This is a genomic window from Rhodobacteraceae bacterium M385 (assembly GCA_025141835.1).
Lineage (GTDB): Bacteria > Pseudomonadota > Alphaproteobacteria > Rhodobacterales > Rhodobacteraceae > Gymnodinialimonas.
In genome coordinates this window covers 3692501-3805130 of sequence record CP081102.1, presented here as the reverse complement: position 1 = coordinate 3805130, position 112630 = coordinate 3692501, and the positions used below count along the sequence as shown (strand labels likewise).

The 112630-nt window shown below is 61.5% G+C and carries 116 protein-coding genes and 2 tRNA genes (1 of these 118 only partly in view); 52 read left to right on the top strand and 66 right to left on the bottom strand.

The genetic code is table 11. The annotated features are described in order from the left end of the window. The first annotated feature begins 76 nt into the window (after positions 1–76). Complete coding sequence (locus tag K3728_18715; protein ID UWQ95659.1) at positions 77–394, top strand: rod-binding protein; 318 nt, start codon at positions 77–79, stop codon at positions 392–394. Next, positions 391–735, top strand: coding sequence for a hypothetical protein (locus K3728_18710; GenBank protein ID UWQ95658.1), 345 nt, complete (start codon positions 391–393; stop codon positions 733–735). The genes K3728_18715 and K3728_18710 overlap by 4 nt, the downstream gene beginning before the upstream one ends. A gap of 362 nt (positions 736–1097) precedes the next feature. Here the strand turns inward: K3728_18710 and K3728_18705 are convergent, their stop codons facing one another. From K3728_18705 to K3728_18660, 10 genes are all read right to left on the bottom strand, one after another. Continuing rightward, complete coding sequence (locus K3728_18705; protein ID UWQ95657.1) at positions 1098–2036, bottom strand: cyclic nucleotide-binding domain-containing protein; 939 nt, start codon at positions 2034–2036, stop codon at positions 1098–1100. A 66-nt stretch (positions 2037–2102) separates the two neighbouring features. Beyond that, positions 2103–4343 carry a molybdopterin-dependent oxidoreductase gene (locus K3728_18700; GenBank protein UWQ95656.1) on the bottom strand — a complete coding sequence of 747 codons (2241 nt, stop codon included), beginning with the start codon at positions 4341–4343 and terminating at the stop codon, positions 2103–2105. A gap of 3 nt (positions 4344–4346) precedes the next feature. Next, positions 4347–4805, bottom strand: a complete 459-nt coding sequence (locus tag K3728_18695; GenBank protein UWQ95655.1) for a (2Fe-2S)-binding protein — start codon at positions 4803–4805, stop codon at positions 4347–4349. A gap of 69 nt (positions 4806–4874) precedes the next feature. Then, positions 4875–5444, bottom strand: a complete 570-nt coding sequence (locus K3728_18690; protein ID UWQ95654.1) for a TetR/AcrR family transcriptional regulator — start codon at positions 5442–5444, stop codon at positions 4875–4877. A 65-nt stretch (positions 5445–5509) separates the two neighbouring features. Next, the gene (locus K3728_18685) at positions 5510–5857 is read right to left on the bottom strand and encodes a Lin0512 family protein (protein UWQ95653.1); all 348 of its coding nucleotides are present in this window, start codon (positions 5855–5857) and stop codon (positions 5510–5512) included. Then, a complete protein-coding gene (locus K3728_18680; GenBank protein UWQ95652.1) occupies positions 5854–6204 on the bottom strand; it encodes a Lin0512 family protein in 351 nt (116 codons plus the stop codon). The genes K3728_18685 and K3728_18680 overlap by 4 nt, the downstream gene beginning before the upstream one ends. A gap of 74 nt (positions 6205–6278) precedes the next feature. Further along, complete coding sequence (locus K3728_18675; protein UWQ95651.1) at positions 6279–6767, bottom strand: hypothetical protein; 489 nt, start codon at positions 6765–6767, stop codon at positions 6279–6281. Continuing rightward, positions 6764–7828, bottom strand: coding sequence for a type III polyketide synthase (locus K3728_18670; protein ID UWQ95650.1), 1065 nt, complete (start codon positions 7826–7828; stop codon positions 6764–6766). Before K3728_18670 ends, K3728_18675 begins: the two co-directional genes overlap by 4 nt. Positions 7829–7949: 121 nt before the next feature. Beyond that, positions 7950–9170, bottom strand: a complete 1221-nt coding sequence (locus tag K3728_18665) for a tryptophan 7-halogenase (protein UWQ95649.1) — start codon at positions 9168–9170, stop codon at positions 7950–7952. A gap of 101 nt (positions 9171–9271) precedes the next feature. After that, a complete protein-coding gene (locus K3728_18660) occupies positions 9272–9613 on the bottom strand; it encodes a hypothetical protein (protein ID UWQ95648.1) in 342 nt (113 codons plus the stop codon). A gap of 156 nt (positions 9614–9769) precedes the next feature. Between K3728_18660 and K3728_18655 the strand changes: the two genes are divergently transcribed. The 3 genes from K3728_18655 (at position 9770) to K3728_18645 (ending at position 12849) form a co-directional block, all read left to right on the top strand. Continuing rightward, a complete protein-coding gene (locus K3728_18655; GenBank protein ID UWQ95647.1) occupies positions 9770–10564 on the top strand; it encodes a class I SAM-dependent methyltransferase in 795 nt (264 codons plus the stop codon). Then, positions 10557–11246, top strand: coding sequence for a GNAT family N-acetyltransferase (locus K3728_18650; GenBank protein ID UWQ95646.1), 690 nt, complete (start codon positions 10557–10559; stop codon positions 11244–11246). Before K3728_18655 ends, K3728_18650 begins: the two co-directional genes overlap by 8 nt. 190 nt (positions 11247–11436) lie before the next feature. Then, positions 11437–12849, top strand: coding sequence for a HAMP domain-containing histidine kinase (locus K3728_18645; GenBank protein ID UWQ95645.1), 1413 nt, complete (start codon positions 11437–11439; stop codon positions 12847–12849). A gap of 285 nt (positions 12850–13134) precedes the next feature. Here the strand turns inward: K3728_18645 and K3728_18640 are convergent, their stop codons facing one another. The 5 genes from K3728_18640 to K3728_18620 all read right to left on the bottom strand — a co-directional run bounded on the left by K3728_18640 (position 13135) and on the right by K3728_18620 (position 17829). Continuing rightward, positions 13135–13539, bottom strand: coding sequence for a response regulator (locus K3728_18640; GenBank protein ID UWQ95644.1), 405 nt, complete (start codon positions 13537–13539; stop codon positions 13135–13137). A 402-nt stretch (positions 13540–13941) separates the two neighbouring features. After that, a tRNA-Thr gene (locus K3728_18635) sits at positions 13942–14017 on the bottom strand. A 44-nt stretch (positions 14018–14061) separates the two neighbouring features. Continuing rightward, on the bottom strand, positions 14062–15585 hold the full coding sequence (locus tag K3728_18630) for a tetratricopeptide repeat protein (GenBank protein ID UWQ95643.1): 1524 nt from the start codon (positions 15583–15585) through the stop codon (positions 14062–14064). Between the two features lie 55 nt (positions 15586–15640). Next, the gene (locus K3728_18625) at positions 15641–17032 is read right to left on the bottom strand and encodes a hypothetical protein (GenBank protein UWQ95642.1); all 1392 of its coding nucleotides are present in this window, start codon (positions 17030–17032) and stop codon (positions 15641–15643) included. A 101-nt stretch (positions 17033–17133) separates the two neighbouring features. Next, on the bottom strand, positions 17134–17829 hold the full coding sequence (locus K3728_18620; protein ID UWQ95641.1) for a uroporphyrinogen-III synthase: 696 nt from the start codon (positions 17827–17829) through the stop codon (positions 17134–17136). A 63-nt stretch (positions 17830–17892) separates the two neighbouring features. On the opposite strand from K3728_18620, the gene tsaD reads away from it, so the two are divergent. Genes tsaD through K3728_18600 form a run of 4 tightly spaced genes read left to right on the top strand, consistent with a single transcriptional unit; the run spans position 17893 to position 20569 of the window. Beyond that, positions 17893–18957: a tRNA (adenosine(37)-N6)-threonylcarbamoyltransferase complex transferase subunit TsaD gene (tsaD, locus tag K3728_18615; GenBank protein UWQ95640.1), complete on the top strand. Its 1065-nt coding sequence runs from the start codon at positions 17893–17895 to the stop codon at positions 18955–18957. After that, positions 18954–19877: an NAD(P)-dependent glycerol-3-phosphate dehydrogenase gene (locus tag K3728_18610; GenBank protein UWQ95639.1), complete on the top strand. Its 924-nt coding sequence runs from the start codon at positions 18954–18956 to the stop codon at positions 19875–19877. The genes tsaD and K3728_18610 overlap by 4 nt, the downstream gene beginning before the upstream one ends. A 6-nt stretch (positions 19878–19883) precedes the next feature. Continuing rightward, entirely contained in the window at positions 19884–20156 is a 273-nt protein-coding gene (locus tag K3728_18605; protein ID UWQ95638.1) for a YciI family protein, read from the top strand. Next, positions 20156–20569 (top strand): EVE domain-containing protein, encoded by a 414-nt coding sequence (locus tag K3728_18600; GenBank protein ID UWQ97630.1) that lies wholly within the window; start codon positions 20156–20158, stop codon positions 20567–20569. The genes K3728_18605 and K3728_18600 overlap by 1 nt, the downstream gene beginning before the upstream one ends. A 38-nt stretch (positions 20570–20607) precedes the next feature. Here the strand turns inward: K3728_18600 and K3728_18595 are convergent, their stop codons facing one another. From K3728_18595 to ahcY, 4 genes are all read right to left on the bottom strand, one after another. Then, the gene (locus K3728_18595; protein UWQ95637.1) at positions 20608–21036 is read right to left on the bottom strand and encodes a DM13 domain-containing protein; all 429 of its coding nucleotides are present in this window, start codon (positions 21034–21036) and stop codon (positions 20608–20610) included. 342 nt (positions 21037–21378) lie between these two features. Then, positions 21379–21630, bottom strand: coding sequence for a DUF1272 domain-containing protein (locus tag K3728_18590; protein UWQ95636.1), 252 nt, complete (start codon positions 21628–21630; stop codon positions 21379–21381). A 69-nt stretch (positions 21631–21699) separates the two neighbouring features. Continuing rightward, positions 21700–22041: a DUF2853 family protein gene (locus K3728_18585; protein ID UWQ95635.1), complete on the bottom strand. Its 342-nt coding sequence runs from the start codon at positions 22039–22041 to the stop codon at positions 21700–21702. 602 nt (positions 22042–22643) lie between these two features. Continuing rightward, positions 22644–24029 (bottom strand): adenosylhomocysteinase, encoded by a 1386-nt coding sequence (gene ahcY / locus K3728_18580; GenBank protein ID UWQ95634.1) that lies wholly within the window; start codon positions 24027–24029, stop codon positions 22644–22646. Between the two features lie 280 nt (positions 24030–24309). Between ahcY and K3728_18575 the strand changes: the two genes are divergently transcribed. Beyond that, positions 24310–24906, top strand: a complete 597-nt coding sequence (locus K3728_18575; GenBank protein ID UWQ95633.1) for an HD family hydrolase — start codon at positions 24310–24312, stop codon at positions 24904–24906. Beyond that, on the top strand, positions 24903–25382 hold the full coding sequence (locus K3728_18570; protein ID UWQ95632.1) for a GNAT family N-acetyltransferase: 480 nt from the start codon (positions 24903–24905) through the stop codon (positions 25380–25382). The genes K3728_18575 and K3728_18570 overlap by 4 nt, the downstream gene beginning before the upstream one ends. 71 nt (positions 25383–25453) lie before the next feature. On the opposite strand, the gene K3728_18565 is transcribed toward K3728_18570, so the two are convergent. Beyond that, the gene (locus tag K3728_18565) at positions 25454–25615 is read right to left on the bottom strand and encodes a hypothetical protein (GenBank protein UWQ95631.1); all 162 of its coding nucleotides are present in this window, start codon (positions 25613–25615) and stop codon (positions 25454–25456) included. Between the two features lie 95 nt (positions 25616–25710). Here K3728_18565 and K3728_18560 point away from each other — a divergent pair, with 95 nt between their 5' ends. Together K3728_18560 and K3728_18555 are read left to right on the top strand one after the other, a co-directional pair. Beyond that, positions 25711–26616: a LysR family transcriptional regulator gene (locus tag K3728_18560; GenBank protein ID UWQ95630.1), complete on the top strand. Its 906-nt coding sequence runs from the start codon at positions 25711–25713 to the stop codon at positions 26614–26616. Between the two features lie 15 nt (positions 26617–26631). After that, positions 26632–27027: a hypothetical protein gene (locus K3728_18555; GenBank protein ID UWQ95629.1), complete on the top strand. Its 396-nt coding sequence runs from the start codon at positions 26632–26634 to the stop codon at positions 27025–27027. On the opposite strand, the gene K3728_18550 is transcribed toward K3728_18555, so the two are convergent. From K3728_18550 to K3728_18505, 10 genes are all read right to left on the bottom strand, one after another. Beyond that, positions 27024–27386, bottom strand: a complete 363-nt coding sequence (locus K3728_18550) for a hypothetical protein (GenBank protein ID UWQ95628.1) — start codon at positions 27384–27386, stop codon at positions 27024–27026. The two genes, K3728_18555 and K3728_18550, sit on opposite strands and share 4 nt — an antisense overlap. After that, positions 27383–27943 (bottom strand): ActR/PrrA/RegA family redox response regulator transcription factor, encoded by a 561-nt coding sequence (locus tag K3728_18545; GenBank protein ID UWQ95627.1) that lies wholly within the window; start codon positions 27941–27943, stop codon positions 27383–27385. The genes K3728_18550 and K3728_18545 overlap by 4 nt, the downstream gene beginning before the upstream one ends. Positions 27944–28096: 153 nt before the next feature. Beyond that, positions 28097–28417: a thioredoxin gene (trxA, locus tag K3728_18540; GenBank protein UWQ95626.1), complete on the bottom strand. Its 321-nt coding sequence runs from the start codon at positions 28415–28417 to the stop codon at positions 28097–28099. A gap of 63 nt (positions 28418–28480) precedes the next feature. Further along, a complete protein-coding gene (addA, locus tag K3728_18535) occupies positions 28481–31867 on the bottom strand; it encodes a double-strand break repair helicase AddA (GenBank protein ID UWQ95625.1) in 3387 nt (1128 codons plus the stop codon). Next, positions 31860–34835: a double-strand break repair protein AddB gene (gene addB / locus K3728_18530; protein ID UWQ95624.1), complete on the bottom strand. Its 2976-nt coding sequence runs from the start codon at positions 34833–34835 to the stop codon at positions 31860–31862. The genes addA and addB overlap by 8 nt, the downstream gene beginning before the upstream one ends. Beyond that, positions 34825–35505 carry a nucleotidyltransferase family protein gene (locus K3728_18525; GenBank protein ID UWQ95623.1) on the bottom strand — a complete coding sequence of 227 codons (681 nt, stop codon included), beginning with the start codon at positions 35503–35505 and terminating at the stop codon, positions 34825–34827. Before K3728_18525 ends, addB begins: the two co-directional genes overlap by 11 nt. Then, positions 35502–36428 carry a phosphotransferase gene (locus tag K3728_18520; GenBank protein UWQ95622.1) on the bottom strand — a complete coding sequence of 309 codons (927 nt, stop codon included), beginning with the start codon at positions 36426–36428 and terminating at the stop codon, positions 35502–35504. Before K3728_18520 ends, K3728_18525 begins: the two co-directional genes overlap by 4 nt. Next, positions 36425–36943 carry a tRNA (adenosine(37)-N6)-threonylcarbamoyltransferase complex ATPase subunit type 1 TsaE gene (tsaE, locus tag K3728_18515; GenBank protein ID UWQ97629.1) on the bottom strand — a complete coding sequence of 173 codons (519 nt, stop codon included), beginning with the start codon at positions 36941–36943 and terminating at the stop codon, positions 36425–36427. The genes K3728_18520 and tsaE overlap by 4 nt, the downstream gene beginning before the upstream one ends. 56 nt (positions 36944–36999) lie before the next feature. Continuing rightward, the gene (locus tag K3728_18510) at positions 37000–38622 is read right to left on the bottom strand and encodes a PAS-domain containing protein (GenBank protein ID UWQ95621.1); all 1623 of its coding nucleotides are present in this window, start codon (positions 38620–38622) and stop codon (positions 37000–37002) included. A 150-nt stretch (positions 38623–38772) separates the two neighbouring features. Beyond that, positions 38773–40197, bottom strand: coding sequence for an ActS/PrrB/RegB family redox-sensitive histidine kinase (locus tag K3728_18505; protein ID UWQ95620.1), 1425 nt, complete (start codon positions 40195–40197; stop codon positions 38773–38775). A gap of 100 nt (positions 40198–40297) precedes the next feature. Between K3728_18505 and K3728_18500 the strand changes: the two genes are divergently transcribed. Next, the gene (locus tag K3728_18500; protein ID UWQ95619.1) at positions 40298–40930 is read left to right on the top strand and encodes an SCO family protein; all 633 of its coding nucleotides are present in this window, start codon (positions 40298–40300) and stop codon (positions 40928–40930) included. Between the two features lie 118 nt (positions 40931–41048). On the opposite strand, the gene K3728_18495 is transcribed toward K3728_18500, so the two are convergent. Both K3728_18495 and K3728_18490 read right to left on the bottom strand, forming a co-directional pair. Beyond that, entirely contained in the window at positions 41049–42356 is a 1308-nt protein-coding gene (locus tag K3728_18495) for an ammonium transporter (GenBank protein ID UWQ95618.1), read from the bottom strand. Between the two features lie 27 nt (positions 42357–42383). Beyond that, entirely contained in the window at positions 42384–42722 is a 339-nt protein-coding gene (locus K3728_18490; GenBank protein ID UWQ95617.1) for a P-II family nitrogen regulator, read from the bottom strand. A 307-nt stretch (positions 42723–43029) separates the two neighbouring features. On the opposite strand from K3728_18490, the gene K3728_18485 reads away from it, so the two are divergent. Beyond that, positions 43030–45321: a transglycosylase domain-containing protein gene (locus tag K3728_18485; GenBank protein ID UWQ95616.1), complete on the top strand. Its 2292-nt coding sequence runs from the start codon at positions 43030–43032 to the stop codon at positions 45319–45321. A gap of 67 nt (positions 45322–45388) precedes the next feature. On the opposite strand, the gene K3728_18480 is transcribed toward K3728_18485, so the two are convergent. From K3728_18480 to K3728_18470, 3 genes are all read right to left on the bottom strand, one after another. After that, positions 45389–46957, bottom strand: a complete 1569-nt coding sequence (locus K3728_18480; protein ID UWQ95615.1) for a gamma-glutamyltransferase family protein — start codon at positions 46955–46957, stop codon at positions 45389–45391. Positions 46958–47410: 453 nt separating this feature from the next. Continuing rightward, positions 47411–47857 (bottom strand): ATP-binding protein, encoded by a 447-nt coding sequence (locus K3728_18475; protein UWQ95614.1) that lies wholly within the window; start codon positions 47855–47857, stop codon positions 47411–47413. A 78-nt stretch (positions 47858–47935) separates the two neighbouring features. Then, positions 47936–48283 carry an STAS domain-containing protein gene (locus tag K3728_18470; GenBank protein ID UWQ95613.1) on the bottom strand — a complete coding sequence of 116 codons (348 nt, stop codon included), beginning with the start codon at positions 48281–48283 and terminating at the stop codon, positions 47936–47938. 88 nt (positions 48284–48371) lie between these two features. On the opposite strand from K3728_18470, the gene K3728_18465 reads away from it, so the two are divergent. After that, positions 48372–49535, top strand: coding sequence for an acetyl-CoA C-acyltransferase (locus tag K3728_18465; GenBank protein UWQ95612.1), 1164 nt, complete (start codon positions 48372–48374; stop codon positions 49533–49535). A 33-nt stretch (positions 49536–49568) separates the two neighbouring features. Continuing rightward, positions 49569–50021: a GAF domain-containing protein gene (locus K3728_18460; protein UWQ95611.1), complete on the top strand. Its 453-nt coding sequence runs from the start codon at positions 49569–49571 to the stop codon at positions 50019–50021. A gap of 88 nt (positions 50022–50109) precedes the next feature. Here K3728_18460 and rmuC read toward each other — a convergent pair whose 3' ends face one another. The 10 genes from rmuC to K3728_18410 all read right to left on the bottom strand — a co-directional run bounded on the left by rmuC (position 50110) and on the right by K3728_18410 (position 62257). Next, positions 50110–51186, bottom strand: a complete 1077-nt coding sequence (gene rmuC, locus K3728_18455) for a DNA recombination protein RmuC (GenBank protein ID UWQ97628.1) — start codon at positions 51184–51186, stop codon at positions 50110–50112. Between the two features lie 83 nt (positions 51187–51269). Further along, entirely contained in the window at positions 51270–53114 is a 1845-nt protein-coding gene (gene mutL / locus K3728_18450) for a DNA mismatch repair endonuclease MutL (GenBank protein UWQ95610.1), read from the bottom strand. Positions 53115–53267: 153 nt separating this feature from the next. Further along, a complete protein-coding gene (locus K3728_18445; protein ID UWQ95609.1) occupies positions 53268–54614 on the bottom strand; it encodes an insulinase family protein in 1347 nt (448 codons plus the stop codon). Then, positions 54611–55996: an insulinase family protein gene (locus K3728_18440; GenBank protein ID UWQ95608.1), complete on the bottom strand. Its 1386-nt coding sequence runs from the start codon at positions 55994–55996 to the stop codon at positions 54611–54613. The genes K3728_18445 and K3728_18440 overlap by 4 nt, the downstream gene beginning before the upstream one ends. Before the next feature lie 202 nt (positions 55997–56198). Beyond that, positions 56199–56708, bottom strand: coding sequence for a DUF3035 domain-containing protein (locus tag K3728_18435; GenBank protein ID UWQ95607.1), 510 nt, complete (start codon positions 56706–56708; stop codon positions 56199–56201). A 69-nt stretch (positions 56709–56777) separates the two neighbouring features. Beyond that, a complete protein-coding gene (gene lspA / locus K3728_18430) occupies positions 56778–57251 on the bottom strand; it encodes a signal peptidase II (protein UWQ95606.1) in 474 nt (157 codons plus the stop codon). Next, positions 57251–57601, bottom strand: coding sequence for a hypothetical protein (locus K3728_18425; protein ID UWQ95605.1), 351 nt, complete (start codon positions 57599–57601; stop codon positions 57251–57253). The genes lspA and K3728_18425 overlap by 1 nt, the downstream gene beginning before the upstream one ends. A gap of 12 nt (positions 57602–57613) precedes the next feature. Then, the gene (purH, locus tag K3728_18420; protein ID UWQ95604.1) at positions 57614–59200 is read right to left on the bottom strand and encodes a bifunctional phosphoribosylaminoimidazolecarboxamide formyltransferase/IMP cyclohydrolase; all 1587 of its coding nucleotides are present in this window, start codon (positions 59198–59200) and stop codon (positions 57614–57616) included. Between the two features lie 33 nt (positions 59201–59233). Further along, entirely contained in the window at positions 59234–60877 is a 1644-nt protein-coding gene (locus K3728_18415) for a heparinase II/III family protein (protein UWQ95603.1), read from the bottom strand. A gap of 147 nt (positions 60878–61024) precedes the next feature. Beyond that, positions 61025–62257, bottom strand: a complete 1233-nt coding sequence (locus K3728_18410; GenBank protein ID UWQ95602.1) for a 16S rRNA methyltransferase — start codon at positions 62255–62257, stop codon at positions 61025–61027. A gap of 74 nt (positions 62258–62331) precedes the next feature. Here K3728_18410 and K3728_18405 point away from each other — a divergent pair, with 74 nt between their 5' ends. Beyond that, a complete protein-coding gene (locus K3728_18405; protein ID UWQ95601.1) occupies positions 62332–62505 on the top strand; it encodes a DUF1674 domain-containing protein in 174 nt (57 codons plus the stop codon). A 105-nt stretch (positions 62506–62610) separates the two neighbouring features. Here the strand turns inward: K3728_18405 and dapB are convergent, their stop codons facing one another. Further along, positions 62611–63432, bottom strand: a complete 822-nt coding sequence (gene dapB, locus K3728_18400) for a 4-hydroxy-tetrahydrodipicolinate reductase (GenBank protein UWQ95600.1) — start codon at positions 63430–63432, stop codon at positions 62611–62613. Between the two features lie 114 nt (positions 63433–63546). Between dapB and rbfA the strand changes: the two genes are divergently transcribed. The 4 genes from rbfA to K3728_18380 all read left to right on the top strand — a co-directional run bounded on the left by rbfA (position 63547) and on the right by K3728_18380 (position 66300). After that, entirely contained in the window at positions 63547–63975 is a 429-nt protein-coding gene (rbfA, locus tag K3728_18395) for a 30S ribosome-binding factor RbfA (GenBank protein UWQ95599.1), read from the top strand. Then, positions 63972–64727 carry a phosphodiester glycosidase family protein gene (locus K3728_18390; protein UWQ95598.1) on the top strand — a complete coding sequence of 252 codons (756 nt, stop codon included), beginning with the start codon at positions 63972–63974 and terminating at the stop codon, positions 64725–64727. The genes rbfA and K3728_18390 overlap by 4 nt, the downstream gene beginning before the upstream one ends. 33 nt (positions 64728–64760) lie before the next feature. Continuing rightward, positions 64761–65666 (top strand): tRNA pseudouridine(55) synthase TruB, encoded by a 906-nt coding sequence (truB, locus tag K3728_18385; GenBank protein ID UWQ95597.1) that lies wholly within the window; start codon positions 64761–64763, stop codon positions 65664–65666. Between the two features lie 124 nt (positions 65667–65790). Continuing rightward, positions 65791–66300 carry a DUF1643 domain-containing protein gene (locus K3728_18380; GenBank protein ID UWQ97627.1) on the top strand — a complete coding sequence of 170 codons (510 nt, stop codon included), beginning with the start codon at positions 65791–65793 and terminating at the stop codon, positions 66298–66300. A gap of 32 nt (positions 66301–66332) precedes the next feature. Here K3728_18380 and K3728_18375 read toward each other — a convergent pair whose 3' ends face one another. Then, a complete protein-coding gene (locus K3728_18375) occupies positions 66333–67895 on the bottom strand; it encodes a hypothetical protein (protein ID UWQ95596.1) in 1563 nt (520 codons plus the stop codon). A 494-nt stretch (positions 67896–68389) separates the two neighbouring features. On the opposite strand from K3728_18375, the gene rpsO reads away from it, so the two are divergent. The 6 genes from rpsO to K3728_18345 all read left to right on the top strand — a co-directional run bounded on the left by rpsO (position 68390) and on the right by K3728_18345 (position 71685). Further along, a complete protein-coding gene (gene rpsO / locus K3728_18370; protein ID UWQ95595.1) occupies positions 68390–68659 on the top strand; it encodes a 30S ribosomal protein S15 in 270 nt (89 codons plus the stop codon). Between the two features lie 234 nt (positions 68660–68893). After that, entirely contained in the window at positions 68894–69235 is a 342-nt protein-coding gene (locus tag K3728_18365) for a metalloregulator ArsR/SmtB family transcription factor (GenBank protein UWQ95594.1), read from the top strand. Beyond that, a complete protein-coding gene (locus K3728_18360; GenBank protein ID UWQ95593.1) occupies positions 69232–69699 on the top strand; it encodes an SRPBCC family protein in 468 nt (155 codons plus the stop codon). The genes K3728_18365 and K3728_18360 overlap by 4 nt, the downstream gene beginning before the upstream one ends. A gap of 95 nt (positions 69700–69794) precedes the next feature. Further along, positions 69795–70214 carry a lactoylglutathione lyase gene (locus tag K3728_18355; protein UWQ95592.1) on the top strand — a complete coding sequence of 140 codons (420 nt, stop codon included), beginning with the start codon at positions 69795–69797 and terminating at the stop codon, positions 70212–70214. Next, entirely contained in the window at positions 70211–70693 is a 483-nt protein-coding gene (locus K3728_18350) for a VOC family protein (protein ID UWQ95591.1), read from the top strand. Before K3728_18355 ends, K3728_18350 begins: the two co-directional genes overlap by 4 nt. Positions 70694–70986: 293 nt before the next feature. Continuing rightward, a complete protein-coding gene (locus tag K3728_18345; protein ID UWQ95590.1) occupies positions 70987–71685 on the top strand; it encodes a polysaccharide deacetylase family protein in 699 nt (232 codons plus the stop codon). A gap of 27 nt (positions 71686–71712) precedes the next feature. Here the strand turns inward: K3728_18345 and K3728_18340 are convergent, their stop codons facing one another. Further along, positions 71713–72957 carry a sodium:proton antiporter gene (locus K3728_18340; GenBank protein ID UWQ95589.1) on the bottom strand — a complete coding sequence of 415 codons (1245 nt, stop codon included), beginning with the start codon at positions 72955–72957 and terminating at the stop codon, positions 71713–71715. Between the two features lie 173 nt (positions 72958–73130). Here K3728_18340 and K3728_18335 point away from each other — a divergent pair, with 173 nt between their 5' ends. Together K3728_18335 and pnp are read left to right on the top strand one after the other, a co-directional pair. Beyond that, on the top strand, positions 73131–73844 hold the full coding sequence (locus tag K3728_18335; GenBank protein UWQ95588.1) for a sterol desaturase family protein: 714 nt from the start codon (positions 73131–73133) through the stop codon (positions 73842–73844). Positions 73845–74063: 219 nt separating this feature from the next. Beyond that, the gene (gene pnp / locus K3728_18330; GenBank protein UWQ95587.1) at positions 74064–76184 is read left to right on the top strand and encodes a polyribonucleotide nucleotidyltransferase; all 2121 of its coding nucleotides are present in this window, start codon (positions 74064–74066) and stop codon (positions 76182–76184) included. Between the two features lie 68 nt (positions 76185–76252). On the opposite strand, the gene ftrA is transcribed toward pnp, so the two are convergent. Next, positions 76253–77323, bottom strand: a complete 1071-nt coding sequence (ftrA, locus tag K3728_18325) for a transcriptional regulator FtrA (GenBank protein ID UWQ95586.1) — start codon at positions 77321–77323, stop codon at positions 76253–76255. Here ftrA and K3728_18320 point away from each other — a divergent pair. From K3728_18320 to K3728_18310, 3 genes are all read left to right on the top strand, one after another. Further along, positions 77322–77768: a rhodanese-like domain-containing protein gene (locus K3728_18320; GenBank protein ID UWQ95585.1), complete on the top strand. Its 447-nt coding sequence runs from the start codon at positions 77322–77324 to the stop codon at positions 77766–77768. The two genes, ftrA and K3728_18320, sit on opposite strands and share 2 nt — an antisense overlap. A 36-nt stretch (positions 77769–77804) precedes the next feature. Next, positions 77805–78185: a VOC family protein gene (locus K3728_18315; GenBank protein UWQ95584.1), complete on the top strand. Its 381-nt coding sequence runs from the start codon at positions 77805–77807 to the stop codon at positions 78183–78185. Positions 78186–78390: 205 nt separating this feature from the next. Then, positions 78391–79011, top strand: a complete 621-nt coding sequence (locus K3728_18310; protein UWQ95583.1) for a L,D-transpeptidase — start codon at positions 78391–78393, stop codon at positions 79009–79011. A 129-nt stretch (positions 79012–79140) separates the two neighbouring features. Here the strand turns inward: K3728_18310 and K3728_18305 are convergent, their stop codons facing one another. Further along, on the bottom strand, positions 79141–79794 hold the full coding sequence (locus K3728_18305) for a peroxiredoxin (protein UWQ95582.1): 654 nt from the start codon (positions 79792–79794) through the stop codon (positions 79141–79143). A 217-nt stretch (positions 79795–80011) separates the two neighbouring features. Here K3728_18305 and K3728_18300 point away from each other — a divergent pair, with 217 nt between their 5' ends. Continuing rightward, positions 80012–81445, top strand: coding sequence for an aldehyde dehydrogenase family protein (locus K3728_18300; GenBank protein ID UWQ95581.1), 1434 nt, complete (start codon positions 80012–80014; stop codon positions 81443–81445). Between the two features lie 165 nt (positions 81446–81610). Here K3728_18300 and K3728_18295 read toward each other — a convergent pair whose 3' ends face one another. The 8 genes from K3728_18295 to K3728_18260 all read right to left on the bottom strand — a co-directional run bounded on the left by K3728_18295 (position 81611) and on the right by K3728_18260 (position 87909). Further along, complete coding sequence (locus K3728_18295; GenBank protein ID UWQ95580.1) at positions 81611–82267, bottom strand: RluA family pseudouridine synthase; 657 nt, start codon at positions 82265–82267, stop codon at positions 81611–81613. 5 nt (positions 82268–82272) lie between these two features. Then, entirely contained in the window at positions 82273–82536 is a 264-nt protein-coding gene (locus K3728_18290) for a hypothetical protein (protein ID UWQ95579.1), read from the bottom strand. Between the two features lie 120 nt (positions 82537–82656). Next, the gene (locus tag K3728_18285; GenBank protein UWQ95578.1) at positions 82657–83322 is read right to left on the bottom strand and encodes a ChrR family anti-sigma-E factor; all 666 of its coding nucleotides are present in this window, start codon (positions 83320–83322) and stop codon (positions 82657–82659) included. Between the two features lie 24 nt (positions 83323–83346). Beyond that, the gene (locus K3728_18280) at positions 83347–83901 is read right to left on the bottom strand and encodes a sigma-70 family RNA polymerase sigma factor (GenBank protein UWQ95577.1); all 555 of its coding nucleotides are present in this window, start codon (positions 83899–83901) and stop codon (positions 83347–83349) included. A 152-nt stretch (positions 83902–84053) separates the two neighbouring features. Beyond that, positions 84054–85109 (bottom strand): saccharopine dehydrogenase, encoded by a 1056-nt coding sequence (locus tag K3728_18275; GenBank protein ID UWQ97626.1) that lies wholly within the window; start codon positions 85107–85109, stop codon positions 84054–84056. Next, positions 85106–85267, bottom strand: coding sequence for a hypothetical protein (locus K3728_18270; protein UWQ95576.1), 162 nt, complete (start codon positions 85265–85267; stop codon positions 85106–85108). Before K3728_18270 ends, K3728_18275 begins: the two co-directional genes overlap by 4 nt. A gap of 33 nt (positions 85268–85300) precedes the next feature. Next, positions 85301–86002, bottom strand: coding sequence for a response regulator transcription factor (locus K3728_18265; protein ID UWQ95575.1), 702 nt, complete (start codon positions 86000–86002; stop codon positions 85301–85303). Then, the gene (locus tag K3728_18260; protein ID UWQ95574.1) at positions 85999–87909 is read right to left on the bottom strand and encodes a PAS-domain containing protein; all 1911 of its coding nucleotides are present in this window, start codon (positions 87907–87909) and stop codon (positions 85999–86001) included. The genes K3728_18265 and K3728_18260 overlap by 4 nt, the downstream gene beginning before the upstream one ends. A 199-nt stretch (positions 87910–88108) precedes the next feature. Between K3728_18260 and K3728_18255 the strand changes: the two genes are divergently transcribed. The 8 genes from K3728_18255 (at position 88109) to K3728_18220 (ending at position 97187) form a co-directional block, all read left to right on the top strand. Then, a complete protein-coding gene (locus K3728_18255; GenBank protein UWQ95573.1) occupies positions 88109–90082 on the top strand; it encodes an AMP-binding protein in 1974 nt (657 codons plus the stop codon). A gap of 81 nt (positions 90083–90163) precedes the next feature. Next, on the top strand, positions 90164–90982 hold the full coding sequence (locus K3728_18250; protein UWQ95572.1) for an ABC transporter ATP-binding protein: 819 nt from the start codon (positions 90164–90166) through the stop codon (positions 90980–90982). Continuing rightward, complete coding sequence (locus K3728_18245) at positions 90975–91454, top strand: hypothetical protein (protein ID UWQ95571.1); 480 nt, start codon at positions 90975–90977, stop codon at positions 91452–91454. The genes K3728_18250 and K3728_18245 overlap by 8 nt, the downstream gene beginning before the upstream one ends. Before the next feature lie 3 nt (positions 91455–91457). Next, entirely contained in the window at positions 91458–92444 is a 987-nt protein-coding gene (locus tag K3728_18240) for a branched-chain amino acid ABC transporter permease (GenBank protein UWQ95570.1), read from the top strand. Positions 92445–92447: 3 nt separating this feature from the next. Further along, complete coding sequence (locus K3728_18235) at positions 92448–93533, top strand: branched-chain amino acid ABC transporter permease (protein UWQ95569.1); 1086 nt, start codon at positions 92448–92450, stop codon at positions 93531–93533. A 110-nt stretch (positions 93534–93643) separates the two neighbouring features. Next, on the top strand, positions 93644–94924 hold the full coding sequence (locus K3728_18230; GenBank protein ID UWQ95568.1) for an ABC transporter substrate-binding protein: 1281 nt from the start codon (positions 93644–93646) through the stop codon (positions 94922–94924). A 124-nt stretch (positions 94925–95048) separates the two neighbouring features. Beyond that, entirely contained in the window at positions 95049–95885 is an 837-nt protein-coding gene (locus K3728_18225) for an ABC transporter ATP-binding protein (GenBank protein ID UWQ95567.1), read from the top strand. Between the two features lie 93 nt (positions 95886–95978). Beyond that, positions 95979–97187, top strand: a complete 1209-nt coding sequence (locus tag K3728_18220) for a phenylacetate--CoA ligase family protein (protein ID UWQ95566.1) — start codon at positions 95979–95981, stop codon at positions 97185–97187. A gap of 9 nt (positions 97188–97196) precedes the next feature. On the opposite strand, the gene K3728_18215 is transcribed toward K3728_18220, so the two are convergent. Next, positions 97197–97505, bottom strand: a complete 309-nt coding sequence (locus K3728_18215) for a hypothetical protein (GenBank protein UWQ95565.1) — start codon at positions 97503–97505, stop codon at positions 97197–97199. A 231-nt stretch (positions 97506–97736) separates the two neighbouring features. Between K3728_18215 and K3728_18210 the strand changes: the two genes are divergently transcribed. After that, positions 97737–99455: a peptidoglycan-binding protein gene (locus tag K3728_18210; GenBank protein ID UWQ95564.1), complete on the top strand. Its 1719-nt coding sequence runs from the start codon at positions 97737–97739 to the stop codon at positions 99453–99455. Then, positions 99452–99991 (top strand): DUF4329 domain-containing protein, encoded by a 540-nt coding sequence (locus K3728_18205; protein UWQ95563.1) that lies wholly within the window; start codon positions 99452–99454, stop codon positions 99989–99991. Before K3728_18210 ends, K3728_18205 begins: the two co-directional genes overlap by 4 nt. A 3-nt stretch (positions 99992–99994) precedes the next feature. Here the strand turns inward: K3728_18205 and K3728_18200 are convergent, their stop codons facing one another. The 3 genes from K3728_18200 to K3728_18190 all read right to left on the bottom strand — a co-directional run bounded on the left by K3728_18200 (position 99995) and on the right by K3728_18190 (position 100786). Beyond that, positions 99995–100144 carry a hypothetical protein gene (locus tag K3728_18200; protein ID UWQ95562.1) on the bottom strand — a complete coding sequence of 50 codons (150 nt, stop codon included), beginning with the start codon at positions 100142–100144 and terminating at the stop codon, positions 99995–99997. A 203-nt stretch (positions 100145–100347) separates the two neighbouring features. Further along, positions 100348–100473, bottom strand: a complete 126-nt coding sequence (ykgO, locus tag K3728_18195; protein UWQ95561.1) for a type B 50S ribosomal protein L36 — start codon at positions 100471–100473, stop codon at positions 100348–100350. Between the two features lie 238 nt (positions 100474–100711). Further along, a tRNA-Val gene (locus K3728_18190) sits at positions 100712–100786 on the bottom strand. Positions 100787–100954: 168 nt separating this feature from the next. Here K3728_18190 and K3728_18185 point away from each other — a divergent pair. Beyond that, positions 100955–101812: an N-formylglutamate amidohydrolase gene (locus tag K3728_18185; GenBank protein UWQ95560.1), complete on the top strand. Its 858-nt coding sequence runs from the start codon at positions 100955–100957 to the stop codon at positions 101810–101812. A gap of 133 nt (positions 101813–101945) precedes the next feature. On the opposite strand, the gene K3728_18180 is transcribed toward K3728_18185, so the two are convergent. Beyond that, the gene (locus K3728_18180) at positions 101946–103238 is read right to left on the bottom strand and encodes a DNA polymerase IV (protein ID UWQ95559.1); all 1293 of its coding nucleotides are present in this window, start codon (positions 103236–103238) and stop codon (positions 101946–101948) included. Positions 103239–103333: 95 nt separating this feature from the next. Between K3728_18180 and K3728_18175 the strand changes: the two genes are divergently transcribed. Next, complete coding sequence (locus tag K3728_18175; protein UWQ95558.1) at positions 103334–103639, top strand: hypothetical protein; 306 nt, start codon at positions 103334–103336, stop codon at positions 103637–103639. Here K3728_18175 and K3728_18170 read toward each other — a convergent pair. Continuing rightward, positions 103619–104077 carry a GNAT family N-acetyltransferase gene (locus K3728_18170; protein UWQ95557.1) on the bottom strand — a complete coding sequence of 153 codons (459 nt, stop codon included), beginning with the start codon at positions 104075–104077 and terminating at the stop codon, positions 103619–103621. The two genes, K3728_18175 and K3728_18170, sit on opposite strands and share 21 nt — an antisense overlap. Positions 104078–104202: 125 nt before the next feature. Between K3728_18170 and K3728_18165 the strand changes: the two genes are divergently transcribed. From K3728_18165 to K3728_18155, 3 genes are read left to right on the top strand one after another with little or no spacing between them, the layout of a single operon-like run. Then, positions 104203–105093 carry an SPFH/Band 7/PHB domain protein gene (locus tag K3728_18165; GenBank protein UWQ97625.1) on the top strand — a complete coding sequence of 297 codons (891 nt, stop codon included), beginning with the start codon at positions 104203–104205 and terminating at the stop codon, positions 105091–105093. Next, entirely contained in the window at positions 105093–105365 is a 273-nt protein-coding gene (locus tag K3728_18160; GenBank protein ID UWQ95556.1) for a hypothetical protein, read from the top strand. Before K3728_18165 ends, K3728_18160 begins: the two co-directional genes overlap by 1 nt. Further along, positions 105358–106146 (top strand): hypothetical protein, encoded by a 789-nt coding sequence (locus tag K3728_18155; protein ID UWQ95555.1) that lies wholly within the window; start codon positions 105358–105360, stop codon positions 106144–106146. Before K3728_18160 ends, K3728_18155 begins: the two co-directional genes overlap by 8 nt. A 2-nt stretch (positions 106147–106148) precedes the next feature. On the opposite strand, the gene pyrF is transcribed toward K3728_18155, so the two are convergent. Both pyrF and K3728_18145 read right to left on the bottom strand, forming a co-directional pair. Continuing rightward, complete coding sequence (gene pyrF / locus K3728_18150; protein ID UWQ95554.1) at positions 106149–106838, bottom strand: orotidine-5'-phosphate decarboxylase; 690 nt, start codon at positions 106836–106838, stop codon at positions 106149–106151. A gap of 55 nt (positions 106839–106893) precedes the next feature. Beyond that, positions 106894–107091, bottom strand: coding sequence for a hypothetical protein (locus K3728_18145; protein ID UWQ95553.1), 198 nt, complete (start codon positions 107089–107091; stop codon positions 106894–106896). A gap of 414 nt (positions 107092–107505) precedes the next feature. On the opposite strand from K3728_18145, the gene clpB reads away from it, so the two are divergent. From clpB to msrP, 3 genes are all read left to right on the top strand, one after another. Next, positions 107506–110121: an ATP-dependent chaperone ClpB gene (gene clpB, locus K3728_18140; GenBank protein ID UWQ95552.1), complete on the top strand. Its 2616-nt coding sequence runs from the start codon at positions 107506–107508 to the stop codon at positions 110119–110121. Between the two features lie 225 nt (positions 110122–110346). After that, complete coding sequence (locus tag K3728_18135; GenBank protein ID UWQ95551.1) at positions 110347–111837, top strand: FMN-binding glutamate synthase family protein; 1491 nt, start codon at positions 110347–110349, stop codon at positions 111835–111837. A gap of 170 nt (positions 111838–112007) precedes the next feature. Continuing rightward, positions 112008–112630, top strand: partial view of a protein-methionine-sulfoxide reductase catalytic subunit MsrP gene (gene msrP / locus K3728_18130; GenBank protein UWQ95550.1) — the 5' portion only. The gene runs 283 nt beyond the window's last position; 623 of the gene's 906 nt are visible here — the first part of the coding sequence; it begins with the start codon at positions 112008–112010; its stop codon lies off the right edge, out of view.

The following is a 112630-nucleotide window of genomic DNA, read 5'->3' as shown; positions in this document are numbered from 1 at the left end:
TTGACGTCCCCTGTCTACGCTCAATCTCCTTACGATTTGTTTACGCGCATCTGCCAACTTCAAAGAAATCCCTCGAATGCGAGATATTTCCATGACCCTAGTGATTCCCTCTACGACACTGACACCGCAAGAAATGCCCGCCGCCGTGGACCCCCACGCTGAATTGCGAAGCGTCGCCGAAGATCTTGAAGCGGCTTTCCTGGCCGAAATGTTGAAACACGCGGGCTTTGGCGAAGCGCGAGACGAAAACAGCTTTGGCGGCGGCATCGGGGAGGAGCAATTTAGCTCGATGCTCCGTTCCGAACATGCCAACGCGCTGTCGGCGCAAGGCGGGCTTGGCTTGGCGGAATCCATCTTCGACTCTCTCGTTCGTCGTGCGGAGGCTGCTCAATGATCGGTCTTCGCAAGAATGCGGCCAGAACGGTCGCGGATATGTTGGAGCAGCAGCACCGGGCGCTGTTGGCCGGTGATTTGGACGCCTTGGGTAAGATGGCTCCAAAGCTGTCCCGCGCGTTTGAGCGATTGCGCCTTGAAGGCGGTGATCTGGAAGTTGTCACAGGCATTCAAGGCGCGGCCGCCCGAAACGCGCGCCTTCTTATGGCTGCCCAGGCGGGGGTCGCGACGGCGCGTGCACATTTACAGTCGGCCCGGTCCTCGCAGCTAACAACTTATGACGCTGATGGCCAAAGCCAGAAGGGTGTTCCGGCGCCCTCCGGCTCTATCGTGCGGCGCTAGATCGAAGTCAGTTCAAATCGTTTGCAATGGGGGCAGGGCGATTAGGATGTTGTTTAGTCTTTGCCCCCAAAAAGAACCCGCACCCAATGAGGTGGCGTGGCCCAAACCACCGGGCCACACCCGTCAGAATGACGTTTCAATCGATGCCCCAAACTGGGCGTCGGATCGTGAACAGCGTGAAAAACGCACGCTTTTGAATCTAAGGAAAGGGACGTCATGGCAACTTTCCACGCGCCACCATGGTGCCCCCCGCCAGAGATCACCTTCTTCTTCTTGATGATAATCGGGCGAAGGTCGTCGTCCGCCATGGCCATGCTCCTCAAAGGTCAGAGAGGGCTTACGACATTGACGTGAACAGAGGTTTAACCGCCCCCAACTTCCGTATCGGAAAGTGCCGTCAGCATCAGGGGCACCGACAAGCCAAGCTCGGGCAAGGGCGCATCGGGACCGCTGCGCTGGAACCCCAAGGCGAAATAATGGGCCTCGGCGCCGGGGGGGCAATCGGCGCAAAGCCGTGTCGCGTCAGAAGCCTGTGCAAAGGTCGTGATGGCGGCAATGAACTGGCTGAAAAGTTCTGCGTTTTGATAGGCTTCGTGGATCGCACTTGCCGTGATGATCGTGCTGTTTTGCGCTGCATCGGCTTCGTGGGAAAGCCCGTGAAAACGTCGCAACGACTCTTCACAATCCGGCCCCGCGTTCACCCGCATCATCCCGATCGCCTGAACCCCTGTGAAGGCAATGAAAGAGGTGCCCGTTGCGTCAAGCGCATCGGTGATGGTCCCCTCTGCGTCATCGGCGGATGCACAGGCCAGCCCCCGTTCCAGACAATGCACATCATAGCGCACCCTTTGCGCCGTGCGCCGTTGGTCCAGCGTCGAGCAGCGCACGACCTCGATCTTGTCAGCGCTACCTTCAACCTCTGCAACCAACCCCTCGTTCTGGGCGGCGCGTTCTTGCAGTAGCGTCGCAAGAAGGCGCAAAACCTCGGCTGCAATGGCCGGAGAGTTCTGGCGGAGCCGTTGCAAGGACCGCGCGTTCAGCGATAGCGCCTCGACCGGGCCGACAGCGCGCAGCGTGGCGGTGGCCCCCTGCCCGGTCAGAAACCCGATTTCCCCCACAATCGTGCCGGGGCCGACCGTGTAATGAACTGCGTCCGCCTCGGACACGATGCAATCGACCTGACCGCTGGTAATCAGCAGCATATCGGGCACGAAAGCACCCTTTTCGCGCAGCACGTCGCCGTCGTTGAAGGCCACGGCGCACCCGACTGATTGCAGCGCCGTGCGAATTTCTGGCTTCATATAGGCCCCGTTGGTTGTCCCAACAGCAGCCTTACAGACAAGTCGATTCGCGCAAAGCTAAAGCGTTCAGACGAAATCCACGTGGTTCCAGAACGGCATTTCCCGCAACCTCTGCCCGGTGGCGGCAAAAATCGCGTTCGCCAAGGCAGGGGCGGCTGGCGGGACAGGGGGTTCTCCGATCCCGCGCACACCGCCGTTCTCCAACCCGCGCACGAAGATTTCGGGCACCTGATGCATCCGCATCCCCTCGTGAGAGTGGAAATTCGTCTGATCCGCAATGCCATCGGTGTAGGTGATCTCGCAGTTCATCGCGTGACCAAGGCCCCAGATGACGCCGCCCTTCACGATGTTCTCGAAATTTACCGGGTCCACGACACGGCCCACATCTGCGGCGACCCAGACGCGGTCCAGGCGGATGCCGTTTTCGGTGTTGGTCACCTCGACCACCTCGGCGCAGGGAACGCCGAAGGAATGAACCAGTGCAACGCCGCGGCCCGTGCCTTCGGGCAGTGCCTCGCCCCAGTTGGACATCTCTCCGACGGCTTCCAGCACGCGGCGGCTGACGTCATCCAAGGTGCACAGGCGGATGCGTTCCTCCAACGGGTCCGCCCCGGCGGCGTGGATCAACTCGTCCAGAAAACCTTCGCCGACAAAGCCGTTGGCCGAGGCTCCGACCGACCGCCACGACGAGACGGGCGAAAGCCCCTCGACCGCGTAGCCGCGCATGCGCACGTTCTCAAATCCGTAAGGCTGCTGCCAAATGCCAGCGGCAAGCTGGCCATCGGGACCGGGCAGGGGCTGGCCTAGGCGGGCCATCTGCGAGCGCATGGCAGAAGGCGCCGCGATTTGCGTGTCGTAGCTGATGACCTGCCCATCACGCACCGCACCCCGGGCGCGGCCCATCGTGATTTGCCTTGGAAAATCTTGTGCGAAATCGGTCTCTCGACTGTAAATAATCTTAACTGGGGTGCCGCGTAGCTGCATCGCGACATGGGTGGCCTGCTTGACGTAGTCAAACTCCAGCCGATGCCCGAACGAGCCGCCCGCATATTGGTTGTGGAACACCACTTGGTCCGCGTCATGGCCGGTAATGGCGGCCACCTGCTGTTGCAGGAAGCGGGGCATTTGGTGGCCGGTCCAGACTTGCACGCTGTCGTCTTCCACCAGCACAATGGCGTTCAGCGGCTCTAGCGGTTGGTGCGCCACGTAGGGGGCTCGGTATTCGGCCTCCAGCACCTCGGCGCCGGGCATATCGGCCTCCACATCGCCGCTGTTGAGCCATTCTTTGTCGAGCGTTTCCTCGGTGAAACTATCTTCCAAAGCTGCCCAATGGGCGTCTTGATCCGGCGCGTAATCAGCGGGGCCCCAATCGTAGGAAATCGCATCGAGTGCCTGCATCGCGTACCAGGTATTGGTGGCAATCACCGCAACGCCGCCGGGGATCTCTATGATCTGCTCCACACCCTGCATCGCCTCGGCCTCCGTGGCGTCAAACCCGTTCAGGGTGCCACCCTTTCGCGGGTTCACCCGCACGCTGGCCCGCACCATGCCCGGTAGCTCTAGGTCGATGCCATACATCGCCTGGCCGGTGGATTTCGCTTCAATATCAAGGCGCGGCATATCTTGGCCGATCAGGCGCCACGTCGATGGGTCGCGCAGCGGCGTGTCTTGCACCGGATCAATTTGCGCGGCGTCAGCGGCAAGATCGGCATAGGGAATGACTGTACCGTCGGGCAGGTGAACGGCCCCCGCTTCCGTGAGCAGATCGGCCACGGCAACGCCCGTTCGCGCGCTGGCCGCGCTTTTTAGCGTCTCTCGGGCCATCGCGCCGGCTTCGCGCAGTTTCACGAAACTATCCGGCGTGGAGGACGATCCCCCCGTACCCTGCATCCCCATAACCTTCAGCAAACCACCCATCGTGGATCGCATGGCGCGAGCGCCAAAGCTGTCATCCCAAGGCACAACCGGCGCGCCATCGTTGGCCATGGCCGTGTTCCAATAGGCCGGGGCGGGGCGGCCGAAATCGACATCAAACCCGCCCCATTCCAAGTCCATTTCCTCGGCAATCAGCGCGGCCTGCATGGACACAGCCCCCTGTCCGATGTCGGCATGGGGGGTGATTAGCGTCACGCCAGAGGCGTCAATCCGCACCCAAGGGTTAAACGACGCGGCCCCCTCGGGCAAATCCTGGAGGTTCGGGTTTTCTGGATCGCGCACAACCAGATACGCGCCAAAGGCGACGCCCCCGGCAACGGCGGCAGAGCCGACAAGGAAGGCGCGGCGGGTAAAGGTCTTGATCTTGCTCATCCCTCAACCCTCCATCGCGCGGGCGGCGGCGTGAATCGCGGCGCGAATACGCGGGTAGGTGCCGCATCGGCACAGGTTGCCGGACATGGCGAAATCGATGTCTTCGTCGGTCGGGTTCGGCGTGGTGGATAGCAGTTCGGCGGCTTGCATGATCTGCCCGCTTTGACAGTAGCCGCATTGCGCCACCTGATGGTCGATCCAAGCCTGTTGCACGACGTGCAGCGTTTCGGCCTGCGCCAACCCTTCTACGGTTGTGATCTGCGCCCCTTCCAGATCGCCCACCGGCATCTGACAGGACCGCATGGCTTGCCCGTCGATATGAACCGTACAAGCGCCACATTGCGCGACGCCGCAGCCATAGCGCGTACCCGGTATGTTCAGCTCTTCGCGCAAGACCCACAGAAGCGGCATGTCTGGCGCGACATCGACCTCTTTAACCTCACCGTTCACGTTCAAGCGCATATCGACCTCCAAAAGTTGGAGCGATATTGCCCGATTTGGACAAATAGTCAAGAAGTGTAAAATTGCCAGCTAGGTGGTGGAGAGTACGACCATTGCCTTGAACACCGCCAGATTTTTCAGGAGGGCATCGCGGTCCGTCGTCTTGTGTTTGAACCCCATCAAAACCGCGCGCACGAACGGGGCGAAGTCCGCCACGTTCTGCCCATTCCGCGCCAAGGCGTCGGCGTAGGGGGCGAATAGATCGACCAACATGGCATCAAGCGCGGCTTCTGCGGCCACCATGGCCCGCTCGGCCGCTGCGTGAGAACCGGATTCGAGGTCCCCGGCATCGGGCGTGGCTCGGATCGCATCCCAAGATGCGATGATATAATGCTCGAACAATAGGTCGAGCTTGGTCGAAAGATCGCCTTCGCTCTTCCACGCGTCCAGCGTCCTTTGGCGGAGCATTTCCGTGTAATACAGCAGCGTCCCGTGGATCACTTCGTCCTTATTGGCGAAGACGTTGTAGAGCGTTTGGCGCACGACACCGGCTTCTTCCGCGACATCGTTCATCGTCGCTCGCTTCAGGCCATAGCGCGTGAACACACGCAGGGCGGCGGCGGCAATTTGGCTTTCTTTTTCGGACAGGCTGATGGTCATGGGCGACATATTCACGCCGGATGTCGTCCTGTCAACGTGTGTGGCCCCCCACCCTTGGCCGAGGTCTATCCGGACTGTTTCGGCAAAAAAGCCTCCACCGCGGCAGAGGCGATGACCAGCACTTTACCGGTGTCGGGGTTCGTCACGTCCAACCCGCCTTGCACCGCCGTTACCGTCGCTTGCCCCCGTGGCAGCTTCTCGGCCAGCGCCGCGCAATCGACACGCTCGGGCGCTTGCACCCCCACCGTAACCTGTACCCGCATCTGGTCCGACGACAGGCCCGTCGCCTCAAACATCGGGATGGCGGAATGGCGAATGGCATCTTCAATCGCGCGGGCGGCGGCCTTGGTGTAATCTTGGCCGTATTGATCGTTGCCCATGCCCATTTCGATGATGAAACGCTGCTCGCTCATGCGGTTTCTCCCAAATCCAGGGCAACAGAAATGGCGACGTTGGCGATGACCGTTGGCTTCCCGCCATCACTGCGGGGCACGTCCAACCCGCCCTGCCTTGGGACGACTGTCACCTGCCCATAAGGGAAGATCGCGGCGATCTTGTCGGTTTCCAGCGCATCGGGGTTCTGAACGCCGACCTCTACCGTAATCTGCATCTCTTCCTTCTGCTTCCCGAACAGCTCGGCCAAATTGATGGAGTTATGCCACAAAGCATCTTTCACAGCGCGTTCAGCGGCTTGGGTGTAATCTTGACGGCGCAGTGAGCTGCCCATGCCAAATTCCGTCAGCAATCGTTTTACAGCCATGCGGTGTTCCCTCCCCTGCGGTGTCGTTGCTTGTTTGCGGCAAAGCCCGCGCCCGTGCAACGGCACATCGCGCTTCAGCGTAACGGCGCGAGCGCCTTATGCTCCACCCCGATCCGCACCCACAGCATCGCGGCGTTCAGAACGGTGAACACCAATGCTATCCATGTCAGGCCCAAAACCATCGGCGCGACGATGATCTCGGCCACCACGAGCATATAGTTGGGATGCGACACGTATTTGAACGGCCCTCGTACCACCAACGGTTCTTCCAGGATGATGATCCTCGTGGTCCAACGGCTGCCCAAACTGCCCAAGATCCACACCCGCAAGACCTGTAGCACTGCGAACCCCGCCAGCCATCCGTAAGCCACCGAATTGTCATAGCCAAAGACAACAAGGCAGACGATCCAGGCCGAGTGCATGGCGACCATGGCCGGGTAATGCGCGGCCCCCACTTCATAGGCACCTCGCGCCAGAAGACGCGCGGTATTGCGCTTGGCAATGAACAGCTCACTCAGGCGTTGTAGGATGATGAAGCCAAGGAATAGGTAAGTTGCAGTCACGCGGCGGCCTCCACCTGAAACGGCAGGAATGACGCCGTGAAGCCGGGGCCCAAGGCGCAGGCCATCATTTGCCCCGTGGTGCCTGCGTCGAGCACCGATTGCAGCACGAACATCACCGTGGGCGCCGACATGTTTCCGGCGGCGCGCAGAGTCTCCCGCTCCGCCACCAGCGAGCCTTGCGGCAAGCTCAACGCGCCCTCAATGGCATCCACGACCTTGGCCCCGCCGGGGTGGCAGACGTAGCGGTCAATCTGGTCATGCGTCAGGTTCGCGGCGGTCAACGCGCCCTGTGCGGCTGTGGCAAATTCCTCGGTCACGAAACCGGGGATGGAGCGGTCAAAGACCACGCCAAAGCCTGTTTCGTCCACGTCCCATCCCATGATCCCAAGCGTGTCGGGCCACATCGTCTGGTGCCCCTGCCCAAGCGCGATAACTCTGCCGTTCTGTGGCGTTTCCGTACTGATGCAGGCCGCCGCAGACCCGTCGCCGAACAGGACCGCCGCGATGATGTCTGCCTTCTGCAACCGGTCCGCCCGAAACGAGAGAGAGCAGGTCTCAACCACCACAAGCAGCACCTTTGCGCCGGGCCTTCCCGCCGCGATGGATTGCGCCACCGACAGGCCCGAAACGCCCCCCGCACAGCCGAGGCCAAACAGCGGTACCCGCATGATGTCTTGGCGAAACCCCATGTCTGAAAAGACCTGAGCGTCCAGTGTGGGCGTGGCCAAACCGGTGGAGCACACGGACACGACGCAATCCACATCCGCACCCTGCCAGCCCGCCGCATCAAGGGCGCGTTGCGCAGCCTCGATATACATCGCCTTCGCCCCCACCATGAAGGCGGCATTGCGGTCTTCCCACCCGTGATCGTCCGAGAACCAGTCAATCGGAACAACCGAATACCGCTGGTCGATGCCCGCCGTCTCGAAAGACTTGGAAAGGCGGTCAAACTGCGGGTACTTGCCGCCAAAAATAATCGCAGCGCGTTCGCGAACATCGTCTTGCGACAGGCAATGGGGCGGAAGTGCGGTAGAAAGGCCGTGCAGATAGGGTGTCGTCATGTAGGGCCCTTCGTGGGGTTCGGGTCGCTTGGGGAAATGCCCCATACCCTTCAAGCGTTAACAGTAAATCGAAAATTAGCTAGCTTTCCTTGGGCCTTGGCGGGTTTTGCAGCTTCCTATTCTAACGCAAGACGACGCTAAGAAGGCGATGAGCCAGCTTGAAAGCGGGCACGCCGATGCCACCTGACCGGCGCCCAAAGACATCTCCAGCCAGCAGGCCAATCACCTCTCGGCGCATGTTCAGAGGGTTAAGGCGCGACATGAAAAGTTTCCGCGTCGCGGGCGTGTTGAACTTGTAGATGAACCACGACAACCGCCCCAAGCCGCGCTCCATGCTGATGACATGGGCGTCGAGCTTCAGGCGGCCTGTTTCGGGCTGTGTCAGCAAGGTATGCACCGCCTCTGCCCCCTGCATCGCGCTTTCCATCGCCAAATATACACCGGTGGAAAACATCGGGTCCAAAAAGGCATAGGCATCGCCGATCAACAGGTAGCGGTCCCCATGCATCCTATTGGATTTGTACGAGAAGTTTCCCGCCGCCTGCGCCGAGGAAATCGGTTGTGCATCGGCCATACGCTGGCGCATCTGCGGGCATGAGGCGATTGTTTCAGCCAGAAACTCGTCCAAGGGGCCTTTGCGGGTCCTCAGGAATTCCGGGTCGCACACGACCCCCACGCTATCGACACCCTCCGACAGCGGGATCGTCCAGAACCACCCGTTTTCAAACCAGGTGACACTCGTGTTGCCCGCGTCGGTTCCGGGGCGTCTTTGCACGCCTTTGTAATGGGCAAACACGGCGGCGCTGTTGTGGTTTGGGTCGCGCTCTTTCGTTTTCATGCGTGCGGCCAGAAACGTGTCTCGCCCACTGGCATCCACCACAAATCGCGTCTGCCAAACGGGCCCGGCGCCGTCCACCGTCACGTTAACGCATTCCGCCCCCTCAAAGTTAACATCGTTAACGCGCACCCCCTCCATAACCCGCGCCCCGGCCTTGCGGGCGTTTTGCAGCAGCAGGTGATCAAACTCGGCCCGCTTAACCTGAAAGGCGTGGGGGTGGCTTGGGTTGGCCTCGGCGAAATCGAATTTCCGGTAATCTTCCCGGTCGGGTAGGGCAAGGTCGGCCCCAAACTTCTTAACCGCGATCGCTTCAACCGCGTCTAGCACGCCAAGCTGCGCAAGAATCGGCAGGTTTCGGGGCAGAAGGCTTTCGCCAATGTGGAACCTTGGGTGTACGTCCTTGTCGAACAGCACAACGTCCAACCCCATTTCCGCCAGCCGAGCGGCCATGGTGGACCCAGCCGGACCGCCGCCAATAATGACGACATCGCAGGTCTGGGGCATGTTTGGTGGGTCTTCCATTGGCCCTGATTAGAGCCTGTCGCGAACGGTTCTGTAAAGCGCGCCGCGCGTCTGGTGCAGAAGTTCCTGCCTAGAGGCGTGGATTATGCCTTCACAACCGTGCGGTTCTTTTTACGTGTCGCGCGGCCCGATGGGGCGGCGTTGATGTTGTCATGATCGGCAATACCCAGAAAATGAGCGACAAGATCCAGAGCGACCGGATCGTCATGGATGGTTTCGACTTTCATCTCGGCTCCAAGGTTACTGCGCCTTTTGCGCTGCCTCATTGCTCTCCGATAAATGGGGCCGTTTTCCGGCGGGTCGATAAAAATATCGCCCAATTTTTGACAAGTTTGCCTTTTTTGCGCCACGTTTTGCGGCGCCGAGTTTCGTGTGTCGTATTGCGCGAAAACACTAAGAAACACTATGAAATTTGCAACATTCATATTTGGTGCGCCTTCTTTTGTTGAACGAAATCAGCGACCAGAAAGGCGCACGCCGATGGAATGGCCTTGCAAAAATGGCCATTTAAAGGCACGTTTTAGGTCGGGTAACGAGTCGCATATTCATTCGCACGCAGTTGAATTTTGGAGACTCTTCTTATGCCGTCACGCGCTCACGCTGACGGGGCAATGCCCCTTGACGTCTATCAATCAGAAACAGCAGACCAATCGGTGCGGGCCGATTGGAGCGCCTATGCAACTGCATATGATCTGCTGTCTGAACACAATCCAGAGTATCAGGCGATCCTTTCATCGTTCGATACATTCCTCGCCTCAATTGAAACGCCTCAACTGATTTATGACATCGGCGGGGGGACCGGAAATTACACCGAAAGGGCGGCGATTGCCTGCCCCGATAGTGAAATCCATTTGGCCGAACCTGATCCCGGCATGATTGCCGCGGCAAAAGCCAAATTGTCGGCGCACCGCAATATCACTTACGACAACGTCGCGCTCGAAAGCTTTTCGCCATCGCATCAGGCGGACCTGATCGTTTGTGTTCACGCAATCTACGCGATGCCCAACCCGCAACAGCGCCTGAAGGATCTGCGCCGATTGCTCCGGCCCGGCGGTTGGTTGTTCCTTGTGGACCTTGGGCGGGACATGGATGTGGCCGATTGGCGCCGCTACCTGTTTGGCAGCATCAAGGCCAAGCACGGGTTGTTGGGCGCTTTGCGGGTGTTTTGGCAGGGACGTGAAATCGCCAAGCAGAACTCCGCGATCTATGACGCGCAGCAAAAGGGCGTCTACTGGACCCATAGCGCGGAAGAACTCGCTACGGCGGTCACGGCGGCGGGGTTTGAAATCCACCGCGAAGACACCGTGTACCGCGGCTACAGCGACTTATTGGTGTGCCGGGCACCGTCAGAAACAAGCGGGGATGACCATGAATAATCAAGTGATCGAAGCACTGAAACGCGCCCGCTACCGGGTTCTCAGCACGGATCAAGAGCTCGAGGAGGTGTACCGCCTGCGCTACAATTGTTATCGCGCCGAGAAGTCCATTCCTGCGAATGAGCGGCTGATGATGACGGACCCGTTCGACGAAACCCCGAATTGCGTCCACGTCGCGGTAGAATATGACGGAGAGATCTTCGCCTCTGTCCGGCTGCACCTGCTGTCCCAGCTTTCCTTTGCCTCTCCTACGCTGGAAGTCTTCCCCGAGATCATGGACGATATCAAACTTGGGAAAACGGCGCTGGATTCGACGCGTTTCGTGATTGCCCCCGCCGCCCGTAAGCGCCGCGTACCGTTGCATTTTCTGGCGCTGCGCATCCCATTCCTCGCCACGATGTTCTATGATATCGACCTGGCCCTTGCCCCTGTGCGGGCCGAGCATTCGGCGTTTTACCGTCGGTATCTTGGGTACGAGATTGTGTCAGAACCTCGCAGCTATCCGGGCCTGAAGAAGCCGATTCAGCTTCTTACCGCCAAGGTGCGAGAGCAGCGCGAGGCCGTTCTTGCCCGCACCCCGGTGTTTGGTCCGGTGGACGAGGTGCCGCATTCCGACATCGCGTTCCCTGAACTTGCTGGGGTCTATCCCTCCCCCAAGATCTCTAACTCTAAGGCTGCCTGACAGTCTTAGAGCGCGGATTCCAAGGCAAAGGCGTGGCCCGGATCGGGGCGGTCTTTGCCTGAGAATTGTTACCAAATCTGCCTTACCTCCGCCTCAAATGGGCTAAAAAGGCGCGGTCCGGCCGCGTGAGTGCACAAATTTAGACGCATTTCATATGTATTGCTAACCTTGCGAAAGAGGTGGAAGCATTATGCAGCAATGGAAAACAATGTGGGCAAACAGGGCCGATTGGTTCAGCTCTGAAGGCCGTGAGCAGCACATCAGGGACTATATTACCCTCGCAAACCAACTGGTTTGGCATCGCCAGGCCAGTTTCCTAGGGGCGGCAATCCTTTCGGCGTTCTACTTCGATCCCTACGCGATCTTTACCTGTTACGCGTTGGTGGCCATCACCGAAATGCTTGATGTGATCTTGGGGCGTCAATCTCGGTCATGGGACGGCGAAGACCCGGTCATGGGAGAGCGTATTCTACGGCGCATCGCCCGTAACACGGTCATAAGCAGCATCGCGATTAGCCTGTTCATCGTGAACATCGCGTTCCTGCAAACGTCGCCTGGTCATTTCACGCCTCTGTTCTTCCTATTCTCGGCCTCTGTCTTTGCGACGATGTATAACAGTCAAATGGTTGGCATTCTGCTGCTACGCTTGTCGATCTATGCCGTCGCTTTCCTGTGCATCGCGTTCCTTGATGTGGTGCGTTACGTGCCGGCTATCGGCTCCTCGATCTGGTTGGAATTCTTCACGATCATCTTTGTGCTCTACTTTATCGCCGATATTTCGGTGAAGTTTTACCTCAGCTACAAAGAACGGCTTGAGCAGATGAAGCTGATCCGGGAAGAGAACGAGCGCACGAAGGCAGCCTTGGAAGTGAAATCACGGTTTCTCGCGACCGTCAGCCACGAATTGCGCACGCCGCTGACGTCGATCATCGGGTCCCTCGAATTGGTTAACAACGACAAGCTCGGCGCTTTGCCTCCGAACCTGAAACCCGTTGTGGATATTGCGACCAAGAACGGCCAACGCCTCGCGGCGCTGATCGAAGATCTGCTCGACATGCAGAAAATTGAAGCCGGAGAGATGAAGTTCCACTTCAGCCCTGTTGATGCGAACGGCCTCGTGCAAGAGGCGGTCGAATCCACGGAAGGGTTTGCCAGCAAACTGGGCATTCAGGTCACAACTGACCTTTGCCGCGAAGATTGCGAGATTTCTGGCGACCGGAACCGCTTGATCCAAGTGTTGAGCAATCTGCTGTCCAACGCGTTGAAGTTCTCTGAAGAAGGAGATTCGGTGCAGGTGCGCGTGGAAACGCGCGGTAACCGTGTCCGCATTTCTGTGGAAGATGAAGGCACTGGCATCCCCGACGGCGCCAAGGACTGCGTGTTTGGCAAGTTCAGCCAAGTGGATTCGTCTAACATTCGACGCGTGGGGGGCACGGGACTTGGCCTCAACATCAGCAAGCAGATTATCGAGCGGCACGACGCGACCCTTGATTACGTCAGCGAGTTGGGGGTCGGGACGACGTTCTTCGTGGAGTTCGACCGCCTGAATGCAGACGGCGCCGCAAAGGACCCATCTAAGAATCGGCTAGACCACGCAGCCTGAAGTTCCCGGCCTGGTCGCACTGCCGCGCTTCGGGTCCGGCGAAAGAACCACGCAATAAACAGGGCCCGTCGCCAACGCGCGACCGGGTCCTTTTTCGTGCGCACACTGCTGCATGTGCCCTCGTGTCAGGGCTGAATGAGTAGCGACTGGAGGGGGCGATTCCCCGCGCCCGGCAAAGCGGCGATGAACTAAAGCGACGCCGCTGGTTAAAGGGGGCACTGCGCGCTAGGCACAAAAAAGCCCCTCTCAGTTAAGGGAGGGGCCTTCGGTAGCGATTTGCTGCGTTCAGGCGGCAGCGATGCCCTGGCGTGAGTTCTGCCACAGATCGACAATCTCGCCCGCTAAAGTCATGGGATCGAACGGCTTTTTGATAACCGACACCGCGCCACACTTGAGCAGCGCAGTAATGTCATCGGGCGAAGCCTTGGCCGTCATGAAAACCGCAGGTGTGCCGCTGAACTCCGGTATATCGCGAAGCTTCTGCAACGTCTCGATCCCGTCAATTTCTGGCATCATCACGTCTAGAAGGAAGAAGTCAGGATGGAGAGCGGCGGCGTTTTCAACGGCCTTGAAGCCGGAAGAAAACTGAACAACTTCAAGACCGCCGACAGTTTCCAACGCCAACCTGGAGACCTCCAGGATGTCGAGGTCATCATCAACGTGAAGAACCTTTGGCAATGTATCGGTCATCGGTTTGAACCTCTGAAAATGAGTTAAGCTTCGGAATTTACTATCAGTATCTGAACGGCCACGAACAACGGGCTCGGCCGTAACGAATACTCTCGTTACGAAGTTACATACCGCGTCGGAAAGGCTCGGACGGGCTCTCGTTCATTATTACTTAGGTAGGAACTGTGGCGTTTTTCTGATGCGACGGGGGCGTTGTTTAGGCAGGGCAGAGGGAGCCGCACAGCCCGTGTCGCCCTAAACACCCTAAGCGCGGCCGGTGTGACGCAATACGATCAGCCGTCATACACGCGTCAATCAAAGTGCCTAGGCTGGCCACTTGCCCGATTTCGCAGCGGCATCGCACCGAAGCTCGTTCGTGCAGGTAATCTTTCGGATATCACTAACTATGTTCGGATTGGAAAGTGGTGCCTCAAGAGGGACTCGAACCCCCGACCTTGTCCTTACGAAGGACCTGCTCTACCAGCTGAGCTATTGAGGCGTACCGGGCGCGCTAATAGCAAGGCGCACGGCGATTTCATAGACCTAAATTCGCGAAATGCCGGCCTCGGATTCCGGTTCCGGGGTGGCGTCGGCCACTTCAGCGTCTTCCGCGTCGATCGGTGTGGGGTCTTGGGACGCAGAGGGCTCTTCTGTCACAACCTCAGCGTCTTCTTCCTCGCCACGGTCCTCCAACGCGCCTACGATTAGGGGCAGCATTTGGGTTGGCCCCGCAAGAGAGGCCTCCGATTGACGGGCCTCGGCCCATTCCAGCGTGTCGAAGCTTTCGCAATTGGCGCAAACCGGGGTCCAGTCTTCGTGGACATGGCCACAGTTGTTGCACATCCATTGGTTGCCGCGTGGCGCTGTGACGGCGCGGGCAAGCCAGCCGCGCACGACCCGGTCCGGGGCGCCTTCGCCCCGCTCAACCGCGGCCATGATCGTCAGCGACCGCGCCGTTGGGGCAGTTTCTGCCAGATCACCCAGCGCTTTGCGGGCGGCGGGAAAATCCTCGTTCGCGATGTGCAACTCGGCCTCCAACATCCGTACTTCGGCGTGGCCTTGGTGCTTGCCCAGAAGCGGGCGGAAGCGGCGCAGGCGCAGGGCCGGGGTCTCATCAGGTTCGATCAGGGCGAACGCGGCGGCGAGGTCCGGGTGAGGGGCCTGTTCCCAAGCCTTGCGGATGGTCTTCACGGCTTGGCGTTTGCGCCCTGCTTCCACGTCGATCCGGGCCGACATGACGGCGGCAGGCACAAGGCCGGGGGCCAGGCGGTTGGCTTCGGCCACGTCGCGGGTGGCGGTAACAACCTGACCTTCGGCCATGGCGTCACGGGCATGGGCCAGCGCCAGCACCGCATCGCGGCGACGGTGCAGATCACGCGGCACATTGCCTGCTTTCAGGGCAGCGGCCAGTGTTCCACGGGCCCCCTGCCAATCCTCGGAGCGCGATTGAAGGGAGATCAGCGTCGTCTGCACATCGGCGTTTTTAGGACGCAGGACCAAGGCCTTCTCGGCCAGTTTCAGCGCCGTGTCTGTGTCGCCTTCGTCCAGCTTTTGCTGCATCAACCCACGCACGCCGACAAAGCGGGTGCGTTCGTCGGTGACCATGGCCTTGAACGTCTGGGTGGCCAGCGCCTTGTCGCCCACCATCTCTGCGCCCTGTGCCACCACCAGGTTCGTCAGTTCGGGGCGTTTCAGGTACTTGCCCGCGCGTTCGGCTTTGCGGATTGCCAAGCGGCCTTCGCCGGCGGCCAGCGCCATCATGCCTTCACCCAACGCCTCGTAGCCCTTCCGCTCGGACCGGCGGTCGAAGTAGCGGCTGACGGCGGTTTCATCGCCATTCAGGAAGCGCAGTGTCGCGACGATCAGGCCGACAATCTTGAACAGAATCCACACCGCCAAAAGCAGCACCAGCGCGCTCACCACCGCAAGGAATGGGGTGATGACATATTCCCGCCCAAAGATGATGAGCAGGCCAAGGTTATCCAGCTCTGTCAGGTAAGTGATGCCAAACACCGCCCCCACGACAATGAGGATGAAAACCATGATTTTTAGCAGCGACCAGAGCATTCGGCGCGATCCTTCATTGGGCCCCTAAGGGCGCGAGTGGCCTGTGGAAGGGCCCTTAGTTTTCAAGCGCGGCAGAAAGCTCCGCCAGCGCAGTATCGGCGGCAACACGGGTTTCAACCTGCGTGACCCAATCGTTCAACATCGCCTGCGCCCCTTCAGGCAGCGCGGTCAACTCGGACAGGGCAGCGGGCAAATCCCCCGCCGCAACAGCGGCTTCTGCGCGGCTGAGCACGGCATCGGGGTCGTCGCCTTCGCGCGGCTCGACAGAGCGTCCGCCGATTTGGCCCATCAAGAAGGCGCCGACCCGGTCGGCGGCGCTGTCGCCAGCGGTTTCGCGCAACGCGATCGGCAGCGCGGCACGGGCTGCGGCAGGGAAGCTGGCTTGCAGGTCTTCCAACGTCGGCACACCGGTTTCTGCCACGGAGGACAGAGCCTCGGGCACATCGACCGAGATGTCGGCCAAGGCCTCTGCAAACGGCCCCCCGGCAGCCAAGGCGACCTGTACCCGGCTTAAGGCGGCCTGCGATTGGGTCGCAGCAGCGGTGGCGGCGGCGCTTGCTTCGGCCTCTGCCACTGCGGCGGCGGCTGCATCGGCGGCGGCTTGCGCTTCCTGCGCAGCGGCAGCTTCTGCGGCCTCTGCTGCGGCAACGGCCTCGGCGGCGGCGGCTTGTTCTGCTGCTACGCGGGCTTCCAGCGCCTCGACAGCTTCGGTCATCGCGGCGGTATCTGCGGCAACTTCGCCGGTGAAAATCGGGCGTTCTTCCAAAGCCACAACGCGGCCTGTCAGCGCCTCAATCCCGGTGCCTAAACCCGCCACGTCGCTGGCCACGCCCGCGATCGCGCCTTCGACGCCCGAAAGGTCGACCTCTGGGATCACCGGAGGTTCCACGGCGGCAAGGGCTGTGACCTCGGCCTGTAGCGCGGTGATCGTGCTTTCTTGAGCATCAATCGCCGCCAAAGCCTCGGCCAGGGCCGTATCGGTGGCGCTGGTGTCATTGTTGCCGATGTAGCCGTAAATCGCGGCGCCATAGCCCAAGGCCGCGGTGACCACACCGCCAAGCAGCAGGGCGAAAATGCCCGGCCCACGCTTTTGGATGACGGGGGCAGGAACAGGGGCGACGTCCGTATTGGGGGCAGGGTCGGGCGCGGGATCAGAGGCAGGCTCTGCCGCAGGTTCCGCCGTGTCTGCGTCCAGAATTTCTGTCTGTGCCGGATCGTCAGCTTCGACCTCTGCTGCTGTCGTATCGCCGGGTTCAATCGTGACCCGGTCACCGACCGCCGGCTCTGCCGCGACGCTGTCTTCCCCAAGGGTGTCATCGCCTACCAAGACCGTATCGCCACCCATTTCGCCCGCGCCTTCGGCAACGCTTTCCGCGCCATTTTCTGGCGTTACAGTCTCGTCTTGGGATTTCTGGCGTCCCGAACGGGTAGACGATTTTTTCGCCATGGGTGATGGCCCCCTACTGAATGTTACTCGCACTCGCATACTTAGCGTGGTGAAGGGGCCGAGTCAGCCCGGTCCAAACTGTCATGACGCCGCGGAGGCTTCTAGGGGGAATTCCTTTGCACCCCATATCGTTCCAAGAACCTAAGCATTTCTGCGCCGCTTGGGTGGGCGATCACATGGGCTTGGGCCTGCATGGAGGGGGGCAGAGCCTCGGCCACCGCTTGGCTGAGGGCAAGGATCTGCGTGTCGCTGCGAAGCTGGGTTGCGGCCGTTGCAAAGAGGTCCGCGCTGCGTGGTGAAAAAAGCGGCACAATCAGTTCAGGTTGCGCCAGCGCCTTATGGAACGAAGGCAGCGGCGGTGTGGCGCGTTGGTCATAGGCGGCAATCCCTGTCACGACCAAGCCGTCAGAGCTCAGCCGTTCCGCGATGTCGCCTCGGGTATGGGTGCCTTGGACATGCACCAAGTGCCCCTTCAGCTGCCGGTTGCGCAGAGCGGTCACAAGACCCTCGGCGTCGGGGCCGCAAACCTCGGCCTCAAGCCCAATAGCCTGCGCCGCACGCGCGGTGCGGGGGCCGACACAATAGGCGGGAAGCCGCGCGGGCGGCAGAAATGCAACCGCCGCCTCGGACGTCAGGATCACGCCCTGCACCCCTTCCAACGACACGTTCTCCCCGGTGCCAACGATCTCCATCAACGGGGCGATCACGATGTCGGCCCCTTGCAATCCTTCGGCAAACCGCTCGGAAGCAGTGCGGGGGCGGGTCAGCAGGAGCGTGGGCGTCTGGTGGACTTGCATGGGCCGCAGTGTTACCTCGCAGGCATGGGCCATACAATCGGGCCAATTAGTCGGACGAGCGTCATGGCACTGACCATTCTAGGCATCGAGAGCAGTTGCGACGACACCGCCGCCGCGATTTTACGCGGCTCGGGGGACGACGTGGCGATCCTGTCCAACGTGGTGTCCTCTCAAACCGATCTGCACGCAGCTTTCGGCGGCGTGGTCCCCGAAATCGCAGCCCGTGCCCATGCCGAAACGCTCGATCTGGTGGTGGAAGAGGCGGTGGCGGCGGCGGGCATTGCCCTGCGCGAAGTGGATGCCATTGCCGTGACGGCGGGGCCGGGGCTGATCGGCGGCGTCTTGTCCGGGGTCATGGCGGCAAAGGGCTTGGCCTTGGGCCTGGGCAAGCCGCTAGTGGGGGTGAACCATTTGGCGGGCCACGCCCTAACGCCGCAACTCACCGATGGGTTGGCGTTTCCCTACCTGCTGCTTCTGGTCTCGGGCGGTCATTGCCAGTTCCTGCGCGTGGAGGGGCCTGAAAGCTTCACGCGTCTTGGCGGCACCATCGACGATGCGCCCGGCGAGGCTTTTGACAAAGTCGCCCGCCTGTTGGGTCTGCCGCAACCCGGTGGCCCCTCGGTCGAGAAAGCGGCGCTGAGCGGCGACGCGAACCGGTTCAAACTGCCCCGTCCGCTGATGGATCGTCCGGGGTGTGACCTTAGCTTTTCGGGCCTGAAAACCGCTGTCTTGCGACTGCGTGACGGGTTGGTCGCCGAAAACGGCGGGCTGACAGAACAAGACCGCGCCGATATCTGCGCCGGGTTCCAAGCGACCGTGGCCCATGTGCTGGCCGAGAAATCGCGCCGCGCCCTAGCGATGGGAGAGGTCACAGCCTTCGCCGTCGCGGGCGGCGTCGCTGCGAACCAAACGTTGCGCGCCGCGCTAGAGGCCGTTACCGACCTGCCCTTCGCCGCGCCGCCGCTGGCGCTGTGTACCGACAATGCCGCGATGATCGCCTACGCGGGCCTTTTGGCATATGAAGGCGGGCGGGTGGATGGCATGGACCTGTCGGCCCGTCCGCGCTGGCCGCTGGATACGGACGCCGCGCCGATGATCGGCTCGGGCAAGAAAGGGGCCAAGGCATGAGGCTGGATGTCTTCGGCGCCGGGGCGTTTGGGACGGGGCTGGCGATTGCCTATGCAAAGGCGGGTCTTGAGGTGACGCTTTGGGCGCGGGATGCGGCAGCGTTAGCGGGGGGCGAGAGCCCTCGGTTGCCGGGGCAGAAGTTCCCGGAAAACCTGCGGGTGACGGGGGATGCGGGTGCCTGTGACGCCGACATCGCGCTGATCGCCGTGCCGACCCAAAGCATGGGCCGCTTCGCGGCTGAAACGCCCTTGAAGGCAACCGTGGCCGTTTCCTGTGCCAAAGGCATCGACCGCTCCTCGGGCCGTGGTCCCACGGCCCTCCTCGCAGATGCGGCGCCCTTTGTGGCGCAGCTGACCGGGCCGAGTTTTGCCGCCGACATCGCCAGCGGCCTGCCGACCGCCCTGACGATCGCTTGCGCTGACTCCGACCAAGGCGAACGCCTGCAAGAGGCGTTGAGCACGCCCGCCTTGCGCCTTTACCGGACCGAGGATGTGGTCGGGGCCGAGCTTGGCGGTGCCCTGAAAAACGTGATCGCCATCGCCGCCGGGGCGGTGATCGGCAAGGGGCTGGGGGAAAGCGCTCGCGCCGCCCTGATCGCCCGCGGTTTTGCTGAAATGACACGCTATGCCACCGCCAAAGGTGCCCTGTCCGAGACGCTGACCGGCCTTTCCGGCCTTGGCGATCTGGTGCTGACCTGCGGCTCCATCCAGTCGCGGAACTTTCGTTTTGGCCACGCGCTTGCCACCGGCGAAAGCCTGCCGGAAGGCACCACGGTCGAGGGCCTTCACACGGCCCGGCAGTTGGCCGCCTCCCCCGAAGATACGCCGATTGCCGACACCGTCGCGGCTTTGGCCGATGGGACCCTCGACATTGACGGCGCCCTCAGCCACCTTCTGTCTCGCCCCCTAAAACCGGAGTAACCCCCGATGCTTTGCGCCCTGATTGCCACCGACAAACCCGGCCACCTGCAAACCCGCCTTGATAACCGGGACGCCCATCTGGCCTATGCCAAGGACAGCGGAAAACTGGTCATGGCCGGGCCGTTCATTGACGAAAACGGCGGCATGTCCGGCACGCTTCTGGTGATCGAGGTCGAGACGATGCAAGAGGCCTATGACTTCGCCGACAACGACCCCTACGCCAAGGCGGGCCTGTTCGAGAAGGTGCGGATCGAGCAATGGAAAAAGGTGATCGGCTAATGGCCTACTGGCTGTTCAAATCCGAGCCCGGCGTCTGGGGTTGGACCGACCAGGTGGCCAAAGGCGATGTGGGCGAGGAATGGGACGGCGTGCGTAACTACCAAGCACGCAACTTCATGCGCGACATGGAAGTGGGCGACCTCGGGTTCTTCTACCACTCGCAATCGGAAAAGGCCGTTGTGGGGATCGTGGAGGTCATCGCGGCCGCGCACCCTGACAGCACAACGGACGATGCCCGTTGGGAATGCGTGGATATCAAAGCGGTGAAGGCCCTGCCCACGCCGGTCACGCTCGATCAGATCAAGGCGCGGGATGAGCTGGCGGATATGGTGCTGGTAAAGAACTCTCGCCTATCGGTTCAGCCTGTGACCGACGCCGAATGGAAAGCGGTTTGTGCGATGGGCGGGTTGTAGGGCGGGCTTCTAGCCCGCCGCCCCCCTTCCCACGGTCGCTAGCGCAACGTGGCAGTCGCAAACAATACGCTGAAGTCCTCGCACCAGATCACGACGCTGCCGAAGGCGCTGGCGTCCACATTGGCGGGGATCTCATAGGTTTGCGTGCCGTTTGGCGACTGCAACGACCCAAGTGAAACCCACTCACTGGCCAATACCGCCGCCGAGGTGCCGGGGGTGTCGTCGGCGACCAGCCAAACCTCCAGATCGGGGCCGGGTGTGACCGAGAAATCAGCGAATTGCAGGATCGTGCGCCCATCTGCGGTTTGGGCGATTGCCGCGGTGCCGGCCCCTTGGTGTCGTGCATCGGCGTCCTGGAATTGGCCGGACGCCAGGACGGTCGCCGTGGCTTGCGCATCAGCAGGCAACGCCAAGCCGCCAAGCCCGGCAAGGCCCATGCAAAGGGTAAGAACGGGGAAAATGCGCATTGTTCGGCCTCCTGAAAGCTAATCTTCCGAAGGCTACCCTAGCTCGATCACCTGAGGCTACTCACATCTATGGCAGAAGTGCGTGATCTATAAGGAGAGACAGACCTTGCAATGAAAATGGGGGATCCCGACCCCTCAGGACCCCCCATCCACCCACGCGCGGCCTCGCTCCGCCTCGTGTATCAGAATATGGGTCCGCCGTGCTGGCCAGACACAGGGTTGATACGCTTTGCGCGCGTCAAAACGCAAAGGAATTGCCCAGAGGATTTTAGGTAAAGTCTAACGCTGCTCTGGCGGCGTATCGGCCAAACGGTCACACAGCGCGCGCAGCTCTGCCTCGGATCAGCGCGAATGTTTGCGTATGGTGCTGGCCGGTTGATGGCCAAGCCCCAAGGTCAGCCCGTCGCGATGGGCGTGCTTCGGGCGGATCGGCCGGGGCACAAACCCGCCGCCGCAGGTAGGGCAGACGTTGCGCAGCACGGTCTCCACGCAGCGGGCGCAATAGGTGCATTCATAGCTGCAAATGCGGGCATCGGCGCTGTCTGGCGGCAAATCAACATCGCACCATTCGCAATTCGGACGTAGCTCTAACATGCTGCTTCTCCTACGAAAAAAGGCCCGCCCAATCTCGGGCAGGCCCATATCTTGCGACGCCGTCAGGCCTTAGCCATAGACGGATTCTTTGCCGAAGTGCTTGGTCAGCATGTAATAGACAACGGCGCGGTATTTGTTGCGCTCGGATTTGCCATAGATGTCGATGACCGAGTTGATGCCATCCATCAGGTTCGGACCGTCTGGCAGGCCGAGCTTCTTCATCAGGAAGTTCTTCTTCACGGTCTCCAGCTCTGCTGGCTGGCTGCCCGCCACCGTGGACGCATCCGCGTTGTAAATCGCCGGGCCGCAGCCTTTTGTTACTTTCTCGAGCAGAGCCATATCAGGCTCCATGCCACATTTGTTGCGCAGGTCGTCGGCGTATTGCGCGATCAGATCGTCACGTTTTCCCATTGGACGGAAGTCCCCCGTTGTTGTCTCGTTATCTTGCACCCGGCCTTCGGGCAGGGCTCGGGCAGAGGTTAACCCTAGGCGGCGGCTGCAAGGAAGGAAAACTTGCAGGGAAAAGGCGGTGCAGCCTCCCCTGCGGTTACGGGGCAACAAGGGCGGGGATGAACCAACTGCAACTTTCGGGGGCTGCGTTAACGCTTTCGCAACCATGCCAGAGGATACCTTGGATAGGTTAACCTATGTGAAGCGCCTTTTGGGCACTTTGCAGGACACGACGATGGTCTCTCGCCAGACCCACAGACCACCCCCACCCCCATGCCGGGCCGAAGGGTGTAGGATGTCTGGCACCGGAGGCGCGCATTCTTTCCGGGCGTTGCGGTTAAAACCCGTGACGTTAGCGATTGTCGCACGACGCGGCGCCGCGTTCCTATCTTAACTGTGTGTGGGCATTCGCCGCCCCAACAGGCCCTGACCCGAGAAGCCTTTCCCCTCCGCTGCGCCCCATTACCAGCCGGACGAAACCGCCTGCTTTCAACAATCTATACGCCCAAACGCAAAAGGCCGCCCGGTTCAGGGGCGGCCTTCTCGATCCTATCAAGCGCGGATCAGTAGCGGTAATGCTCGGGCTTGAACGGGCCTTCTTGTGGCACGCCAATATAATCCGCCTGCTCTTTGTTCAGTTGCGTCAGCTTCACGCCGATCTTCGCCAGATGCAGACGCGCAACCTTCTCGTCGAGTTTCTTGGGCAGGATGTAGACCTGATTTTCATACTCATCCCCGCGCAGCCACAGCTCCATCTGCGCCAACACCTGATTGGTGAACGATGCCGACATAACGAAGGATGGGTGGCCCGTGGCGTTGCCAAGGTTCAGCAAGCGACCCTCAGACAAAAGGATCAGACGGTTGCCCGAAGGCATCTCGATCATGTCCACCTGTTCCTTGATGTTGGTCCACTTGTGGTTCTTCAACGCGGCAACCTGAATTTCGTTGTCGAAGTGGCCAATGTTGCCCACAATCGCCATGTCCTTCATCTCGCGCATATGCTCGATGCGGATCACGTCCTTATTGCCGGTGGTGGTGATGAACACATCCGCGTCCGCGACCACATCTTCCAACAGCACGACCTCGAAGCCGTCCATGGCGGCTTGCAACGCGCAAATCGGGTCCGCTTCCGTCACCTTAACGCGGGCGCCTGCGCCCGCCAACGACGCGGCAGAGCCCTTGCCCACATCGCCGTAGCCCATGACGACGGCGACCTTACCGGCCATCATCGTGTCGGTGGCGCGGCGGATGCCGTCGACCAGCGATTCCTTGCAGCCGTATTTGTTGTCGAACTTCGATTTGGTGACAGAGTCGTTCACGTTGATCGCAGGGAAGGGCAGTTGGCCGTTCTTTTGCAGATCATACAGGCGGTGCACGCCGGTGGTCGTCTCTTCCGACACGCCAACGATCTGCTCGCGCATCTTGGTGAACCAACCGGGGCTCGCTTCCAGACGCTTCTTGATCTGCGCCTTGATGGCGACCTCTTCCTCGGAACCCGGCACCGGGATCACATCTTCACCCGCTTCCGCGCGCGCGCCCAACAGGATGTAGAGCGTCGCGTCGCCGCCATCGTCCAGGATCAGGTTCGGGCCGTCTTCAAACATGAAGGACCTATCGAGGTAATCCCAATGCTCTTCCAGGGACTGGCCCTTGATCGCGAAGACAGGCACACCCGCCGCCGCAATCGCCGCCGCCGCGTGATCTTGAGTGGAGAAGATGTTGCACGAGGCCCACCGGACATCCGCGCCCAGTTCCACCAGCGTCTCGATCAACACGGCCGTCTGGATCGTCATGTGAAGCGAGCCCACAATCCGCGCGCCCTTCAAAGGCTTCTCTGCGCCATATTCCTCGCGCAGCGCCATCAGGCCCGGCATCTCGGTCTCGGCAATGTCCAATTCCTTGCGGCCAAAATCCGCCAGCGCGATATCCTTGACGATATAGTCGTCCATGTCAGTGCCTCCTCGGGCATTCATCAAAAGCAGTGTTTGGCGCCCCCATACCAGCCCCCCTCCGTTCCGGCAATGCGGCGAGCCCGGGCACCTTTGCCCGCCTCAATTCAGAACACAAACCGCCCAGATCACCATGGGCTCAAGCCTCAAGAAGCAATTGCCCGTGGAAACTCTCGCGCCCCGCCCCTTTTCACCTTGGCCATACACCTCCGGGGGTGTGGGGGCTGGCCCCCGCTGCAACACTTGCTACAACCACCCTACCACTACGCCGGAGCACCCCATGCCCAAAACACAACCGAGAGCTTGGCAACGTATGCTCTCAGGCCGCAGGCTCGACCTGCTGGACCCGACGCCGATGGATATCGAGATCGAGGACATCGCCCACGGTCTCGCCTTTGTGGCCCGCTGGAACGGACAAACCCGGGGCGAATTCGCCTATTCCGTGGCCGAGCACTCCATCCTCGTCGCCGACATCCACGCCCGCCTCGCCCCCAAAGGCCCCGCCAAATGGCAGCTCGCGGCCCTGCTCCATGATGCGCCGGAATATGTCATCGGCGATATGATTTCCCCCGTGAAGGCCGCTGTCGGCCCCGGTTACGGCGCGCTCGATGACCGCCTGACCGCCGCCATTCACCTGCGCTTCGGCTTGCCTGCGGTGCTGCCCAAGTCGGTGAAATCCCTTATCAAACGCGCCGACAAAATCTCTGCTTGGCTCGAGGCCACTCAACTCGCCGGGTTCGACCCCGCCGAGGCTGACAAATTCTTCGGTCACCCCGACCCCGCCATCATCGACGGTCTCCACCTCCACCTTCGTCCGCCCTCGGACGTCCGCCAAGATTTTACCGCCCGTCACAAAGCCCTGCTGGAGTCCCTATGATCGTTCGCCCTGCCCATGACCTCGACGCTGGCGAAATCGCCGCTCTCCTGCGTGAGGTGATCGCCATCGGCGGCACCACCGCGATCACCGGCGACATAAGCCGCGAAGACATCCTTGGATGGATGAGCCGTCCGAACGGCGCGTGGCTGGTCGCGGAAACCGAGGAGGGAGAGATTTTGGGCTTTCAGTACATCGCGCCCGGCGGGGATTATCTGCCGCCCGAAGCCGCCGAGATCGCCACCTTCGCCAAGCCGGGTCGCCAAGGCCTTGGCATCGGCTCCAAGTTGTTCAACGCCATGCGCGATACAGCCAAAGACCTCGGGTACACATGGATCAACGCCAATATTCGCGCCGATAACGCCAGCGGGCTGGCCTATTACCAGTCCCGCGGGTTCGAGGATTATGGCAAGATCGAAGGCTACCAAATGGGCGATGGCACGATCGTCACCAAAATACTCAAGCGGCACGATCTTTGACGCGCCGCTAAACGCCCCTCTTGCACAAGGACGGGCATCGCGCGGTCAATCCGCGCAATGCCATTTCAAACTTACATGACACCTGTCTGCCGCAGCCACCGCCGCTGGTCTTGGCTGTCGCGCTCTTTCTGGGCGCGGGTGCGGTGGTCGTGCTCCACCCAGTGGTTGGGTGCGCCCCAGGGGCGGTCTGTGCGGCTTGCCACTTTCAGGCTCTTGGCGAGAATTCCAAACATGTCACGTTCCTTTCTAAGGTTGTGCCATCCTGATACGCCCTTGCGTCGACATCTCCGAATCCGCAATACTGATGATATGTTATCTGAGGTATCATATGGATTGGCGTGACATCCCCTCCCTCTCGGCGTTGCGAGCCTTTGAGGCCGCCGCCCGCCTTGGCTCTTTGTCTGAGGCGGCCCGGGCCCTTAACGTGACTCATGCCGCCATCGCAGCCCACGTTCGCGCCCTGGAGACAGAGTTCGGCCAGCCCCTTCTGCGCCGCTCGGGTCGGGGCATGGTGCCTACGCAGATGGGCGCAGAACTCGCCCGCGACCTTGGCGCGGGCTTCGCTGAAATCGCCGCGGGCGTCAGATCGCTCAGGCGCGGGCGAGAGGATCGCCCCGTCACCCTCTCCACCACGCCAAGCTTTGCCGAGAACTGGCTGATGCCCTGCCTCGCTGCTTTCTGGTCCGCTCACCCCGATGTGCCGCTCAGCGTTCAGACCTCGCAAGACGTCGTGGACCTGCGCCGCGAAGGGATCGACCTTGCCATTCGTCACGGCACTGGCCCTTGGCCGGGGTTAGAGGGGATCGTGCTGACCCATGCGAAAATGGTCGTCGTCGGCCAGCCGGGGCGCTTTGGTCCAAGCCCTTCGAATCTGTCCAGTAAGGCGGCTTGGGACCGGGTCCTAACCCTGCCTTGGCTGATCGACCAATCCCATACAGAGTTCAACAAACGCCTGTTAAACCTTGGCATCGACCGAGAGACACTTGTGACGACGGAATTGCCCTCTAACGCCTTGCTCTTGCCCGCCTGCCGCGCCGGGGCCGGGGTGTCAGCGCAACCCCACGCTTTGGTGGAAACAGACATTGCCGACGGCCGGTTGGAGGTGCTGGCAGAGGAGGAGAATACCGACTACGCTTATCATCTTCTCCATCTGCCCGGCCCCCTTAGCCGTCGGGCGCAAACCTTTGTCACTTGGTTGCGCCGCGATTCCGGCAGCATCGCCAGTGCCAGCTAAATCTTGGGTGCTTCCATGTCTCGTTTCAACGGCTTCACCCGTGTCGCGGCCAGCTTTGACCCGATGGAAATCCGCATGGCCCTCGCCGCGCTGGAGGGGGCGGATTTCACTGTCATCGCACCGGGGTTGGAAACGACCTCGACCCTGCCGATGAACTCTTTGGCTTTCGGCCCTTTGGAAATCTACGTGCTGGATCGGCAGTACGACGATGCCGTTGCCTTGCTGGAGGCAATCTCGGAAGGCACCATCATTCCCCACGATCAGCGCGACTTGCTGGATGACCCCGAGGATGATTATCAACCGCCCCGCAAAGGCTGGTTCAGCAACCTGTTCGGCTTCCTTTTGGCGGGTGTGTCTTCGCCGCTCAAAGGGCTGTCGGTGGAAAAACGCACCCCGCGCGGGCGGGATTAACCCAAGGGGACGCAGGTCTGCCCAAACTGGGTACTGCCATCAGCCGATTGCGCCGGGTCAGGAATGCTCCACCCGGCGAACGCGCCGTTGCGAAACACCAGAAGCGGGCCGTCGCGCCAACGGAACGCGGCGTTTGCAGAATGGTCGCAGGGAAGTGCAGCGGGCGCGCGGCCTTGCAGGCGGGTCATGGTTTCCAGAACGCCCGCTTGGTCGCGGCCAAAGTCGATGCGTTGACCGGTGCCAACCGCCTCTATTCCGCCGCTGTCAAAACGGATCGGAACCACCGGCCCCTCGGCCACGGGGGCCGCGCCCGTCCCGACACAGCCCAAAAGCAACGCGACGGCAAGCAGCGCCCTCACCGGGGGCTGCGCTTTGCAAGGATGCGTTGCAACGTACGGCGATGCATATTCAACCGTCGCGCCGTTTCCGAGACATTGCGATCACACAGCTCATACACGCGCTGGATATGTTCCCACCGAACCCGGTCTGCGGACATGGGGTTTTCCGGTGGGGGCGGCATTTCCTCTTCCTCGGCCAGCAGGGCAGAGGTGATGTCATTGGCGTCAGCGGGTTTGGACAGGTAATCCGTCGCGCCCATCTTTACCGCCGCTACAGCCGTCGCAATTGCGCCGTAGCCTGTCAGCACGACAATCCGCGCATCGGGGCGTTTTTCGCGCAGGGTTTCCACCACGTCGAGGCCGTTGCCGTCCTCTAGCCGCAGATCAACCACTGCGTAGGCGGGGGGGCGGGCCGTTGCGATGGCGGTGCCGGCGGCAACAGAACCCGCGGCCTCTACCTCAAACCCGCGTTTCTCCATCGCGCGTTCTAGGCGGCGCAGAAACGGTTCATCATCATCGAGGAGGAGCAGAGATTTATCCGGCCCGATTTCCCGGAGGTTGCGATCATTCGTGGCCATAGAGGTCTTCTCCTAAGGGGTCTGCTGACAACTATAGGAAGTAAGCGGAAATGGTCAAACCGCCGCAGGTGCGGAAACGAGCATTTCGCAACAAAAAAGGGCGTCACCGATGCAAGATCAGGACGCCCTTCAAGAATATTGCTGAAACGGGCCTTAGACGGCTTCGTCGATCCACTTTTGCAGGGCGGCTTTGGGGGCGGCGCCTACTTTGTTGGAAACGACCTCTCCGCCGTTGAACATGAACAGCGCAGGAATGCCGCGCACGCCCAGTTGCATGGGAGAGTTGGGGTTTTCGTCCACGTTGATCTTCACGATCTTCACGCGGCCCTCGTATTCGGCGGAAAGCTCTTCCAGAGCGGGGCCGATTTGTTTGCAAGGGCCACACCATTCGGCCCAAAAATCAACAACAACGGGGATGTCGGACTGCTTCACTTCGGTGTCAAAAGTGGCGTCGGTAACGGCAGTGGTAGCCATGGCTTTGTGCCCTCCAGGCGGGGTTATGTCGGGCACAGAACCTATGGACGGTGCCCCGGACCGTCAAGCACTGCTTGCGCGTTTGAGCGCGTCAGACACGATATCGTGTGGCAGTGCCATCAAAGTGCCGCTACGTGACCAAAGGATCGCGGTCGCGATTTCGCGGTCGGGGTAGATCGTGGCCAACAGCTCTGCATAAGCACCCATCTGGCGCAGCACCCCTTCGGGCGTGTCCTTGGCGCTGGCGGGCACCGTGGCGTTGGTTTTGAAGTCCACTGCGGTGATCTTCTCGTCCGTTACGATCAGCCTGTCGATGATGCCCATCACGTCCGATTGCAGCGTGTCGGAATACCCCGTGACCTCTACCTCCGCGAGGGAGGCATCGGTAAACAGATGCGACAGCGCCGGATCGGTCAGCACGCGCGTGGCCTCTTCCAACATCGGGGAAAGCGCGTCCGGCGTCAGGTCCGGGGCTTCCAGCGCCGCGATGCCAGGGGCGGCGGCGGGCCAAGCGGGTTCGGGCAGGCGGGGCAGATGTTCCAGCAGCAAATGGGTGACAGTGCCGCGCAACATGGCGGTTTGCGTGTCGTCGCCCACGCCGGGCAGCGCCTTGGCCCCACCCAGATCCGAGGGTTTGCGCGCGGGCTTGTCCTTGACCGAGGGCGGCGCGTCGGCGGTGGCATAGTCGGGCAACACGGCGCGGGTGTGATCGCTGGCCTCGGGCTTCTCACCTTCAGGCCAAGGGCCCGATTGCAGGCGCAAGCCTGTCTCGGGCAGGCCCGCGATGCTTAGGGGGACAGCGCCCATCCCCTCCATCGCGTCGGCCACGATCTTGTACCAGCAGGAGGCCGGTTTGCTCGCGGCGCCAAGCTGCCCCGATGCGGCCACGATCAACCAGCTTTCGGCCCGTGTCAGCGCCACATAGAGCAGCCGGTTCGCCTCTTCCGTTTCGCGAAGCGTTTTGGCCTCCACGGTTTCCAGAACGGCATCGGTTTCGTTGCCCTTGCTTGGCTGCCAGATCAGCGGCCCGCCCTCGGGTTCCAAAATCCGCACGCCCGCGCCCGCGTTGCCCCGCGGTAGCGCACAATCGGGCAGGATCACCACGGGCGCTTCCAGCCCCTTCGCCCCATGAACCGTCATCACCCGGATTTGCCCGGTGGCCTGCGACAGATCGCGTTTCACCTGCACGTCGCCCGAATCAAGCCAACCCACGAACCCCGTTAGCGAGGGCACCTCGGTCGCCTCATAGGCAAGGGCTTGGGCCAGCATTGCATCCATGGCGTCTTCGGCCTCGGGGCCAAGGCGGGCAATCAGGCGGGTGCGTCCCTTGTGCCGGATCAACGCGCGTTCCAGCAGGTCGTAGGGCTTCAGAAAATCGGCGTTGTCGCGCAGGTCTTTCAGGATCGCGTGGGCCTCGGGGAAGTCGGCGGCGCGGTCGCGCATCGCTGACCAAAGGAAGCCGGGGCGGTCATGGGCAAGGTCGTATAGCTGCGCCTCCGACAGCCCACACAGGGGCGAGCGCAGCACACAGGCCAGCGACAGATCATCCTCGGGCGTGGCCAGAAACCGGCACAGCGCCATCAGGTCTTTCACCGCCAAGGGCGAGGTGAGTTGAGATCGGTCAACTCCCGCCACAGGCAGCCCCGACTGCTTCAGCTCCGCAATGATCTTGTGAAACAGCGGAGAGCGACGGCGCACAAGGATCAGGATATCGCCCGCCGAGACTGGGCGCGATTTGCCCTCCACCTCGATCATCGGGGGGGTGTTTATCATCGCGCCAATCTGCTCGGCCACGGTCTGCGCCAGAACCGAGGAATGGTGATCCTCGCTGACCAAATCCTGCGGGTCGTCCCACGCGGGCTTCTCTCCGCCTTTGGTCGGCTCAATCGCGGGCCACAGGTCCACGCGCCCCGGCTTGGTGCCGAAGAACGAGCGGTGTTCAACCAGATCACCCAACCCCGGCGCGCCAAGGCCCGCCGCGACCCGGTCCACCAACGCCAGGATCGGCGCGGCAGAGCGGAACGAATGGATCAATGCGGCGTCCTGAAAAGGGGCGTTGATCTCTTGCAGGCGGGCTTCGAAATGGTCACGCATCCGGTCGAATTCCGACGGGTCCGCGCCTTGGAACGAATAGATGGATTGCTTCTTGTCGCCGACCACAAAGATCGTGCGCTGTACGTCTTCCCTTGCCCCTTCTCCGGCGGCGAAATCTTCGGCCAACCGCTGCACGATTTCCCATTGCCGCGGCGAGGTATCTTGCGCCTCGTCCACCAGAATATGGTCAATGCCGCCGTCGAGACGATACAGCACCCATTGCGCCACCTTGGAATTGTTCAGCAGGTTGCGGGTCTTGTCGATCAGGTCATCAAAGTCGAGCCAGCCCCGCGCCTCCTTCGCGCGGGTGTACAGGGGCAGGAACCGAGCCGCGAATTGGTGCAGGGCGAGGGTGATTTGCGCCGTCATCAGCCCGGTGCGTTGTACCCGTGCCTCTGCGATGCGCTCCATGAACGCGATTAGATCGTCTAACCTGTCCCCCATGGCCTCTTTGACGGCTTTGGTAAAAAATCGGCCTCCTCGAGGTTCACCAAGCACGGCTGTGGCAGATGACGAGGCATTCAGAAATGATTGCTCAAGACCTATTAAATCCCCGAGCGTGGCGCGTTCCCATGGAAAGCCGGGAAGCACGCGACAGGCGGCCATGTGCAAGTTGTACTTGGGCCCCAAACTTGGGAGCAATAAATTCGCCAGTTCGGCCTCCTCCCCCGTAATCACCGCGCTTATGATATCGGCCTCGGTCAGCCCCGGATCAATCTCGGCAAAATCACAGATCGTTTCCCAATCGGCGGGTTGCTTCAGGGCCTCTGCCTTACCCGCAACGGCGCGGGCCAAGCTCATCGCGCCATCATCGCCCGACAGATACGGCGCGACACGGCCAAGTGCTTCGCGGCCATCGTCGGTTTCCGCCATGTCGTCCAGCAGGTCGGCCAACAGGCGAACTTGCACGCGGTCGTCGATTTCGGTGAAGGCGGGGCTGACGCGAGCCTCTAGCGGGAAACGCCGCAGGACCGAGGCGCAGAACGAGTGGATGGTCTGGATCTTCAGCCCGCCCGGCGCCTCGATCGCGCGGGCAAACAGCGTGCGGGCCTCGTCCAGAAGCGCGGGCTCCAGCCTTGCGCCCGGCACGCCGATTGCGGCCAGCATTTCGGCCAGTTCGGCATCGTCCTTCATCGCCCATGCGCCAAGACGTGAGAACAGTCGGTTCTGCATCTCCATCGCGGCGGCCTTGGTGTAGGTCAGGCACAAGATGCGTTCAGGCGGCACCCCGTCGAGCAACAGCCGCGCCACGCGGTCGGTAAGCACGCGGGTCTTGCCGGACCCGGCATTGGCCCCCAACCAAGTGGAGGTGCCGGGATCGGCGGCGCGGGTCTGGGCGCGGGTGGCGTCATCCATTGGCACGCTCCCCTTGCTGTTCGCCGACGCGGATCACTTCGGCCTCTTTGGTTTCGTCCCATTCCCCCAATCGGGCGAGGTGGTCGTAATCGCCACCATAGGTGGTTTTCTTGGGTGACCGCCGCGACGGGAAACCGGCGTCAGGTTGCCGGTAATGGGTAATCAACTCGGTCAGACCTTTCTGGGTCTCGGCCAAAAGCGCAGCGTCAAACTCCTGCACCCGCACCTCGGGCTTGGTCCCAAGCCCCACATAGGCCAGCCGCGCCACGTCCAACGGACGCTCCGCAAAGGCCCCGCCCTGACCCATCAGGGCCAGCAGCAACAACTGCTTGTTATAGGCGATTTCCATACCGTCGGTGGGTAGGTTGCCGGTCTTGTAGTCGTAAATCGCCACCGACCCGCCGGGCAATGCGTCGATCCGGTCTGCGATCCCGCTGAGGGTCAGCGATAGGCCCGGCACAGTCCATGCCTTGCGTTCCTCCAGCAGCCAAGGCTCGGCAATGTCCCGGAAATCGGCCTCTTGCATCAGATACCAAGGCAGCAACCGCTGCATCCGTTGGTGCCAAAGATAGCGGGCGGCGGGCCAGGGGGCCTGTTGTTCCAGCACCTCGGTGGCGATCTCCATGAACACGGTGCTTGCGTTGGGGGGCAGGGTCACGGGGGTGGCTTTGACGAACTGCTCTAGGATGCTGTGGAACACGGTGCCGCGCAGACGGGCATCGGGGCTGGCCCGCAGCGGGTCCAACGGCCTGAGGCGCAACATGCGGGCGGCGTAGATGGCGTAGGGGTCGCGGGTCAAACGCTCGATATCTGTGACCGACAGCGCGGTGAGGCGGGTGATGTTCTGCGGCGCCGGAGCGGGGCGTGGGGCGGGTTTGACAGATTTTTCGGGGGTGGTGAGCGTTTCAGACAGCGCGAGCCATTTGTCGCCCCGTTCGCGCATGTCCTCCAACGCTTGCGCTGCCGTCTCGCTGGCCCCGCCAAGCAGGTTTACCAACCGGTTCAACCAACGCGAAGGCACTGTGTCCGTTTCGTCATCGCGCTTGGCGCGTGAAAGCCAGACCTCTCCGCCAGCGATGCCTTGCTGGAAATCATGCGCCGACAGGCCGATCACCCGGTCGGGCAGACGCAAGCCCGCCTTGTCGCGGAGGGGACGGTTGAGCCAAGGATCGGCGCTGGCGGCTTGCGGCCATGTGCCCTCATTCAACCCGGCAAGGATGGTGACATCGGCCCCTTGAACCCGCGCTTCCTGCGTTCCCCAGATCAGCACATCGGCATGGGGGCGCAGGGCAAAACGGACTTCCCGGTCATGGGCGAGAGAGGTGAAGAAATCGGCGTAGTCCCGTGCCGACATTGCGCCAGCCGAAGGCGCGTCGGCTGCCAGATTGCGCAGCAGTTTCGCGGCCTCGATGCCCGGTTCTTTGTCGTATAACTCTCCGGCATCGGGTTGCCCTGAGCCCGCTGCCAAGGCATCGGCGCGGGCTTTGTGCAGGGCCAGACGCTCGGCCAAGGGCAGGGGGGCGCGGTCCACCTCAGCCAGCAAATGCGTGGCCAGCCAGTCCACCCAAGCCACCGCGTCGGGGTCTTTGTCGCGGGCCTCGGCCCAATCCTTCAGCGCATCGCGGGTAGGGAAGGCAAGGCCGCGGCGCAACACTTGCAGCTCCAGATCCTGGGTGCGGCGCAGATGTTCGCCCCGCTCCGTGCCGGAATGGCACAGGGGGTGCTTCAATAGCGCGACCAGCGCCTCGGACGTGACGGGGCTGTGCATCGCCTCGGCAACCTGCCGCAGGAAACGCCCCGGCGCGGTCTGAGCTAGAACCTGCCCTGCACTGTCGTCGGGCTTGATATTCCAGCGATCCAATTGCGCCGTGACCTTGCGGGCCAGCCGCCTGTCGGGGGTGACCAAGGCCGTGCGCTGCCCGTCCTGCACCGCCTTTCGCATCCGCAACGCGATGGCCGTCGCCTCCATCTGGGGCGAGGGCGCTTCCAGCAGTGTCACCCCGGCCATGGCGCCGCCCACATCGGCAAGCCTCGGCCCCTCTGTCCGCCATTGGTTGGTGACGGGCGCAGGGCGTAGCGCCAGCGAGACAACGGCGTTTCGGTGCGGCTCGGCCGGGGTTTCCTGCCCCCAAACCGGCACCTGCGACGGGTCCAGCCCCATTGCATCGAGCAATTTCGCCAGTCGGAATTGAGGGTGATCTTCGCCCGCCAAGCCCTTGCGTCGCCCGTCCAACAAGCCGTTCCAAATGGCGCTTGGCATGTCGCGGTCGATGCCGGGCAATATCACCGCCCCTTGGGGCAGCTTCGCCACCGCCTCCATCAGCCGGAACGTGGCGCGGCGTGACCCGGTAGAGCCCGCGACGATCACTGGATGCTTGGGCGGATTGCGCCGCCATTCAGCAATCAAACGGTCCACAACCATAGCTTGGCGTGCCTCGGGCGTGGGCCTGTCGCCCGCCGCGATCACCTGTTGCGCGATGCCAAGGAAGTCCCGCGCACGGGTCCAATGTTCGGAATGGTCGCCCATGTCGAGATTGGCGATTTCGTCGGGCGTGACGCCCTCTTCCACCATTTCGCCCATGAAATCCGCCAGACTGTCGGCAAGCTCGTAAAGCGCCGCTCGGGGGGCGAGATCGGGGTTGGCGTCGATCAGCTTGGCGATCAGCTGCGCCAGTTCCAACCGCAATGCCAAGGGCGTCATGGCGGGGGCCAGCCCTTCCAGATCAGCGGTTTCGGCCAGCGCCAACACCGGGCGAATACGGGGCAGGAACCCCGGCCCCTTCTGCGCATAAAGCGCCTGCAACCGGCGCTGCATCCGGGCGTTGGCGACGTGAATTTCGACCCGCGCAATCGCCTCGGGCCCTTGGCCCTGCAACAGCGCGTCCAACCCTGTGATGAGCGAGGCGCAGAAATCCACGCCAAGGGGCGTCGCAAAAACGCGGGCATCCGGGGTCGGCTCAAACAACATGCTGCATTTCCTCGGCCATGGTGATCCCGTCAGGGTGCCCGACATCGGCCCACCGGCCCCTGTGAACCAGGCCATACAAGCGCCCCTGCGCCGCGTAGCCCTGCCAGATATCGCGCAATGAGAAGACATCGCGCGGGTCCGATAGGCAAGGGCCGGGGTCCAAGATTTGCGCCCCCACATAGACGTAAGTATCCGGCGATTTGTCGAAGCTCAGCCGCCCATCGGGGGCCATGGCGAAATCCCCGCCGCCGATGCGGCCCACGGCCTCGGCGCGAGGCACCAGCAACAGCAGCGCGCCCATTTTGGCAGGGTCGAAGGCGGCTTCGAGCTGTTGGATTGGAGCCTCTCCGGTCCAGACGTTGTCGGCATTAAGCGTTGCCAAGGGGCCCTTGGCCATCTGCTGCGCGGCCCGTTTCACCGAGCCGCCGGAGTCGAGAATATCGGGCGTTTCCAGTTGCAGCGTCACGTCTTTGCCCGCCAGATGCGCCGCGATTTGATCGGCGTGGTAGTGGGCGTTCACCGTGATCGGGCCACTGCCCCTTGCGGCGTCCAGCGCGTGATCCAGCAAGCTGCGCCCTGCGACCTCGATCAGCGGTTTCGGGCGTGTCGCGGTCATCGCCCCCATCCGCGTGCCAAAGCCCGCGGCAAGGATCAGGCAAGGTAGGCTCATGGCGCGGTCCAATGGGCAGTTCGGTCGAGCAACTCGGCCACGGGTCGTTGCAGGGCGGGCAGCGTATTGGCGGCCCGCGCCACAAGGGTGCGGGTGCGTGGCAGATAGGCAGCGTAGGACGGCTTGCCATAGACGGTGGAAAGCCGCCGGAAGATGCCCAGAATGCGCAGGTTGCGTTGCAGCGAAAGCGTGGCGATGCGGGTGGGGGTGCTGTGGGTGGCGATCAACTCGGACCGCCACGCGTCAGGAACCACGCGGCGCGGATCGTCCAGCAGTGAGGCAAGGTCATACCCCTGCGGCAGCAACATCGCGTCTTGGAAATCAAGTAAGCCGACCCGCGCGATACCCCTGCGATCCGGCAACCACATCAGGTTGTCCGCATGGACATCGCGCAGGGACAGGGTGCGCGCGCCCGCTGCATGAGTCTTCAACGCGTCGGTTAGCCCGGCCAATATCGTTTCGCGCAAGCTGTCGCTGCTTTCAACGAAATCAAAGGTAAGCGCGGTCATCTGCGCCATTTCCTCGGGGTTGGGCGCGGCGAGGTTTTTCGGGGCCTCGGACCTCAGGCGGTCGATCAAGGTCGCGGTCGCCTCATAGGCCACGCGGGCCGCGTCAGGGGTGTTCTCCAGCAAGCGCGAGAGGCTGAGGTCGCCCAAATCCTCCATCAGGATGAGGCCCTTGGCGGGATCTGCATGGAACTCTTGCGGGGCGGAAAGGCCGATGCTGCGCAGGTGCGCGCGGATGGTGCGAAAGGCGGCGTAGCTGGCGCGTTCCGCTGCGGTGGCAGAGGGCGCGTCCATCAAGATGGCGGTCTTGTCCGCGAGGGTCAGGCGCAGGTAGCGCCGGGTCGAGGCGTCGCCCGCCAAGGGTACAGACGTGGCGTCCGCCCACCCGGCGCTCGCAAGAAATGGGGCGAGGCTCATTCCGGAAGCACCGCCGCAAGACGCTGTGCGAGGTCCGATCCCGCAGGCCCGAAAAGTGCGGCTTCGCGGGTGTCATCGCCGCGTCGTTCAAGGTGCAGGAGCGCGGCATTCTCGGGCCAGTCGGGGGCCAGTCGGTCCGGCCATTCGATCAGGCAAATGGCATCATCCATGGCGTCCAGCAGGCCCAGTTCGTCGATCTCGGAAGGATCGCCAAGACGGTAAAGATCAGAATGCCACAGGGCCGCGCCTGCGCCTTCGTAGGTTTGCACAAGAGTGAAGGTGGGGCTTGGAACCGGCTCCAGCGGGTTGCCCAGATAGGCCCGGATCAAGGCCCGCGCGAGGTGGGTTTTCCCGGCCCCCAGCCCGCCCGACAACAGCAACGTGTCGCCCGCCCGAAGGTAAACCGCGAGCCGCGCGGCGAGGGCATCCGTGGCATCGGGAGAGGGCAGATCAACCGAGGCGATCACGGCCCAATCGGGCAGCGCGGGGGCATCGGTTTCCGGCAAAGAGATCATGGGCTGCGTCATCGGTCACAACCTAAACCGGTTCGCAGGGGATTTGAATCGAAACTCTACGCGCGGCGTTTGGTGTCGTCGGGAACCTGTGACCTTGCAGCATCCAGAAGGGGGGTGACCGTATCAGGGGCAAGCTCGGCCAATGGGTCCGACAGGCTGACGTCCAAGGGCAGAAACTGGACCACCGTGGCACGGCCCCGCGTGGGGGCCATGCGCACCGCGAGCCTTATGCCGGCCTTTGTCTCGACCACTTCCACCCAAGGGGCGCGCTCTACCTCGTGGCCGACAAACTGCCGGATATCGCCCCAAACCGAGCTGGGCTTGCAGCCATCGGCCCATTCCTGACAGGCCTGGTTCAGATGTGGCATCTGCGCGAGGATTTGCGGGTCTTGACCCCACAATCTGCCGTAACCCTCGTTCGCGCCAATCATTGCGCCATCGGCTTGGAACACGGCAATCGCGGCGGGAATGGCATCAAGGACAGCTTGAAACATCTCAAGATCGGCGCGGAATTGACGGGTCAGGGTGACCTCTGCGCTGATATCTTCAAACATGAAAGCAATCGCGCCGTCGGGGTGCGGGCGCCCCATCACGCGGAAGGTTTTGCCTTCGGGAAGTTCCCACAACTGTCGGTAGGTGCCGTTTTCCGCGTCTTCTTCAAGCTGGGCAATCTCATCGCGCCAACTGCGGTAGTCGCGAGGTTCGGGCATTCGCTTTTTCTCACGCAGTTGATCGAGGAATGAGCGCAGATCGGGCCGCGCCGACAAAAACTCGGCCCCCGCCTGAGTCAGCGCCACCAGCGCGGGATTGAACGTTACAAGCTGACGTTTGCGGTCAAACACGGCAAGGCCCACGGGCAAGGCGGCGAACGTCTTGGTGGTGGTTTGCAGGAACTGACGCAGGCTGCTTTCGGCCCGCACAAGGCGGTCGGCCGGTTGCGCGGTGAAAAGGGCTGCGCCGCCGGGCAAAAGATCACGGCTCACCTCGTACCAGGTTGGTTCATCCCGGTCCGGCATGGCGATCTTGCACCGCCGAACGGTGCCCTCTGTCGGGTTTGCATCCAACTCCGAAGCAAAGACGCGGGGCAATGGCCAACCCGGAGCCTCCCCATCGCGGAGCCGTTCGACCAAGTCGAAATACGGCGCGTTTGCCCAAGTGACACGGGCGCTTTCATCCTCTTTCCACATCGGGACAACCCCGGTGTCGAGGGCCGCGCGCAGGTCTGAGAGCTCGGACTTGAGGGCATGCAGCGTGGCAGCTTCAACCGTTTGGCGCCCCTCCTTCTCATCGGCGGGACCGATTGAGAGGGTGATAACGTCGTCTTCCTCCATCCGGCCGCCGATCAACACGGCATCATTGCCAATGCGCCCGTCGATCAGGAAGGAATCACTGCGATCGTGCAAAGCTGAGAGATGAGATTTCAGGTCCGGGCTCAGGGGCAAAAGCGCCGCGACAAGCCGTTTGTAGGCGACGGTGCGATCAATGCCTGCCTCAAGAAAGGCATCGTCGGCGTCCACATCGGACAGCAAGTAGCCTTCCCGAAACCGATAACGGCGCTGCACATCGGTGCCGATAGCCGCACCTTGAGACACCCCATCCGGCGCAGGTGTGCGCCCATGTCTGGCCAAAAGTCGGGTCGTTAGCGCCACGGCCATGGCGGCAGTGGCAAAGGTAATCACTATAAAAATAAGAGTTGTCGCGTTGTCCAACACAGGTACCCCGTTCTTTCCCCCGAGGGGTAGCTTGGCGCAAAACGGTTAATGGCAAGTTAATTGCTGAACGGCGGATTAGGTGCGTCGTTTCAAAAATGGAAACAATGTCCTTATATCTCAGTCTATTATGGGCATGTTGGGGCCCAATGCGCCGCTTGCCTGAGCGCTCTCGGCAAGAATTGTGGCATTGGGCCATGTGACCTGAACCCGCGCGCCCGAGCGGCCCTTCGTGTCGTCCGAGGTCAAAAACGGGTCCGCCGCATTGATGAAGCGCACACCCGCGCCCGAGCGTTCCAGAAGCGTTTTCGCAATGAAAAGCCCCAGACCCATCCCCTGATAGCCGGGACGCAGATCTTGATGGGCGCGGTCGCGCCGCCGCAGGAACGGATCGCCCAAGCGGCCAAGCAGGTCAGGGGGGAAGCCGGGGCCATCGTCGGTGATCGTGACCATCAGGCAGTTTTCATCCCAATCGGCCTCGATCCAGACCTGTTCTTCCGCGAAATCCACTGCGTTCTGCACAAGATTGCGCAGGCCGTGGATCACCTCGGGCTTGCGCCAGATTTGCGGCTGTGGCGCGGGGGTGGAATCGTCGATGTCGCCCACGGGATCGACGTCGAAATGCAGCGCAATCCCACGATCGGAGTGGGGTTCTGCGGCTTCTTGCAACACGGCTTCCAGGGGCGCGCGCCGCATGTGGATATCGTCTTTCCCCGCCCGCCCCATAGAGCGCAGGATATCGCGGCACCGATCCGTTTGATCGCGGATCAACGCCACGTCTTCGGCCAGAAGGGGCTGATCTTGCAGGTCGTCCATCAACTCGGTTGCTGTCAGTTTGATCGTCGCCAAGGGCGTGCCCAATTCATGGGCCGCCGCTGCCACAACGCCGCCAAGGTCCGTCAACTTCTGTTCCCGTGCCAGCGCCATTTGCGTCGCCAACAGCGCTTGGCTCATCCGGTGGGTTTCCGAGGCGACGCGGCGGGCATAGGCGGACAGGAACAAGATGCCGATCACCAGTGACACCCAGAACCCGACGGTGAACAGGCCGGGCAGCACCAAGACCTCTCCGGTCAGGCTGACCAGCGGCAAATGCCACAGGGCGAGGCAGGTGATGAGGAAGATCGCCAGAAGCCCCAAGATCACCGTAGAGCGCATGGTCAGCGCCGTGGCCGAGATCGTGACGGGCGCAAGGATCAGCAACGAGAACGGGTTGTTCAGCCCGCCCGTCAGGAACAACAGGAACGACAGTTGTGCCAAGTCAAACAGCAGCGTCAGCATCGCGTCCCGGTCGCTGAGGCGCTGATTTTCGGGGAACACATACATCGCCACAAGGTTCGATGCGACGCTGGCCCCGATGGCTAGAAAGCACAGGCCAAGCTCCACCCTCAGGCCCAGATAGAACGCCGCCGTCACCACGGCCACGGTCTGCCCCAAAATCGCCAGCCAGCGCAAAACCAACAGCGTGCGCAGGCGTACCCAATCGACGCGGCTGTCTTGCTGGACCAACCGCAAGGCGGGGTCTAATACGGGCTCACTTATCGCCATTGGGCAGGGCATCCTGTCACATCTACGCGCTTGTGAATTGTTAGGCGCGTCTGGCTAGGTAATCAACGCGATGACTTCTTCTTGGACGAGGCTTTTTGATATGACACGGAATTTTGCCCTCGCCTCTGCCGCGCTGATCGGCGTGCTGATGGCTGGAACCGGCGTTGCCATTTTTGTGGCGAAGGCCGGAGACGACGACCAATTCGCGCAGTGCCGTGAAGGGGTTGTGGCAGGTGGCGGCGGCACCATTGGTGGCCCGTTTGAACTGGTGACAGAGGCCGGGGAAACGGTGACGGACGCCGATGTCATCACCGAGCCTACGCTGATGTATTTCGGCTATACCTTCTGCCCTGATGTCTGCCCCCTCGACACGGTGCGCAACGCCGAGGCCGTCGATATCCTGGAAGAGGGCGGCTACAGCGTCCTGCCCACCTTCGTGACCGTCGATCCCGGCCGTGACACGCCCGAAGTGATGGCCGCCTTCACCGAAAACGTCCACCCGCGCATGTTGGGCCTGACCGGCACAACCGAGCAGACCCACGCAGCCGCCAGCGCGTACCGGGTGTATTATCAGGTCCACGATGACGGCACCGATCCCTACTACTTGGTGGATCACACGGCCTTCACCTACTTGATGATGCCCGACACCGGCTTTGTGGAGTTCTTCAACCGGGACGTGACCCCCGCCGAGATGGCCGAGCGTACCGCCTGCTTCATCGACGCGGCCAGCTAGGGGGGCTTGCGGCGCGGCGCGGCTATCCGGCCCGCCGTTCAACCGCCTTACACACACATAAAAAGGGCGCCCGATTGGGGCGCCCTTTTCGTTTTCACAGGGAGGAGTAGGAGGCGTATTAGCCTTTGGAGAACTCGGGGTAGGCTTCCATGCCAAGCTCTGCCAGATCGAGACCGTTGACCTCGTCCTCTTCGCTGACGCGGATACCCACGGTCGCTTTGAGGATCGCCCAAACTACGGCGGAGATCACGAAGACGAAGAGGCCGATCGCTGCGATACCCATGATCTGTGCGCCCCAGTTGCCGGTGTAGAAGGCCACGGCCAGCGTGCCCCAGATACCAGCGAAGAGGTGAACAGGGATCGCACCCACAACGTCGTCGATCTTCAGTTTGTCGAGCAGAGGCACCGTGAAGACCACGATCACACCACCAACAGCACCGGTCAGAAGCGAAGCGAACAGCGATGGCGCCAGAGGTTCAGCGGTGATGGACACCAGACCGGCAAGCGCGCCGTTCAGAACCATTGTCAGGTCAACCTTGCCGTACATGATTTGCGTCAGGATCAAGCAAGCGACGGCACCAGCGGCAGCAGCCATGTTGGTGTTGGCGAAGATGCGAGAGATGTCTGCCACGTCTGCAATCGTGCCCATCGCCAGTTGCGATGCGCCGTTGAAGCCGAACCAACCGAGCCACAGGATGAACGTACCCAGAGTTGCCAGCGCCAAGTTGGAACCAGGAATTGGGTTTACACGGCCATCTTTGTATTTGCCCAAGCGGGGCCCAAGGATGATGGCACCGGCCAGCGCTGCGAAACCGCCTGCTGCGTGTACCAGCGTGGAGCCTGCGAAGTCGGAGAAGCCCGCTTCAGACAACCAGCCGCCGCCCCACTGCCAGGAAGCTTCGATCGGGTAGATCAGGCCTGTCAGGACAACAACGAAGATCAGGAAGGGCCAGAGCTTGATACGCTCAGCCAGCGTACCGGACACGATGGAGGCCGTCGTGGCGCAGAACATCAACTGGAAGAAGAAGTCCGAACCGACAGAAGCGTAGTCCAGCGCGGTTTCAGTATCGGCCAAGCCAACAGGCTCGAGCGAGGTGATGGCGAAGAATGGACCCAGCCAGCCTTCGATCAGCCATTCGGCCGGATACATGATGCCGAAGCCGATCAGCCAGTACATGATGGCCGCGATCGAGAAGAGCGCGATGTTCTTGGTCAGCTGCATCGCCACGTTCTTGGAGCGGACAAGACCGGCCTCCAGCATCGCGAAGCCTGCGGCCATCCAGAACACCAGAAATCCGCCGATCAGGAACAGCAATGTGGTGAAGATATAAGAAGTGTGTAGCGCGGCCTCATCCTGGGCCGCTGCCATGGTGGGAAGCGCAATTGCTGCTGCCGCCATAGCCGGAAGAAGATACTTGGTTTTCATAGGTTTGGTTCCCTTACCCGTCAGCACTTACAGTGCGTCGTCGTTGGTTTCGCCGGTGCGCACACGCACGGCACTCTGAACGTCGAGCACGAAGATTTTGCCGTCGCCGATCTTGTCGGTCTTGGCGGTGGACTGGATCGTTTCCACAACTTGGTCGGCCATGGAGGCCGCAACGACGATCTCTAGCTTCACCTTTGGAACGAAGTTCACGGCGTATTCCGCGCCGCGATAAATTTCGGTGTGGCCGGATTGAGAGCCGAAGCCCTTGATCTCTGTCACCATCATGCCGCGCACGCCGATGGCGGTCAGTGCTTCGCGGACCTCCTCCAGCTTGAACGGCTTGATTGCTGCAATGATGAGTTTCACTATCTGTCACCCCTTTACGGTTGTTGACTGTCCCTCACGCCCCCGGAAGTGAAGCGCTTATGGGGGTAAGACAGGGCGTATGACCCTTTGAGGGCAATGAATCGGGGGCCTCCAAAGGGGGGCTGAGCGTGTGTTTTGCATTTTTTTTGCTCATTTCTGCGGAAATGCCCTATTTTTGTGCGCTGCAATAACAGGCAGGGTTCCGCCACCCCTTCGCTTTCCCCGAGAATTTGACTATCTTGGTGGCTAAATGAGGTAGGCCCCAGCGAAAGCGACAATCGGGCCCCCGATACGAGGCAAGAGTAATATGAGCCCTTCTGGCAATGGCAGGCGGCTGGTGGCCGACCGACGTGCGAGTGCAACTCCGAAGCGTAAAAGCGGCGGCGGAGGCAGTGGCGGCCCGCGAAAGCCGCGCAAACGTGCTGCACCGCGTCGCAAATCGCCCCAACGCGGCGGTGTTCTGGGCTTCTTTGCCCGTGTCATCCGTTTCATCTTCCGCCTGATCTGGAGCGTGATCTGGCGCAGCGCGGTTGTGGTGGGCCTGATCCTGGCTATCGCGACGGGCTACTACTATACGCAACTGCCCGAGGACGTTGGCGCGCTGCAAGACGCCCGCCAACGGGGATCGGTGACCTTGCTGGACCGCTATGGCGAAACCTTTGCTTGGCGTGGAGAGCAATTTGGCGGGGCGATTGCGCCTACAGACACCTCGCTTCATCTGGTGAACGCTGTGGTCGCCACAGAGGATCGGCGTTTCTTCCGGCATCTGGGTGTCTCGCCGCGCGGCATCGCCTCGGCCATTCGCATTAACCTTCGCGAGGGGCGGGGGCCGCTATCGGGGCATGGCGGCTCTACCATCACGCAGCAGGTCGCGAAACTTCTGTGCCTTGGTCACGGCTATGACCCCGAAGAATTTGAGACAGAGGCCGAGTATGAGGCCGATTGCCGACGCACAACCCTGTGGCGCAAGATCCAAGAGGTGCCCTATAGCCTTGCGCTGGAGCTGCGGTACTCCAAGGCGGAAATCCTGTCGCTCTATATGAACCGTGCCTATCTTGGGGCAGGTTCGCGCGGGTTTGAGGCCGCGTCGCAACGCTATTTCGGTATTTCCTCGACCGAGGTGAACCCGCAGCAATCCGCGATGTTGGCGGGCCTTCTGGCCGCCCCGTCCCGGTTTGCCCCAACCCGCAACCTTGAGCGTAGCCAGGAACGGGCCAATGTGGTGCTGAACCTGATGGAGCGCGAAGGCTACCTGAGCCCCGCAAGCGCCGACCGCGCGCGCGCCAACCCCGCGACCCTGTCGGCGGCGGCGAACCAAGACACGGGCGGCTACTTCGCCGATTGGATCATGGGCGAAATTCCAGACTTCCTAGGTGTCGACACCACGGAAGATGTCATCATCCGCACCACCTTCGACCCCGCCATTCAGGCGGCGGCAGAAGCCTCGATCCAGAACGTCTTTGCCAACCAAGTACGCGAAGGCTCGGAAGCTGAAGCCGCGATTGTGGTGATGAGCGCCGACGGCGCGGTGCGGGCCATGGTCGGCGGACGCGAGCTTTCCGGCGGCGGCATGTTCAACCGGGCAGTGCAAGCCGTTCGGCAACCAGGCAGTGCGTTCAAGCCCTTCGTTTACGCCACCGCCCTAGATCTGGGCTGGCGTTTTGACGACATGATCCTTGATGCGGAATTATGCCTGAACGTGCCGGGATCGGGGCAATATTGCCCCGAGAACTACACCCGGCAGTTCTACGGTATGGTGACGCTGACGGAGGCTTTGCAAAGCTCCCTCAACACCGCCGCCGTGCGTCTGTCCGAAGAAGTTGGCCGTGATCTTGTGCGGCAGGTGGCGAGCGATTTCGGCATCGAAAGCGACCTTGCCGCAGGCCCCGCCTTGGCACTTGGCGCGTCCGAATCCACCTTGATCGAGATGACGGGCGCTTATGCCGGCATCCTGAACGGCGGTTCCGCCGTGCGGCCCTACGGCATGACGGAATTGCGCCTGATGGGCGAGAACGAGCCAATGTTCGAGCAGGAAACAGGTATTCGTGAGCGTGTAATCTCGGAATCCTCGGCCCGGCAACTGACCTATATGATGAGCCGTGTCGTGGCCGACGGCTCGGGCCGACGTGCGGCGCTGCCGGATCGGCCTGTGGCGGGTAAAACCGGCACCACCAACAGCGCCCGGGATGCGTGGTTTGTGGGCTTCTCGGCGGATTATGTGGCGGGTGTCTGGATGGGTTACGACGATAACCGCCCGCTGTCCGGCGTGACCGGCGGTGGCCTTCCGGCGGAAATCTGGCGGCAAGCGATGGAGCAAATTCACGAGGATTTGCCGGTGCGGCCCCTGCCGATGATCGACCCCATTGCCGAGGCCCGGACCGATCAACCCGACATTTTCGTCGATGCCAATGGTCAGCAGGTCCCGATCAACCCCAATACCGGGGAGGTGCTAAGCACCGACGCCGATGGTGTGATCCGTGGCCCGATCACGCCGCAAGGCACGCGGGTGCCGATTGGCGGTGGCCAAGGCCAAGGGCAGGGCAACATTGGGGATGCCGTGAATAACGTGCTGAACCGACTGTTCGGCCCGCGTCAGTAACGCAGCATAGCGACGCTTTACCGTAGGGCCGGGTGATCCCCGCCCTACGGCCAATCCGACAGGGCGCTTAATACCCCAGCGCGATGCCGTCCTTGCGCGGGTCCGAGCCGCCTTCCAGCAAACCATCTGGATGAATACGGATCGCCTGCGCCCCGCCGATAGGTTGTACAGGCGTCATCAGCTTGTGGCCTTTGCCCTCCATCACGCTGCGCATCTCGGGGCTATAGCCGCGTTCTACCTTGACCTCTCCGGCTTCGGCAAAGGCGCGGGGGGCGTCGATGGCCGCTTGCGGGCTCATCCCGTAGTCCACCACATTGGACACAAATCGCGCGTGGCCCGTGGATTGCCACGCGCCGCCCATGACGCCGAACGGCATCAATGACCCGTCGGCCAGCTTCAACATGCCGGGAATGATCGTGTGCATGGGGCGTTTGCCCGGCCCGGCCTCATTCGGGTGGCCCTTCTCCAGGGTGAAACCGCCGCCCCGGTTTTGGAACAGAATGCCGAACTTGTCCGAGGCAAAGCCCGACCCGAAGGAATGGAACACCGAATAAATCAGGCTCACGGCGCGGCGGTCCTTATCGACGACAGTGATATAGACCGTGTCCTTGTGGATATTGTCCGAGGCAGTGCGGGGGTCTTCCATCGCCTCATCGGGGTCGATCATCGCGGCAAGGCTCATGGCGGTGTCTTTGGACAGCATGTGGTCCAGCTTAGTGACGTGATCGGGATCGGCCAGAAATCTGTCGCGGGCGTCGTAGCCGAGTTTCGTGGCTTCCGCTTCCAGATGCGCCCGTTGCGCGCCGAAGGGGTCATCTTGCGGCGAGAAGGTTTCCAGCATGTTCAGGATCAGCATCGCCGCAGCGCCTTGGCCGTTTGGCGGCAGTTCGATCAGTTCCGCATCGCGGTAGGTGGAGCGTAGCGGGGTGACATATTCGCAAGCGGTGTTGGCGAAATCTTCGGCCGTGTGGGTGCCACCAAGCGCCTTTAGGCTGCTCAGCATGTCGTCCAGCACCTCGCCCGCATAAAATCCGGCGCGCCCCTCAGCCGCGATCCGGCGCAACACCTCGGCCTGACCGGGGGCCTTGAACCGAGCGCCCACCGGCAGGGGTTTGTCGTCTTGCAGAAAATGCTTGCGACCCGCGCCCTGCAACACCTCGCCCGAGGTCGCGTAATCAAGGGCCACGCGCGGGGCAATCGGCACGCCGGCGTCTGCATAATGGATGGCAGGGGCAAGAACGTCGGCCAAAGGGAGTTGCCCGTGGTCCGCGTGAAGGCGGCAGAACCCATCCACCGCGCCGGGGATGGTGACGGCGCTGACGTCATAGAGCGGCATAGTGTCGTGATGGGCGCGGATAGCGTCTGCATCCAGCCCGGCAGGCGCACGACCCGAGCCGTTGAGGCCAATGATCTCTCCGTCCGGTTGTGCCACCAAGGCGAACATATCACCGCCGATGCCGGTGCTTTGCGGTTCGCAAATGCCAAGCAGCACCGCGCCCGCAATCGCGGCATCAACAGCATTACCGCCTTGTTGCAGAACGGAAACCGCGGCTTGCGCGGCAAGGGGGTGCGACGTGGCACACATGCCTTGCTCGGCGAAAACGGCAGATCGTCCAGGTTGGTGAAAGTCGCGCATCTTGGCCCTCATGTTGTTGAATGCCTGAACCCTAAGCCGACAGGCGTGGGGGGCAAGGGGTCGTTTTCAACGGAGGGAGGATGTGGCTGCAGAGGGCCTCGGCATCGCGCACTGGGTGGGGGCATTAATGCACGGCACCGAGGGAAGCCTCTGCAGCTACAAGACCGGATATGAAGGTCCAACGGGGCGTCGGTTGGGAGAAATTGCGGCACTTGTGTGGCGGAGAAGCCTAGCATCGCGAAAAGCGTGTGGAGGCGTTTGTACGGTCAGAGGTATTTGGCTTGCGGGCAGCCAAAGCTGCCCCACGGCCCCGGAGTTCTGCGGCGAAAGGAACGTAAGTATCTGCGAATAAATGATTTTAAGCGCGGCCAACCTGCATTCTCATCTCGACATGCAAGGCATAGGCTGACGAACTAAGCCGGCGGTGCCATCCCAATGGCCGCCCATCCCGCACTAGGGCTGCGTATGAGGAATCAGAAACACCAGTTCATTGGTGTCGTTTGCGCGCCGATAATTCAGGTCTTGGGTGAGTTCGCGAACCATCGCCCAACCGAATCCCCCTTCGGGCAGCTCTTGGCGATTCTCCGGATCGAACTGAGCGCGTCGTCCGGCGGGGGCGATTCCATCGGGCATCGGGCCGCCGTGATCCAGAATCTCGCACCAAAGCCCGTCGTCGCGCAGCCAAATCGACATCTCAATCGGGTGGCCTTCCTCAAAACCATAGGCGTGTTCGACCACGTTATTGAGCACCTCTCCCAGAATGATCTGAGAGGTGTCACAGGTCACAGAATCAACCTGTGCCGCGCGCACGTCATCTCTGGCCCGGTCTAGGGCATGACGCACTTGCACCGTCCCCGATTGGAACCGTTGAAAAACGTCAGGCGCTTTTGTGTGTGTCATAGGACGGTCCTTGGTTGCGACGAAACCAGTGCCCCGTGGGACGATACGGGCACAAGGCGGCTGATACAGATTCCAAGACTATTCTGCGGCAGTGGGTCCGGCCGCCGCCAGTGCTGCATCTAGGCTAGCGAAGATCGGGAAAACCGAATTCATCCGGGTCAGCAGCATTACCTTTTCAACAGGCGGTTGCAGACCCGCAAGCGCCATGTGTCGGCCCGAGCCCAATGCCTTATAGACGGCCACGATGGCCCCAAGTCCGCTCGAATCCAGAAACTCAACGTCGCTCAGGTCAAGAATCACGTCACCCCCGGCGGCGGTGAGTGTCCGAAAAGTTTCCTTGAACTGAATCGCAATGCTCGCGTCGAGGCGCTGCTCCGCGATGTGAACAACACCGACGGTGTCGTGTTGGGTGTAAGTCAAATTCATCGCATGTTCCTCGTGCTCTGCATTTGCTAGGAGCCTAGGCAACAAGTCTTACTATTTCGTTTTCGCACAGCTGCGATTTGGAGGAACGATGGAACAGATTGTCATTACCGGAGCCGCACGCACGCCAATGGGCGGATTCCAAGGCGCACTTTCACCCGTTACCGCCGCCGAATTGGGCGGCGCTGCCATCAAAGCCGCGTTGGGAGGCGCGCAGGTGGATGAGCTGCTGATGGGCTGCGTTCTTCCGGCAGGCCAAGGCCAAGCCCCTGCACGACAGGCGGGCTTCCACGCAGGCCTTGGCGAAAGCGTTCCCGCGACGACCCTCAACAAGATGTGCGGCTCGGGCATGAAGGCGGCCATGATGGCCTACGATGCGCTGGCGCTCGGCCAAGCGGATGTGATCGTGGCAGGCGGGATGGAGTCCATGACCAACGCCCCCTACCTGATGCCTGCCATGCGCAACGGCGCGCGCATCGGCCATCAGAAGACCCTGGATCATATGTTCCTCGATGGGCTCGAAGACGCATACGACAAAGGCCGCCTCATGGGCACCTTCGCCGAAGATTGCGCTGAAGCGTTCCAGTTCACCCGTGAAGCCCAAGACGCCTACGCGCTCGGCTCTCTGGAAAACGCGCTGGCCGCACTGAACTCTGGCGCCTTCGCCAACGAGATCACACCGATTACGATCAAAACCCGTAAAGGCGCGACCGAGGTCACAACGGATGAACAGCCGGGCAACGCGCGGCCCGACAAAATTCCCCAACTTAAACCGGCCTTCCGCGAAGGCGGCACGGTCACAGCCGCCAACTCGTCCTCTATCTCGGACGGCGCCGCAGCCCTTACCCTGGCGCGCGCTTCTGCCGCCCAGGCTCAAGGCCTTCCCACACGGGCCCGTATCCTTGGCCACGCTTCCCACGCCCACGCGCCCTCCCTCTTCCCGACGGCCCCGGTCCCGGCTACCCAGAAACTGCTCGACCGTATCGGCTGGACAACTGAGGACGTGGACCTTTGGGAAGTGAACGAGGCCTTTGCCGTCGTCCCCATGGCCTTCATGCACGAAATGAACATCCCTCGGGACAAGGTTAATGTGAACGGCGGCGCCTGTGCCCTGGGTCACCCCATCGGCGCTTCAGGGGCTCGGATCATCGTCACGCTTCTCCACGCCCTGGAGGCCCGCAACCTCAAACGGGGGATCGCCGCCATCTGCATCGGCGGCGGCGAAGGCACTGCCATCGCAATCGAGCGCGACTAACCCTTCACCTTTTTACAAATATCGAATCCCACCATGGCCGACTACGCAACGCTTACTCAAACGATCGCCTCCCTCACCGAAGGCGAAACCGACACCGTGGCCCTCATGGCCACCGTAGCGTGTGAGCTGCACCACGCAGACCCCCGCTTCGATTGGACCGGGTTCTATCGTGTCACGGAACCGAACCTGCTCAAAATCGGCCCTTACCAAGGGGGTCACGGCTGCCTGCAAATCCCCTTCTCCAAAGGGGTTTGCGGCGCGGCGGCCCGGACCGGTGAAACGCAATTGGTCGCAGACGTTGATGCTTTCCCGGGCCACATCGCCTGCGCCTCTTCCACCCGTTCTGAAATCGTCCTACCGGTCCGAGATGCCTCAGGCGCCATCATCGCGGTCCTCGATATCGACAGCAATCAGCCCGATGCCTTCACCGCTGAGGACGCAACCGCCCTCCATGCAATTCTGACCAACACCTTCGCCCGCCCCTAACCGCCCGCCGGAATTCCTTGCAAGGAATTCCCCAAAACTCTTGCAAGAGTTTCCCCAGAGTTTTGCAAAACTCTGGGCGGCCACCCCGTCACCCTCTCGGCAAGGGCACCACACCTGCGTCATCGGGGGTCATCTCTTCGAAATCGAAGTTATCCAGCCGCTCCGCCCGTTTCCCCGCCCGGGACGACGCGGTCAGAATCCCGGCCACATCTTCCCCGGCCTGCCGCAAATGCGCTTCCAGCTTTCCGGCCCGCTCGCCGACAATCTCCACATCGCGGTGCAACTGCCGCAAGGCTTTGCGGATTTCTCCGGCCTGCTCCCGCATCCTTGCGTCCTTCATCACCGCCCGCATCGTGTTCAGCGTAGCCATGCAGGTGGTGGGCGATACGATCCAAACCCTCGCGTCAAATCCGGCCCTCACAACCTCGGGCAGACGTGCGTGCAACTCGGCGTAGACCGCTTCTGAGGGCAGGAACATCAATGCCCCGTCGGCGGTCTCTCCCTCGAGGATGTATTTCTCCGAGATCGCCTTGATATGCACCCTCACCGCCGCCCCAAACTCTCTCAACGCCCGTGCTTGAGCCTCGGCGTTGGGCGCGCGCATCAACGCTTCATAAGCCTCAAGCGGGAACTTCGCGTCGATCACAATCGGGCCCGGAGGGTTCGGCAGATGGATCAACACATCTGCGCGCTTTCCGTTCGATAGCGTCGATTGCAGCGCGTAGGCGTCCGGCGGCAAGGCGCCGGACACGATATCGTTCAGCTGGATTTCCCCAAACATCCCGCGCCGTTGCTTGTTCGACAGAATATCCTGCAACCCCAATACATCGCCCGAGAGCTTCTCGATCTTCGCCTGCGCCCGGTCGATCTGCTCCAGTTTCTGCTGCAATTCCCCAAGGCTCCGCGCCGTGCGCGTCGACGTCCCGTGCAGCGTTTCGGACATGCCCTTCTGCACCTCCTCCAACCGCCGCTCCATCGCCTCCTGCAACGTGGCCTGAGCCCTCGCCTGATGGTCCGACACTGCGGCCAAACCACCGGCCAGCCGCTCCTGTCCCTGACCTAACGCCTGCACCGTCTGTCCCAATGCCGCCATGTGATGTGCCAGCGGCTCCACCGCCAAGGCGGATCTTTTTGCGGCCCTCCACCCCGACAGGATCAGCACCATCAGCAAGACCAACGCCACCGCGCCGCCCACAACGGCCCAAACAACCGGATCGCTCAGATCCACCGAAATTTCGCCAAAAGAAATCACGTGCGCCCGAACAGCCGTTCGATATCAGCCAACTTCAGCTCCACATAGGTGGGCCGCCCGTGGTTGCACTGGCCCGATAGCGGCGTGGCCTCCATCTCGCGGAGCAGGGCGTTCATCTCATCGGCCCGCATCTGCCGCCCTGACCGGATCGAGCCGTGGCAGGCCACGCGGCTCAATACGGCCTCCACCCGGGCCTGTACCGTTTGGCTGTCGCCCAAATCGGCCAATTCGTCCAGGATATCGCGCACCATCGCTTCGGCGTTGATTTCCCCCAAAATGGCCGGGGTTTCGCGCACGGCCACGGTGCCTGGCCCGAACGGTTCAATGACCAGACCAAACCGCTCCAACTCTGCTGCGTGATCCAACAGACGATCCGCATCGGTGCCAAGAGTGATAATCTCGGGGATCAGCAACGCCTGCCTCGCTACACCGTTTTCGGCCATCTGGGTCTTCAAGCGTTCGTACACCAGCCGCTCATGGGCCGCGTGCTGATCCACCAAGACGATCCCGCCCGGCGTTTGCGCGATGATGTAATTCTCGTGGACCTGTGCCCTTGCGGCACCCAAGGGGCCGTCGCTGTCGATCACTGCTTCATCCACGCGGGCCGAGGGGGCGGACCAAGACGGGGCCGCTTCCTCCATGCCTCGGATAGGGGCGAACCCGCGCTGCTGTCCGGCCCGGTCCATCTGATAGACGCGCGGCGAGGAAAGCGGCTCCGCAGGAGGCGCTTGAGGAGCCGTCTGAAACGCCTGCAACGTCGCGTCAGCGACGGTGGACGACGCGCGGTGTCCGGCTTCGGCCAAGGCATGACGCAGCCCCGTGACAATTAGTGAGCGGGCGGCGGCAGGCTCCCTGAACCGCACCTCAGATTTCGCCGGATGCACGTTCACATCCACCCTCTCGGACGGGCAGCCGATAAACAGCACCGCTGCCGGATGCCTGTCTCGGCTCAACACATCCATATAAGCGGCCCTCAGCGCCCCGATCAGCAGCTTGTCCCGTACGGGCCGCCCGTTCACGAACAGGAATTGCGCCACGGCAGAGCCGCGGGAATAGGTGGGCAGGGCGGCGTAGCCTGTCAGGTGCAGCCCTTCGCGCTCGGCATTAATCGCCAGTGCGTTATCGGTGAACTCTCGGCCCATGATGGCGGTCAACCGCCCGCGCAACGCATCGAACAGATCGCCGCTTTCGGGATCAACGCGGAACGTTACGCGCTCCACCTCCGTCACATCCTTCAGCGTGAACCCGATGGAGGGTTCGGCCATCGCCAGCCGTTTCACTACGTCAGAGATCGCCTGCATCTCGGCCCGGTCCGTGCGCAGGAACTTGAGCCGCGCTGGCGTGGCGAAAAACAAATCACGCAATTCAACCACGGTGCCGCGGTTCAGCGCAGCGGGCTTCACCGCCTCATGGGCACCTCCCGTCACCCGGATCATATGCCCCGCGTCCGAGGCGCGCGAAGTAATGCTGAGCCGCCCAACAGACCCGAGAGAGGGCAGCGCCTCTCCCCTAAACCCGAACGAATGGATGTTCAGCAGGTCCGTGCCGTCGATCTTTGATGTGGCGTGGCGCGACAAGGCCATGGGTAGGTCATCCGCTTCCATCCCGCAGCCGTCATCGGTGACGCGGATCAGAGTTTTGCCGCCATGGGCGACCTCGACCACGATGCGCCGTGCGCCCGCGTCAATCGCGTTTTCCACCAGCTCTTTCACGGCGGATGCTGGACGCTCCACCACCTCACCCGCTGCAATACGGTTAATTGCGGCTTCATCCAGTTGCCGGATGACGGGGCGGCCAGAATCAGAGGCGCCTGTGGATATGTTGGGGGTGGGATGTGCCATGGCGCTACCTGTAGCACAGGCGGCCTTGGGGTGGGAACCGATTCCGCGCCTCACATAGGGGCGAAGCGGGTGAATTGGTTAACGGGGCGGCAGACACTTCGGCCAGCATTGGGCGCGTAGGGCGGGCCTGGGCCCGCCGCCCCGTTTTCGCGATTAGTTCGAGGCTTCAAGCCCTTCAGGCTGACCCACGACCACGAAGCGCAATGCATCGCTATCAACAACCTCTGCGGCGACCCGTTGGATATCTTCCACCGTCACGGCCAGTACGTTGTCGTTGCGGCTGGCGATATAGTCGATCGGCATATTGTCGGCCTGCATCGCGGCCAGAATGCCCGCAATCGTGCCATTGCCATCAAAGCGCAGTGGGTAGGCCCCAGTCATATACTGCTGTGCGGCCTCCAGCTCGGCCTCGGTGATCCCGTTGGCGGCGATCTCGGCCCATTGCGCTTGCACCACGTCAATCGCCTCGGCCACCAAAGCGTTGGAGGAGGAGAACCCGCCCTGCATCATGGGCGCGGATCGGCTGAGGCTAAGCCATGTGCTGATCCCATAGGTCAGCCCGCGCTGTTCGCGCACTTCTTCCATCAGCCGCGACCGATAGCCCCCTGCGCCCAGAACCTGGTTCATCACGAAGGCCGCGAAGAAATCGGGGTCGTCACGGGCAATACCCGCATGGCCGAAATACACGGAGGATTGCGGCGTGGCGAAATCCACCACGGTAATGCCGCCCTCGTCAGACACCTCTGCCGGGTCGGGCAGGGGCACGTCGGACAAGGGCAGATCACCCAGAAGCGTATCAAGGATCGGCCCAAGGTCTTCGGCGGTCATGTCGCCTGCCACGCCGACCGACACGCGGTCGCGCACCAGTGCACTGCGGTGGGCAGCCAGCAGATCGTCACGGGTCAGGCCAGCGACGCTTTCCAGCGTGCCCTCAAGCCGAGTGGCATAGGGATGGTCGCCAAAGGTCAGCGCGTTGAACTCGGCTCCGGCAATTGTTTCGGGGTCATTGGCGTCGCCTTCAAGGATCGACAAAACCTGCCCCCGCACCCGTTCAATCGCGCTTTCGTCAAAACGCGGGGCAATTAGAACGTCGTGCAGAAGCGCCAAGACCTCATCGCGGTTTTGGGTCAGCATCTGGACCGAAATCACTAGCTCATCGCGGTAGACATCAAAGCTGAAAGACGCAGCAAGCCCTTCAAGTTCAGCGGCGAAAGTGGCCGCGTCCATGTCCCCCGCGCCCTCTTCCAACAGGGCCGTCATCAGATGCACAGCGCCGCGCGCGTCCGGCGCGTCGATGGAGCCGCCGCCGGTGAACCAAAGATCAAGCGCCACGAAGGGGATGGAGGTGTCTTCCACCAGCCAAGCATCAATCCCACCTTCAGACGTGACCGGTTGGATATCCACGATATCGGCATGAAGCGGCGCGGCAAACGCCAGCGCCACGGCCAAGGGGGCAAAGACCCGAGCGGTCAGACGGGTAAGCTTCAGGCGAGCGCTCATTGGGATGCCTCCTCTGTGTCGGTGGCGGTTTCATCTTGGGGTGGCTGCATCAGGTAGCCGATGGTTGTGGCGTCTTGGCTGAAAATCTCTCGGGCGGCGTCCATGACGTCTTCAATCGTCGTGGCGGCCAGCACATCGGGCCAAGCCTGCACATCGGCCACGGTCAGCCCCGAGGCCAAAGCCCGCCCATAGGCACGGGCAAGGCCCGAGGCATCGTCTTCCTCATAGATGCGAGAGGCTTCGATTTGGAACCTGATCCGCTCGAATTGCGCGGGGTCGATGCCTTCCTCTAGGAACTCCTCAACCTCGGCCAGAATATCGGCCTCGGCCTGTTCCAAAGAGGTGCCGGGCAGGGGCATGTTGATCAGGGTGAAGGTTGTCTCATCAAGGCTGGTGCCGGCGTAATACGCCCCCACGAACAGCGAGCGTTCGTCGTCCAACTGCATTTCGCGCGGCAGAACCGAGGTAAAGCCCGAGCCTGCCAGGATTTCCGCCAAAAGCGTCAGCGCTGCCGCCTCTTCCTGATCGCCCGCGTTGCGTTCCGGCGCGAGGAATTCGATCGAGACATAGGGATTGGCGACGCGGGCGTCCTCATAGATCACCCGGCGCTGCGCAATATGAGGCGGCTCGGTGGGGCGCTCCCGGGATTCGACGGCTTCGATGTCGGGGTTGGCAGGGATCGGGCCGTAGTGTTCTTCGGCCAAGGCTCGGACCTCTTCGGGGGTAGCATCGCCCGCCACCACAAGGATCGCGTTATTGGGGTGGTAGTGGGTCTCGTACCAGTCGCGGGCGTCTTGAAGGCTCAGCTCCTCCATCTCGTGACGCCAGCCGATGATCGGGCGACCGTAAGGGTGGTTAAGGTATGTGGCCGCTGCCAATTGTTCGTTAAACAAGCCGCCGGGTGAAGTGTCGGTGCGTTGGGCGCGTTCTTCCAGGATCACCTGACGCTCGGTCGCGACCTCATCCTCATCAAAGACCAGATCACGCATCCGGTCTGCTTCCATCATCATCATCAGACCCAGACGGTCCGCCGCGATGTGCTGGTGGTAGGCGGTATAATCCCAAGAGGTAAACGCATTGTCCGACCCGCCGTTCTCTTCAACGATGCGCGAAAATTCACGGGATTCCAGATCGTCGGTGGCTTTGAACATCAGATGCTCAAGGAAATGGGCGATGCCCGATTGGCCCGGCATTTCATCGGCAGAACCCGCCCGGTACCAGACCATATGGGTCACGGCGGCGCTGCGGTGATCTTCGATCACAACCACCTGCATCCCGTTATCTAAGGTGAATTCGGTGACTTCACCGGCGGCATTGGCCGCAAGCGGCAGGGCCGTGAGGCCGAGAGCAAGGCCGAGGCCTGCCAGATGGGGGCGGATCATTAACGTGTCTCCGGGGCTTTGGGTCGTTGGATGTGAATGTATGGGGTTTCACGGGCGCATCAACACTCCTGACGCAGACGTGACGGGGAAGGGAGTAAGGAATGCCGTAGCCCGTGGATGATTTGCGCCGTCAAGGCAGCACGAAAGAGCCCTTTGGCCGGGGCCAGAGGGGAATTTGAGGGACGGCGAAATCCGAGGGATGTCAGAGACCGGGCGGCGGGGCGCTTGGGGTTTGCACACCGGAACGGCGCAACCGCTCTAGCTCGGCGTAGCGATCAAGGGCTTGGCGGCGGTAGGCCCGGAAGTAGACGTTGTTCTGGAACAGACGCTCCAGCACACGGCCACCGTTATTCTGCCGGAACGCCAGATCTTCCGCCGCAAGGGTGCCACGAATATCAGGGGCAACGCCGAAGCGGGACGCGTGGTTCACCAGCCCGCCTGCGTTGGCGTTGGCCCGCGCGATATTGCCGCCAAGGGCTGCAATCGCATCGGCCTCAGGCGTCGGATCAGCGCGGTTTGTGCCCCCCAAGGTGGGTGTTGGCAGGGTGCTGCGATCGGCGGGCAATTCCAGATCATTGGTGGGGACGATGGCAAATTCATCGGGCCCGGACTCGGTGTTGCGCAGGTTCATAAGCGTGGGCGTGCCGTTCGAGCAGGCGGTCAGCCCGATCGTGGCAGTCATCAGAACCAGAAGTGTTGCGCGCATAGCCATCGAAGTCTCCTTGGCGCTTGGTCTAGCGCATCTTCAAACGCCCGTCACGGGGTTATCTCTATCCCGGCACTACGCCGCCTTTTTTGCGGGATCTGCGAACAGAAGCAAGCCAACGGCCCCGACGACCACGCCGATATCGGCGATATTGAAGGTATAGGGGTTCTGAAACCCGCAGCACGACATGTTGAGGAAGTCGATCACCGCCCCGTGGATCACCCGATCCAGCGCGTTCCCAAGCGCCCCGCCAATCACCGCGCCCGCGCTTATCAGCGCCAAAGGCCGCGTCAGCCCGGTCTTCGCCCAATAAAGCAACCAGCCGCAGATCAGCAGGGCCAGCACCACAAGCCCATAGCGCGTAACCTCGGGTCCGCCCGCAAGAATGCCGAAGTTGATCCCCGTGTTCCAGCCAAGGTGGAACACCAGAAACGGCGGCACCACCTCTATATGGATGCGCTCAATCAGGTTGAGGCCGTAGAGCACGCCATACTTGGACCCCTGATCGATCAGGAACCAGAACAGCGCGCTCAGGTACAAGAGCCGCATCACTGGACCTCGGCAATCGTGGCAGAGCCGGGCTGGCTGAGCATCCGTATCAGCGTGGCGCAGCCGCCGTTCCCCGCTAGGGTAGAGGCCCACATGCGCGCGCCCGCTTCCGGGTCATTTGCGGCGATGATTCCGATGATGCTGTCGCCATTGGTCAGCCCCATAGCGTCGCCAACAGGGCCCTCCAGAGCCGTCGCAAGGCCCTCCGCATCCACGGTTTCCGCGCGATGGTTACACAGGGTGGCCGCCACGTCTTCGAGGCCGGCGAGGGCCGCAGCGCCCCTTGATGTTTGGGCTGCGGCCGGTGCCGCCACGAGGACCGTAGCGAGGAGGAGTGTGAAGCGCATCATGGTCCCTTTGGTTCAGTGCCGGAAGTGGCGCATACCTGTAAACACCATCGCCAAGCCTGCGTCATCTGCCGCGGCAATCACCTCGTCATCGCGCATGGAACCGCCGGGCTGGATCACCGCCGTCGCGCCCGCCTCTGCCGCTGCCAGTAGGCCATCGGCAAAGGGGAAGAACGCATCGGACGCCACAACCGAGCCCTTCGCGGGCGTATCCGCCATGCCGCATTCTGTGCCCATCCGGGCCGCTTTCAGCGCCGCAATGGTCGAGCTGTCAACGCGGCTCATCTGGCCCGCGCCGATGCCTACCGTTGCTCCGCCCTTGGCGTAGATGATCGCGTTGGATTTCGTGTGCTTGGCCACGGTCCATGCAAAGCGCAGGTCGGTCATTTCCTGATCCAATGGCGCGCGTTTCGTCACCACCTTCAGATCATCCGCTGCCACGAACCCGGTGTCCTTGTCTTGCACAAGCAAGCCGCCCGCGACCTGCTTATAGGCCACCATCGGCGCACGAGGGTCGGGCAAGCCGCCCGTGGTCAGCAGGCGCAGGTTCTTCTTGGCCGCGAAGATCGCCTTGGCGTCCTCATCGGCGTCAGGGGCGATAACGACCTCGGTGAAGATCTGCACGATCTCTTCGGCGGTTGCCGCGTCCAGCTTCTGGTTCAGGGCCACGATACCGCCGAACGCGCTGGTCCGGTCGCAGTCAAACGCCGCCTTGTAAGCCTCGACCAGCGAAGCGCCCCGCGCCACGCCCGAAGGGTTGGCGTGCTTGATGATCGCGACGGCGGGACCGTCTGCCGGGGCGAATTCGGACACCAGCTCAAACGCCGCGTCGGTATCGTTGATGTTGTTATAGCTCAGCGCCTTGCCCTGATGCTGTGTCGCCGTAGCCACGCCGGGACGAGCCGAGCCATCGTGGTAGAACGCCGCTTTTTGGTGCGGGTTTTCGCCGTAGCGCATTTCCTGCGCCAAGGTGCCTGCGAAGGCGCGATGCGGGGGTGTTTCGATCTCTGCCGCGCCCGCCATCCAAGAGGAGACCGCCGCGTCATAGGCGGCCGTGCGGGCGTAGGCCGCTTGCGCCATGCGCTGGCGGAACGGGAACGACGTGCCTTTCTGGGCGTCCAACTCTTCCAGCAAGCCCGCGTATTGCGCGGGGCTTGTCAGGACCGTCACAGCACCGTGGTTCTTGGCTGCCGCGCGGATCATCGCGGGGCCGCCGATGTCGATGTTCTCGATGCAGGTGTCGTAGTCCGCGCCTTTGGCCACGGTTTCCTCGAACGGATAAAGGTTCACCACCAACAGGTCGATCGCGCCAATGCCGTGTTGCTGCATCGCGGCTTGGTGATCCTTGTTGTCGCGCAGGGCCAGCAAGCCGCCGTGGATCATCGGGTGCAGCGTCTTCACGCGGCCATCCATCATCTCGGGGAAGCCTGTCACCTCGGACACATCGCGCACGGGCAGGCCCGCTTCGCGCAACGCCTTGGCGGTGCCCCCGGTGGACAACAAATCAACCCCCCGCGCGGCCAGGTCACTGGCGAATTCGATCAGGCCGGTCTTGTCAGACACAGATAGCAGGGCACGGTTCAGGGGGGCGGGGTTCGACATGGGCATTCCTTCAAGGCAGCGTCCCCGTGGTCTTCACAAGGACAGGTCTGGGGCTGGCAGCAACGCAGAGGGGCGGGCGATGGACCAGCTGACAGCCGCTCCATACCCCCTGACGCGAGACGTTAAAACGATCTGTTTTGTCGCGCGTGGCTTCAGCCGTGTGTCGTCGAAATAGATTGACGGCATGATCGACATCTTGGCCTCGCCGCCATGGCGGAAGACCCAGACCTCGTCAGTGGGCAGTGTCAGCGAGATCGCCGCGCCGCCCATGTCCAATTCCGCGACCACATCGGGGTGCAGGTGGAACCTTGCGGCAAAGCGCAGACCCACGTCTGAGGGCAGGTTACGGTTGACCCGGGTGAACCGGTTGCGGTCATCGCCGTCCAGCGCCGCCAACCCGTCTTCGCCGCGCAAAAGGTTGCCGTTGTCTTCCAGTGTCAGGGACCGCAAATGCACCAGCCCGTGGGTGCGCCGCCAGCCATCGTGGGACAGCACGATACCTTCGCCCCCGGCAATTTCCGACACTTGGATCGACACATCAGTTGGCCCTTCGGCAAAGCCCTGCCGCTCGGGCGGCACGTCCGATGCTTTGTGAGCGAACCGCGACGAGGAGTACCCCTCAAGCGATACGGTGGAATGGCTGACCGTCGCCCGCCCGGCCCGCCGCCAATCGGCCCCAAACGCCGCGCCAGAGCCTGCGTTCACGATTACGGGGTGATTGGCCGAGGCCATTTCAAACGCCAAGGTGCCTGCGTGGGCGTTGGTCGACCCCGGGCCCATCATCGGCGGGGCCGCGTCGGCAATCACCGTCACCCGGCCCGAGGCCATACGCGCATAGCCCATCGCCAGGCCCTTGATTCGTGCGGGCCGGACGCCCGATTGCACCAGTGCTCCGATCAACCGCCCCGGCGCGCCGCGCCCGCCGCCATGGGCCCGCACGAGGCTACCATCGGCATGGCGCATGGCCCGCAACGTCGGCGCGATGCGAAGGATAGCAGTGTCCACGGCCGGGTCGGCCCGCTTGCCGGTTTCTTGCAGGATCTGAGCAATCCAGGTGAGCAGAACGAAGACCTCAAGCAATTCCTCCGGGTTGCGCGTGACGATGCCGCCTTGGGCGTCAATCTGCGTGGCGCATTCCTGCGCCAACCCTTGCAGCGCGGGGTCAAGAACCGTTTCCATCCCGATCAGGGCGCAGGCCGAATAGATCAGCCCGGTCAGGGCCTCGAACCGGGGCAATCCCGGCGAGGCGCGATGCCAGCGTTTCGCCAGAAAGTTGGTCTGCCGAGACAATGCAAGGTGAAAGAGCTTGGTCTCAGGCGGGCGCTGACCGTTCATCAGGAACAAAGCATGGGTGATCCAGCGGATTTGCCGACGCCCGGTTAAATCGGCGCTCCACCCCGGCCCCTGGCCTTTGCCGTAACGATCCACCCATTGTGACAGCCAAAGCTGCGCGGTGTCACGGCCAGCGCCGTCAGGGACAGCGGCCAGATCATCGAGCCAATGGAACCCATGCAGCGCGGCTTCGAAATCATCATTGGGCGCGGTGATGTCCCACGGGCTGGTATCGGGAGCTTCGATTAATGCGCCGCCAAGGCGGAAGTTGCCGGCCATCAACTGCCGACCACGGGCGGCAGAGCCGGGGAAGCGCACCTCGGGTTGCCACAGGAAACCCTGCATCCGGGGCCCCCAGCCAGCGGCCCGGGCGGCCCACCGATGGGTTAACCGCGCACCCGTACCCTGCGGCGGGCGCGGCCTTGCGGGGGACGGGGGAACGGGTGCGGACATAGGGTTTGGCTGCCTGTTTGCGGGGTCAGCGGGGCAATATCACGACAGGCGCAGTGCGGCCATATAGAAGCCGTCCATCCCGCCTTTATCCGCCCAATAGGACGGCCAGAGGCGCAGGCCCCCTTCGTCGCTGGCCCATGCCGCATCGCCACCGATGGCGGTGGGATCGGTTGGGATGATCGAGAGGCCTTCGTGCCGTTTAAGGGCGGCCTTGATCTGGAACTCGCCCTCGACGGGCAGCAACGAGCAGGTGCAATAGACCAGCGTGCCGCCGGGTTTGAGCAGGATCAGGGCATGGTCGATCATCTGCATTTGCAGCTTGGTCAACGGCTCAATCTCATCGCCGGATTTAACGAAGGGCAAATCGGGATGGCGGCGAATCGTGCCAGTGGCAGAACAAGGCGCATCCAGAAGGATGGCGTCGTAGGTGCCTTGATGCTGGAAGGCATCCCCTGTCTCGAGGGTCGCGGAAAGCTGCGTCCGGGCGAGGTTTTCGGCCACCCGCTTCATACGCGGGCCGGAAATGTCGAGCGCGGTGACATCGGCCCCGGCGGCGGCCAGCTGCATGGTCTTGCCACCGGGCGCGGCGCAGATGTCGAGCACTTTCTTGCCCTTCACGTCGCCTAGTAGCTTCACCGGAACGGCGGCGGCTGCATCTTGAACCCAGAACTTGCCCTCGGCATAGCCGGGCAAGGCGCTGACCTGCGGATGGTTGTGCAGCCGTAAGGAGCCGGTCGGCAGAACGTCCGCCCCTTCCAGTGTGAAATCGGCGTCGCGCGGGGTCAGATCAATCGGCGGCATCTTCGCTTGCGCGGCCTCGATCGCCTTGATCCCCTCGGCCCCGATCCGCTTACGCAGTGCTTTGTCGAGCCAGGGCGGCAAGCGCTGCGGTTGGGTCTTGGCCCATGCTTCGGGCCCTTCCGTAGCAACCTTGCGCAGGATCGCGTTCACCATGCCCTGCGCCTTGCGGGTATGGGGCTGGGTCTTGGAGATGCCGACCAAATCACTCACGACGCCGTGGGCGTCTTCGCCGTTCACCAACAACTCCACCGCGCCGAGCCGCAGGATGTTATGCACCCCGATCTGGGGTTTGCGTTGGGTGTAGGGCTTCAACAAGGCATCCACCGCGCCCAGATTGCGCAATACGGCCAGGGCCAAACGGCTCGCTCGGGCGGCCTCGGCCCCTTCGGCCGGCACCTCGACCTGACCCAGGATCTGACGATCTCTCAGGACGGCGTTAAGCAGGATTAGGGCAGCGGGACGCGCTTTCATGGGCGGAGTTCCTTGTTCCGAGAGCTTTGCCGCGTATATCAGGTGGCAATGACACACAAGCCAGAGGCCCCGCCATGAGCGATCCCAAGGACCTGACCCCAGAAGCCACCCGTGCCCTTGCCGAGGCGGAAGAGCGCCGCGCGAAGACGAAAGAGGCGACACTGCCGACAGAGCTTGGCGGCCGCGACGGGCCGGAGCCCGTGCGCTACGGCGACTGGGAGCGCAAAGGCATCGCCGTCGATTTCTAACCGCGCCGTCGGACCAGATCCTTGCAAGGATCTGAACACTCCCTTGCAAGGGAGTGGGGAAAACTCTTGCAAGAGTTTTCTACCCCGCCCCGGCAGCGCGTGACCTCAGGCCAGTCCCAGCACCGACATCATCGAATAGTGCCCCGGCGCGCGTCCTTGCCCCCAAAGCGCGGCCTTCAGCGCCCCACGAGAGAAAATCGCGCGGTCGGTGGCAAGGTGGCGCAGGACGATCCGTTCTCCATCGGCGGCAAAGATCACGTCATGCTCGCCCACAACATCGCCCCCGCGAATCGCGGAAAAGCCGATGTCGCCCCTATTACGTGCGCCAGTGATCCCGTCCCGCCCGCTGTCTTTCACATCGCCCAAAGCAACGCCGCGTCCTGCGGCGGCGGCTTCGCCAAGCATAAGCGCGGTGCCCGATGGGGCATCAACCTTGTGGCGGTGGTGTGCCTCGACCACTTCGATGTCGAAATCCTCGTCCAAGGCGGCGGCGACCTGTTGCGTCAGGCGCACCAGCAGGTTCACCCCAAGGCTCATGTTGCCCGCCCGCACGATGCAGGCGTGATGGGCGCAGGTGTCCAGCGCCTCGATATCCGCCTCGGACATGCCCGTTGTACCAATTACGTGCACGGCCCGGGCCTGAGCGGTCAGCTTCGCATGGGCGACGGTTGCCTCGGGCGAGGTGAAATCAATCACCGCTTGGGCTTTCACAATGGCCTCTAGGGGATCATCAACCACCGGCACGCCATTGGCCGCCCCGCCCAAGGCCTCTCCTAGGTCCGCGCCAACCCAATCGTGGCCGGGCCGTTCCGTCACGGCGGCCAAATGGGCGCGGTCTGATGCGGTGATCGTTTCAATCAACATCCGCCCCATGCGGCCCGACGCGCCCATCACGGCGATGCCTACGCTAGATTCTGAATTGGCCATTCTCGCCTCCATCCGGTTCCGGCTCGGTCGTAACGGAACCTTGCCGAACAAGGAAGCGCCAGCTTGCGGGAGACGCGTTCATGGCCTACCTCTGGGGCAAGGGGAATTCGAGCCATGGCACGTAGTAAGAACCAGAACGGCCCAAGCAAGTCGCAACGACAGCTTCGGGTCGGTGAATTGATCCGCCGCACATTGTCCACTGTGCTGGCGCGGGCCGAGGTGCATGACCCGGTCCTGAACGCGATGTCGATCACCGTGGGAGAGGTGCGGACCTCATCCGATCTGAAGATCGCCACGGTCTACGTGATGCCTTTGGGCGGATCGGGCAAGGACGAGGCGATCGAGGCATTGAAGCGCAACAAGGGTGAGTTGCGGCGGCTGCTGGGGAAAGACCTGAAGCTGAAGTATCTGCCGGACCTGCGCTTTGTGATCGATCAGACCTTCGACCAGATGGACGCGACCCGCGAAATGCTGTCGCGTGCCGAAGTGCGCCGCGATGTCGAATTGGTGCGGGATGAGGATGACGAAGAGGGGGACGCATGATCCGCACCCTTTTGTTGGCGACCTTCCTTTTTGCCCCCACGATCAGCGCCGCTCAATGTGAAACGGTGCTTTTTGACGATGCAGAATTCACCGCCTGCGAGGTCGAGATGACCGGTGCAGACGTGCGCCTGTTCTTGCGCGATGAAGCCGGCGAGGTGCTTGGCACCTTTGGCCGCGTGGAAAGCCTTCTGCCGGAAGGGGCGCGGCTGGATGTGGCCATGAATGCGGGCATGTTCCATGAAGATCGGTCCCCCGTCGGGCTCTACGTCGAAAACGGGGAAGAGGAGATGCGGATCATCACCTCGGATGGGCCGGGTAACTTTGGCCTTCTGCCTAACGGCGTGCTTTGCCTGGAGGAAGGCCAAGCGACGGTGGTTGAAAGCCGCGCCTTTGCCGAGAGCCCGCAACCATGCCGCCACGCGACGCAGTCGGGACCGATGCTGGTCATTGATGGGGAATTGCATCCGCGATTTCTGGAAGATAGCGACAGCTACAACATCCGCAACGGCGTTGGCGTGAATGCGGAAGGCGACCGGATGTGGATGGTAATCTCGGACCAAGCCGTAAACTTCCATCATTTCGCGCGGTTCTTCCGGGATTATCTGGAGACGCCTAACGCGCTTTATTTCGATGGCCGTGTCTCGCGCCTTTATGCGCCCGAAATTGGGCGCTCGGACCTCGGGTTTCCCGTGGGGCCGATCCTGGGTGTTGTTGTCGACGGAACGGTTGACGCTGGCCAAGGCGACGGGTAGCCCGCCATCCTGATTTTAGACGGGGTTACTTAGATGGCACGTAGGAAAAAAGGCCGCGATATCTCGGGTTGGGTGCTGGTGGACAAGCCTGCGGGGCTGACCTCGACCGCTGTGGTCAATAAGGTGCGCTGGTGCTTCGACGCCAAGAAGGCGGGTCACGCGGGCACCTTGGACCCTGACGCGACAGGCATGTTGCCGGTGGCATTGGGCGAGGCGACCAAGACCATTGCCTATATGGGCGATGATCTGAAAGCCTATGAATTCCGGGTCCGTCTGGGTGTTTCCACAAAGACCGATGACGCCGAGGGGGAGGTGATTGAAACCTCTGACGCGCGGCCCAGTGATGCCGAGATCACGGCGGCGCTGCCTGCCTTTGTGGGCGATATCCAACAGGTCCCGCCGCAGTTCTCAGCCGTGAAGGTAGACGGGGAACGCGCCTATGACATTGCGCGCGGCGGGGGCGAGATGGAACTGGCGGCCCGCGATTTGTATGTGGAAAGCCTGAAGGTGATCGGGCGCCCCGATGCCGACCATGTGGATCTGGAGTTCGTTTGCGGATCGGGCGGTTATGTACGGTCTATCGCACGGGATTTGGGGCAGGCCTTGGGGTGTTTGGGCCATGTCTTGTGGTTGCGGCGCACATGGGTCGGGCCGTTCGACATAGAGGACGCCGTGGGCCTTGACCGGGTCGAGGCATTGGCCCGGTCCGAAGAGATCGACGCGTTGTTGCACCCCGTGGGCATGGCGCTGCACGCTTTGCCCGAGCTGCGAGCGACCGAGGCGGGTGCTGCGAGGTTGCGCAATGGCAACCCCGGCGGCGTGTTGCCGGGAAATGTGGAATATGGCGACTTGGCTTGGGCAACGTTGAACGGCGTGCCCGTCGCCGTGGGCCGCTACCGCGCGGGCGAGTTACATCCTGAACGCGTGTTCAATTTGTGAGCTTGGGTCGGGCAGGGCGGCAGCGCCCACCCACCCACCCCGCCGCCGCCCTGCCCGGCGTTTCAATTGAGAGGGTGAATTGCGTGGATAGGGTGGGATTCGATATTTTTGAAAAGGTGAAATGATGATCGAGCGGCAGCATTTGAAGGGGGATGCGGCCTCGGTCGCGGTGTATTCCGATTGTGAGGCCTATCGCTATTCCTTGACCCGCGTGTGGGATGAGGCCGGGGAGAGGGGGTTGTTCATCATGTTGAACCCATCGACCGCGACCGAGGTGCAGAATGATCCCACGGTGGAGCGCTGCGAGAGACGGTCACGGGCGCTTGGATACGGGGCGTTTCGGGTTTTGAATATCTTTGCCTATCGTGCCACGGACCCGAGGGACATGCGCCGGGCGGAAGACCCAGTGGGGCCTGAAAACGATGCCGCGCTGTTGCAGGGGTTGGATTGGGCCGATCGGGTGATTTGCGCTTGGGGCACCCATGGAGAGCACTTGGGGCGCGGGCCGGAAGTGGCGGCGTTGTTAAAGGGGACGGGGCGGGAGTTGTTGCATTTGGGTTTGTCGAAAGCAGGGCACCCGAAGCATCCGCTTTACATTGGCTACAAGGTGCAGCCGCAGGTTTGGGAGGCCTGAGCGGCCCCGAAGGGGGCGGATACCCCGACGTGTCAAGCGACTGATTGCAGGACGATCGCATTGGGGTCGAGCCCTTGGGCGCCCTCCACGGAGAGGATGATTTCTCCGTTCAGGATGATGTTCGCGCCGCTTCCGTCTGCGAAGTCCTGAACCTCCAGGGTAGGATCGGGGTTCACGGAGGGATCGAAGATAACCTCGATGCGGTCCTCGGAGGGATCAAAGTCTGCCACGCGGCCCGCGACTTCGGCGCTTTCGATGTAAGACCCGCCGGTGAATGTATCGGAGCCGGCGCCGCCAACAGCAAGGTCACCTTGCCCCAAAATGATGTGATCATCGCCAGAGCCCCCCCAAAGCACATCGGCGTCGTCTTGGTCATTGGAGCCGTCGCCAAAGGTGCCGTCCAGCGTATCATCACCGGAGCCGCCGTTGAGGGTATCGTAACCCATGCCACCTTGCAGGAAGTCGTTAGCACCACCGCCGTGCAGAACGTCATCCCCTTCGCCGCCGAACAGAAGGTCACGGTCACTGCCGCCGTCGAGGGTGTCATTGCCCTCTCCTCCGTTCAGGAAATCAACGCCGGTTTCGCCTTGCAGGTCATCCGCGCCCGAGCCGCCGTAAAGCTCATCATTGCCGCCACCGGCGTACAGCGTGTCGTTGCCTTCATCGCCATACAGCGTCCCGGCGCCATCGCCGCCCGAGAGTTCATCGCTGTTGAACGTGCCGGTCAAAGCATCATCGCCGCCGGTGCCGAAGGCCGCATCAATATCGACACGGGCTTGCAGCATCTCATTGGTGCCACCAATTCCGGTAAGGTCCTTGGTGATCTGGTCCAGAATCGTGTCGAGCTCATTGGCTTCCAACAGATCTTCGTTGGCGGGTTCTGTCACCACGACGGAGGGCTCATCGGCACGGGGGAGCGGGTCTTCAACCTGGATCAAAGGGCCGTCACTGCCGGGATCACGCCCCTCGGAAGGGGAGGGTGTTTCGGTAAGGGGCAGGGTCTGTGGCACGTCTGGCGATTGCGCACGCTCACCCGTTTCATCCGTCGCCGTGGGCGATGTGGCTGGGGTGTCGCCTTCTTCGGACATGACAACACGGACGTGATCTTCTGTGAGGGGTGTCGTGCCATCAACCAGGGTGACGGGCAGGCCATTGGCGAAAACCAGCGTGGCGTCCTCTTCCGTATCATGCTCGACGTCAATGGCGGGCGCTTCGTCGGCGGTGCCGTCAAATTCCAACACCAACGTGTCGGTGTCGGTGCTGAAATACTCTACATAGGCGACGGTTTCGCCTTCGACGTCTGCGGTGGCGCTGATTTCCACGAAGGCGCTGTCTTCCTCGGGAGGTTCGGACCGGGTCCAGTCGGAATCCGCGGCGGCCTCTGCGGTTTCGGCGGCCTCAAGTTCCGCCGCTTCAGCGCGGGCGCTTTCGGGGGCGTCGTCTGAGATCTCTTCTTCTTCGGCGTCCAGCAGGTCTGTCAGCCCGGAGCCCGTTTCAGGCGTTTCCATATCGCCCGCATCGGCGCCGTCATCGGGCGACGTATCGTCAGAATTTCCTTCGACGGGGTTCACGAACCCATCAAGGGCAAGCCCCATGAGGAGCAATGCAAGTAGACTTCCTGCGACGATCATAGTGGATCCCTCGGGCTTTCCGGTCTTGGCGTTGACAGCGGGCGTTGAAGTTGCGGGCGTGAAAGTTGGTGGCGGGCCGCAAACATTACGCGGCGGGCCGGGCCCATGCCTTCTGGCAACAAACTGGATGATCGTGCGGCTGGGTGGCCTTATTCGGCTGGCCCCAAACGCAGGTCGGATCACCTGACGGTCCATTTCTATGGACAAGGCATTGCTGAAAGCTAAAGCCTCGGCTGCTTCATACCCAAGAATTCTGGAAAATTCGCGGTGATTCTGTTGGACTGGTTAACAACAGGCATGGCGACAGGCCCCTGTGCAAGGAAGGGGTTTCCTCAGGCCGCGATTCGGTGTAGCTGCGCGCATCTGTGCCGGGGTTTGCCTCGGCCGGACCCTCCATGGGCCTTGCTGGACGACATCCCGGCCTGCGCCATAACCCTTAATCCTTAAAGGAGACCCCGATGTCGATTACGCCTGAAGAAAAAGCACGTCTGATGAAAGAGTTCGCCACCAAAGAAGGCGACACCGGTTCCCCTGAAGTTCAGGTTGCCATCCTCACCAGCCGTATCACGACCCTGACCGAGCACTTCAAAAGCCACAAGAAAGACAACCACTCCCGTCGTGGTTTGTTGATGATGGTTGCGCAGCGCCGGAAGCTTCTGGACTACACACGCGCCAAGGATGAGGCCCGCTATCAGGACCTGATCAAGCGCTTGGGCATCCGCCGCTAAACCGCGGATTGATGTAAAGTTGGGAAGGGCTGCCTTGGGGCGGCCCTTTTTGTTTGTGTGACAGGGGTAGGGGAATGTCGATCAAAATAGGGGCGGCGGTGAATGACGGCAGTGAGCCCAAATTGTTCGTTCGTTACCGCTCAGCGAGTGTCTGCTATTGCGCTCGCATGGCAATGGTTAGGATTTTCCCTAAGTTTTATTGACAGCATTTAGCCTGCCATGTTACTTAGGTATATGTCTAAGTATGATCCCAACCTCGATCTCTGCTTCTCAGCGCTCGGTGATCCGACACGGCGTATGATCCTTCAGCGTCTTGCACGGGGCGAGGCGACTGTCAGCGAATTGGCTGAGCCGCACGACATGGCGTTGCCGTCATTCATGGAACATCTGAAAAAGCTCGAAGCGGCTGGCCTCGTCACATCAAAAAAGCAGGGGCGAACGCGAACCTGCGAACTAGCACCCGGCGCTTTTGCTCCTGCCAAAGATTGGCTGAACGAACAAAGCGAGGTTTGGGAGGGGCGACTGGACCGCTTTGATGACTATGTCAAAAACCTCATGCAGGAACGCCAAAAATGAAACTTGATCCGAAAACCGATCTGACCTTCACCCGCAAGATCAACGCACCTAAAGAGCTGCTTTGGGAGTGCTGGACAACGCCAAAGCACATCAAGAAATTCTTTGTGCCCAAACCGCATAGCATCGACGCTTGCGAAATCGACCTGCGCGTCGGCGGCAAGTTCAACACGACGATGAATGTCGAAGGCAATCTCATGGAGAATGAAGGTGTCATTCTGGAAGTCATTGAAGGCGAGCGCCTAGTTTTCACGGACACTTACAGCGAAGGCTGGAAGCCTGCCGCCGATCCGTTCATGACGGCGATTGTCGAATTCGCAGATGATGGGAAGGGTGGCACCATTTACACCGCGACCGCCCGTCACCGCTCGCCCGAAGCACGCCAGAACCACGAAGACATGGGCTTTTATAATGGCTGGGGCACAGTTGCGACGCAGCTCGAAGAATACGCCCAGTCTCTCAAATAACTGACAGTGGACATCGCATCTAAGACAGCTTTGGCCGCTAAACCGAGGTACTCTGACAGCAGCCCCATTTTCGGCTGCACGGAAAGGACGCTACAATGCCAAAGATGATTTTCGTAAATCTGCCGGTAACCGATTTGCCAAAGGCGATGGCATTCTATCAAGCTATCGGGTTCGAGAATAATCCGCAATTTACCGATGATACAGCGGCTTGTATGGTTTGGAGCGACACAATCTTTGTTATGTTGTTGACCCATGACAAATGGCGCACTTTCACCAAGCGCCCAATACCGCCTGCAACCTCAAGCGAAGTGCTTCTAGCGATTTCTTTCGACGATATAGCTGCCGTTGATACAATACTGGACGCCGCGGCGGCATTTGACGGCGCACCAGATATCAACGCCAAACAGGATTACGGATGGATGTATAGCCGCAGCTTTGCCGATCCGGACGGGCATGTATGGGAATGCATGTGGATGGATATGGCTGCGGCCGGCGAACAGGAGGCAATATCATGACGACCGCCAAGAACACCGTTTGCGTCTGGTATGACAAAGACGCCGAAGCTGCCGCAAGGTTTTACGCCACTGTTTTTCCTGACAGCGAAGTCACGGCGGTGTCTTTCGCGCCTACCGACTATCCGTCGGGCAAGGCTGGTGACGTTTTGACCGTTCAATTCACAGTCGCGGGAGTGCCCTGTATCGGCCTGAACGGCGGGCCAGCATTCAAACAGGATGAGGCGTTTTCATTTCAGATAGCCACGGACGATCAAGCAGAAACTGACCGTTACTGGAATGCAATCGTCGACAACGACGGGCAAGCAAGTGCCTGTGGCTGGTGCAAGGACAGATGGGGTGTCTCTTGGCAAATCATACCTCGTGTGTTGACCGATGCCCTGGCCGCCGGCGGGGACCCGGCACAACGTGCGTTTGAGGCGATGATGCAAATGAGCAAAATTGACGTGTCCAAGATCGAAGATACTCTACGGAACCAGTAGCTCCAGCATTTCCACCAAGGCGGGCCGCTTTTGACCAAAAGAATCTGCTGTAAGCAGACTTTGGTGCGAATGCGGCGAACGGTAACTTCGTCCGCCGAGCTGCCTTTCGACTTCGCGGCCTTGGAGGCACTTCGGGGAGAGACCGGGTTTGGCCTTTTTGCCCACTTCAGGTCCGGTTCGATGCAAAGTTGGGAAGGGCTGCCTTGGGGCGGCCCTTTTTGTTTGGTGGCCTCGGGTGCCTGACTTGCCAAACACGGACGGGGCGCGTTTGATAGCGCCAAAAAGGGAGCCCCATGCGCAAAGTTCTTGTCGGTCTGATCGTGGTCGTGCTGCTTGTTGTGGGCGCCTATCACCTGAGCCGTGCCCGGTCGGTGCAATTGTTTGGGGAGGCTGTGACCTCGGTCCCGACTGATCAGATGGTCGTGGCCCTGACATTTGACGATGGTCCCACGGCCCGATTCACGCAAGAGCTTCTGACAGCCTTGGGCGATACCCCCGCGACGTTCTTCCTTGTGGGTAGTGATATCGTGGCCAACCCTGACGCCGCTGCGGCCATCGTGGAAGCAGGCCACGAGATCGGCAATCATTCCTACACCCATCCGCGCATGGTGCTGATGTCCCCCGCCCGCGTCCGCGCCGAGATTGAGGACACGGATGCCGCAATCCGGGGGCTTGGCTATGACGGTCCGATCCATTTCCGCCCGCCGTTCGGTAAAAAGCTGGTCGTGCTGCCTTGGGTGCTATCGCAAATGGATCGCCCGTCGCTGATGTGGTCACTAGAGCCGGACACTGCGCTTGGTGGCGACGCCACCGCCGAGGCGCTTGCGGATTACGTCATCGCGCAGGCCGCGCCGGGCGATATCATCTTGCTCCACGGCATGTTCAGCACAAATGCTGCCACCCGCGCAGCACTGCCCGCGATGATCGAGGGGTTGAGCGACCGGGGGTTCACCTTTGTCACCGTGTCCGAGCTACTGGCGTTAGACGGCTAAGTGCGGGGCGGAAGGCTGCGTCGGTACTCACATCAGGTCCGGTTCCCGGCCCACTTTGTTTGCCAGACGCGCCACGGTCAGGCCCTGCACGATGATCGAGAAGATCACGATCACATAAGTCACGGTCAGGATCAGCGGTTTCCATTCGCTATCGGGCAAAGATAGCGCCAGCGCGACGGATATACCGCCCTTCAACCCGCCCCATGTCATGATCTGGATCACCCCTGGCCCGAATGTACGGAACGGCTTGAGCATCAGGACCGGCACCGCCACGGCGGCCAAACGGCCCGCCAACGCCAGTGCGATAGACAGGACGGCGGTTGTCAGGATGTCGGTGTCGAGCACCACGGCGAACACCTCGAACCCGATCATCAGGAACAGGACCGCATTCAGGATCTCATCAATCAGCATCCAGAACGCATCCACATAGCGGCGAGTATCCTCGGACATGCCATCGCGCGCGCCGACATCGCCAATCAGAAGGCCCGCGCAAACGGCCATGATCGGGGCCGAGACATGCAGGTAGATCGCCAACTCGTACCCGCCGAAGGCAAGGCCAAGGGTCAGCAGGACCTCCAGCGATGGGTCATCAATGTGGCGCATGACGCGGAACACCAGCCACCCCAGGGCGATGCCCAGAACCGCGCCGCCCACGGCCTCCTGGAAAAACAATTGCGCCGCTGCGGCCACGCCACTGCCGTGGTGATCGTCGCCGGGAAAGGCCAGCCCCACGAGGACAAGGAACACCACGTAGCCAACGCCATCGTTAAACAGGCTTTCGCCTGCGATCTGAGTCTCCAGCGGTTTGCGCAGGTTCGCCTCTCGCAACACGCCAAGCACGGCAACCGGGTCGGTGGGAGAGATCAGCGCCCCGAAGACCAGCGCCACCAGAAGCGGCATTCCGGTCAGCCACGAAAAGCCCACGCCGATGAGTACGGTGGACAAAACCACCCCCATCGTGGCCATCAGGAGCACCACTGGCCAGACCTTGCGCAGGTCCGACAGCTTCACATGCAACGCGCCGGCAAACAGCAACAGGCCCAACATCCCCTCTAACAGCGCGTCCGAGAAGTCGATGCCAAGCACGACGCTGCGCACTTGATCTGCGATCAACAGGTCAAAGGCCCAATCCACCCCAAGGATGGCGAAAGAGCTGACCAAAGCCACCACAAGGATGCCAATGGCCGAGGGCAGCTTCAGGAACAGATAATTTATCGCCCCAAAGGCGCCCGCCAATACGATCAGCAAAGAGGTAATTTGGAGGATGTTCATGAATGGCCTGTCCGTTTGCGGTTTTGGGTGGTCTACCACGGTTGAGGCGGTAATTCGTCCAGAAAGTTGCGGGGGCGGGGCCTTGGCGCCATCCTTGTGACGCTGCGGCCTGAATTGACCGATGCGCTGCCGCCTCCTAGCGTTTCAGGCCATTAGGCCAAGGAGACCCGGCGATGATCCCGACCCTGCGTGTTTTGATCCACATGGGCAGTTTGCAACGGCTGTTGCCGTTCTGGCTGGTGGGCGTTGTGGCGATGGCCATGTTCTGGACGCCGTGGCTGCTGCTGGCGCTCGCCTATGGGGTGCTGGTGCAATTCATCGTGGAGTACGTGCTGCACCGGTTCGTCTATCACCGTGAGCCGCCCGCCGATCAAGGGCTATTCAATGACCTCTACCGCACCCATATCGGCCATCATGAATTCCCTACGGACCCAGAGTTCTTTACCGGCGGAGATCACTGGTTTGCGGTGCGTTTCGGCGTAGCCTCGGTGGCGCTTCATACGCTGGCACTCTGGCCGTTCGTGGGCTTTGCGCCCGCGCTGTTGTGGGCCTCTACCGCGCTGTTTGTCGGCTCGGTCAGCGCCTTCACCTTCTACGAGTTCTGCCACACGCTGGCGCATCTGAACGTGCCGAAGGGCTGGTTCGGCACCCGCGTGACCCATTCCCACCTGCGCCACCATTTCAACGACCATGAGAGCAATTTTCACGTCAGCTTTGGCATGGGCTGGATTGATCGGCTCTTTGGCACTCCTTACGACCGCGATACCGCCAAGACCCGCTTTGATCGCGACACCATTATGTCCCTTGGGATGAACCCTGAGGACCTGCGCCTTGTCACCGCCCGCAAGGCCTTTGGCCTTCCAGTGCACGTTGGACGGCGGCGGTAAGGGCGCCCCGGGCCAAGGCCCGGTCTACGGGGTGGCTGGTTCAGCGCAGGCTTTCACAGACGTTTGCTTAATCCTGAAATCTCCTGTATGGGCACCACATCTGAGACGTGACGCCCTGACCCCGGCGCATGGAATGATAGGGGGGTCGGCGGCAATGGGGCCGCCATTTTGATGAGGGACCGCGCAGGGGCGCGGAGTGCCCTCGTATAGGAAACGCATATGTTCAACATTGTGAAGAAAGAGATCCAGTGGGGCGAAGAGACGCTGACACTGGAAACGGGCCGTGTGGCGCGTCAGGCCGATGGGTCTGTAATTGCGACGCTGGGTGAGACCAGCGTCATGGCGAACGTCACGTTCGCAAAAGCACCGAAGCCGGGAATGGATTTCTTCCCGCTGACGGTTCACTACCAAGAGAAATACTACGCGGCCGGTAAAGTGCCCGGCGGTTTCTTCAAGCGTGAGGCCCGCCCCACCGAGAAAGAAACGCTGACAGCACGTCTGATCGACCGTCCGATCCGCCCTCTGTTCGTCCCCGGTTTCAAAAACGAAACCCTGGTGATGTGTACGGTTCTGTCCCACGATCTGGTTAACGACCCCGACATGGTCGCGATGATCGCAGCCTCTGCCGCGCTGACCATTTCCGGCGCGCCGTTCCGTGGCCCGATTGCCGGTTGCCGCGTTGGTTTCGAGGATGGCGAGTACATCCTGAACCCCGAGATCGACGACATGCACGATCTGCGCAACAACCCTGATCAGCGCCTTGATCTGGTTGTCGCCGGCACCAAAGACGCCGTGATGATGGTTGAGTCTGAGGCCTATGAACTGACCGAAGCAGAAATGCTCGGTGCGGTGAAATTCGCCCACGACAGCATCCAGCCCGTCATCGACCTGATCATTGATCTGGCCGAAGATGCCGCGAAAGAGCCGTTTGACTTCCAAGCGCCCGACTACTCGGAGCTGTTCGCAGCTGTGAAGGCCGCTGGCGAAGACAAAATGCGTGAAGCCTATGCCATCACCGACAAGCTGGAGCGTCAGGCCGCTGTGGCAGCCGTCAAAGAAGGCGTGAAAGAAGGTCTTTCCGAAGAGCAGTTGGAAGATCCAAACCTCTCCGCAGCCCTGAAGAAGCTGGAATCCACGGTTCTGCGTTCGGACGTTGTGAAAAACGGTCGCCGCATTGATGGCCGCGCGCTGGACGAAGTGCGTGACATCGTGTCCGAGACCAAAGTTCTGCCACGGACCCACGGCTCTGCCCTGTTCACCCGTGGTGAGACCCAAGGTCTGGTTGTGACCACGCTTGGCACCGGCGACGATGAGCAGTTCATCGACGCGCTGCACGGCAACTTCAAATCCAACTTCCTGCTGCACTACAACTTCCCTCCCTATTCGGTGGGTGAAGCTGGTCGTGTGGGCCCTCCCGGCCGTCGTGAAATCGGCCACGGTAAGCTGGCTTGGCGTGCGCTTCAGGCGGTTCTGCCTGCGGCAACTGACTTCCCCTACACCGTCCGCGTGGTCTCCGAGATCACCGAATCCAACGGCTCGTCCTCGATGGCGTCCGTTTGCGGTGGCTCCCTGTCCATGATGGACGCAGGCGTTCCTCTGAAAGCTCCGGTCGCTGGCGTTGCCATGGGTCTGGTTCTGGAAGAAGACGGCTCTTACGGCATTCTGACCGACATTCTGGGTGACGAAGATCACCTGGGCGACATGGACTTCAAAGTGGCCGGTACAGAAGCGGGCATCACGTCCTTGCAGATGGACATCAAGGTCGCTGGCATCACGCAAGAGATCATGGAAAAGGCACTGGAGCAGGCCAAAGCGGGCCGTCTTCACATCCTTAAAGAGATGTCCAAGGCCGTGACCGAAGCGGGTGAGTTCTCTGAGCATGCCCCACGGATCGAGACGATGCAGATCCCAACCGACAAGATCCGTGAAGTGATCGGTTCTGGCGGTAAGGTCATCCGTGAAATCGTTGAAGTGTCCGGCGCCAAAGTCGACATCAACGACGAAGGCATCATCAAGATCGCCTCGCCAAACGGTGAAGCCATCAAGAAGGCCTACGACATGATCCACTCGATCGTGGCAGAGCCCGAAGAAGGCAAAATCTACAAAGGCAAGGTCGTGAAGATCGTCGATTTCGGCGCCTTCGTGAACTTCTTCGGCAAACGCGACGGTCTGGTCCACGTGTCCCAGATCAAGAACGAGCGCCTGAACCACCCTTCCGACGTCCTTTCCGAGGGTCAGGAAGTTTGGGTCAAACTGCTCGGCTTTGACGATCGCGGTAAAGTCCGTCTGGCCATGAAAATGGTAGATCAGGCGACTGGCGAAGAAGCAGCGGCTGAATAAGCCCTCCTGCCATAGAATAGGAAAAGGCCCCGGCGGAAACGCACGGGGCCTTTTTCAATTGTTCAGCTTTATGCGCTCAGCCGGTGCGGTGTGCTGAAACTTTTGCGGTGCTGGGAAGGCGTGATGCCCCGGATCGTGCGGAACACGCGGCGGAAGGTTTCCTGGCTGGCGAAACCGGCGGTCATCGACAGGTCATCAAGGCTAAGCTCTGTGGTTTCCAGCAGCTCTGCGGCAAAGGCCACACGCTGACGCATCAGCCATTTCTGCGGCGTTTCCCCGGTCGTTTCCACCATGCGGCGCAGTAACGTCCGCTCGCTCAGGCCCGCATGATCGGCCATATCGGCGATGGACCAGGGCCGGTCCAACTGCGCCCGAACGGAATCGAGCAGCGCCGAGATCTGGCCACCGCGTTCTGGCGGGACGGGGGCGGGGATGAACTGTGACTGTCCGCCTTCGCGCATCGGGGCCATGACCAACCGCTTTGCCACCACATTGGCCCGCGCCGCGCCGTAGTCTCGCCGGACAACATGCAGGCACAGGTCTATCCCCGCCGCGGACCCGGCAGAGGTCAGGATGGTGCCGTTATCGACGAACAGCACGTCAGGGCGCACGTTGATCTGCGGGTAACGCGCGGCCAGCGCGTCGGTATAGCGCCAATGGGTCGTGGCCTCGGCCCCGTCCAGCAACCCGGCGGCGGCCAGCACGAAAACGCCTGAACAAATGGAGGCAATCCGCGCGCCGTTGGCGTGGGCCTTGCGCAGCGCGTCACACAGGTCATCGGGGACGGGGGTATCTATCCCACGCCAGCCGGGCACTAGGATCAGGCTGGCATCGTGCAGCGCCGGAAGGTTGTGCTCTGCCGCGACGGCAATTCCGCCCGTGGCGTGAAGCGGCCCCGGCTCGGCGGCCACAACCTTATGGCGATACCAATCGGGGAACTCGGGGCGGGGCAGGGCGAAGACCTCTAACCCGATGCCGAACTCGAACATGCACAAGCCATCGTAGGCAAGAACACACACGAGAGGGCGGGTTTCGGTCGCTTTGGCGGATTTTGACTGTTCTTTGTCCATTACGCCAATATGCACATCCCTGCGCATTTGCCAAGTTAGGGACAGAAGCAAACTTGGAGAGCCTGACATGACACCGACTTCCCCTAGCCCCGTCGCCGCCACCCCCGCCGCAAACGCACAGGACGCGCTGGCCCATTTCTCGGCCCGCCTGACGTTTGAAACGGACTGCTGGGACACCAACGCAGCGCTCAGCGCCGGGGCCACGGACTTTGTCCTGATCGACGTGCGCAACGCTGAATTGTACCGCGCGGGCCATGTGCCTACGGCCATTCACCTGCCCGTGGGCAAGATGACCGAGCGCAAGATGACCTCTTGGCCGGAAGGTACGTTGTTCGTCGTCTACTGCGCCGGACCCCATTGCAACGGCGCGAACAAGGCCGCCGTGCGCCTCGCGTCCCTTGGCCTGCCGGTAAAGGAAATGATCGGCGGCATCACTGGCTGGATTGATGAAGGGTTTACTCTGAACACCGTTGAAGCTGCCGCAACTACAGCCCCAAACATCGCGGCTGAATAAGTCCTGACGACTGAAAAACAGAAAAAGGAAAAGACCATGAGCAACATGAACGCCGTCGTTTGGTTCGACATCTATGTGGACGACTTGGACCGGGCCGCCGCCTTTTACCAAACCGTCCTTGGCCGCCCGTTAGAGCCGATGGAAGACCCCACCGGTGAGACCCAGATGAAAAGCTTCCCCGCCGACATGAGCGCATATGGTGCCGCCGGCGCACTCACCAAAGCGCCCTTTGCCTCGCCGGGTGTGGGCGGCACGATCATCTACTTCGCGTCGGAAGACGTGGCGGTGGAAGAGGCGCGGGTGGCCGAGGCAGGCGGCGTGGTGATCCGCCCGAAATTCTCCATCGGAGAGTTCGGATTCGTGAGCCTTTGCCAAGACACGGAAGGCAACATGTTCGGCATGAACTCGATGAAGTAACGCGAGATCGGGCGGCTCTCTGGGGTTGCGCGATTCTGTTCTTTCCGACGGAAGATCGGCTATTTCACGCCAGAATCGGCCATCGGGCAGGATTTCCTTACGCAGATGTGACCAAAAGCGACCGGTTAGGGTCTTGTCCACAAGCCCTTGGGTTGAAACATTAGGGTTAAGTGATTCCACACGATCTCCGTTAGGATAGACTGCCATGCTGACCCGTCGCCATTTCATCATCACCACGACCACGCTGTTTTCCGGCGCGATCGCCGCGCCCGCGCTTGCGCAAGATGCCGTGGGGATCGAGATTGACGAAGCCGCAGATACCGCGGGCGGCACCGGGCCAAACCCGTGGGGCCTTCACCAGCGCTTCATGCCGACGCGCGTGGCGGCCAATAGCGGGCTGAACGTGGGGGATATCCACGTCGACCCGACGGCGCGGTTCCTTTACCACATCGAAGAAGGCGGCACGGCTATGCGCTATGGCGTGGCAGTGGGCCGCGCTGGCTTGTATCAGCCCGGCAACTTCCGCATTCAGCGCGTAGCCGAATGGCCGTCCTGGACGCCCACTGCCAACATGATCGCGCGCGAGCCAGAGGTGTATGGCCAATACGCTGGCGGCGTGCCCGGCGGCCCGAACAACCCCCTTGGGGCCCGTGCACTATACCTGTTCGCCGGTGGCCGTGACACGTACCTGCGTATTCACGGTACCCCGCAGCCTTGGTCCATCGGCACCTCGGCCTCTTCCGGCTGTGTGCGCCTGGTCAACGACCACGTGATCGCGCTGGCTGAAAATGTGCGCACCGGTAGCCGCGCTGTTCTGCACAGCTAAGACCGCATCAACATTCCATGAAAAAGCCCCGAGCACTGCCGGGGCTTTTTTGGTTTTGACAGGCAGACCGGGCCTTGGCCCGGCGTCCGCTCCCCCGGGCCAAGGCCCGGTCTACGGATATCGGTCAGGTTAACCGGGCAGTTTCGCCATGCGCAGGTAGGGCAGTTTGGTGTCGATGGCACCGTATTTGGCGATCGCGTCATCATCAGAGACAGCCACGGGAACCACAACGTCCTGGCCCGGCACCCAGTTGGCGGGCGTGGCGACGTTTTCCTTGGCGGCGGTCTGAAGCCCATCCAAAGCGCGGAGCACTTCGGCAAAGTTGCGGCCCACGTTCATCGGATAGGTCATGGACAGTTTCAGCTTCTTGTCCGGCCCGATGATGAAGACAGAGCGCACGGTGGCGGTATCATTCGGAGTGCGGCCATCGGGCAGGTAGGCCTCCGCCGGAAGCATATCGAAGGCTTTCGATACGGCCAGCTCAGGGTCCGCGATGATGGGGAAAGTCGGCTCAGCACCCGCGAAGGACTGAATGTCCGATTTCCAGCGCTTATGCTCTTCCACCCCATCGACGGAAACGCCGATGACCTTGGTGTTGCGCGCGGCCCATTCATCGGCCAGTTGCGCCACGGCACCGAATTCGGTCGTGCAGACGGGAGTGAAATCCTTGGGGTGAGAGAACAGGATCGCCCATTGGTCGCCTACAAAATCGTGCAGCGACATGGAACCGTGGTCGGTCTCGACTGTGATGTTGGGGATCTCATCGTTGATACGCAGGCCCATAGTGTAGCTCCTTCATTGCGTGCTGTGTGTCTGACGCAAACCTAAGCATTCTGAGCGCGGTTAACAGTGACAATATCACAGATTAGGTGTGCTGTTCGGGACCGTCCGGAGGGCGGAAAACGGCTGTCCCAATGATTGGGGGATGATGGTCCGGTGGGTCTTGCGAAGACCCGCGCCCCCTGTCACGGTCCCGCCCGACATCTAACAGGAGGCGACCATGAGCAACGCAAAGAACTTCTACATCGACGGCAAATGGGTGGCACCGGCCAAGCCCCGCGACATGGCGGTGATCGACCCGTCGACCGAAGAAGTGTGCGAAACGATCTCGCTTGGCGATCAGGCTGATACCGATGCGGCCGTCGCCGCCGCGCGCCGCGCCTTTTCAACGTGGAGTCAGACCGCCCCGGCAGAGCGTATCGCCGTGGCAGAAAAGCTGCTGGAGGTCTACAAGGCCCGCTCCGAAGATATGGCTCAGGCCATCAGCCGCGAAATGGGCGCCCCCCAGGATTTGGCACGGGCGCAGCAAGTGGGCGCGGGCTCGTGGCATTTGGAGGGTTTTATCCGGTCCGCCAAGGATTTCGTCTGGGATCATCCCTTGGGGGATTGGGCCCCGACAGAACGCACGGTCTATGAGCCGATTGGCGTTTGCGCCCTGATTACGCCGTGGAACTGGCCGATGAACCAAATCGTGTTGAAGGTGGTGCCCGCGCTGTTGACCGGATGCACGATGATCCTGAAACCATCAGAAATTGCGCCCCTGTCGGGCATATTGTTCTCGGAATTGATGGACGAGGCCGGCGTGCCTGCGGGTGTCTACAACATGGTGAACGGCGACGGTCCGGGCGTCGGCAGCCAGCTTTCTGCCCACAAGGACGTGGATATGGTGAGCTTTACCGGCTCCACCCGGGCGGGGCGTCTGATCTCGAAGGCGGGGGCCGAGACGATCAAGCGGATTTCGCTGGAATTGGGCGGCAAAGGCGCGAATATCATTTTCGCCGATGCCGACGAGAAGGCCGTGAAGCAAGGTGTGATCCGCTGCTTCCGCAACACAGGCCAATCGTGCAACGCGCCAACGCGGATGTTGGTGGAACGCTCACGCTATGATGAAGCGGTTGAGCAAGCGGCCGAGGCGGCAGCAAAAGTGACTGTGGGCCCGGCGTCCGAGGAAGGTCGCCACATTGGCCCTGCGGTCAGCGAATTGCAGTTCAACAAGATCCAGGACCTGATCCAGGTGGGGATTGATGAAGGCGCGAAGCTGATTGCCGGTGGCACGGGGCGGCCAGAGAACCTGAACCGGGGCTACTACATCCGCCCCACGGTGTTTGCCGATGTCACGCCGGACATGACGATCTACCGCGAAGAGATTTTCGGGCCGGTGCTGTCGATCATGCCGTTTGACAGCGAGGAAGAGGCTGTGGCGATTGCCAATGACACCGACTACGGCCTGACCAACTATGTGCAGACGGGCGATGTTGAGAAATTGCGTCGGGTCGGGCGTCAGCTGCGCTCGGGCATGGTTGAGGGAAATGGTCAGGGCTTTGCGCAGGGCTCTCCTTTCGGGGGGTACAAGCAGTCGGGCAACGGACGCGAGGGCGGGCGATTTGGCCTGCACGAGTTCCTGGAGACCAAGGCGATTTCCGGCTGGGGATGACCCTGACTGAGGGGGGAGACGCTGGCCCGCGATTTTGCGGGGCAAAATGCGAGCGTCGCCCCTCCCACCCTCCCGCGGGGTGGAAACGCGGGCGCTTGTGCGTGTTGCGGGCGAGGGAGCCTCCGGCGGGAGGTGTAAGGCCAAGGTGAAATCAGGGCGTTACGTTTAGAACGGGACCTTGGCGCGGAAAGTCATGCCGATGCCGCCATCGGGGTGGCGTAGTTTCAGGCTTTCGGCGTGGAGCATCAGGCGCGGGAAGTCGCGGGCCGGGCCTGTGGCGTAAAACGGATCGCCCAGAATGGGGTGGCCGATTTCCAACATATGGACGCGGAGTTGGTGGGAACGCCCGGTTTTCGGGTATAGCCGCATGCGCGTGGTGCCGCCGTCTTCCAGCCGCATCCGCCGCCAATCGGTTTGGGCGGGTTTGCCAGTTTCATAGTTCACATGTTGCAGGGGGCGATTGGGCCAATCGACGATGAGGGGGAGGTCGATGTGACCCTCTTTCTCGGCGACTTCGCCCCATACGCGGGCGACGTAGGTTTTCTTGGTATGGCGTTTCTCGAATTGCAGGCCGAGGTGGCGTTGCGCGTGGGGCGTGCGGGCGAAGACCATGACGCCGGAGGTGTCCATATCCAAGCGATGCACGAGGAGCGTTTCGGGGAAGGCTGCTTGCAGGCGAGAGATCAGGCAATCGGCCAGATGCTCTCCCTTGCCGGGGACAGAGAGGAGGCCTGAGGGTTTGTTGACCAGCAGCAGCTCGTGATCTTCGTGGATGATATCCAGCGGGGTGTCGGGCGGCGCATAGGTGAAGGTGGGGTTCAAGGGAGCTACCGCGCTGTAAGGTAAAAGAGGAGATTCAGGGCAATAAGCGCGATGGTCAGGGCAAGCAAGATATGGCGTTCCACCCGGTCTTTGGGGCTGGAGAGCCAGTATTTCGCTTGGGTGATGAAGTTGCTGGTTGAGGGGAACATCAGCCCTGTTTGATCGACGCTACGGCGGCGAAAGCGGAAGAGGGTGCGGAACATCATGAAGGCCCAAGCGACGAAAATGAGGCCCTGGAGGCTGAGAAAGATGATTTGGATTGCGGACATCTGTTGTTCCCCTTCCCGCAGGCGCGAAATCGAGTGCTTTAATACGCGTCTGGATATCGCGGCGCATGGCGAGTAATAGCAAGGGGAATGCCCGGCGCAAAGGTGCCCGTCGGCCGCGTGTCAGATCCCGATGAAGGGCTGCGCCAGGCGGGGCAGGAGGCTTTGGAACTTCAGCTTTGCGTCGGTGGCAACAAGGCAGATGCAATCCTCGCCGGGGTCGGCGATGGGTTGGTGGGTGACTTGGGTGTCGGCGACCTCTAGGTCGCCTCGGGCAAACACGCCGCCCTCATCGCGAAACGCACCTTTCAGGACCAGCGTCATTTCGGCTCCGTTGTGGCTGTGCACAGGCATGGCGCGGCCTGCGGGGATCAGCAACAGGCGGGCGGTGCCGTTGTCGTCGGAATGCAGCACGCATTGTTTCACGCCGCCCCCAAGGGACCGCCATTGCACGGCGTCTTCATCGCCACCCACGACGATTTGCAGCGGCCTAGGAAAGGTGCCAGCGATCGCGGTTGTGGGTGTCTTGCGATCGGACAGAGGGCCACCGAGGATCTTCGCCATTGTCTGCTCGAAGCTGACCTCATCAACGGGGGCGGCCTCCAGATCTTCGGCGTCCATATCGTCCAACACGGCACCACCCAGGGCTTCGAACGTCTCCAACCGGGCCCGCGCGTCATCGCTGAGCGAGACATGCGTTGCCAGCACCAGATCAAAGGCTTTCGCCAATGTTCCGGTCGCGTAGCCCATCAGCACGTCGTCAGGGGCGGAGTGGTGAATATCTGTCATCAAGGTATCAAATTTCGGTTTGTTTCAGTTCATCGCGTGTCGGAGCCGTTCAAGCGCTAACCTAATTCGCGACTTGATCGTGCCAAGGGGCAGGCCCGTTTCTAGTGAAATCTCTGCGTGGGAAAGATCGCCGAAATAGGCCCGGCGTATCAGAATGCGTTGCTTGTCCGGCAGGTCTTCCAGCGCTTGGGCAAGGCGTGCGCTATCTTGTTGGAAAGCGATCACATCGGCCTGATCGGGCGGCTGGTCGGGGCCCCAAGGAAGCTCTTCCGGGTCAGGGCGAGCGGACCGACGCAACAGGTCAATCTTGCGGTTTCGGGCAATCGTAAAGATCCACGTCGCCACAGAGGCGCGCGACGGGTCGAACATATGAGCCTTGCGCCAAAGGGTGGCCATGACGTCCTGCATACAATCCTCGGCAAGGCTGGGATCAGCCCCGGATTTGATCAGAAACGCCTTCACCCGAGGGGCGAAATGCCGAAAGACCTCGGCAAAGGCATCTTGATCTTGGTTCTGCGCAATAGCTGCCACTTTGGCGGCCCAATACGCGGGAGAGGGTTCTTTTGCCGTCACGATCATTCCACGCGGTGTATCCGTTGAGGCACGCCTTACTTGGCGTCCTTCGCAAGACCAGCGCTCAAACATAGTGGTCGCTCGTAAACAGCTTATGCATGTTACGGCGCAGCGCCTAGAGTGGATCACTCTTTCTTGGCGAAAGGTTCAGTAGCGGCCTACAGCGTAGCAAGCGCGGTGCGGTAGGTTTCATGGGCGCGGGCCCAAACGCCTTGGTTAATGCGGGGCAACGCTTGCAGGTGGGGCAGGAGCTGGTCTGCGAAATCTTCGGAGCTTTCCAGCGGCAGAAGTGAGGGCAGGTTATCAATCGCCATCACGTCGAGGGGCGGCTCTTGCACGACCCGAAGAATTGGCTCTGCCCATGTGGTGACGCGGTCATAGACCTTCACGGGAGAAAAATCCGAACTCGGATCACAGGCGATATCGCCAATCACCCGCAGGGCGCGGGGTGCTTGGGCGGCATCGGCAGGCACAAATACGGGTACGCCTTCCATCGCCAGAATGCAGTTGAGGAAGATATTGTGGGCCAATACCTCGGGGAAGGGGCCGCCGTGGGCAGTCTCTGCCATGTCCCAAGCGGTAGGTGTGACGCCAATCTGGGACAGGAACGCCGTGGCGCCTGTTCCGGTGCGCCCCAACGCGCCGATGATAAGGGCTGTTGGGGTGGGTGCGTTGGTGGCAGCAAGGCGGTCTTGGATATCGGCCACCAAATCTTGCTGATTTTCCCATGTGGTGACGGGGCCCACAGCCTTGCTGCCATGTTGCGCGGCCCATGCCGCCACGCTGAGGGCGGCGCCCACAAAGCCCGCCCAATAGCCGAAAGCCGCAACCCGGCGTTGCCGATCATCGACCAGATACTCCAGATCATATAGGCCGCCGCCGCCCGCCTTGAACCGCGCCAGAAGGTCCAGCCCATCGGCTTGGCCCTTGAAGGCATGGCCGAACAGAATGTGGCGATGTCGCAAAGGCCCGGTATCGAAGGGCAGCTCTTTCAGGCCGAAGATAACCGCATCGTCTGGCGCATCACGCCACGACCCGGCAGGTGCAATCGCCGCGCCCGTCTGGCGGTAGCCGTCAATCGGCAGGACGCGGGTGGGGCTGTCTTCTACGGTGACCCGCATGCCCTCGGCCATCAGCCGGGCGACACCTGCGGGCGTGATCCCCACGCGGCGTTCATTGGCGCGTTCTTCCGCGCGAACCCAAAGATGCATCAGTACCCCACCGTGCTGCGAATGAAGGGCAGAGCCGCTGCGGCGGCAATGCCGACGCCCGCGCCAACCGCAAGGCGGATACCGGGCGTGCCAAAGGCGGGGGCCGCAAGGGACAGCAAGCCGCAAATGGCCGCGTAGAACGAGAGTGCGATCATATCCATAGGCGCAACGCTAACAGGCGTTTTGCACTCGCGCTAGGACCAGCTTACATCGCCAAGGAAGATGTAGCCCGCCCCGTAGATCGTCTTGATCAGACGGGGGTTCTTGGGGTCTTCGCCCAGTTTCGTGCGCAGCCGTGAGATCCGCACATCCATGGCCCGGTCGAAGCTATCGCCTGCCGCGCCGCCGAGGCTTTCCTGCATTTGTTGCCTGGAGATCAACCGCTTGGGCGCGTTGAGGAACAGGCGCAGCACCTCTCCTTCCGCATGAGAGAACGTGGTTTCCGCACCGCTTTCATCGGTCAGCACATAGCTTTCAAACTGTGCCGTCCAGCCGTTGAAACGCGCCGTGTTCTGGGCGCGGTCGGGCGCTTTGGGGCTGCGTAGGCGGGCGCGGACGCGGGCGATCACCTCGGCGGGATCAAACGGTTTGATGATGTAATCATCGGCCCCCAACTCCAGCCCCGTCACCCGGTCCTGCACCTGAGCGCGGCCCGAGATGATGATAATCGCCGCCCCTGATTCCAGCGCCAGACGGTGGACCACAGCAAGACCATCGCGGTCCGGCAGGCCCAGATCCACAAGGCAGACATCGGGGGTTGTGTGGCGCAGAGCGGCCTCAAACTCGGTGGCGCGGGCGAAGGTGGCGGTGCGAAAGCCTGCGTCTTGCAGGGCTTCCGACAGCATCGCGCGGATTTGCGGTTCATCATCAAGGATGGAAACGAGGGGCTCGGTCATTGCGGGGCCTCCAAGGCCAATAGATGCGTCAACGCGGCGGAATCGAGCGGTTTGCGCAGAACGGGCCAGTGATCTGCCCCGGCACAATAGCGCGGATCTTCTGGCGGGAGCGAGGTCATCAAGGCCAGTTTCAGCGCCGGTTGACGACTTGAGATAGACCGCAGCAAGGCGACGCCATCGGTGCCCCCAAGGTTGATATCAGACAGCACCCAATCAAGGCCGGGCAGATCGGCCAAGGTATCAGCCTCTTCCGCCGAAGCGGCCTCGATCACTTGGTGGCCCAAGTCCGTTAGCAAATCGCGGACATGGGTGCGGATGTCGGGGATGTCATCGACCAGAAGGATCAGTCGGGGACGCGCCTCGGCCTCGGCGGGGCGCAGGGGCAGGCGCAGGGTCACACAGGCTCCATCGTCCGAGTTCGAAAGCCGCAAGGTGCCGCCTGCCAGCTTCACCAGATCATAGACCATCGTCAGGCCAAGGCCCGACCCCTCATCCCCCTTTGTGGTGAAAAACGGGTTCAGCGCCTGTTCCAACGCGTCTTCTGAAAAGCCGCGCCCGGTGTCGCTGACGGTGATTTCCAGCCAAGTATCCAGCACGCTGCATACCTCTAGCGCGATGTGGCCAGGCGCGGTGCCAATCCCATCGCGGGCGTTCAGCACAAGGTTCAGCAAGCCATCCTGCAAACTGCCTGCATCCAACATCAGCGCCGGGAGGGAAAGATCATTCGTGACCGAAATCGTCACCCCATCGGGCAGCGTCGCTTCGGCCAGAGGGGTGAAGCTGTCCAGAAAATCCTGCACCACAACGGGGGCGGCTCGCACGTCCCGCGCGCCGGTCATGTTGGCGATCTTGTCCAGCAACAACCCGCCCCGCCGCACCGCCATGCGGGTGGCCCCGGTCAATTCATGGGCGCCGTGGGGCAGGGGAAGTTTTTCCAGCCGCGCTTGCAGGCCAAGGATGATTGTCAGCAGATTGGCAAAGTCATGGGCAAGACCGCTGGTCAATTGCACCGCGAGTTCGCGCTTGTGGGTCTGTTCCAACGCGGTGCGTGCCTGGGTTTCCTCGGTCACATCGGTGGAGAGCAGGTAAACACCGCCATCGGCCTGTTCATCGGGGGTAAAGGCCGTGCGGATACGGCGGCCCGAGGCCGGGTCGGTGAATTCCAGCACTGAAGGATCGCCGCCAATGGCGCGCGCAAGGGAAGGGCGCAGGATGGCTGCGGCCTCGGCGCCCAAGGCCTGCTCAAACGAATTCCCGATTATATCGTTAGCCCGCCCCGGCAAAACCGCAGACAAGCGGTTGTTGGTGAAGGTGTATTTCCCGCTCGCATCAAGATGGCCGATATGGGCGGGGGTCATTTCCGTGACCAGACGTGTGCGCGCCTCCATCTCGGTCAGGGCGGCTTTGGCCTCTTGCAACTGGCTGATGGTGGCGGCGAGGTGGCGGTTGGTTAACGCCAGTTCCTCGGTGTGGGTCAGGACTTGATCCGACAGTTCCTCGGACCGGGACCGAAGCAGCATTTCCTGCCGTTTGGTGGCGGTGATATCGGTATAAACCGCGACCCATCCGCCATCGGGCAAGGGGGAGCCTTCGATGCTGATCGCCCGCCCATTGGCGCGGACCCGTTCCACGTAGTGGGGCAGAAACGCCAAAGCCTGATCGACGCGGACTTGCACGAAAGCCTCTACATCATCGACCTCTCCGTATTCGCCTTGGCGCACCAGATAGGTGATCGTTTCATCAAAACGAGCGCCGGGGGTGACGAGGTGGGGCGGCAAGCCGAACATCTCTTGAAACGGGCGATTGCACACGGCCAGCCGCAGATCCGCGTCGTAAATCGACAAGGCCTGTTGGATCAGGTTCAGACCTGCGCGGGTAAAAGATTCCGTATTTCGATCACGTGCCATGACCCTATGGCTAGCGGTCCAAAGCGCTGCCGCCAAGGCCGCCCGAGGCGCTGTTACAATTTGAAAGGATTGCGACAAAGTCACGTAACTCTTGACCGCCAACCCTGATGTGGCACGGTGGTGCTGCTTGCGTAGCGCTCCACGTCAGAGGGCGCACTGGGCACACGTCGACCGGGAGGGTCGGCGAAGGGAGGATAGTTTGGCTGATACAAAACCGTCGACAGGCGCGCTGCAATCCGTGCCTGCGCTTCTGCGCCGCAATGCGGCTGAATTCGCGGGCCGTGCGGCGTACCGCGAAAAAGAATACGGCATCTGGCAAAGCTGGACCTGGAGCCAAGCGCTGGAAGAGATCGAGGCGCTGTCCCTTGGGTTGATCGGCCTTGGCCTGAACCGGGGCGACTATGTCGCCATCATTGGCCGGAACCGCCCTGCATTGTATTGGTCCATCGTTGCCGTTGAAATGGCCGGCGGCGTGCCGGTGCCCCTGTATCAAGACGCCGTCGCGGAAGAGATGACTTACGTGTTGGAGCACTGCGGTGCCCGCTTCGTGATTGGGGGCGACCAAGAACAAGTCGATAAGGTGATCGAGGCGCAGGAGACCCTGCAAGGGATCGAGCAGATCATCTACGTGGACCGACGCGGGATGCGCAAATACGACCAAACCATGATGAACGCGCTGGAAGATGTGCAGGCCGAAGGCCGCGCCGAGCGTCAGCGTTTGCTGCCAGAATTGCAGGCCCGCGAGGCCGAACTGACCTACGACAGCACCTGTGTGATGCTTTATACCTCGGGCACCACGGGCAAGCCCAAGGGCGTGGTTCTGTCAAACCGCAACATAATCGAGACCTCCAAAGCGTCGTGTGAATTCGACGACCTGCGGATGGAGGATGAGGTTTTGGCCTATCTTCCAATGGCTTGGGTGGGGGATTTCATCTTCTCCATCGGGCAGGCCTATTGGACGGGCTTCTGCGTCAACTGCCCCGAAAGCGCGGAAACGATGATGACCGACCTGCGCGAGATTGGGCCAACCTATTTCTTCGCCCCGCCGCGCGTGTTCGAGACGCTGCTGACCAGCGTGATGATCCGTATGGAAGACGCGGGCCGCTTCAAGAAGCGCCTGTTTGACCGGGCCATGGCACGCGCCAAGGAAACGGGTCCAAAGATCCTGGACGGCAAACCCGTGAGCGGTGCAGATAAGCTGGCCTACGCGATGGACAACCTTCTGGTGATCGGGCCGCTCAAGAACACTCTGGGCATGAGCCGGGTGCGCGTGGGTTACACTGCGGGCGAAGCCATCGGCCCGGAAATCTTTGATTTTTATAGAGCTTTGGGCATCAACCTGAAGCAGCTTTACGGCCAGACCGAAGCCAGCGTGTTCATCACCCAGCAACCCGATAGCGAAGTGCGTCCCGATACGGTTGGTGTGCCGTCGCCGGGAGTTGAACTGAAGATCGGCGAGAATGGAGAGGTGTTTTATCGTTCTCCGGGCACGTTTGTGGAATACTACAAGAACCCCGAAAGCACCGCCTCGACCAAAGACCCCGAAGGCTGGGTCGCGACCGGCGACGCGGGCTTTATCGAAGAAGGCTCGGGGCATCTGCGTATCCTCGACCGGGCCAAGGACGTGGGCAAAATGGCCCAGGGCGGACTGTTTGCGCCGAAGTTTGTGGAGAACAAGCTGAAGTTCTACCCCGATATTCTGGAAGCCGTTGTTTTTGGGGCGGAAAAGGAGTTCTGCACCGCTTTCATCAACATCGATCTGAGCGCCGTGGGCAACTGGGCCGAGCGCAACAATATCGCTTATGCGTCTTATCAGGAATTGGCGGGGCATCCGCAGGTTCTGGCCTCGCTCAAGGGGCATGTGGAAGCGGTTAACAAATCGGTCGCCGAAGACCCGATGCTGGCCCATTGCCAGGTCTCTAGGTTCCTTGTGTTGCACAAGGAATTGGACGCCGATGACGGGGAAATGACCCGTACACGCAAGGTGCGTAGACGGATCGTGGAAGAGAAGTTCGCGGACCTTCTGGACGCGCTTTATGGTGGAAAAACAGAGCAATACACTGAAACGGAAGTGACTTATGAGGATGGCCGGAAGGGCAAAATCACGGCCACTTTGCAGATCATTGATGCGGCGACAGTTAACGTGGGCAACGCCCAAATGGCGGCGGAATGATGGGTGGGTTTGCTGCGCAAAACGCGCGTGCTGAACGCACGACGCCCCACCCACCATCCCACAGGGTCGGAGATTTGAAGAATGCTTGATCAGGCAGAAGGTCACGTGACCGCAGATGGGCGCAAGATTGGGCCTGTGGTTTTGGAGATGCGCGAAATTACCCTTAGATTTGGGGGGGTTGAGGCGATCAAGAACATCTCGTTCGATGTGCGCGAAGGCGAGATTCGGGCCATCATCGGGCCGAACGGGGCGGGGAAATCTTCGATGCTGAACGTCATCAGCGGCTTCTATCATCCGCAAGAGGGGCAAGTGATGTATCGCGGGGCGCAGCGGCCCTCGATGCGGCCCTATCAAGTGGCCCGCCAAGGCATCGCGCGCACGTTTCAGAACATCGCTTTGTTTGAGGGGATGAGCGTTCTCGACAACGTCATGACCGGGCGTTTGAATCACATGAACGCGGGCCTTTTGAGCCAAGCGAAGTGGTGGGGAAAGGCCGAGAAGGAAGAGGTTGCGAACCGCGCGAAGGTTGAAGAAGTTATTGATTTTCTTGAGATTCAAGCGATCCGCAAAACGCCCGTTGGCCGCTTGCCCTATGGCCTGAAAAAGCGCGTCGAACTGGCCCGCGCCTTGGCCGCAGAGCCACAGATTCTGCTGTTGGACGAGCCTATGGCGGGCATGAACGTGGAGGAGAAAGAAGACATGTCGCGCTTCATCCTCGACGTGAATGATGAGTTCGGCACCACCATCGTTTTGATCGAGCATGACATGGGCGTGGTGATGGACCTTTCCGACCGCGTCGTGGTGATGGATTACGGCAAAAAGATCGGTGACGGCACGCCCGATGAGGTGCGCAACAACCAAGAAGTGATCGACGCGTATCTGGGCGTGGCCCATGACTGAATCGGCTGTACACATTCTGTACACACGGGGCGCACATTTCGTGCATACGGCGGCTGTCGCCGCGTTGGCGCTGGCGGCCCCGGCCTCGGCGCAGATTGAAGGCGGCTTCGAGGCGTTCCAAGCCCGTTGCCTGACGCCGATGCTGGAGGTCCGCGAAACCGATGTGACCGGGCTGACCCGCGTCCCGCACCGCGCGGCGTGGGAGACATGGCGCCCGGACGACGCGGCATGGGAGTTGCAACGGGCCTTGCCCGGTGCGGTCGTCCAATATTGCGCCATCAACGGCCCGATTGAGGCGGAAGTCGCGCCCTGGGCCGAAGCGGCGGTTGCGTCGGGCGATTACATTCGCATCGACCGAGAACCCTACACCCTTCAAACGACGACGCTGCGAGAGCCGCGCCTAGAGATCGAAATCGACCGGGAAGCCACGCCAATGCATCTGACCGTCATTGAAACGAATTTGGAGAGCTGAGACATGCCTGACCAGTTAATTTTTGCGATGGAAGTCACGCTCAACGGGCTGATGACCGGGGTGATGTATGCGCTGGTGGCGCTGGGGTTCGTCTTGATCTTCAAGGCGTCCGGCATCTTCAACTATGCCCAAGGGGTCATGGCGCTGTTTGCGGCGATGACGCTGGTGGGCATTCAGGACGGCAGGGTGCCTTTCGCGCATCTGATTAACGAGATCTTCGGCACCGACATCCACCACTTCGGCTGGCATGTGCCCGCACTGGGCGCGATTTTGTTAACGGTCGTGGTGATGATCGCCTTCGCCTATCTGGTGCAGCGCTTCGTGTTCAAACATCTGGTGGGCCAAGAGCCGATCATTCTGTTCATGGCGACCATCGGTTTGGCCTACTTCCTTGAAGGCGTGAGCGACCTGATGTGGGGGAGCGAGATTCGCAACCTCGACGTGGGGCTGCCGCAGGGGATCAACGATTGGATCGACATCACCACATTCGAGATTTTTGGCTACGGCTTCTTCATCGACAACCTTGATATGGCCGCCACGCTGATCGCCGCGATTCTTGTGATGGGGCTGATTGCCTATTCGCAATACACCAAGAATGGCCGGGCGATGCGGGCGGTGGCGGACGATCACCAAGCGGCGCTGAGCGTTGGCATCTCGCTCAACTACGTGTGGGTTCTGGTCTGGTCGCTGGCGGGCATCGTCGCGCTGGTGGCGGGGATCATGTGGGGCAGCAAATCTGGCGTGCAGTTCTCGCTTAGCTTGATCGCGCTGAAGGCGTTGCCGGTGCTGATGCTGGGCGGCTTCACGTCGATCCCCGGCGCGATTGTCGGCGGGCTTATCATTGGCGTCGGAGAGGCGCTGTTTGAATTCTCGGTCGGTCCGATGATCGGCGGGGCCACGGAAAACTGGTTTGCCTATGTGTTGGCGCTTTTGTTCCTCGTCTTCCGGCCACAGGGCCTGTTTGGCGAAAAAATCATCGAGAGGGTCTGAGGCATGTTTTACCGGGAAGCGGGCGATTTCAAAACGTCCTACAGCGAAGACAACCAGACGTTTCCGATCCTGTTTGATCGCTATCGTTACTACTTTGTGTTGGTTGTCGGGGCCTTGGTTATTCCGTTCATCCTGAACGATTACTGGGCGAACTCGATCCTGATCCCGTTCCTGATCTATTCGATCGCGGCGATTGGGCTGAACATTCTGACGGGCTATTGCGGGCAGGTATCGCTGGGCACCGGCGGGTTCATGGCGGTGGGGGCCTATACGTCCTACAAGCTGATGACGGCGTTTCCGGGGCTCGACATGATTTCCGTCGTGTTGTTGTCGGGCGTTATGACGGCGATGGTCGGCGTGGCGTTTGGCCTGCCGTCCCTGCGGATCAAGGGGTTCTATCTGGCGGTGGCGACCCTAGCGGCGCAGTTCTTTCTGGTGTGGCTGTTCAACAAGGTGCCGTGGTTCTACAACTACTCGGCCTCGGGGCAGATTTCCGCGCCTGAGCGAGATTTCTTTTACTTCACCAACATCGCCGTGACCGGGCCAAATGCCGAGAGCTGGGCGAAGTATATGTTCTGCTTCCTGTTCGCCTTCGTTTTGGCATGGGTGGCCCGCAACCTGACGCGCGGGTCCGTCGGGCGGCAGTGGATGGCGATCCGGGATATGGATATCGCGGCAGAGATCATTGGGGTGAATCCGCTGAAGGCGAAGTTGACGGCCTTTGCGGTGTCGTCATTCTACGTGGGTATTTCGGGGGCGCTGTTGTTCACGATCTATCTGGGCGCGGTGGAAGTGGGCGAGGCCTTTGGCATCAACAAGAGCTTCCTTGTGTTGTTCATGATTATCATTGGCGGGCTTGGCAGCATCTTCGGCAGCTTTGCGGGCGCGGCGTTTATGGTGATCTTGCCGGTGATGCTGCGCAACTTCATGTCCGGCGCGTTGGGATGGGACACGGCGCTGGCTACGCACTTCGAATTTGTCATCGTGGGCGGGCTGATCATGTTTTTCCTGATCGTAGAGCCACACGGATTGGCGCGTCTTTGGGCGCTGGCGAAAGAGAAATTGAGATTGTGGCCGTTCCCCCATTGAGCAGTCGCCTCTTTCGGGGGGCGCTATCAGGGAACAGCCATCGACGACCCCAAAGCTGGGAGGCTAGGGGATTTGCATAATCGGATGAAATCCATGGGAGGAAATGACCGATGAAGAAACTGACAATGCTGGCGCTGACAAGCGCGATGGTGGCGGGCACACCCGCGATGGCGGATCTTATGTTCCCCGACCTCAGCTATCGCACCGGGCCTTATGCGGCGGGCGGGATCCCGTTCTCGGATGGGTATCAGGATTACATGACGTTGCTGAACCAACGCGATGGCGGCATCGGCGGCGTGATGACCCGCGTCGAGGAATGCGAGACGGCCTATAACACCGAGCGCGGCGTTGAGTGCTACGAGAGCACCCGCGACGATGGCGCGTTGGTGTATCAGCCGCTGTCCACGGGCATCACCTACCAGTTGATCCCGCGCGCGACGGCGGATGGCATTCCGCTTCACACGATGGGCTACGGCCGGACCTCTGCCGCCAACGGCGACGTCTTCAGCCATGTGTTCAACTACCCCGGCAACTACTGGGATGCGGCGTCTGTGATCGTGAACCAACTGTTGACAGAGAACGACGGCAATCTTGAGGGGCAGACCATCGCGCTGCTCTATCATAACTCGGCCTATGGTCGGGAACCGATCCGCACCTTGGAAGAGTTGAGCGCACTGCACGGATTTGAACTGACTCAGCTGGCCGTGGATCACCCGGGCCAAGAGCAGGGCAACCAGTGGCTGCAAATCCGCCGGGAGCGTCCTGATTACGTCGTGATGTGGGGCTGGGGCGTGATGAACCAGGTTGCCATTCAGGAAGCCATCAACACACGCTACCCGATGGAGAACTTTATCGGTAACTGGTGGGCCGGTGCCGATCATGACGTTGAATCTGCGGGCGCAGATGCCGCGGGCTACCGTTCCCTGAACATGAACCGTTTGGGCGATATGCCTGTGTTTGCTGAAATTCAGGAGATGGTGATCGACGCCGGTCTGAACGCGGGCGACGGCAGCAACCTGGGCAACGTGCTTTATACGCGTGGCATGTATGCGGCGATGTTGGCAGCCGAAGCGGCGGCCACGGCGCAGGAAATCCACGGTGTGGCCGACATCGATGCGTCGATGATGCGCGACGGCATGGAAGCGCTGAACATCACCAGCGCGCGTATGGAAGAACTGGGCATGCCCGGTATTGGGCCTGAGTTCTCGGTTTCTTGCGAGAACCACGGTGGCAGCGGCATGGCGATTATGCAGCAGTGGGACGGCTCCCAGTGGGTCACGCTGACTGACTTTATCGCCCCCGATGATAGCGTCATTGATCCGCTGATCGTGGAAGATTCCGCGCAATATGCGGCTGAGAACGATATCGCGTCTCAGTGCGGCGAGAGCTGATCTGAAAACTCCGGCGGCGGCGCTTTGGGTCGCCGTCGGAATTGAGTTGTATTTGCCAAGATGAAGGAGCGGGTGGTGCCCAGAAAGGCCGCCGCGCGCATCCGATGGGACAAGGACGAGCGGGATGTTGGATCAGGTGACTGATGTTGATGCACAGGCGGAGACGCTGTTGGAGGTCAACAATATTGAGGTGATCTACAACCACGTGATCCTCGTGCTGAAGGGCGTGTCGTTGAAGGTGCCCAAGGGCGGGATCACCGCGCTTTTGGGGGGCAATGGCGCGGGCAAGACAACGACGTTGAAGGCGATTTCGAACCTGCTGCATTCCGAGCGCGGGGAGGTCACCAAGGGCGCGATTTCGTATCGCGGAGAGAAGGTGCAGGACCTGAACCCCTCGGATCTGGTGGAGCGGGGCGTGATCCAGGTCATGGAAGGGCGCCATTGCTTTGAGCATTTGACGGTTGAGGAAAACCTGCTGACGGGCAGCTATACGCGCAAGGATGGGCGCGGGGCGGTCGCGGCGGATTTGGACCTTGTTTATGAGTATTTCCCGCGTCTGAAGGAGCGTCGCACGTCGCTGGCCGGATATACATCGGGCGGTGAGCAGCAGATGTGTGCGATTGGCCGCGCGTTGATGTCGAGGCCCGAGACGATCTTGTTGGACGAGCCGAGCATGGGTCTTGCCCCGCAATTGGTGGAGCAGATTTTCGGCATCGTGAAGCGCTTGAACGAAGAGCAGGGCGTGACCTTCCTTCTGGCCGAGCAGAACACCAACGTGGCGCTGAGGTTTGCCCACTACGGCTATATTCTGGAGAGCGGCCGCGTGGTGATGGATGGCCCTGCGGCGGAGTTGAGAGAGAACCCGGACGTGAAGGAGTTCTACCTTGGCATGTCGGATGATGGCCGCAAGTCGTTCCGCGATGTCCGGTCGTACCGTCGCCGCAAGCGTTGGCTGAGCTGAGCCGATGGGCGCAGGCGTACTGCGCCAGACACCGACTGCCATTTTGCCGAACAGATGTGATCGCCCGAGGGTGCGCGTGAAAGGACCAAGGAAATGCTAGACAAGAGCCAGCCGCATTTCGATACGCTAGAGACGCGCAGCGCAGACCTGCGAGAGGCAGAGCAATTGGTCGCCGTGAACGCGCAATTGGCCAAGGTGCGCGAGGCTGAGGGCAGCTGCCTGGCAGCCGGCGGCGCGTTGGCCTCGTTGGATGAACTGGCGAGCCTGCCGGTTTTGCGGAAGTCCGATCTGGTGGCATGGCAGGCCGAGAACCCGCCATTCGGCGGCATGGCGGTCAGCAATGTGGCCCATGTGTTCCAATCCCCCGGCCCGATTTATGAGCCCGGAGGCGTCAGCCACGATTGGTGGCGGATGGGGCGTTTCCTGCACGCGGCGGGGATCGGACAGGGGGACATCGTCCAGAACTGTTTTGGCTATCATCTAACCCCGGCGGGGATGATCTTTGAAAGTGGCGCAAGGGCCGTGGGCGCCGCCGTCCTGCCCGCGGGCGTGGGACAGACCGAGCTTCAGGTGCGCGCCGCCAAGGACATCGGCTGCACCGCCTATGCGGGCACGCCGGATTACCTGAAGGTGATCCTCGATAAAGCCGAGGAGATGGGCGAGACCCTGAAATTCACCCGCGCGGCAGTGGGCGGGGGGGCGTTGTTCCCGTCGCTACGGCAGGAGTATGCGGATCGGGGGATTGCTTGTTTGCAATGCTATGCGACGGCGGATCTGGGCAACATCGCCTATGAGAGCGCGGCGATGGAGGGAATGATCCTTGACGAGGGGGTGATCGTGGAGATCGTCCGCCCCGGCACCGGAGATCCAGTGGCAGAGGGCGAAGTGGGGGAGGTCGTGGTCACCTCTCTTAACCCCGACTACCCGCTGATCCGTTTTGCCACCGGCGATCTGAGCGCCTTCATGGCGGGGCAGAGCCCCTGCGGGCGAACCAACAAGCGGATCAAGGGTTGGATGGGACGCGCCGACCAGACGACGAAGATCAAGGGCATGTTTGTGCGCCCTGAACAGGTGGCCGATCTGGTCGCCAAGACTGGTGTGGAGAAAGCCCGTGTCATTGCGCGCCGGGAGGGCGAGAAAGACGTGATGCATGTGCAGGTGGAAGGCACGGGCGCCGATGAGGCAACGCTGGCCGAGGCGGTGAAAGCCACCTTGAAGCTTAGCGGGAGTATTGAGGTGCTGGCCCCCGGCAGCTTGCCTAATGATGGCAAGGTGATCGATGACCAGCGCAGTTACGACTGAGAGGGCCGATCAGTTCTGGCTTTCGGCGGCGCGGAGTTCCTCGGGCGTGGCGAGGCCGTCGCCGTTGGCGTCCACCCGAGAGAACGCGACACGGAACGCGGAAAGCCGGTCGATACGCACCGACATCGGTGCGCCTGCGTCGGCCATCAGGCGAATGAAGGTGCGAAATTCGTCCAAGGTTAACCGCTCATCCCCGTTCCTGTCGGCCGCCAGAAAGAACTGCACGCTTTGCTGTTCAAACTGTGCCGAAGCGGGCGCGGCGGGAAGCATTGCGGCGAGGGACAGGGTCGAGGCGGCGGCAAAGGATAGTCTGGACATCGTCGGCTCCTCCTTAAAGGGCGAGTGGTTTGTTTCGCTTCATTAGATGGGGGCTTGCGGCGTGCAAACTAGGCCTCATCGCGGCAACGTGTGTTTTTCGGCAATTCAGCGCCGTTTGCTATTGAATGACGGCCATTTTCGGCCCGTTCCGGGTGTTTCGTTATCCGTTAACGGCGCAAGACCGTGGTAGCGTTCAGCAGTTAAACGATTCTGAACCGGAGATTGTTCCAAATGCTTTTACGCCCTCACGCCTTATATGCGGCGCTTGTTTCGACGTTGATTGGCAGCTTCACCGCGCCGCTGGCCCATGCCGATACGGCGCTGTTGATGGTGAACGATAGCTATCGCCACGCGCAAAACCTGCGAAACGCGCAGCCGGTGGAGCAGCTCCGCTCGCGGCTGTTGGATGCGGGGTTCAACGTGATTACCGTGACCGATGGCGACGGGAGGGACCTGCGCGAAGGCCTGTCGCGGCTGCTGGAAGCCGGAGAGGACGAGCGCATACTGATTGCCGCCGTGGGGCATTTCGCCCGCTCCGATAGCGATAGTTGGCTGGTTGGGTCGCAAGCGAACGAGACCTCTCTGGCGACGGTGGGGGGCGATGGGCTGAGTGTTTCGGTCCTGATGGAGGTTGCCGCCAACGCGCCGGGCCGATCCATCGTGATGCTGGGGCTGGAGCGCCGCAGGATTGATCTGGGCGCCGGCCTTGGGGCGGGCGTCGGGCGCATTGAAGCGCCCCAAGGCGTGACCGTTCTGGCGGGCGATCCGGCGGATCTGGCCAGCTTCACCACGGCGCATTTGCTGGTGCAGGGGACTGATCTGGCACAGGCGGTGCAGGATGTGGGCAACCTGCGGGCCTTTGGGTTCCTATCCTCTGCGGTGCCGTATTTCCCCGCGGCCACTGCCGCCCCCGGGCCGCAACAGCCGCCCACGGTTCCGCAAACCCCGACGCAGCCCGGTGCCGATGAAATCGCCCTTTGGAACGCGGCGGTAGAGTTAGATACACTGGGCGCTTACCGCGCCTACCTGACGCGCTATCCCCACGGGTTTTACACCGCTGACGCCCAAGCGCGGGTCAATGCCTTTGAGAATGACCCAACCGCCATCGCCCGCGCGGCGGAGGAAGCCCTGGGCCTGACCCGCAACCAGCGCCAGCAAATCCAGCGCAGCCTGTCGATCCTGGAATACGACACGCGCGGTATCGACGGAATCTTTGGCACCGGCACGCGCAATGCGATCCGCGGCTGGCAGTCGTCACGTGGGTTTTCCGTCACGGGTTATCTGACTGGTGAGCAAGTCAACACGCTGGGGCAGCAAGCTGCTTCTCGCGCCGCAGAGCTGGAAGAGGCCGCGCAAGAGGCGCGTGAAGCCCGCGAACGGGCGGACCGTGCCTATTGGCAAGTGACCGGGCAGGGCGTTTCCGAAGGCGGATTGCGGGCCTATCTGGAGCGCTATCCTGACGGGCTATTCGCCGAGCAGGCCGAAGCGCGTCTGGACGAGATTGAACGCGCCGCCCGCGCCGAGGCCGAAGCCCGAGACCGCGCCGCATGGGACGTGGCCCGTGGCAACGATACCGTGCCCGCTTATCGTGGCTACCTGAACGACTTCCCCAATGGCGCATTCCGGCAGCAAGCGCAGGGGCGGATTGACCAGCTTACCGGCAACGGTGGTGGCTTCACCCCGCAGCAGATCGCGCAACTGGAGGCCCGCGAAGCAGCGCTGAACCTGCCGCCTGTTACCCGCTCTCTCATCGAGCAGCGCTTGCAGGTTCTGGGACTGGAGCCGGGGCGAGTGGATGGCCGTTTCGATGACCGCACCCGCCGCGCCATCCGCCGTTACCAGCAAGCGCGGGGGATGGACGTGACCGGCTATCTCGCCCAGAACGTTGTGGTGCGTCTGCTGGCTGAAACCGTGGGCGGCATCTTGCAACTGAACGGAGTCGTTGAGTGAAATTGCCCTCTTTGGTGGCCGCAGCGATTGCGGCCACGATCCCCTTGGCGGCCAGCCAAGCCTCGGCCCAAGATGCCGCTGAACTGGCCGCCGCCCGTGGCGCGTTGTTGCAACTGCAAGCGCGCAGCTTCGCCGAAAATCGAGAGTATTGTGGCTATGTCGGGCGCCTGCCCGGCGGCCAATTGACCGCAACGGAAGTGACGCGCGGAGATAGTTGGGGCTGCCTGAGCCGCGCCGACGAGCGCCGCTTTGTAGAGATCGTCGCCAGTTTCCACACCCACGCGGGCTTTGACCGCAGCGCCGATAGCGAAGTGCCAAGCACCGACGATATGCGCGGCGACATTGCCGAAGGGGTGAACGGCTATATCGCCACGCCCGGCGGGCGATTGTGGTACGTGGATTATCGCCGCGCCGTGGCGGTGCAGCTCTGCGGGTTGGGGTGTATGGGGCAGGACCCTGCGTTCATCCCCGGTGACGCAGGGCTAATCGCGCAGAGCTATACCTTGCAACAATTGCAGGCCCGCGAGGGGCGATAGAGCCTAGGGATCGACGTTCACACCCGCTGTGCCGCCCGCCGTGGGGCTGGGGCAAGAGGTGGTGGAAGGATCACAGGCAGGCGCGTTTTGCGCCAAGGCAGCCACAGGAGCCGCGGCCAGAAGGGCAGCAAGGAGAATCGGGCGTAGGGTCATGGCGCGGGCCTTTCGGTGATCGTGTCTTGAGGCTTTTTAGCGAAGCCGGAGCCGTGGGGATATGGCGGAGAACCTGACCCCTTGGTTTTGGCGGTTTGCAGCCGGAACAGCGTGGAGGAGGGGCAAGTCTGGCGGAGGGGCTGGCCAAGAAAAAAGCCGCCCGAAAGGGGCGGCTTTTTAAATTCTGGGTCGCTCAGATGACCTTAGCCCTGACGGGCTTTGAACCGGCGCTGCGTCTTGTTGATGACGTAGACGCGGCCCTTACGGCGCACAACGCGGCAATCGCGGTGGCGGTTCTTGAGCGAGCGGAGTGAGTTCTTGACCTTCATGGGTCTCTCCTTCGTCGCGGCGCGTCAGCTGCGCCTGGTTTCGGTCTGAACGCGCGAGGCGTCCGGTGAATTCTTGGCGGACCGTGATGGTCCTTGTCGTCTTTCCGATTTCAGACTTTCTTGCAGAAAGTCGAAACTCGGCTGCACAGATTTTTTCAAGAAAAATCGTGCTTGGTAAGCTGACATTTTTCTAAGAAAAATGCAGCCGCCGCAGACTTTTCAGAAGAAAAGTCGCGGTTGGTGGGCGATACTGGGATCGAACCAGTGACCCCTTCGATGTCAACGAAGTGCTCTACCGCTGAGCTAATCGCCCTTACCCCTTTGGATCGCGCCGTTTGGGCTAGTCTGACGACATAGACCGGGCGCGGGGACCGCGTGGGTGAGTGGGCGTATAAAAGGTTGCCCCCCCACGCGCAAGGGCTTTTGGAGGGGCAAAAACTCAAGCTATACTGAGAGCTGTCTTTTTGTGGCCGGAGCACCCATGCACCCCGCTTATCGTCTTGAGTTGCCGCGCGAAACAACCAGTGCTGTTGTGGTCGCCTCGCCCCATTCCGGGCGCTACTACGCACCGACGTTTTTGGCGGCATCGGTGCTGGATGAGCGGGTGATCCGGTCTTCGGAGGATGCGTTTGTGGACCGTTTAGTGGCCGATGCGCCGTCATTGGGGGCACCATTGCTGGCCGCGGAATGGCCCCGTGCCTACCTTGATCTGAACCGAGCGGCTAATGAGTTGGACCCGTCGATTGTAGAAGGCGTGGCCCGAGGCGCGCAGTCGCCAAGGATCAATTCGGGCCTGGGCGTGGTGCCGCGCGTGGTGGCCAACGGACGCGCGATTTACCGGGGAAAGCTAACAAGGGCTGAGGCTGAGGCACGTATTTCCCAGATTTGGGAGCCTTATCATACCAAGCTGGACGGGTTAATGGGTGAGGCGAAGGCAGGGTTCGGGCAGGCGGTTTTGCTGGATTTCCACTCCATGCCCCACGAGGCTTTGGACGCGGTGACGCGCCCCGGCATCCCTCGCCCGCAGATCGTTCTGGGTGATCGGTTCGGCGCATCGGCTGATGGTGACGTGGTGGATGTGTTGGAGCAGGGGTTTCTGGACGCCGGGTTGATCGTGAGCCGCAATGCGCCGTTCGCGGGGGCCTACATCACGCAGCGCTACGGGCGGCCGTCGAGGGGCCATCACGCGGTGCAGGTCGAGATTGACCGGAGCCTCTATATGAATGAGCGGATGGTGCGGCCCAACGGGAATTTTGACGCGATGAAGCAGACAATCGCGCAGGTTCTGGCGCGGGTGATTGGCGCGATGCCGGGCCGGGTGCCCTTGGCGGCGGAGTGATTCTTTAGAGAATTGCCCGCTGACGCGGATTTTCATTTTTAAGAAGGAGGGGCGCTGCCCCTTGGCGCTCTTTTCGGGGAAAAGAGCGCCTACCCCGGAGGTGTATGGCCAAGGTGAAGGCATGGGCTGCGGTTTAGCGGAGGGCGCGGCCTTTGAGGATGGCGTTGGCGCCGAAGCGGTTGCGGATGGCATCGGTGGCGCGTTCGGCCTTGAGGCGGGCGGCTTCTTGCGGGTCGAGCAGGTTGCCCTCGCGGTCGGCCAAGTGTTGCGGGGCGAGGTCCGAGACGCCGACGCCCAGAAGGCGGTAGGGCCCCACACCGGGACGGTGCGAATCTATGGAGGGGTGGTCCATATGGTCGAAGAGGGCGCGCGCGGTGGCGTAGATGCGGTCGGCGGTTTGGGTCGCATCGGGCAGGGTGGCGCGACGGGTGATCAGTTTGAAATCGGCGCGTTTGAGCTTGAGGGTCACGGTGCGCCCGGCGATTTCCTTGGCTTTGAGCCGGTCGGAGACCTTTTCGGCCATGCGCCAGATGTGGCCATCGAGCAGGTCGGTATCTGAGATGTCGTCGGAGAAGGTGGTTTCATTTGAGACGCCTTTCACCGCCCGGTCGCGTTTGACGGGGCGGTGATCTTCGCCCCGTGCGAGGTGCCAGAGCCGTTCGCCCATGGTGCCGAAACGGTCGTGCAGGGCTTGGCGGTCCCATCGGTGCAGGTCCTTGAAGGTATGGATGCCGGCCTTGTTGAGGGAGGCTTGGCCCACGGCACCGATGCCCCAGATCAGGCGCACGGGTTTGTCGTGCAGGAAGTCTTGGGTCTGGGCCGCGCCGATCACCGAGAAGCCCCGGGGTTTGTCGAGGTCGGAGGCAATTTTAGCGAGAAACTTGTTGTGGGACAGGCCGATGGAGCCGGTGATCCCGATCTCTTCCCGCATACGTTTGACGAGGCGCGCCAGCATCGCGGCGGGGGGCTTGCCGTGCACACGGGCGGTGCCGGTGAGGTCCATAAAGGCCTCATCCAGGGACAAAGGTTCAATGGCGGGGGTGAGTTCCTCCATCAGGGCGCGAATCTGTTTGGAGACTTCGACGTAGGTTTCCATGCGGCCGCGAACCACGACGGCTTCGGGGCAGAGTTTCAGGGCTTGGAACATCGGCATGGCCGAGCGCACGCCCTTGATCCGGGCGATGTAGCAGGCGGTGGAGACCACGCCGCGTTTGCCGCCGCCGATGATGACAGGCTTGTCACGCAACTCCGGGTTATCGCGTTTTTCGACCGAGGCGTAGAAGGCATCGCAATCCATATGGGCGATGGACAGATCGAAGAGTTCCGGGTGGGTCACCACACGCGGGGAGCGGCACGCCGGGCACCGACGCGCTTGGGGGCGCGCATCGTCAAATGTTTCTAGGCAATCGCGGCAGAGGCTTGGCATGGGGGGATGATACGCCCATTCGGGGCGCGTCGAAAGATCGGGGAAGCGGGCTCCTGCCAAAAACGATAGGGTCGGGGAAAGGGAGGAGACAGCAGATGGTGCAAGAGCCAAGGGTTGCCTGCCGTACGCCGACGGAAGGGCGCGACGGGACCACCAATATCCCGGCGTGGAAGTTCGAATTGATGCGCGAGGCGATTTTGAAGATTGTGGGCGCAGCGGGGCCAGAGGGGATGGCGAACAAGGACCTGCGCGATGCGGTGGGGGCCGAGCTAAGTGAAGATCAGTTGGAGAGCCTGGGAAAACTCGGCTGGCACGTGGTGACAGTGAAGCTGGAGTTGGAGGTGCGCGGAGAAATTGCGCGGATGCCCGGCAAGGGGCCCTTACGCATCCGGCTGGGATAGGCGTTTCTCCATATAGACGCGGTTCAATCCACGCTCTGTCACGCGGCGCGTAATGGCGTAGCCTTGGCGTTGATAGAGGCGGATATTGGCGGCCATCCGCTCGTGCGTATAGAGCCGGATTCGGTCAAACCCTTGGGCCAATGCGGCCTGTTCTGCCACGCCCATCAGATACTTGCCGTGGCCTTTGCCTTGGGCGTCCGGGTGGACGGCCACGTTATCGAGTAGCAGGGCGTCGGGTTGAGGGATCAGAACCAGCAACGCCTCGACCCCGCGATCGGCCTCAAACACTTGTACCAAGCCATTGGCGATCGCCTCCGCGTAGTCGTCGTTCAGCGGGCCGGGGGTGGCGTTGATCTGGGCAATCCAAGGGGTGTAGGCCGCACGAACAAGGGCCTCGACCTGCCGGAGATCATCGGGATTTGCGGCGCGAAGTGCCATAAAAAGCCCCTTTGTCGGCTGAAATGCAGGTTTCCCTTAGGTCGATTTGGGCTGGCTGTAACGCCGCCAATGCCCCATATCGTTATATTATGAAGCCTGAAGATCAAATCAGAGGTATTTTCTCCATGCTGGAAGACATTCTAAGCGGGCTTGGTGGTGGCGGCGTGCTGACCATCGCAATCGCCCTATTCATTATTCTATGTATCTATCTGGGCATTCGGATCGTTCCGCAGTCCGAAAAATATGTGGTGGAGCGTTTTGGCCGCCTCAAGTCGGTGCTTGGGCCGGGGATCAACCTGATCGTTCCGTTTCTGGACCGGGTTGCCCATAAGGTGTCGGTGTTGGAGCGTCAGTTGCCCAATGCGGAGCAAGACGCGATTACCAAAGACAACGTGTTGGTGAAGATCGACACATCTGTCTTCTACCGCATCCTAGAGCCGGAAAAGACAGTCTACCGTATCCGTGATGTGGATGGCGCGATTGCCACCACGGTTGCCGGTATCGTCCGGGCCGAGATGGGCAAGATGGACCTTGATGAGGTGCAATCGAACCGCTCTGCCCTGATCAGCTCGATCAAGCAGCAGGTCGAATCTGCCGTGGACGACTGGGGCATCGAGGTGACGCGGGCGGAAATCCTTGACGTGAACCTTGATCAGGCGACCCGCGATGCGATGTTGCAGCAGTTGAACGCAGAACGTGAGCGTCGTGCTGCCGTGACCCGTGCGGAAGGCCAGCGCCGCGCCGTGGAGCTTTCTGCCGACGCGGAACTCTACGAGGCCAAACAGGTGGCCGAAGCCCGCCGGATCACCGCCGACGCCGAAGCCTATGCCACCGGCGTTGTGGCCGAGGCCATCGCCAAAGGTGGTCTTGAGGCCGTGCAATACAACATCGCGCTGGAGCAAGTGAAAGCCATCGGCAACCTCGCCGCTGGCCAAGGCAGCAACACCATCGTGGTGCCCGCTGATGCCGTGGATGCCTTTGGCAAGGCGTTCCAGATGCTGAAGGGGCGTGGGTGATGGATCCGCTCTGGAGCCAATGGTGGGTATGGGGCGTGGCCGCGGTCGCGCTGGCGGTGGGAGAGGTCCTGCTGCCGTCCTACGTGTTGTTGGGGTTCGGCATCGGCGCGGGCGTCGTGGCGTTGCTGTTGTTGGTGGGCGTCCCGACGTCGGTCCCCGCCCTGGCAATCGTCTTCGCGCTTTGCTCGTTGGTGGCCTGGCTGGGGTTGCGCCGCTGGTTGGGCGTTTTCCAAGGGCAGGTGAAAAACTTCGATCACGACATCAATGAATGACTTGAATGAATACGCGTCGCTGTCTGAAAAGGCGGCGGCGCTGACGGCTGATGACGACCTGATCTTCATGGCCGCTGATTTCCCTGACAATCTGTCCGACCACAGTGTCTTTGATGGCTTTGCGGTGGATACCGGCTTCAAGCGGTCCCTTGGGTGGGCGGGCGACGGGGATATGCCCTTCGAGATTGTCGATCAGGCCCCCGGTTTCAACGCCGTCGCCGATGCCGAGGGCTACCGCCGCATCGGGTTGTGGTTGATGCATCTGCTCTTGTCGGATCGCGAGTGGGCGGGGCTGACCCTGACCCATCCCGAAAGCCACGTTCAGGTGTTCTACGCCCGTATCGCGCGGCCGATGCTACGGGATCACAAGCTGAAGCAAACCGCGCCGATCACCTTCGCCAGCTATGAATATTGGCCACAAGAGGTCTGGCGCCATCCCTTTGCCAGCAGCGACATGGCCCCGGTTCACCGGGTGGAGGAGTTGGACCGCCCGTTCTTCGCCTTGGGGTGGAGCAACGACGCGGATCGCATGGCGTTTGCCCCGGCCAAAGCGGACCAATTGATCCTGGAGGCGACGCCCGAAGGCATCGCTGCGATGGCTTGCGTGTTGATGGATATGGCGCATCCCACCTTGGGCCGGGAAGAGATCAATATGGAGCCGCCCCTGATCGGCTTCGCCGGAACCCAGCACCGCAGCCTAGAGGCGCGGTTCTGGTTGCCCGATGCGATCTGCTTTGCGGCAGAGAACGTGGCGGCGGTGAGAATACCGCCGCACGGTTAGGGTCATGACAGCTCTGACAGAACCATCTGCGCCGCGGCGCGGGGGTCTTGGTGTTGCCAGATCGGGCGGCCCACAACGATGTGGTCGGCCCCGTCGGCAATCGCTTGGCCCGGTGTCGCGATGCGTTTCTGGTCGCCGGAGGCAGAGCCCAGTGGCCGCACGCCCGGCGTGACGATCAGGCGGCCATCGGCCTGAGGCAAGGCGCGGATCATGGCGGCTTCTTGCGGCGAAGAGATGACACCATCGGCCCCGGCTTCCAGCGCGCGGCCCGCACGCTCGACCACCAGATCGGGAATAGCGCCGTCGCGGATCAGGCAATCGTCCAGATCACCCCGGTCCTGAGATGTCAGGATGGTCACGGCAAGGATTTTGGTGTCACTGCCGGCAGCGCCCTCTTTCGCGGCGCGGACCACATGGGGGTCCCCATGCACTGTCAGAAAGTCGAGGTTGTATTGCGCCAGCCCGCGCACGGCGGCTTCGATCGTGGCGCTGATATCAAACAGCTTCATATCAAGGAAAATGCGCTTGCCGTGTTCTTGCTTCAGCTCATTAGCCAATGCCATCCCGCCGCCGGTCAGCATCCCGAGACCGATTTTATAGAACGACACGGCGTCGCCCAGTTTCTCGGCCAGCGCGAGGCCTTGCACTACGTTCGGCACGTCTAGTGCCACGATTAAACGATCGTCCGACATTCTGCATATCCCCCTAGTTTGCCGCTGATTAAACGGGCCTTGGGGGGAAGTCCACTTAGGCCGGTTTTTCCGAGCTTATAGCAGCATCGCGCAAACCACCGGTAATGCGCTTGAACTCGGCTGTAAGGGGGCCGTGCCAAACGACGCCCCGGCGCTGAATGCCGGTGGCGTTCACATATTGCACTTCGGCGTGGAAGGCGCGGGCAGCAGCGTCGTAGGCGACGCGGTGGAGGCTAAGGCAATTGGTCGTCATGAGCATTACTCCAGCTAAATGGGCCAAGAGGGGCACCATCTGTAGGTACTATGTAGGGAGGTAACGCTATATGTCGAGATATGGTTCCCCTTACCCTTAATCACAAGTAAATGATCCGGGCCGCCGAACACCAAGACAGCGACCCGGACCGACGCACGCGGAAAATGCCACGGCGTATTAAGTCGGCTGCGCCGGTGTGGGGAGGGCAGCGCAGCCCGAGACGGAAAAGGGGACATCGTCTCTTGCTATGGATATGGGGCCACGCGGGGGTGTTATCGCGGGGAAAAGGATAGCCATCGTTCCCCTGTTGCGAACCCGCCATCCGGTTCCCATATAATTGCACGAGGCCCACAGTCAGTATGCCGCTTAAGCGGGTGCTGCGATCCGGGCGCTTAATGTAAGGAGAAACGACCCATGAACTTAGAAAAGTTCACTGATCGCGCACGCGGCTTTCTTCAGGCCGCCCAAACCATTGCGCAACGCGAAGACCACCAAAAACTGATGCCCGAACATCTTCTGAAGGCTCTGTTGGATGATGACCAAGGCTTGGCGACCAACCTGATTGGCCGCTCGGGCGGCAACCCCGAACGGGTGCGCGAAAGCCTTGATGCGAAACTGGCGAAGCTGCCTGTCGTCACCGGAGACGGGGCGCAGGTCTATATGGACAAGCAGCTTGGCAAAGTGCTGGACGAGGCCGAGAAGGTCGCCACCAAAGCTGGCGACAGCTTTGTGCCGGTTGAACGTGTCCTGACGGCTTTGGCGATGGTCAAATCCGGCGCGAAAGAGGCGTTGGATGCGGGCAACGTAAATGCGCAATCCCTCAATGCCGCGATCAATGATCTGCGCAAGGGGCGCTCGGCTGACAGCGCATCGGCGGAAGACAATTATGACGCCCTCAACAAATACGCCCGCGACCTGACCGAGGCCGCACGGGAAGGCAAGATTGACCCCATCATCGGTCGCGACGAAGAAATCCGCCGCGCCATGCAGGTGCTATCGCGCCGGACCAAGAACAACCCCGTGCTGATTGGTGAACCGGGCGTGGGTAAAACCGCGATTGCCGAAGGTCTGGCCTTGCGGATCGTCAACGGAGATGTGCCCGAAAGCCTGCGTAACAAGACGCTGATGTCCTTGGACATGGGCGCTTTGATTGCGGGTGCGAAGTATCGCGGTGAGTTTGAAGAGCGGTTGAAATCCGTCCTGACCGAAATCGCCGCCGCGGCGGGTGAGATCATTCTGTTCATCGACGAAATGCACACGCTTGTCGGCGCGGGCAAAGGCGATGGCGCAATGGATGCGGCGAACCTGATTAAACCGGCGCTTGCGCGGGGTGAATTGCACTGCGTCGGTGCTACAACGCTGGATGAATACCGCAAGTATGTAGAGAAGGACGCGGCCCTTGCCCGTCGCTTCCAACCGCTTGTGGTGGAAGAACCGACAGTGGAAGACACGGTGTCGATCCTGCGCGGTATCAAGGAGAAGTATGAACTCCACCACGGTGTGCGGATCAGCGACAGCGCCCTTGTGGCGGCATCGACCCTATCGCACCGTTATATCACGGATCGTTTCTTGCCCGATAAGGCCATCGACCTGATGGACGAAGCGGCAAGCCGTCTGCGGATGGAAGTGGACAGCAAGCCCGAGGAATTGGACGCGCTGGACCGCCAGATCCTGCAAATGCAGATCGAGGCGGAAGCCTTGAAGCAGGAAAGCGATGTGGCGTCCAAAGATCGGTTGCAAACGCTGGAAAAAGACCTGAGCGGCCTGCAAGAGAAGTCGGCAGAGATGACGGCTAAGTGGCAGGCAGAGCGGGATAAACTTGAATCCGCCCGCGAGCTGAAAGAGCGTCTGGACCACGCCCGTGCAGAGTTGGAGCAAGCCAAGCGCAACGGTGACCTCGGTAAAGCGGGGGAGCTGTCTTACGGCGTGATCCCGCAGTTGGAGAAACAGCTAGAGCAAGCCGAAGCGCAACCCGATGACGTGATGGTAGAGGAAGCGGTGCTTCCCGAGCAGATCGCCGAAGTGGTGGAGCGTTGGACGGGCGTGCCCGTGGCCAAGATGCTGGAAGGCGAGCGCGAGAAGTTGCTGCGTATGGAAGATGAACTCGGCAAACGGGTGATCGGCCAGACGCAAGCGGTCAGCGCCGTGTCGCGTGCGGTCCGCCGGGCGCGTGCCGGGTTGCAGGACGAGGGGCGGCCGTTGGGTAGCTTCCTGTTCTTGGGGCCAACGGGCGTGGGTAAGACCGAGCTGACCAAGGCACTGGCCGAGTATCTGTTCGACGATGACCAAGCGATGGTGCGGATCGACATGTCAGAGTTCATGGAGAAACACGCCGTTGCCCGTCTGATCGGGGCGCCTCCGGGCTATGTGGGGTATGATGAGGGGGGCGTTCTGACCGAAGCGGTCCGGCGTCGGCCTTATCAGGTTATCTTGTTCGACGAGGTCGAGAAGGCCCACCCAGAGGTGTTTAACGTGCTTCTTCAAGTGCTTGACGATGGTATCCTGACCGACGGTCAGGGGCGTCAGGTGGATTTCAAGCAGACGTTGATCGTGCTGACCTCAAACCTTGGTAGCCAAGCGCTGAGCCATCTGCCCGAAGGGGCCGATGCGAACCAAGCGCAAGCCGACGTGATGGAAGCGGTGCGGGCGCATTTCCGGCCCGAGTTCCTGAACCGTCTGGATGACATGATCGTCTTTGACCGCCTCACCCGTGAGGACATGGACGGGATCGTCAAAATCCAGTTGGGTCGTCTTGAGCGGCGTCTGGCCGAGCGCAAGATCCAGCTTTCGTTGGATGAGAGCGCGCAAACATGGCTGGCCGATGAGGGCTATGACCCTGTCTTCGGCGCAAGGCCGTTGAAGCGGGTGATCCAGCGGGCATTGCAGGACCAACTGGCCGAAATGATCTTGGCCGGGGATGTCCACGACGGGTCGAACATCTCGGTGAGTGCCGGGCCGGATGGGTTGATCGTGGGCGACCGCGTGGCCCCATCGAACCGGCCCAAGCCAGATGAGGCTGTGGTGCATTAACCAACGCTAAACCACGATCTGCTCCGGAATCGCTCGGAGAGGGTAGATCAATGCTATATCAATCGCCGCCCCTCGCCCTTCCGCGCGGGGCGGTTTTTCATGGTGAAGCGTCCCGTGGGGACTCGATCAGGATCACATCACGATCGCGCAAAATCCCGTTGAAGCGGTTGCGAAGGGCCGGGCAGTTTGGCCATGGTGCGAGGCAGACAATTTGGAGGATACGAAATGGACCTACCAACGATGGAGAGCGTTTCTGTCTTCCTTGAAGCCATGGCGATCGCCTTCTGGCTAGTGATCGGCATCATGGCGCTGGTGGTGGTGGTGTTGTTCATCCTCGACCGGACCCAACGCAGCGATGCGATCCGGCGCAACTATCCGGTCTTGGGCCGCTTCCGTAGCCTGTTCAGCAGCCTTGGGGAATTCTTCCGGCAATACTTCTTTGCAATGGACCGCGAAGAATTGCCGTTCAACCGCGCGCAGAGGGAATGGGTGAAACACGCGGGCGAGGGGAAATCTTCGACCCTGCCGTTCGGCTCTACCCGGAATATCGCGGTGGTCGGCACGCCGCTGTTCGTGCCCTCGGCGTTTCCACCGCTTGATGACCAGTTTTCCAGCTCGGAACCGCTGATGATAGGGCCCCATTGTGACACTCCTTATATGGCGGGAAGTTTTTTCAACCTGTCGGGCATGTCCTACGGGGCCATTTCCAAGCCCGCAGTCACCGCGCTGTCGCACGGTTGCAAGGCGGCGGGCTGTTGGATGAACACCGGAGAAGGCGGCCTGTCCCCTTACCATCTGGAGGGCGGCTGCGATGTCGTGTTCCAGATCGGCACCGCCAAATACGGGGTGCGCGATGCCGAGGGCAATTTGGATGACGGGATGCTGGCCGAGATGGCGGCGAAACCGCAGGTAAAGATGTTCGAGTTGAAGCTGGCCCAAGGCGCGAAGCCGGGGAAAGGCGGCATCCTGCCCGCCGCCAAGATCACCGAGGAAATCGCAGCCATTCGCGGCTTGCCAAGGGGCGTGGACGGGATCAGCCCGAACCGTCACCGGGAAGCGGCGAATGTAGAGGAGCTTCTGGATCTGATTGATCGGATCCGACGGGTCACGGGCAAGCCTGTGGGGATCAAGACCGTCATGGGCGATCCGCAGGTTTTTGCGGACCTCTTTGCGGTCATTAAAGAGCGCGGGGTCGAAAGCGCGCCAGACTTCATTACGCTCGACGGCGGAGAGGGCGGCACGGGCGCGGCCCCGATGCCGTTGATGGACCTTGTGGGCATGTCAATCCGAGAGGCGCTGCCGATTTTGGCCGATGCCCGCGCCAAAGCCGGCCTGAAGGACCGCATCCGCATTGTGGCCAGCGGCAAGTTGGTGAACCCCGGCGATGTGGCATGGGCGTTGGCGGCGGGGGCAGATTTCGTGACCTCGGCGCGCGGGTTCATGTTTGCGCTGGGCTGTATCCAAGCGCTCAAGTGCCACAAGAACACGTGCCCCACGGGGATCACGACCCACAACCCGAGGTTCCAAGCGGGGTTGGATGTCTCGGATAAGAAAGTGCGCGTGGCCAATTACGCCAAGAACATCGTGAAGGAAGTAGAAGTGATCGCCCATTCCGTCGGTGTCAGTGAGCCGCGCCGGATGCGGCGACAGCATGTGCGTTTGGTGCAGCCCGATGGCAGCAGCCTGCCGATGGACCGTTTGTTTCCGGCGGAATGAGTTCCGGCAGACGGCTCCTCAGGCTGCGCCGCGCCAAGGCGCGTCGGTCCTTCCTCGCCGCGCAAGGGGATCACGCCAGTCTAACCCTTCCGTGATAATCCATGTCACCTATTGGGTGGGGCGCTAGTTATGGGGCATCAATACCTGAACGCAGGATAAGGAGACCTTCTATGGCGCGCCGCTACACCTCGAATCTGACCTATGACGATGTCACCCCGGAACATCAGTTCCTGAACCGCCGCCAGATCATGGCAGGCGCGGGGGGCTTGTTGGGGGCGGGCCTGATCGGCGGCACGGCGCAGGCGCAGGACGCGCTGGAGCCCAACACCTGGGAAGAGATCACCACCTACAATAACTACTATGAGTTCGGGACCGGAAAATCGGACCCCTCGGAAAACGCCCATACGCTAACAACCTCGCCCTGGGCGGTAGAGATTGACGGCTTGGTCGATAACCCCGGCACCTATTCAATGGAGGACATTCTGTCCGAGGTTGAGATCGAGGAGCGCATCTACCGCTTCCGCTGTGTAGAGGCATGGTCGATGGTCGTCCCGTGGAACGGGTTCGAGCTGGCCGACCTGTTGAACCGCGTCGGCGTTCAATCCGGCGCGACCCATGTGGCGTTTGAAACCGCCAACCGCCCCGACGAGATGCCGGGCGTCCGCGTGCCGGTTCTGGCATGGCCCTACCGCGAAGGGTTGCGGCTGGACGAGGCGATGCATCCGCTGACGATGATGGCGACGGGCATCTATGGCCGCGACATCCCCAACCAGAACGGCGCGCCCATGCGTTT

Coding starts and splice junctions, on each gene's coding strand:
- K3728_18200 (UWQ95562.1), bottom strand. CDS start 100,144: ATGACCCTACGCCCGATTCTCCTTGCTGCCCTTCTGGCCGCGGCTCCT.
- K3728_18135 (UWQ95551.1), top strand. CDS start 110,347: ATGGACCTACCAACGATGGAGAGCGTTTCTGTCTTCCTTGAAGCCATG.
- K3728_18170 (UWQ95557.1), bottom strand. CDS start 104,077: ATGGCACTTCGCGCCGCAAATCCCGATGATCTCCGGCAGGTCGAGGCC.
- K3728_18245 (UWQ95571.1), top strand. CDS start 90,975: ATGACTGAATCGGCTGTACACATTCTGTACACACGGGGCGCACATTTC.
- K3728_18565 (UWQ95631.1), bottom strand. CDS start 25,615: ATGTTTGGAATTCTCGCCAAGAGCCTGAAAGTGGCAAGCCGCACAGAC.
- trxA (UWQ95626.1), bottom strand. CDS start 28,417: ATGGCTACCACTGCCGTTACCGACGCCACTTTTGACACCGAAGTGAAG.
- K3728_18335 (UWQ95588.1), top strand. CDS start 73,131: ATGATCCCGACCCTGCGTGTTTTGATCCACATGGGCAGTTTGCAACGG.
- tsaD (UWQ95640.1), top strand. CDS start 17,893: ATGGCACTGACCATTCTAGGCATCGAGAGCAGTTGCGACGACACCGCC.
- lspA (UWQ95606.1), bottom strand. CDS start 57,251: ATGCGGCTCTTGTACCTGAGCGCGCTGTTCTGGTTCCTGATCGATCAG.
- K3728_18505 (UWQ95620.1), bottom strand. CDS start 40,197: ATGGCGATAAGTGAGCCCGTATTAGACCCCGCCTTGCGGTTGGTCCAG.
- ftrA (UWQ95586.1), bottom strand. CDS start 77,323: ATGTCAGGCTCTCCAAGTTTGCTTCTGTCCCTAACTTGGCAAATGCGC.
- addB (UWQ95624.1), bottom strand. CDS start 34,835: ATGTTGTTTGAGCCGACCCCGGATGCCCGCGTTTTTGCGACGCCCCTT.
- K3728_18570 (UWQ95632.1), top strand. CDS start 24,903: ATGATCGTTCGCCCTGCCCATGACCTCGACGCTGGCGAAATCGCCGCT.
- K3728_18380 (UWQ97627.1), top strand. CDS start 65,791: ATGATCGAGCGGCAGCATTTGAAGGGGGATGCGGCCTCGGTCGCGGTG.
- K3728_18175 (UWQ95558.1), top strand. CDS start 103,334: ATGGTGCAAGAGCCAAGGGTTGCCTGCCGTACGCCGACGGAAGGGCGC.
- K3728_18285 (UWQ95578.1), bottom strand. CDS start 83,322: ATGACAGATATTCACCACTCCGCCCCTGACGACGTGCTGATGGGCTAC.
- K3728_18620 (UWQ95641.1), bottom strand. CDS start 17,829: ATGCAAGTCCACCAGACGCCCACGCTCCTGCTGACCCGCCCCCGCACT.
- K3728_18320 (UWQ95585.1), top strand. CDS start 77,322: ATGACACCGACTTCCCCTAGCCCCGTCGCCGCCACCCCCGCCGCAAAC.
- K3728_18210 (UWQ95564.1), top strand. CDS start 97,737: ATGCTTTTACGCCCTCACGCCTTATATGCGGCGCTTGTTTCGACGTTG.
- K3728_18625 (UWQ95642.1), bottom strand. CDS start 17,032: ATGGCGAAAAAATCGTCTACCCGTTCGGGACGCCAGAAATCCCAAGAC.
- K3728_18650 (UWQ95646.1), top strand. CDS start 10,557: ATGAATAATCAAGTGATCGAAGCACTGAAACGCGCCCGCTACCGGGTT.
- K3728_18160 (UWQ95556.1), top strand. CDS start 105,093: ATGGATCCGCTCTGGAGCCAATGGTGGGTATGGGGCGTGGCCGCGGTC.
- K3728_18435 (UWQ95607.1), bottom strand. CDS start 56,708: ATGGCTATGCGCGCAACACTTCTGGTTCTGATGACTGCCACGATCGGG.
- pyrF (UWQ95554.1), bottom strand. CDS start 106,838: ATGTCGGACGATCGTTTAATCGTGGCACTAGACGTGCCGAACGTAGTG.
- K3728_18405 (UWQ95601.1), top strand. CDS start 62,332: ATGAGCGATCCCAAGGACCTGACCCCAGAAGCCACCCGTGCCCTTGCC.
- K3728_18250 (UWQ95572.1), top strand. CDS start 90,164: ATGCTTGATCAGGCAGAAGGTCACGTGACCGCAGATGGGCGCAAGATT.
- K3728_18470 (UWQ95613.1), bottom strand. CDS start 48,283: ATGAATTTGACTTACACCCAACACGACACCGTCGGTGTTGTTCACATC.
- K3728_18315 (UWQ95584.1), top strand. CDS start 77,805: ATGAGCAACATGAACGCCGTCGTTTGGTTCGACATCTATGTGGACGAC.
- ykgO (UWQ95561.1), bottom strand. CDS start 100,473: ATGAAGGTCAAGAACTCACTCCGCTCGCTCAAGAACCGCCACCGCGAT.
- K3728_18640 (UWQ95644.1), bottom strand. CDS start 13,539: ATGACCGATACATTGCCAAAGGTTCTTCACGTTGATGATGACCTCGAC.
- K3728_18460 (UWQ95611.1), top strand. CDS start 49,569: ATGGCCGACTACGCAACGCTTACTCAAACGATCGCCTCCCTCACCGAA.
- K3728_18265 (UWQ95575.1), bottom strand. CDS start 86,002: ATGACCGAGCCCCTCGTTTCCATCCTTGATGATGAACCGCAAATCCGC.
- K3728_18220 (UWQ95566.1), top strand. CDS start 95,979: ATGCTAGACAAGAGCCAGCCGCATTTCGATACGCTAGAGACGCGCAGC.
- K3728_18630 (UWQ95643.1), bottom strand. CDS start 15,585: ATGCTCTGGTCGCTGCTAAAAATCATGGTTTTCATCCTCATTGTCGTG.
- K3728_18290 (UWQ95579.1), bottom strand. CDS start 82,536: ATGTCCGCAATCCAAATCATCTTTCTCAGCCTCCAGGGCCTCATTTTC.
- K3728_18660 (UWQ95648.1), bottom strand. CDS start 9,613: ATGAATGTTGCAAATTTCATAGTGTTTCTTAGTGTTTTCGCGCAATAC.
- K3728_18425 (UWQ95605.1), bottom strand. CDS start 57,601: ATGATGCGCTTCACACTCCTCCTCGCTACGGTCCTCGTGGCGGCACCG.
- pnp (UWQ95587.1), top strand. CDS start 74,064: ATGTTCAACATTGTGAAGAAAGAGATCCAGTGGGGCGAAGAGACGCTG.
- K3728_18495 (UWQ95618.1), bottom strand. CDS start 42,356: ATGAAAACCAAGTATCTTCTTCCGGCTATGGCGGCAGCAGCAATTGCG.
- K3728_18155 (UWQ95555.1), top strand. CDS start 105,358: ATGAATGACTTGAATGAATACGCGTCGCTGTCTGAAAAGGCGGCGGCG.
- K3728_18145 (UWQ95553.1), bottom strand. CDS start 107,091: ATGACGACCAATTGCCTTAGCCTCCACCGCGTCGCCTACGACGCTGCT.
- K3728_18595 (UWQ95637.1), bottom strand. CDS start 21,036: ATGCGCATTTTCCCCGTTCTTACCCTTTGCATGGGCCTTGCCGGGCTT.
- K3728_18685 (UWQ95653.1), bottom strand. CDS start 5,857: ATGAGCGAGCAGCGTTTCATCATCGAAATGGGCATGGGCAACGATCAA.
- K3728_18600 (UWQ97630.1), top strand. CDS start 20,156: ATGGCCTACTGGCTGTTCAAATCCGAGCCCGGCGTCTGGGGTTGGACC.
- K3728_18440 (UWQ95608.1), bottom strand. CDS start 55,996: ATGATCCGCCCCCATCTGGCAGGCCTCGGCCTTGCTCTCGGCCTCACG.
- dapB (UWQ95600.1), bottom strand. CDS start 63,432: ATGGCCAATTCAGAATCTAGCGTAGGCATCGCCGTGATGGGCGCGTCG.
- K3728_18355 (UWQ95592.1), top strand. CDS start 69,795: ATGCCAAAGATGATTTTCGTAAATCTGCCGGTAACCGATTTGCCAAAG.
- K3728_18590 (UWQ95636.1), bottom strand. CDS start 21,630: ATGTTAGAGCTACGTCCGAATTGCGAATGGTGCGATGTTGATTTGCCG.
- K3728_18545 (UWQ95627.1), bottom strand. CDS start 27,943: ATGGCCACGAATGATCGCAACCTCCGGGAAATCGGGCCGGATAAATCT.
- K3728_18415 (UWQ95603.1), bottom strand. CDS start 60,877: ATGCAGGGTTTCCTGTGGCAACCCGAGGTGCGCTTCCCCGGCTCTGCC.
- K3728_18655 (UWQ95647.1), top strand. CDS start 9,770: ATGCCGTCACGCGCTCACGCTGACGGGGCAATGCCCCTTGACGTCTAT.
- purH (UWQ95604.1), bottom strand. CDS start 59,200: ATGTCGAACCCCGCCCCCCTGAACCGTGCCCTGCTATCTGTGTCTGAC.
- ahcY (UWQ95634.1), bottom strand. CDS start 24,029: ATGGACGACTATATCGTCAAGGATATCGCGCTGGCGGATTTTGGCCGC.
- K3728_18585 (UWQ95635.1), bottom strand. CDS start 22,041: ATGGGAAAACGTGACGATCTGATCGCGCAATACGCCGACGACCTGCGC.
- K3728_18605 (UWQ95638.1), top strand. CDS start 19,884: ATGCTTTGCGCCCTGATTGCCACCGACAAACCCGGCCACCTGCAAACC.
- K3728_18225 (UWQ95567.1), top strand. CDS start 95,049: ATGTTGGATCAGGTGACTGATGTTGATGCACAGGCGGAGACGCTGTTG.
- K3728_18485 (UWQ95616.1), top strand. CDS start 43,030: ATGAGCCCTTCTGGCAATGGCAGGCGGCTGGTGGCCGACCGACGTGCG.
- K3728_18690 (UWQ95654.1), bottom strand. CDS start 5,444: ATGACCATCAGCCTGTCCGAAAAAGAAAGCCAAATTGCCGCCGCCGCC.
- K3728_18390 (UWQ95598.1), top strand. CDS start 63,972: ATGATCCGCACCCTTTTGTTGGCGACCTTCCTTTTTGCCCCCACGATC.
- K3728_18240 (UWQ95570.1), top strand. CDS start 91,458: ATGCCTGACCAGTTAATTTTTGCGATGGAAGTCACGCTCAACGGGCTG.
- K3728_18475 (UWQ95614.1), bottom strand. CDS start 47,857: ATGACACACACAAAAGCGCCTGACGTTTTTCAACGGTTCCAATCGGGG.
- K3728_18670 (UWQ95650.1), bottom strand. CDS start 7,828: ATGACGACACCCTATCTGCACGGCCTTTCTACCGCACTTCCGCCCCAT.
- K3728_18270 (UWQ95576.1), bottom strand. CDS start 85,267: ATGGATATGATCGCACTCTCGTTCTACGCGGCCATTTGCGGCTTGCTG.
- K3728_18260 (UWQ95574.1), bottom strand. CDS start 87,909: ATGGCACGTGATCGAAATACGGAATCTTTTACCCGCGCAGGTCTGAAC.
- K3728_18365 (UWQ95594.1), top strand. CDS start 68,894: ATGTCTAAGTATGATCCCAACCTCGATCTCTGCTTCTCAGCGCTCGGT.
- K3728_18715 (UWQ95659.1), top strand. CDS start 77: ATGCGAGATATTTCCATGACCCTAGTGATTCCCTCTACGACACTGACA.
- K3728_18500 (UWQ95619.1), top strand. CDS start 40,298: ATGACACGGAATTTTGCCCTCGCCTCTGCCGCGCTGATCGGCGTGCTG.
- K3728_18235 (UWQ95569.1), top strand. CDS start 92,448: ATGTTTTACCGGGAAGCGGGCGATTTCAAAACGTCCTACAGCGAAGAC.
- K3728_18710 (UWQ95658.1), top strand. CDS start 391: ATGATCGGTCTTCGCAAGAATGCGGCCAGAACGGTCGCGGATATGTTG.
- K3728_18340 (UWQ95589.1), bottom strand. CDS start 72,957: ATGAACATCCTCCAAATTACCTCTTTGCTGATCGTATTGGCGGGCGCC.
- K3728_18360 (UWQ95593.1), top strand. CDS start 69,232: ATGAAACTTGATCCGAAAACCGATCTGACCTTCACCCGCAAGATCAAC.
- K3728_18375 (UWQ95596.1), bottom strand. CDS start 67,895: ATGGGGCTTGCCCTTGATGGGTTCGTGAACCCCGTCGAAGGAAATTCT.
- addA (UWQ95625.1), bottom strand. CDS start 31,867: ATGGATGACGCCACCCGCGCCCAGACCCGCGCCGCCGATCCCGGCACC.
- K3728_18645 (UWQ95645.1), top strand. CDS start 11,437: ATGCAGCAATGGAAAACAATGTGGGCAAACAGGGCCGATTGGTTCAGC.
- rpsO (UWQ95595.1), top strand. CDS start 68,390: ATGTCGATTACGCCTGAAGAAAAAGCACGTCTGATGAAAGAGTTCGCC.
- K3728_18705 (UWQ95657.1), bottom strand. CDS start 2,036: ATGAAGCCAGAAATTCGCACGGCGCTGCAATCAGTCGGGTGCGCCGTG.
- K3728_18215 (UWQ95565.1), bottom strand. CDS start 97,505: ATGTCCAGACTATCCTTTGCCGCCGCCTCGACCCTGTCCCTCGCCGCA.
- K3728_18445 (UWQ95609.1), bottom strand. CDS start 54,614: ATGAGCGCTCGCCTGAAGCTTACCCGTCTGACCGCTCGGGTCTTTGCC.
- K3728_18665 (UWQ95649.1), bottom strand. CDS start 9,170: ATGCCCCAGACCTGCGATGTCGTCATTATTGGCGGCGGTCCGGCTGGG.
- mutL (UWQ95610.1), bottom strand. CDS start 53,114: ATGGCACATCCCACCCCCAACATATCCACAGGCGCCTCTGATTCTGGC.
- rmuC (UWQ97628.1), bottom strand. CDS start 51,186: ATGGTGCTGATCCTGTCGGGGTGGAGGGCCGCAAAAAGATCCGCCTTG.
- K3728_18280 (UWQ95577.1), bottom strand. CDS start 83,901: ATGATCGTGACGGCAAAAGAACCCTCTCCCGCGTATTGGGCCGCCAAA.
- truB (UWQ95597.1), top strand. CDS start 64,761: ATGGCACGTAGGAAAAAAGGCCGCGATATCTCGGGTTGGGTGCTGGTG.
- K3728_18695 (UWQ95655.1), bottom strand. CDS start 4,805: ATGCGCTTGAACGTGAACGGTGAGGTTAAAGAGGTCGATGTCGCGCCA.
- tsaE (UWQ97629.1), bottom strand. CDS start 36,943: ATGATCTCTTTGCCGGAAACCGATGCCCCCGCGCTGCCCGATTGGGCC.
- K3728_18610 (UWQ95639.1), top strand. CDS start 18,954: ATGAGGCTGGATGTCTTCGGCGCCGGGGCGTTTGGGACGGGGCTGGCG.
- K3728_18560 (UWQ95630.1), top strand. CDS start 25,711: ATGGATTGGCGTGACATCCCCTCCCTCTCGGCGTTGCGAGCCTTTGAG.
- K3728_18525 (UWQ95623.1), bottom strand. CDS start 35,505: ATGAGCCTACCTTGCCTGATCCTTGCCGCGGGCTTTGGCACGCGGATG.
- K3728_18410 (UWQ95602.1), bottom strand. CDS start 62,257: ATGAAAGCGCGTCCCGCTGCCCTAATCCTGCTTAACGCCGTCCTGAGA.
- K3728_18300 (UWQ95581.1), top strand. CDS start 80,012: ATGAGCAACGCAAAGAACTTCTACATCGACGGCAAATGGGTGGCACCG.
- K3728_18465 (UWQ95612.1), top strand. CDS start 48,372: ATGGAACAGATTGTCATTACCGGAGCCGCACGCACGCCAATGGGCGGA.
- clpB (UWQ95552.1), top strand. CDS start 107,506: ATGAACTTAGAAAAGTTCACTGATCGCGCACGCGGCTTTCTTCAGGCC.
- K3728_18310 (UWQ95583.1), top strand. CDS start 78,391: ATGCTGACCCGTCGCCATTTCATCATCACCACGACCACGCTGTTTTCC.
- K3728_18555 (UWQ95629.1), top strand. CDS start 26,632: ATGTCTCGTTTCAACGGCTTCACCCGTGTCGCGGCCAGCTTTGACCCG.
- K3728_18230 (UWQ95568.1), top strand. CDS start 93,644: ATGAAGAAACTGACAATGCTGGCGCTGACAAGCGCGATGGTGGCGGGC.
- K3728_18305 (UWQ95582.1), bottom strand. CDS start 79,794: ATGGGCCTGCGTATCAACGATGAGATCCCCAACATCACAGTCGAGACC.
- K3728_18185 (UWQ95560.1), top strand. CDS start 100,955: ATGCACCCCGCTTATCGTCTTGAGTTGCCGCGCGAAACAACCAGTGCT.
- rbfA (UWQ95599.1), top strand. CDS start 63,547: ATGGCACGTAGTAAGAACCAGAACGGCCCAAGCAAGTCGCAACGACAG.
- K3728_18180 (UWQ95559.1), bottom strand. CDS start 103,238: ATGCCAAGCCTCTGCCGCGATTGCCTAGAAACATTTGACGATGCGCGC.
- K3728_18345 (UWQ95590.1), top strand. CDS start 70,987: ATGCGCAAAGTTCTTGTCGGTCTGATCGTGGTCGTGCTGCTTGTTGTG.
- K3728_18350 (UWQ95591.1), top strand. CDS start 70,211: ATGACGACCGCCAAGAACACCGTTTGCGTCTGGTATGACAAAGACGCC.
- K3728_18480 (UWQ95615.1), bottom strand. CDS start 46,957: ATGCGCGACTTTCACCAACCTGGACGATCTGCCGTTTTCGCCGAGCAA.
- K3728_18165 (UWQ97625.1), top strand. CDS start 104,203: ATGCTGGAAGACATTCTAAGCGGGCTTGGTGGTGGCGGCGTGCTGACC.
- K3728_18680 (UWQ95652.1), bottom strand. CDS start 6,204: ATGGCTGTAAAACGATTGCTGACGGAATTTGGCATGGGCAGCTCACTG.
- K3728_18575 (UWQ95633.1), top strand. CDS start 24,310: ATGCCCAAAACACAACCGAGAGCTTGGCAACGTATGCTCTCAGGCCGC.
- K3728_18520 (UWQ95622.1), bottom strand. CDS start 36,428: ATGAGCCTCGCCCCATTTCTTGCGAGCGCCGGGTGGGCGGACGCCACG.
- K3728_18700 (UWQ95656.1), bottom strand. CDS start 4,343: ATGAGCAAGATCAAGACCTTTACCCGCCGCGCCTTCCTTGTCGGCTCT.